The sequence below is a fragment of the Luteibacter sp. KNZ12-1A genome, assembly GCF_056755675.1.
Genome location: NZ_JBPGXU010000004.1, coordinates 1 through 107,408 on the forward strand (window position 1 = coordinate 1; position 107,408 = coordinate 107,408).

Sequence of the window (107,408 nt, forward strand, 5' to 3'; positions counted from 1 at the left end):
GGGTGCGGGGATCAAGCCGATGGCTTGATCCAGCCACGCGTTGCGCGTACTACGAATCGAATTTTGCGATAATCCAGCATTCGACACCCCACGGAACACAGACAATGCTGGATCCCGCACTCCTGCGCGGCCGCCTCGCCGAGACGGCGGAGCGCCTCCGCGCCGCCCGGACCTTCGACCTCGACGTGAGCACGATCGAGCGCCTGGAGTCCGAGCGCAAGGCGCTCTCCACGGAGACCCAGGAGCTGCAGAACCTGCGTAACACCCGTTCCAAGGCCATCGGCCAGGCCAAGGCGAAGGGCGAGGACGTGGCCCCGCTGATGGCCGAGGTCGCCGGCATCGGCGACAAGCTCAAGGCCAACGAACACGCCCTGGCCGAAGTGCAGGCCAAGCTCGCCGACATCGCCCTCGGCATTCCGAACCTGCCCGACGAGTCCGTACCTTTCGGCAAGGACGAGAACGACAACCTGGAACTGCTCCGCTGGGGCCACCCGCGTCCGTTCGACTTCCCGGTGAAGGACCACGTTGACCTCGGCGCCCGTCACGGCTGGCTCGACGCCGAAGCCGGCTCGAAGCTCTCCGGTGCGCGCTTCACCGTGCTGCGCGGACAACTCGCGCACCTGCATCGCGCGCTCGCGCAGTTCATGCTCGACCTGCATACGACGAAGCATGGCTACCTCGAACACAACGTGCCGCTGATCGTGAACGCGGACGCGATGGAAGGCACCAGCCAGCTGCCCAAGTTCGAGGAAGACCTGTTCGGCACCCAGGTGGGCGACACCAAGCGCTACCTGATTCCCACCGCCGAAGTGGCCCTGACCAACCTAGTGCGCGAAAGCATCGTCGAAGCCGACGAGCTGCCCCTGCGCATGACGGCCCACTCGATGTGCTTCCGCGCCGAGGCCGGCAGCTACGGCCGCGACACGCGTGGCATGATCCGCCAGCACCAGTTCGAGAAGGTGGAAATGGTGCAGATCGCCACGGCCGAGACCAGCTTCGCGCAGTTGGAAGAGATGGTCGGCCATGCCGAGGCCGTGCTCCAGGCGCTGAAGCTGCCGTACCGCAAGGTGCAGCTGTGCACAGGCGACATGGGTTTCGCCGCCGCCAAGACCTACGACCTTGAAGTGTGGCTGCCCAGCCAGAACACCTACCGCGAAATCAGCAGCTGCTCCAATTGCACCGACTTCCAGGCCCGGCGCATGCAGGCCCGTTGGCGCAACCCGGCGACGGGCAAGCCGGAGCTGGTGCACACGCTCAATGGCTCCGGCCTGGCGGTTGGTCGTACACTTGTCGCGGTCATGGAGAATTTCCAGCAGCCGGACGGGTCGATCGAGGTGCCCGAGGTGCTGCGGCCGTATATGGCGGGATTGGAAGTGATCGCCTGATAAAAGTTTATGGAGAGATGGCCGAGTGGTTTAAGGCAGCAGTCTTGAAAACTGCCGTAGGTGTAAGCCTACCGTGGGTTCGAATCCCACTCTCTCCGCCAAATTACTCCGTCTCCGCCAGTGATGGCGGCGAAACCCCGCAGGATCTCGATTCTGCGGGGTTTTTGTTTGGCGGCGACTATCAAAGCAACTATCAAAACGGTCGTTGCTTCAACAGTCGATTCCGATCCCGAAATCCGGTCAACCTCTACTTGTGTCCGGGGAACTGGGTAACTGTCAGCCTCGGACCGGTTTCTGCCTCGCTTCACCATACACACGCCACGCCATGCGCTCGCACCTGCCTCGATGCACTCGATTTCCTTGATGGAGACCATTGCGTCTCGAATGCCTCGAGATCTTCTGCTCGAAATCCTGTGGTTTTGATAATCACGAGGCGGGCGGGCAAGATTCCTTCATTAGGGCGTTGGTACAAGGCTGACATCGTACCGGCTCTCGATGCTCTCGAAACCCTGTTTGACCATCGCGCGGATACCCGAAGTATCTAGTTATTTGCGGAATTGAGCGATGCAAGGCACTCGTCTCGACGCGATCGAAGCGCAGGATCATCGACGCGGCTCACGGCCGATCGGGCCAGAGCGACCCACTGCGCGGCAGCGGCCGATAGCGGCTCAATATCCCGATCTACGCAGTACCATGCCGTCCCCGGCAGGTCCGGATGATTACCGACAAGCCTTAGGACGCCCGCTGGATTCGGCAGCAGTGCGTGGCTGATCGCGGAATCTATCGATTCCGCGCGCCCGGCATCGGTAACTGGGCGAAGTGCTGCCACGGCTTCTAGCCAGTCGGCTTTCCCGGATGCAGCCTGATCGAAAGCGACTGACCATTCGATTTCGGACATCGACTGTGCAACGCGCGAGGCGCCCTCGCGGCGCACCGCGTCGATAAGCCCCTGACCTGACCGTTCAACGCACTGCGATGGGGTGGTGCATCGGGTGAATTGTGCGCAAAGCCTTGCCGAGATGTCGGACAGACGCCCCGCTTGAGCTGAAACTTCGAGATCGCCAGCGTTCGCGCAGGCGGCTCCTGCCGACACACCAGCGCAGTGTTGTGCTTCTGCGGCATCCATCGCTGCCTGCGTTGGCTTGTCCAGCGTCATCTTGTATGCATCCAGGGCATCGCGAAGATCAGCTGGTGACAAACGTTCTAAATGCGATGCCGGGCATTGCCGCGACAGTTCCGAGTTGGGCATGGTGCGCCTAGCCTCGGCGAAGGCGAGCGAGGAATGCAGTAGGAGTAGTGCGACCCAGAAACTCGTTGTGAGACGAAACATCATCGTATGCCTCCCCGCAGCAAGGGGCCGGAAATGGACCGACACCGGTCGATAAACGGAGGTTCGGGCGCGAGCAAGGCATTAAAGGGCAAAAGTAGTGAAAATTCTCGTCCGAAACGGGGCCGGCTCCGGGCAAATAGGTCCGTCGGTGCCATGGGAATCACGTCCTGACGCCTGACGATGTTTGTAGTATTGCCGGCGGTGTGGATTAGCGCCCTCGGCGGGGTAGGCGTTCTTTCGAGCTTCCTCCACAGTCGCAAAAGTCCAGTTATCCTCGGTGTCCAAATCGCCTCGATTGGCGCCCCAAATGGGCACCGCAATTATCAGGAACAGCAGTGCGAACCAGAATACAGCGTAAAAGAGAATGGCGGTGCTGAAAGACAGCGTCAGGTCCGACCAGCTTCAGTAGCCTGCAGGCGCCTTGCCAGGCGGGCCAGACTGGCACGCACAACAAGACGGTGAAAGGGTTCGATGACCGCAAGATAGGTGCGGCCCAGTTTCCCATGACAGTGCACCACCGTGGTCGCATACAGATGCTGGCCGTTCGGCGTCTGCTGGCGCAAAAGTGAAAGGCGGAAATCCAGATGAATATCGTTTTCGCCCAGAATGATTTCGTCCTGATCCTCGCGTTGTATCGGAAAAAATTCAATCATGTGCGTTCGCGGTGCCGTCAGGCGCATCTGACTGGACGTTTTCACCCCGAACACGCCTATTACCGTGTCCCGAATGAGCATGAGGAGCCGAAACCATGCGGGTGGGGATCGAAACATGGTCGTGGCGAGAACACGCATGTCCGATGGTGTTCCGGAGGGGAGGTTGATGGCGTAACAATCGAGAAGGTCCGCATCCCTGAATTGTCCGACGATGCAACTGTTCGCGGGCGGTATCTCACGTCTGGCACGTCTGACTTGTGTCTTCATGTTGTTCCTGCGCGTTGTTCGCGGCCATAGTGGCGCGGCGAACAGTTCATGACCCGTTTGAATGCCGTGCTGAAGGATTTCTCGGACTCGTACCCAAGCGCGCGGCCGATTCTGGCAATCGAGTCGCGGGAACGCGTCAGCCTGTCTGCGGCGAGCCTCATTCGCCAGTGCGTCAGGTAGTCCATCGGCGACAACCCAACAAGCTCCTTGAACCTCAGCGCGAAGGTCGTGCGCGACATGGCGGCTTTGCTGGCGGGTGTTTGCAGATCCCATTTCGCGTCGGCGCCTCGTGCATGGCAGTGATCACCGCACGCATGCGCGCGTCCTCGGGGCTCTTTTTCGCGGCGCATCCAAACCGTGACCCGGCGCTCTACGGTGGAGCAGATGCTGTTGCGACCGGCGGAGAGCATATGTCCTACCTGTTGCTGCCACACATCGGACCAGGCCACTGAGGATTTTTCGCGAGGCAATCCCCAGAGCGACAGGGTCATTTACCACCACGGCGATGATCGACCTCGGTGAATGATTAGCAGGTCAGAAGAATTTACAACGTCTCGCAGTGCTTGAACAAATGGGTGGCCTGCGAAGCGAAAGGGTTGATTCAGATACACAGCGACAATTCACTTGCCGACGCTTCAAAGAGTCGCCGAACAGATGAATTACTGACGCTCACCCATAGCTTCACCTCTCAGTTCGTAAACCCATCAATTTTTTCGACGATTATCGTGGACGTTTGTCAAAAGTTTCTCTCGACTTTTTTATCGATTCCCAATTATCTCCAATCCACTCCACTAAATTGTGCAGAGGCTCCAACAAGCTTAGCCCGCGAGCGGTAAGCTCATACTCCACTCTCGGGGCACGAATCCGTCCCTCTCCAGGCCACGTAGCGTCGTGCTAAGCATTCGTTGAGATATGCCCGTGACGAGTTTCTGAAGCTCGGAAAATCGCGCTCGGTGTGTTGGGCGTCGTCCTAATAAGACGACCAGCATGATGCTCCACTTGTCACCAATCTTTGCCATGAATTCCCGAACGACCTTGGCTTCGTCGCTATCACACAGTAGTGCAATCGGCTCTCGTCGGGCGTTCTTCAGCGGTTTTTTCATAGTTACTTCTACCTCACTTCCTAAGGTGATTGTGCGTTCTTCCTTACTACCACATATTCGTTCATCATGTAGCTTACCCAAAGTAACTATAGCCCTGCGCCTATGTTTTTGGCGATTGAGCCCGGCGGTGCCTCTGGGCCACCTAATTTCTATCAAGCACCAATTTTCAGAAGAGGGAATTAGTCATGCGGGTATTTTTGACTGGGGCTACCGGCCTTGTAGGATCAGCCATCATTCCTCAGCTTCTTGAGCATGGACACAGTGTGATCGGGCTAGCTCGATCGGAAGCGGGAGAAAAGCTTCTGCGCTCCGCTGGTGCAGAAGTGCATCTAGGTCGCCTTGAAGACTTGAATGCTATTTATGCCGGTGCGGCAATGGCGGATGCAGTAATTCATTGTGCGTTTGAGCATGATTTTTCTAAGTTTAAAGAAAATGCAGAACTTGATAAGCGTGTCATTGAGACATTTGGTGATGCGCTGAAAGGCACGAATCGCCCGCTCCTGGTGAGTACGGGCATGCCTTTAGAGTCACCTATTCGGCCGATAACCGAATCTGTTAGTTTGCCGGCCGTATCTCCAACACCACGCGTATCTGAACAGACAGCGACAGCTTTACAAGCGCGAGGTGTTCACGTGAACGTCATACGTCTTCCACAGGTGCATAGCGTCGCGAAGCAAGGCCTTGTAACCTCTTTGATAGGTATTGCGCGTGAGAAGGGTATTTCTGCTTATGTCGATGATGGGCTGAATCGCTGGTCTGCTTGCTATGTCGAGGATGCAGCGCGTGTCTACGCGCTCGCTTTGGATAAACATCAAGCCGGAGCCACATATCACGCAGTAGGCGAAGAGGGCATTTCGCTGAAGGCTATAGCAAAAGCTATCGGTGATGGCTTGAATATACCCTTGTTGTCGATTTCCTCAGAAGACGCCGATGCGCACTTTGGCTTTTTCGGGAAACTTGTTCGGCGCGACCTCTCAGCATCAAGCGCTATCACGCAGGAATTGCTCGGATGGAAGCCTGCTGGGCCGGGTCTTATCGATGACATTAGAAAGCATTTAAAAAAGTAATCGTGATGAGTCGATGGAATGGAGCGAAGTAAATGGATCTTCGCCACTTACGTTGTTTCCTCGCGGTGGCCGAAGAACTCCATTTTGCGTGAGCTGCCGAGCGGCTTCACGTCGAACAATTGCCGTTGCCACGAGCGATCAAGGAACTCGAAGAAGACCTCGGCGCCCAGCTTTTCGTACCACGGCGCCCAATCCGCCCGTGATCGCGACCGTCTCCGCCAGCAGGTATTGGAAGATCACGGTTGGAACCTCCATCAGATCCGGAGCACTGACTGGTTTCAGCGCTCCAGGGAACAACTCGACCTTGTCCGCAGGCAGATTGATGCGGGGCGCGTCGCTTTCGACGAGCGCGTGGCTGAGGAGAAACCCTGTCCCGGGAGCAGGCGGAAGCGAGCGCCGCTAACGAGCGCGAGGATCGGGCCGAGGACGGTGACTTTGCCTTCGACCCATATGTCGAGGCGACGCCACAACGACCGGCGCACCGCGCGGAGGACATCCACGAGACACCCACAGGTATCCTCTCGTCGACGAAGAAGGACTCTTGAAAATCAGCCAGTGATTGGTCCTCGGCGGCGTCCGTCGCAGGGAGGGACTCGGATTGACTCGCAAGGCGCCGGTATTTCATTCACACGACCAGCAGGGAGAGAGGGGCGGCGCCCTTAGCTTGAGGCGGAGCGCCGTGCCCTTGCCAAAGCTTTTCCCAAATAAAGGCGGTTGGTGCGACAAACGTCGAACCCCGTGATCGTCAACGGCGCCATCCCGCGGTAAGTCACCGATAGGTCCTGCTTGCACGCATCCGCGCTGTCGAACCGGACTGCGATCTCGCTGCCTTTTCCGCCGATCAAGGGGCCGCCAAGATCGAGAGCATGCCAATGGTGTGTGCCTTCCGGAGTGGTCTCGATGGAGGTAACCGTCCGGTCCGAGTCATTGATGAAAGTGACGAAGTGTGGCGCTGCCTGTACCGACGCGGCAAGCGCCACGCCCAAGAACAGGAAAGCCGGTTGCCTCCATGAGTGCGCGAAGTGGCGTGTGCGGTAGTGCTTGTCCATTGATCATCTCCCTATGTGGCGTCACGCTTTGGCGTGACGATGTCGTCCGACCAGCGAGCCCGGTTGAACAGGCAGCCGTCGGCGGCAGACCTGCAAGCTATAAGTCGTGGGTGGCGTTTTTGAGGCGGCAAACTGACGTCGTGGCGAAGCTGCATGTCAGCCGTCGTGCACTCATTGGGGTGCAATAACAAGTTCTTGCGATACGTGTATCCATGTCAGTCCGCAAGTTATTGCGAATGTTGTAAATTACCCCCAACATCTGTTGACTTGTCATCACACCGACGCATAGTCTTGCCTCGACCTGCGAAAGATTTGGACATCCAAATAGTTCGCGCGTTTAAGCGATATATCTAGTCCAACGCGATACGGACGCTTTTGCTCGGGGAGAGCAACAGCGCTGCATTGCCGGTATCGCGCGGGACGGAAAGGCGGGTGTAAGACCAACTTTTTTCATTTCGTATCACTTTTCCTTTGGGGGAGACCATGGAATTCTTCAGAAGCGAACGGCGCACGTTTGTGCGGCCGTCGGTGCTGGCTGTCGCGCTGGCACTCGGCATGGGTGCTACCTGCACGGTCTTCGCGCAGGCGACCAGTGGTTCCATCTTCGGCCAGGTGCCTGTCGCGGCGGGCGAATCCGTCACCGTGACGAGCGATAGCGGTTTCACGCGCGATGTGCCGGTCGATGCCGATGGCCGTTACCGTGTGGGCAACCTGCCGCTGGGCAATTACACCGTCAGCCTCAAGCGCGATGGTGCCGTTGTCGATTCGCGCAAGGACATCCAGATCAAGGTGGGTGGCAGCACGGACGTCTCGTTTGCGAGCGCCGCGACCGCGGCGAATGCGCAGTCGCTGGAGTCCGTTACCGTTTCCGCCAACTCCTTGCCTCCCATCGACACCTCGACGGTCGATTCACGCACCGTCGTGAACGCCCAGACCTTGGCTCGTCTGCCGTTGGGTCGTAACGCGGAAGCTATCGCGCTGCTCGCCCCGGGTGCCGTCGCCGGCCAGAGCACGCTCGGCAACGGCCGTTTCCGCACGGTGTCGTTCGGCGGCTCCGGTGCCTCCGAAAACGCGTACTACGTCAACGGTTACAACACGACCGACCCTTACAAGGCCCTCGGCGGCGTGGGCTTGCCGTATGGCGCGATCGACCAGCAGGAGGTCTACACGGGCGGCTATTCCGCCAAGTACGGCCGTTCCGACGGTGGCGTGATTTCGCAGGTCGGTAAGCGCGGTACCAACGAATGGCATTTTGGCGCCCAGATTCTTTGGGAACCCAAGTTCGCCGCCTCGAATCCGGGTAACGTGTACTACGGAAACCGTCAGCTGCCGGCCGGCTACGGCTACCAGGACACGAGCAAGGTAGGTACCCTCTACCGCAACGGCGAAGACAACACCAAGTGGACGCAAACCTATAGCGCCTATGTCGGTGGCCCGCTCATCAAGGACAAGCTGTTCTTCTTCGTCGCCGCCGAGGCCGAGAAATCGGAAGGCACCAGCACCTCGAATGCCGAGGCCAACCCGGTCGCGAACAACCACTACACGTACAACCTGCCGAAGATCTACGCCAAGATCGACTGGAACATCAACGACAGCAACATCCTGGAGTTGACCGGTATCCACTCGACCGACGAGCAGCGCGGCTATTACACCGGCTACGATTACGATACGCGTACAAAGTCTGGTCGTACTGGCGCGGATGCGGATACGTCGAAGATCACGTCGAAATACGCGATCGCCAAGTACACGTCCTACATCACCGATGACATCACGCTTTCGGCGACCTATGCCAAGGGCTGGACGGACGATTACCTGCACAACCCCACGCCGAACATCGACCAGCAGCCGTACATCTACAACCCGGCACTGCAGGACCCCGCGCTCAATGGCGGCAACCCGATCACGAACCTCAACTCCTCGCAGACCAGCCAGGACCCGAGCGCGGGTAGCCGTACCCACGGCCTCCGCCTCGACCTCGAATGGCAGTTGGGCGATCACCATCTCGCGGGTGGTATCGACAACATGCATTACAAGGGCATCGACGAGGGCACCTCGACGAGCGGACCGGGCTATTACTGGCGTTACTTCCACTCCGCCAATCCGGATGTTGCCATCAGCCCGGGGCAGGGAGTCGGTGCGCCGGGTGGCGAGGGTTATTACGTGCGTCGCGTCATCTTCTCGAGCGTGACGAACATGTCGCTCGACCAGCGCGCGCAGTACCTCGAGGATCGCTGGCAGGTCAACGACAAGCTGCTGTTGAGCATCGGCTTGCGTAACGACGGCTTCAAGAACTTCAACGACAACAACAAGCCCTACGTCAACAACCAGGCACAGTGGGCCCCGCGCCTGGGCGCGTCGTGGGACGTGTTCGGCGACTCGTCGCTGAAGATCTACGGCAACCTCGGCCGCTACTACCTCGCGCTGCCGAATAACGTCGCGGTGCGTGGCGCTTCGTCGTCGACCTATACGTATGAGTACTTCAACTACACCGGTATCGACCAGAATGGCCGTCCGACCGGTCTTACGCCGCTGGGCAACGGCATCGTGTCGCCGGACGGCGAGTTCGGTCAGCCGATCGACGCGCAGTCCGTCGCGGCACGCGATCTGAAGTCGCAGTACCAGGATGAAGCCATCCTGGGCTTCGACAAGACGCTCGGTTCCGATTGGGTGACCGGTGCCAAGGTCACGGTACGCAAGCTGCGTACCGCCATCGATGACGTCTGCGATACGGGCAAGATCGCCGACAAGATGACGCGCGAAGGGCTGGACCCGGATTCGGTGACCATTCCGGGCTGCGTCATCTTCAACCCGGGCGACACCAACACGTTCAGCCTGGCCAATGTCGACGGTTCCGGCCGCACCGAAGTGAAGATGAACCAGGAAGACTGGGGGTTCTCGCAGAAGGCCAAGCGTTCTTACTACGCGCTGGACCTCTACCTGGAGCATCCGTTCGACGGCAAGTGGCAGGGTCGCCTCGACTACACGTTCTCGCGTTCCTACGGCAACACGGAAGGCCAGACCAAGTCGGACATCGGCCAGACGGACATCTCCAAGACGCAGGACTGGGATTCCGCCGAGCTGATGCAGTACGCCAATGGCCTCCTGGCCAACGATCGTACGCACCAGATCAAGGCCTACGGTGCCTACCAGCTCACGGACGAATGGCTGGTCTCGGGTAACCTGCGTCTCGCCTCCGGCGCACCGAAGTCGTGCCTGGGCTTCCTGGACGGAGCGGCAGATCCTGATCCGATCGGTTACGGCTCGTCGTACCACAACTGCAACGGCCAGCCGTCGCATCCGGGTGACAAGCGCAATCCGTGGTACCGCCAGCTCGACCTCGCGGTGACCTACCGTCCGTCGTACTTCGAAGGCAAGCTCGCCTTCGGCCTGTCGGTCTTCAACGTCACCAACGAGCGCAAGCCGCTCATCAGCTACGCGACGTATGAAGCATCGCCGCAGACCGTGCTCAACAACTACGGTCTGGGCCAGTACTTCCAGAACCCGCGTTATGCCCGCCTGACGGCTACGTACGACTTCTAATCAACGCTTCGACCATAACTAGAAATGTCCCGTGAGGGCCATCGCGTGTTTCCCCAGTGCCGCCTGCCTACGCAGGCGGCCTTTTTCTTGGGCGCTATCTACTTGAGCAGCACGGGGCCTGCGCCGATCTTCACCCTGAGCAGTTCGTAGGGCTGCTTGCGCTCGTCCCTCCCTTCATGGAAACCCGCCTGCCGGTGCAGTTGGTTGGCGGTGAAGTACAGGTAGCCATCCGTGCCGACCGATAAGGTATCCGGCCACAGGATGCGTGGATCGGTCACGAGCGTTTCCCATTTGCCGGCGCTGTAGCGGCGGATGCTGTTGTGCTCGTAGTCACCACCATAGACGCGCCCCTTGTCGTCTTCGGCCAGGCCATCGGATGCGCCCTTCATGCCGAGGTCGAGTACGGCCTTTTCGATGTCCGCTTCGGATGCCTTCTCATCGCGCAGCAGCGCGGTGGGGACACTGAAAAGATGACGGCTCGATAACGCGCAGTAATACAGCGTCTTTCCATCGGCGGAGATGGCGATGCCATCGCTGGCCACGAGCCAGGGGCTTGGCGGCCCACCCGCGGGGCGGTTCATCAGGGGCTTGCCCTCGATAACGGGCACGAAACCCTTGTCGGGCATGCTGCTCGCGTGCCCACTCAGGCGGCGGATCGCATGGCCCGAATCGAGATCGACGACGATGATGCCACCCGGGCCCTTGACCGAGCTGTCGGTTATATAGGCGACACCCGCCTTGCCCACGCGCAGGTCGAAGCGGACATCGTTCACATAGGTGGTCGGAAGGACCACGCCGTCACCGAGCACGATGGTCTTGACGACCTTGTCGGTGGCGAGGTCCACCGCGACGAGCTTCGCACCACTGGCGATCGGCACGGCGAACTTCGGTGCGCCGGTATCGAGGATCCACAGGCGGTTGGCGGCATCGGCGACGACGCTCTGGACGCTGATGAGGGTGGACGCCGCGTGGGACGGATCGGCGTTATTGAACGCCTGCGACGGATAGGCGGTGACCTTGCCATCCTTGAGTTCCCCGACCGTGAAGGCCGGATTGTCGCCCCATTGGGGGTAGTTGACGAAGATGCGGCCATTCGGCGCGACCGTGACACCCGTCGGCATCGCGCCCTCGAACGTGGCCACGCGCTCGACGGCGGGCGATTGCGAAGGATCGGCCGCCGCCGAGAAGGAGGCGGCCATCAGTCCGGCGAGAAGAAGCTGTTTCATGGGAGTGACCTCGGACAGGGGATAAGACGCAGGTAAAGCTTGCGCGAGGCCTGTTCGAGGAAAAAGGCACCAGTTGGCACAACACTTTCAACGCTTTGGTGAAAGTGGCTCATGACCGAGACAGGCCTATTTGCCGCCGGTCACGTCGAGGAAGGTCCCGGTGATGAAAGAGGCCTCGTCGCCCGCCAGCCACAGGATCGCCCGGGCGACTTCCTCGGGCTGGCCGCCGCGGCCCATCGGGATCGAGTCCTTCACCCGGTCGACCCGCCCGGGTTCGCCGCCGCTGGCGTGCATTTCCGTATAGATATGTCCCGGACGAACACAGTTGACCCGGATGCCTTCCCGCGCGACTTCCTTGGCGAAGCCTGTGGTGAAGGTCTCCAGGGCGCCCTTGGAGGCGGCATAGTCGATGTACTCGTTCGGACTGCCGAGGCGTGCCGCCGCCGACGAGACGTTGACGATGGAGCCGCCGCGTCCACCATGGCGGTGTGACATGCGCCTGGACGCTTGCTGGGCGCAGAGGATCGGGCCGATGGCGTTGACGGCGAATACACGCTGCATCCGTTCGAAGCTGAGGTCTTCGAGGCGCGACTGCAGTTCCAAAACAGCCGCGTTGTTCACCAGCACGTCGATCCGGCCGAAGGCCTTGTCGACGGCGGCGAACAGCTGTTCCACCTGTGCCGGGTCCGCGCTATCCGCGCGTACGGCTAAGGCACGGCGTCCCATGGCTTCGATATCGGCCACCACGGCCTGCGCGGCCGATGCGTTGGACACGTAACTGATCGCCACGTCGTAGCCTCGCGTGGCTGCTAGTCGTGCGGTTGCCGCGCCGACGCCGCGGCTTCCGCCGGTGATGAGAATGACGGGTGATGGGTAACTCATGGGGAGGACCTTTTCAGACGAGGAAAAGCTCTCCTATGATGCCGCGCAAGCTGGGTCTGGCAACAGTGAAGATCGCAGAGCCACAATTTCCTGCGGCCCACACGACCACGGTTAGGAAGTCCGCTTCCCGTTCCTTTGACCCTGAACACCCCGGGTACTCCGCGTTTTATCGAGCAGGCGTCGTAGCAGCACACGCATCGACGCACGGTTCCCGTCGCACGGACGCGGCCCAGAACAACAACGCCAAAACGCTGACTCCCGCACCCAACGCACAAACACCATTCCAGCCATACCTCGCGTAAGCCATCGTCGTCGCCATCGCGCCCAAGCCGCTTCCCGCCGAATAAAACAGCATGTAAGCGCCGACGAGGCGGCTATGTGCATCCGGACGCGTGCGGAAGATGAGGCTCTGGTTGGTCACGTGGATGGCCTGGCCGCCCATGTCGAGCAGGATGATGCCGAGGGCGAGCCACCACATGGATGCGCCCATGTAGGCCAGGGGCAACCATGCGGCGGTCAGCAAGACAATTGCTACGACCGTGGTCCGCTCGCCGTGCCCCTGGTCGGCCCAGCGTCCGGCGCGTCCGGCCGCCAAGGCGCCGATCACGCCCACCAGGCCGAAGGCGCCGATAGCGGTATGGGAGAAGTGGTACGGCGCCGCGCTCAATGGCAGCACGAGGGCGCTCCAGAAGATGTTGAGGGCGGCGAACATCAGGAGGGCGATCACACCGCGAACGCGGAGCACCCGCTCGTCACGGATAAGCGTGGCCATGGATGCGACAAGACGTCCGTACGACAGGCGGTTCGCATGGACCGGAAGATCGGGCAGTGCCCGCCAGAGCATCGCCGCCAGTCCGATCATGAGGATGGCTGCGAAGGCGTAGACACTCCGCCAGCCTGCGATGTCACTGATACCGCCCGCTACCACGCGGGCCAGCAGCAGGCCGATGAAGACCCCGGTCTGCGTCGTGCCGACCACGCGTCCGCGTTCGCCGTCATCGGCGGCGTTTGCCGCATACGCGATCAAGCCCTGGGTCATCGCCGTGCCGAACAGCCCAGCACCGAGCATGCCGGCGAGAAGAATCGTGGTATTGCCGGCAAGCGCGATGGTCATCAGCGCGCCGATAAGCGCCATCGCCTGGACGAGCATGAGGCGTCGGCGGCGGACGATATCGCCTAGTGGCACGACGAGGAGCAGTGCCATGGCGCAGCCCACCTGCGTCGCCGTGACGACCCCGCCAACCACCGCCGGTGTGATCGCAAAGTCGGTGGCCACGGCATCGAGCAAGGGCTGCGCGTAGTAGACGTTGGCGACGCTCACCCCACTGGCGCAGGCGAGGAGGGCGAGAAGGGAGCGGGATAGACGTGGGGGTGGTTTCATGGAATCGCTCGATGGCAAGACGAATCCGTGAAGAGCCTAACCTCATAGGTTTCAAAATGCAACCAGATAGCGATCGCCAAAAGTGGCGACCAGGAAGCTACGACACTTCGCTAGTGCGAGCCTTCCGGTTCATCGTGCAGGGCGGCCGATGCCACTGCTTGATTTCGTCCACGCCGTTTTGCCTCGTATAACGCTTGGTCCGCCATGGTGACGGCGTTGTTCCAGCTGTCCCCACCATGAAAAAGATGATGGCCGATGCTGACGGTGCACCTCAACGCGTGCTCCGACCCCACGGTAATGGAGGACGCCTGCACCTCGGCGCGCAGTTCCTCGGCGAAGTTCCGCACCGCCTCCTCATCCGTGTCGACCATCAACACCATGAATTCCTCGCCGCCGACCCGGGCCAGTAGGTCGGGTGGGCAGGTAAGGCGATGAAGGAGCGTGGCGATCGCCTTGAGCGCCTCATCACCACCGGGATGTCCCCAGCGGTCGTTGATTCGCTTGAAATGATCGACATCGAGGATCAGCACCGCGAACCGTCGCGTCGGTTGTGACGTATCGGCGGCGACCCGCTCACCGAGCTCCCACATCACGCGCCGATTGGCTATGCCCGTGAGGGGATCTTCCTTGGCCAGTTGGACCAGTTCGGCGTCGAACTGCCGGCTGAGCATCCACAGGATGCACGGCGTGATCACCCATGTCAGCAGCAAACGGGATAGCAGGCCGAACGCCGAAGTCGGATCGTGGGACCCGCTCGTGAGCGGGTGTAATTCCCACCACGCTACCCGCATGAAAAGCGCAGCCGCCCACAGGAAATGAAAGGCCGCGGCGACTCGCGCGGCCAGTCTCTGCGCATCGTCGCGGCAGCGCCAGAAGGCGACGGCGGTTGCGATGGTCAACAAGCCCTTGAGGCTGCCTCCGGCGACCACCATCAGACGCAGGTCTTCGTCATGATTGAGGACGTAAAGCGCCTCCACCGCCCCGATGATCGCCGCAACGAACAGAACGCGCCCGGAGCGGAGCGGGTGCTCGAAGTAGACCAGGACCGCCACCAGGCCGAAGGCGGTGCCCAGGTCGATAAGCAGGTTGGCGAGCAATGCCAGGCCGAAGAAATCGATCCCGAACGCTGGGAGGACAAGGACGGAAAACCCCGTGGCGATCAGCGCATGACTGGCTGCCCATACGGCAAGCCCGCGAATAGGGCGCGTCTTGCGGAGGCTCAAGTGGAGGGTGGCGAAGATCGCAGAAGAAAGTGCCGCGAGTAACGCATTGACGATCAGCAAGGTGCCGGCATGCGTCAGTCTCGCAAGCGTTTCCACGATATCTACCACCACGGTGTCCGAGGTCCCCACGCCTCGTGGCGGAGTATATCCAATGCTTCGAACAAGCTCAGATATGCATACCCCCCGCCACTTCGATCCGCTGCGCATTCACCCATCCGAAGTCATCGGAGAGAAGCGACGCGATCACCGGGCCGACGTCTTCGGGGACGCCTACTCGCCCAAGCGCCGTGTGTTCGGCGACGGCCTTGTTGACCTGCGGATTGTCGCGGACGATGCCTCCGCTGAAGTCCGTGGCGATCGCGCCCGGTGCCACCACGTTGACGGCGATCCGGCGCGGACCCAGTTCCAGCGCCATGTAACGGCTCAACGCTTCGACGGCGGCCTTGATGGAACCGTATCCGATACGGTTGGGCATGGCGAAGCGGGCCAGTCCCGAAGAGATGTTCACGATACGGCCGCCATCGTTCATGAGTGGCAGCAGCTTCTGTACCAGGAACAGGACCCCCTTGAAGTGGACGTCGTAGAGCGCGTCCATTTCCGCCTCGGTGATCGTTTCCAGGCCAGCGCCTGACGACGTGCCGGCGTTGTTGACGAGGTAATCGAAACGCTCGGCGTCGAGACTCGCCAACGCTTCACGGACCTGTATCGCGAAGCGATCGAACGTTTCGCTCTTGCCCACGTCCAGCTGCAGGGCGATAGCCCGTACTCCCGCGTCCGCGGCAAGCGCGACCACGCTTTCGGCTTCTGCACGATTGGCGTTATAGGTGAACATCGAGCGGACCCCGCGCTTGGCGAGGGAGAGGACGGTCTGGCGACCGATGCCACGGCTGCCGCCGGTCACGATGGCGATCTTACTGTTTGACATGGCTGACTTCTCTTGAAGGGATGTGCGCGTCGGCACAGGGGCTGTTTGAGACATTCTGGTTCCGGGAGTCGCCGTACTGAATGCCGAAACCCTCCTGTTTCTTGCCTATTCCTGCCTTGAGGATTAGCCTTGCCGGGCATGCAGCACGGGGAGTAACCGGACATGCCAGACCCGTTGGTGGAAGCCCTACTGCGTTACACGGAAAGCCATCCCGGCGAGAGCCCGTTCATGACGGCGATCGAGGGTATGGCGATCATGCGGTCGGATCATCCGAAACCTCCTGCCCACATGCTTTCCCGGCCGGCCATGTGCATCGTGGCCCAGGGTGCCAAGTGGGGAATGTTCGGTGGCAACCGGCTCGAGTACCGGGCAGGGCAGGCGCTGGTCATCGGCGTGGAGACGCCGTCGATCGGCCGTGTCGTCGAAGCCAGTCCGGGCGAGCCCTGCCTCGTTCTCGCCTTCGAACTCGACCTCGCGATCGTGCGCAGCGTCGCGGAGGGGCTCGACGCGCCTCCCAGGGCAAGCGGCGAGCCCGGCCGTGGCGTCTTCGTCACGGACTTCCAGGGTCCGCTAGCCGATTGCGCATTGCGCCTGGTTCGTCTGCTCGATACGCCTCAGGCGATTCCGACGCTTTATCCCGTCATCATGCGCGAGATCGGTTATTGGCTGCTGACTGGCCCTCATGGTGGAGACGTTGCCCGGATGACGCTCGCGAACAGCCCGTCGCAGCGGGTGATAAACGCCATGCACACCTTGCGGACGCGCTTCACCGAGGCGATCCGGATCGAGGAACTGGCCGCGATCGCGCAGATGAGCCCCTCGGCGTTCCATCGCCAGTTCAAGGCGCTGACGTCGATGACGCCGCTCCAATACCAGAAGCAGCTCCGTCTGTTGGAGGCGCGTCGGTTGATGATCTCCAGCGCCGTCAACGTCGAGACGGCCTGCTTCCAGGTGGGCTACGAAAGCCCCTCGCAATTCAGCCGTGAATACGCGCGGATGTTCGGGATTCCGCCGAAGCGCGATGCGAAACAGATGCGGGTGGTGTTCCAACGGGATCGGGGATTTTCAGGTGCGGAATCGGTCCTCGGTTGACTCGATTTGGCCAGACCGGAAATTTGGGTAGACTCCACGAGCCGAACTGTAGCCGATCAGTGGAACCTCATGATGATGAAGACGCTCCGACTTCTGCCGCTCGTTTGCTTGCTCCTTGCCGGAAATGCGCAGGCTGATCTTCCAGCATCCGAGCCACAGAACGACACACAGGACGTGATCAATGGTGTCGCCATCGTGCCGGGGGTCGAGCGCCTTTCCTACGTATCGCCGAAGTATTACGGAATACGCCCAAGCTATTCGACATGCATCGCCAGCACGAAAGGCCGTGTCGTCGACCAGGGCGATTGTGCGGATGATGAGTTCAAGTTCCAGGACGAGCGCTTGAACAAGGCATACAAGGCTGTCATGGCGACGCTTTCCGCATCGGGCTCCAAGGAGACGGCCGCCGAGGCGCAAGCGGCCCAGCGGGCTTGGCTTGCGTATTTCGACAAGGATTGCGCAGTACGAGCCAGACGCTTTGGTTCCAGCGCGGCGCCTGCCACCGAGTCCATCTGCCGCATGGAAAGCACGGCCATCCGCGCCCAGCAACTCGAGGATTGGCAAGGCAGTCTCACTGCCCGGCATAAGGATTGACGCGTCACGTTATCAGGAGATCTCATGAGCGGCGAAAAATTCACCGGTGGCGACTCGCTTCAACCCGGAACGATGGAGTACTACACCCATCGGGCGATGATGCGTAACGAACTGTCCAACGGAGCAGGGGCGTATCAGGTGAGCAACGCGGAACTCGCCTCCAGCGGACCAAGCTTCGGTCCGTTTCAGTACGATGTCGGTGCCAATCCTCACGGGCGCGATCTTTTCGAATCCATCGCTGCAAGTGCGCGCGATGCCGATGGCAATCGCATTGTCGGTGACGAAGATCTCGCCGCCATAAAGGCGCATCTCTACAAGCCTTTCAATGAATTCACGGCCGAGGACCGCGCGGTCTACGCGCGAATGAAGCCCTTGATGAATCAGGCACTTTCGTCGTCGGAAGGCATGGCGGCCATCAATGCCGATTACCTGCCAAAGGTCCAGGCGAAAGTGGACGCGATGAACGAGGTCGTGAACGGTGTCGGCAACGATGCCAATCGAGCCTTCCTGCAAGGGAGCCCGCTCGCAAAGTTGATCGTGATCGATACGGCGAATCAGTACGGCAACGCCGTGAACGATGGCCTCAAGGAATTCATGGGCCATACCAAGGATGATCCCGCGATGGACATGCCGGGGCGTGGCGGGACGGCGACCATCAAGGTCGAGGGCGAGTTCGGTCTGGAAGAACTCATCCGCTACAAGCTGGATACGAAGTACGGTCAGACCGACGACGGTGCCAGGGATGTGCTGCGCCGGATATCGAACCTGGTCGATGCCGTCGGCGTCGATACCGTCAAGGCCAGCCTATCCGAAGAAGACCGTAAATTCCTGGAGACAGGGTTAAAGCAATACCTTGAAGATCACGGGCGGAAGTCGAGCATTCTGGACGATCCGGCTCTTGGCGCACTGGCGCAACTAGGTGGACGTTCCATCGAACATTCCGGTGGCGGCCAAAGTCACGGCCACAGTGGTTCGGTCCTCTCCGTGGGAAGCGAAGGGAAAGACGTCGAGAAGCTGCAGCGCAACTTGCAAGGGCTTGGCTATCTCGATGCTCAGGGAGAGGTGGCCGCCGGGACGTTCGACGCCACCACGAAAGTGGCCGTGGAGAACCTCCAGCGCGAGCGGGGGCTCGAATCGGTGGACGGGAAGGTCGGCCCGAAGACCCGCGAACAGATCAAGGAAGATGTCGAGGAAATACAGCGCGGCCTTCGAGCGCTCGACTATCGTGCCAATGGGCGCCCCTTGGCTGTGGATGGTGACTTCGGTCCAGCCACCAAGGCCGAGGTGGAAGCGTTCCAGGAACGCCATCAGTTGCCGGTTACCGGCGTGGTAGACAAGGCATTTCTGGAGATGCTTCGTTCCGAGGTCCAGGGGCAGTCGCAAGAGACGGTGAAGCCGTCCGGTGTTACACCATTGAATCAGCCGGGTCACAGGGACCACGGCATGTTCGAACAGGCCTTGGCCGGCGTGAAGCAGATAGATGCGGCGCACGGGCGGCCTTCGGATCACCGCAGCGAGAACCTGGCGGGTGCCCTCGTCGCCTCATCATTGACCGCGGGCATGAGCCGTATCGACAGCGTTTCGCTCAGCGACGACGCGCAACGCGCCTATGCGGTTCAGGGGAAGGCGAACGATCCCTTCAAGCTCTATGCCGAGGTCAACGTGACGCAGGCTGTCGCGACATCTATCGCCCAGAGCACCCAAACGATCGAGAACCTCCAGCCGCAGCGCCAAGCCCAGCAGGACGTCGCTCAGCAAAGCCAGGAGCGGCAGCAACAGCAAGTCCAGAGCCCTTCGATGTCCCCCTGATCGAGCGCCGACGGGGATAAATCCGATTCCGTATGCTCTGCCAAGAACATGCGGAATCGGCGCATACTCTCAGCACCATGCCCCAGGCCCGCCATCGTTCCCAACGATGCGCCGATGACGCATTCACCGGCGGCGGGCAGAACGTGATCCCTCCAAGCCCGTCATGCTCCGATCCTGGCGGAGACCCTCCGCCGGCAGGACGACGTCGCCGGTTCCGGCGCTAGCGGCTTGCCGGAACCGTCGACTACTCACCGCACCGGATTCCCCCTGGCTTCGGAGCGCACCCATGTCCATCAACGAAGAAAAACTCAATGCCTTCCTCGGCAAGGCGGTCGGCGACCTTGGCGCCGCGTTCAGCGCGGTGCTCGTCCTGCTTGGCGACGAACTGGGCCTGTACAAGGCACTCGCAAGCGAATCCCTGACTCCCGCCGAACTAGCCACGCGCACCGGCACCCACGAACGCTATGTGCGCGAATGGCTAGGCAACCAAGCGGCCGGCGGTTATGTCGATTACGACGCCACGGCGGGCAAGTACCGGCTCAACGAAGAACAGGCGGCTTGCCTGGCCGATCCTGCCGGCCCGGTCGATCTGTCCGGCGCCTATGAAATCGCCCTCGCGCTGTTCCACACTTACCCGCGCGTGCGCGACAACTTCCGCAGCGGTGCCGGCATGGAGTGGGGCGAACACCACCCGTGCCTGTTCCATGGCACCGAACGATTCTTCCGCGCCGGATACCATGCCCATTTGCTGGGCGCCTGGCTGCCGGCATTGGAGGGTGTCGTCGACAAGCTCGGGCGCGGTGGCAAGGTCGCCGACATCGGTTGCGGCCACGGCGCGAGCACGGTGCTGATGGCGAAAGCCTTCCCGGCATCGCACTTCGTGGGCTACGACTATCACGCACCGTCGATCGATGCCGCTCGCGAGCGCGCGAAGGAGGCCGGCGTGAGCAACGCATCGTTCGAGCAGGCGGATGCGTCGGGATACGAAGGACGCGACTTCGACCTCATCACCTTCTTCGATTGCCTGCACGACATGGCCGATCCCGACGGCGCCGCCCGGCACGCGAAGGATGCACTGAAAGACGATGGCACGTGCATGGTGGTGGAACCTTTCGCCGGCGACAGCACGGCGGACAACCTCAACCCCGTCGGCCGCGTGTACTACGCGGCATCGTCGATGATCTGCGTGCCGGTGTCGCTCGCCAGGCACGGGCCGGCGTTGGGTGCCCAGGCAGGCGAGGCGCGGCTGCGCAAGGTGATCGTCGACGCGGGCGGATTCCGTCGCTTCCGTCGTGCCGCCGAAACGCCGTTCAACATCGTGCTGGAAGCGCGTCCATGAGCGACCTGTACGCGATTTCGGCATGTATGGACGTCCGCGCCTGAAAATGCGAAAGCGACGCTAAAGTCCGTTTCCCCGTCGGCCGATAACGACCGAAGTCTCAACGGGCGGGGGAGTGCCGATGGCTCGCTATACGATCAAGGTCCGCATGGGATTGCGGCTTGGATTGGTACTGACGTTCCTGGTGATAACCGGCCTGGTCGGCCTCTACGGCGTCGACCGAGCCAACGCCAATACCGGCGAGATCTACCAACATGCCAGTGAATTGCTGGCCCGGTTGGAAGTGGAACACGGCGGTGCATCGTTCGTAACGGCAAGACATTCGCTCGACGCGATGGCCCAGGAGCGAGCCGCCGAAGGACGCGACATTCGCAACGCCGAGCTTGGCGCCGTACTGGCGGGCCTCCTGCTCTCGGTGATATTCGACGGTATCTTCGTTCGCTCGGTCACCGTACGCATACGGGACGCGCTGGCCCTTGCCCGCACGGTCGCCGACGGTGTCCTGGACAATCGCATTCCGGCCCTCTATTCCGATGAGATCGGTGAACTCCGCGCCGCCTTCCGCGACATGGACGAGCGCCTCGCTGGCGTGATCCGCAAGGTACGCGATGGTGCGGGTGCGGTGAACGTCGCCGCGGTGCAGATGGTGTCGGATAACGAGGTGCTGGCTCGCCAATTGATCGAGGACGCGGCCGGCTTGCGCGACACGGCCACGGGCATGGAGACGGTGGCCACCCTGGTGGTGCAGACCGCGGAGCACGCCCGTCATGCCGACCGGCTGGCCGCCGAGGCGCGCAAATGCGCGGAGGACGGCGGCGACGTCGTCGCGCAGATGCAGCAGGCGATGAGTGCGATCGGTGATTCGAGCGACCGCATCGCCGATATCGTGGGCCTCATCGATGCGATCGCTTTCCAGACCCGCCTGCTCGCCCTGAACGCCGCCGTGGAAGCCGCGCGTGCCGGCGAGCATGGGCGGGGTTTCGCGGTGGTCGCCGGCGAGGTACGCAACCTTGCCCAGCGCTGTACCGCGGCGGCGGGTGAAATCAAGCAGCTGATCACCGACAGCCGCGACAAGGTGAGCGACGGTGCCCAGCTGGCGAACAGTTCCGGCAACACGCTGGCGAGGATCGTGCACAGCGTGCGGGAACTCACCGATGTGGTCGGTCACATCGCTCGTGCCAGCGAACAGCAGTCCGACGGCGTGGGCAGGGCCAGTGTGTCGATCAACCAGATCGACCAGGCGATGCAGGCGCACGAATCGCTATTGCGGCAGGCCAGTTCCGCCAGCCGGCACATGCTCGAACAGGCCGACGGCCTGGCAGACAACGTCGCCTTCTTCACCTTCGCACGCACCTGACCGTCACATAGGATCTCCCATGGAACAGCACTACGACATGGTCATGGTGGCGTACTCGTTCGTGATCGCCACCCTCACCGGTTACTGCGGCATCGAAATGACGGCCCGCGTGCGCGCCGCCGCGGCGGAGGAAAAGACGCGCTGGATCGTCGCCGGAGCCTTCGCCTTCGGCACCGGTGTATGGGCGATGCATTTCATGGGCATGGCGGCGCTGACACTCGGCGTGCCAGTGACCTTCGACCTGCCGATCACCGTGGCCTCGTGGCTGGTGGCGGTGATCGTCAGCGCGATCGGTTTGTACGTGATCCGCGATGGGGTGCGCCTGGTGACCTGGTTGATCGCATCGGTGCTGATGGCCACCGGCGTTTGCCTGATGCACTACGGCGGCATGTACGCCATGCGCATGTTGCCGGGCATCGAATACCGGCCGTTACTGTTCTGGGCTTCCGCAGCGATCGCGCTGGGCGCCAGCGGCGCGGCCTTGCTGATCATGACCTGGTTGCGCACCAGCCGCCACTGGACCCACGTGGCCTTGCGCCTGGGTGCCGCGCTGGTCATGGCGGTGGCGGTGACCGGCATGCACTACACGGGCATGGCGGCGGCCATGTTCGCGCCGGGATCGTACTGCTCGCCAGGGAATCGGCTGAGCGACGCGTGGACGATTCTCGGACTGGTGATGGTGGCGACGGCCGTGGTCAGCCTGTCGCAGTGGTGGGCGTTGCTCAAGTAAAAATAGCGACCATTCTCCGATGGCGCCTACAGACAACATGGCGTTGTTTTGTTACGGTCGGCACGTTGTCTGCGCAGTCGATTTGCGTGCGTCGCAGACAACCATCGCTTCATGCGGTGAGAAGCGCGGGCCAGGAGTGCTGTAACACTCCCGACCCGCTGACCATGACCAACTATCGAGGAGTTGATCCGTGGCTACCCACGATCATACGGCACCCGCTCGCCCGCCGAATCCCCCCGGCGACATCCCCACCGGTTACCGGGCCCTCTGTCCACCGTGCAGGGACGGTTGAAGAACCGCGGTTTCAGCCCCTCATCTGAGATGTTTCTGGGCCTCACCTATCGGGCAAGCGCCTGTGTGGGCCACTGAAACAGGCTGACGCCGCATCCACTTCATCAATCAAGCCTCCCGGCGCCCGGTCTCGGGCAGCCGGTGAACCCGCGAGTCCGTTTGATCCGCGGCACGTTGCGCTGTGCGTGGCGTGCCGCACCTGGACAACGGTGAGCGATCACTTTCAAGGAATGCTCATGCCATTTAGCGGCACCACGCGCACGGAGGGTCGTGCGCGCCATTACATCGATCCCGAAGCCTCGGCGCACGACCTGTTGAACGACGCCACCGAATGGCTGCAGTACGCCCGTGGTCTTACCGGCCTGCTCGCGGACCTCGTGCATGAATCGGACACCGTCGACTGCGCGAAGTTGGCGCTCTCGCTTGAAGCGATCGGTACATTGACGCACATGGGTGTGCAGTGCACGGCACAGGCGCATGCACGGATGTGTTGGGAAAAGACGCGTGCCGTGGGTGAGTAGAGCCGTGCTATGGATGGGATCCCCACCGCAACAACATGATTTGCTACACGCAGGTGACTAGGATGTGCACCTAATAATGGGCGAGCGGAGTTGCGTTTGAAAAGGGAAAAGCGTGTTTATTGTGGTGAGATGGCCATCAACTGTTCGGCATGTATTGAGAAAAAATCATGCTCGCAACGAAAGGCTGGTGTGCGTAGGATTCTGGCGTCTTTCTATATCGTTCCGTTAGGTATCTTGTTGTGTTTTTCCGCTGTATCACGGACCAGGGGCGAGATTGCAGGAAGATTTGATGGTTCTTGGGCAGGAAGATCGTGTGCTCGGGGTGACACAGCTTGTGGATCATTCAACATTGTTCTGGTTCAGAGGGGGTGGACGATATGCGGAAGTCACGTCTCCGCTACATCAGATTTATCAAGGATCGACGAGGGTGAGCCCACATCCATTGTCGGTGTGGCGATCGGCGACATGGCGGTGGTGGTCATTACCAGCGGCCGCAATGCGGCGTCGTACATCGTCAGCATCAGGTTGTATCCAAATCGAGCGAATTGGACGGTAATCAGTCACCTGTTGGTACCTGCGACAGGTGACTCGGATCTTATCCCTTCGACTGCGATTTTCCGCAAAGTCGATTCGTTGGGGACAAAGGAACAGATGGACCCTGTTGGGGCGTTGCGCTCGTGCGTTGGACGCATGCGCGCGCCGTAAGCGAACAGAGTCGGGCATCGGGCAGGCGTGGCATTCCGATTGAAACGATCGAGTGAGAACTTTCCTCGCCCTTGTGTTTCGCCACCGAAAAGTGGCTAGACTGCGCACCTCAAAGTGGGCACGGAGAGCCTGGCGTGAATGGATCGACGAAGACCGTCCTTGCGGCGGCGATGTTCCTGGTGGCCTTCGGTGGCGGCCTGTACCTCTCGGGTCAACTGACCCTCATGCTGCTCGGCGTCGACATGCCGCTGACTTGGCGGATGTGGTGGGATTACCACGGCGCCTTGGTCTATCCGCAATACGCGCCGTATGCGTGGAAGATCAGGGCGGCGGGAGTGGCGGGGTTTGGGTTGCCGGCACTGGCGTGGGTCGGATGTCTCGTGCCATTGCTGCGTTCTTCACGTGCTCCGGCGCTGCACGGAGACGCTCGCTTCGCCACACGACACGACCTGGAGAAGCAGGGCCTGCTCAAGGACTCGCCCGACGGAATCGTGGTCGGGAAGTTCGGCAAGGAGCTGATCCGGCTCAGCGGCCAGCAGTTCGTGATCCTTGCGGCACCGACCCGATCGGGTAAGGGCGTGGGCGTGGTCATCCCCAATCTCCTCGAGTACCAGGGCTCCATCGTCGTTCTCGACATCAAGCAGGAAAACTTCGAGCTGACCAGCGGCTGGCGTAAGTCGCGAGGTCAGGAAATCTTCCTGTTCAATCCGTTCGCCGAAGACCGGCGGACGCACCGTTGGAACCCGCTGAGCTACGTGTCGCCCGACCCGGCGTTTCGTATCTCGGACATCCAATCGATCGCGGCCATGCTATATCCCGACGGGAGCGGCGATCAGCGGTTCTGGAGCAGCCAGGCGCGCAACGCCTTCATCGCCTTCACGCTCTACCTCTTCGAGACCTTCGACCAGGAGATGAGTCTCGATGTTCCTTCCGGCGTCAAGCCGTTCCCGACGCTGGGCGAGGTCTACCGGTTGTCGACCAGCGACGGCGGCAATCTGCGCGAATATCTGCAACGCCTGACGGCATGGCCGTACCTCAGCAAGGATGCGAAGGCCGCCTTCGCCAACTTGCTGTCGCAAGCTGACGATACCTTCGCCTCGATCATGGGCAGCTTCAAGGAACCGCTGAACGCCTGGATTAATCCAGTGCTGGACGCGGCCACGAGTTGCAACGATTTCCTGCTCACGGACGTGCGCAAGAAGAAGATGACCATCTACATCGGCATCCAGCCGAACAAGCTGGCCGAGAGCCGCCTGATCGTCAATCTGTTCTTCAGTCAGCTTATCAATGTCAACACGCGGGAAATGCCGCAGAACAACCCGAAACTCAAGCATCAGTGTCTCCTGCTGATGGACGAGTTCACCGCCATCGGCAAGGTCGACATCCTGGCGAGTTCGGTGTCGTACATGGCCGGGTACAACCTGCGTCTGTTGCCCATCATCCAGAGCATGGCGCAGCTGGACGCGACCTACGGCAAGGACGTTTCGCGCACGATCATCACCAATCACGCCTTGCAGATCATCTTCGCGCCGCGCGAGCAGCAGGATGCTAACGACTACTCGGACATGCTCGGCTATACGACGGTGTCCAAGGAGAGCGTGTCGAAGGGCAGGGGCGTGTCACGTAGCCGGTCCGATGAGCGACGGGCGTTGATGCTGCCGCAGGAGCTCAAAGCCATGGGAACCGATAAGGAGGTGATCCTTTACGAAGGGATCGCACATCCGGTTAAGTGCGAAAAGATCAGGTACTACGAGGACAAGCGATTTACGGCGCGGTTACTGCCACGGGTCGAAATACACGAACTCAACCTGAAGAGAGTCGCTCCAACGAAAAAGCGAACAGAAGTTGTGGCGACAACCAGCCGTAGGGCACGCGCTGCACTCAGCCAAATAGCGGCCGCAGCGTAAAAATCCCATGGAAATCTCCGAAGCGGATGATTGATCGATCTTAAGGATACAAAGCCATGAAGGTTCGATATTTGGTCATGGCCGCGATCTTCGCGGCGGAGATAACAATAGACACGTTGGCAATGCCGATGTCTTCACGTTACCTCACGATCAACGTCCAGGGTGGCATGTGCTCAGTGGGCTCCGTGGGTGATGAGGATGGTTTAAATAGACGTCCATACGTGGAATGGACTGGTGTGCGTGAGGGCGGCGTAAGGTGGTTCAAGAAGCTTAGTATTGCCGAAATATTCTACGAAGGACGTGCAACGCACTGCTTGCGTGAACGCGACTCGCTATTCGTCTTGCTTCAAATGGACACGCATTCCCAACGATCGATGTCCCAGGGGGTACTTCATCTAGTGAGGTTGAGGGTGATCGATGGCTCAATCGAATCCGATGAGCAAATTTTGGTTCCGGAGGCTTTAGGCGCGTACTCTGCATGGGTGGAAAAAGATGCATCGAACCTAAGAAAGCAGAGAGAAAGAATCGTGGTAGTCGGGAAATATAAGCGTCTCGGTGCAGATGAGGATGTTCCTTTTTCCGTATCGATACGAGGCCAGCTGCCGACCGGTGAGGCCAAGGTACACATGGAGCCACCCATCTGGCCAAAAAATGGAGTCGCCGAGCGCGAACTTGGCGATGGAAAGGAGAGTTGGCCCGAGAACATGTTCGTTGAGCATTCGGATGGGCGGTGGATTGTCTGGGTTCTCTTGTCGTCTGAAGGCGGTCGATCGAAAGCGATGGACTTCTTTTCTGGTGAGGTCCAAGACGTCAAGATCAATAAATCTGGTGGATACAATGACTCGTTCGTTGATTCCAGGGGAGCGACGCACGTGAGCAATGGTCTCTTGGACTTCCGTTGCAAGGAGATAGGTCCGGGGGGAGTCATTGGAAACGTGATATTCAATGAAAGTTCGCTGCGATTCAATCGAGAAATCGCGTACGCGCCCATATTGGAAGTCAGTCAAAGAATTTCTCCTGACGGGAAAACAATTATCTGGAGGAAGGTCCCTTTATTTGAGGACTCGCCTTCTGATAGCCCATACAGCGAATGGTCGTCCTTCATAAGCAGAGGTATGGACCTGCATGACGGCACGATGTTGGTTACCGGAGGTAGATATGTCTTCCGTGTTCGTGAAGATGATCTGACGCCGGTGGGACATGCACTCCACTTGCATGTTGTCAATGAGGCTGATGTCAAGCGAGTCATCGACAAGGCTGAGGCAGGTGATGTCGATGACGCGCATGGCTTCTTGACTGATGAGCTACACCTTAATTGAGCAACTTCATCTTCTGTAACGCAAGATGTTCAATACGTATTTAAGGAAGATTGATATGACGGAACAGAGAAGTCTTGGCGAGGGGCACTTGAAGGCCCTCGCCTATTTCGTGGTGGGTGTCGGATCGGAGGGAAATCTCGGAGGAAGGGACGTTTCCAATCGCTTGTCGTTCGCTGGAAAGTACCAGAGCGGGAAAATGTACCCTATAGAGAACAGCGGATTAACCATTGGTACGCTTCAGAAGGATCTCGGTCAGGATCATCGTGAAACGGCCAAAGCCATGGTAGTTGCGTATCAACGTTGGGTGGCGGACCAATCCGAAGGATCGCTTACTGATATTCAGCGACGAGAGATTGTCGACGATCTTTCGCGTAATGGAAGGACGATCAATGGCCAGGGGAATCGACCTGTCGATCCGCACATAAGGAGAAGTCTTGACACGTTCTTGAAGGCGGACGGCGGAAAGGAGTTCGTCCATCAAAGAGATATGGCTCAGGTCCACCGTATTCATGATTATGCTCTCTCGAAGCTCGTATTGACGAAGGCTTATAAGCAAGCGTCGTCCCACGAACGTATCGAAATGGCAACGATCATAGCTAAAGGATTCAATCAGAACGAGTCCATTACCGGCAAAGTGCTCTTTGACATGAAGGATCGTGATGAGTCCGTGGCGACAATCAAGTCACTTGATGATCTTAAATCACGTTCGGATAAAGCATTCACGGCATCCATGCGAGAGGGACGTGAGATTGCTCTCCGTGCTGCTGCGGTCTACACACGCCTGCAGGAGATCAGCCCAGATAACCCGCTTCACGCCGCATGGCAAGAAGTTCTGAAAGACCCTCTGGTCGAGCCCACAGCTATTCGTGACGACACGACACGCCCTGACCTCGCGGCGCAGTACACGACTATCAAGAACCTGTTCCTGGAACCCAGCAAGGCCACACATTTCATCGATGCGTTGGAGCAGGGTGGCGAACACAGCAAAGGATCGCCTACCGCCATAGGTCATCACCGTCCGGCCTCGGGGTTCTTCGCCTCTGGCCCCGACTTCGTACAGTGGAATGCGGATGGGCGGGCCGTAGCGTATATCGGTGGGAAATGGTCTGAGCTTTCCCGCGACGACATTAGCAGGACCGTGCATGACGACAGGTCCGTGGACCTTACCGTCCAACGGAATGGCAGCCCTGAGCCCCTGTTGCATGTAGGATCAACGGCTGTCGGCCGGACTCACGTGGGTGAGGGAAGAACGCTTCGGCAAGGCATGCACGGCGATGATGTGCGCGCCTTGCAAACAGACCTTGCCCGGTTGGGATTTACGGACGCCCGCGGACGTGCCGTGCACCCCGACGGCGACTTCGGCCCGACGACTCAAGCGGCGATTCAGGCATTCCAGCGCGATCATGAGTTGAGCGCTGACGGTATAGCAGGCACCGCCACACTTACCGCCGTGCGCCACGCAGTGGAGACCGAATTACGTTCGATCGGGCAACCGGACGCGCCTTACTTGCGAAACGAACAGCCTGACGATGCGATGGCGATCTATCAATCCTTGGCGCCCGAGCCCAAGTCAGCGACGCCACGTATGCCCACCATCGATCAAGCCGCGCCGGAGAAGCCCGCGGACGCCTTGCAGGCAGCGACCGTCGCGCACCCGAATGCCGAGCGCATCCGCGCCCTCCAGGAGAGCCTGAACACGTTGGGCGTGGCGGATATGAAGGGCGACCCGTTGGTGGTGCATGGGACATACGATGCACCCACTCAGACCGCGGTGGCGCGTTTCCAGGCGATGCATGACATGCCGGTCACTGGCCTACCGGACGAGACCACACTGAGAAACGTGCAGGCGCAGGCATTCGTTGCCGAGCTTCAACAGGTCGTGGCACCGTCGGTGTCGCGCGGCACCCCGGCATCGGGTGAAACACGGGAAGCTGAGCACGACGAACCTGAGAAGGGGCTTGAAGGCATATCCCGCAGCCAAGGCCACGGTCGCGTCGATCCACGACACCCCGACAGCCCGCATCACGAGCTATACAACGAACTGCAAAGGATTATCCCCGAGGCATCGGAGGATCGCTTGCTGCAGTTCACAGCCGCTTGCCATGAGAACCAGATCACCGCCGGTAATCTTTCCAGCGTTCATCTGAACGAGGAAACCTTGACGTTGACCATGCTTGGCAAAGGGGCTTTGACGAGCCCGGCCCAGGTGGACCTCGGTGCTCCGCCGCCGCAACCGGAGCAGGCGATCGAGAAGATCCAGCAGTTCGATCAGCAGCAATCACAGATGCTCCAGGCGTTCCAGGAGCAGAACATGCAGCTCAGCCAGGGGATGGGGATGTCGCGCTAAGCGACGCAGGAATTGCCGCAACGGCCAAACCCGTTGCGGCAACCACACATCAAGCCTTCTTGATGAAGGCGAGGATGTCCTTGTTCAGCTCGTCCGCATGGACGGTCAGCATGCCGTGCGGGTAACCCTTGTAGATCTTCAGCTCGCTGTTCTTGAGCAGCTTGGCGGACAGCACGCCGGCATCGGCGTAAGGGACGATCTGGTCATCGTCGCCGTGCAGGACGAGGGTCGGCACGTCAATCGCCTTGAGGTCTTCGGTGAAGTCGGTTTCCGAGAAGGCCTTGATGCAGTCGTAGTGAGCCTTGGCCCCGCCGATCATACCCTGGCGCCACCAGTTGTCGACCACGCCTTCGATCGTCTTCACGCCGGGGCGGTTGAAGCCGTAGAAGGGAATCGGCACTTCGCGGTAGAACTGCGCACGGTTGGCGGCCAGCTGCTGGCGCAGGCCGTCGAACACCGAAATGTCCAGGCCACCCGGGTTGGCCGGGGTCTTGACCATGATCGGCGGCACGGCGCTCACCAGCACGGCCTTGGCCACGCGGCCCTTGCCATGACGGGCGACATAGCGCGCCACTTCGCCACCGCCGGTGGAATGGCCGATGTGGATGGCATTCTTGAGGTCGAGGTGTTCGGTGAGGGCGGCGACGTCGGCGGCATACGTGTCCATCTCGTTGCCGGTGGCGGTCTGCGTCGAGCGACCATGGCCACGGCGGTCGTGCGCGATGACGCGGAACCCCTCGTTGAGGAAGAACAGCATCTGCGCGTCCCAGTCGTCCGAGCTCAGCGGCCAGCCATGATGGAACACGATCGGCTGGCCCTTGCCCCAATCCTTGTAATAGATCTGGGTGCCGTCTTTAGTGGTGATGAAAGACATCGAGCTTTCCTTCTTGCCAGTGGATGATGACGTGGGCGCGGCGACCGCGGGGGCCGAGGCGGTCATCGCGCCGGCGCCGACGAGGGTGCCCGCGGCGAGCGTGCCCGCGTTGAGGACAAAGTTGCGGCGCTTGGGATCGAGCGCTGATTGATTCGATTCGGTCACGGGTCTGTCTCCTGGGTGGCCCTCGGCCATTCTCAGGGGACCCGGCGGGGCACGATAGGACGGTCGTGCTTTTTTTAGCCGCGTCGTGCGGCGCGTTCGCGGTCGTTCGATTCCTCTACGGTGTAGCAGCTCTCCGGGACCGCCTCCAGGCGATCGCGCGGGATCGGGTCGCCGCTGCCGTCGGACAGGCCATAGGTGCCCTCGTCGATCTTCTCCAGCGCACGGTCGATCGCGACCAGCCGGGCTTCGTTGTGCGACAACACGGCTTCGTCGTTGGCCTGTTGCGCGAAACGGTCGCCATCGTCTCCTTCGTCCTGCGGCTCTCCGCCTGCCGCCGCCTGCCACCGCTGCTCGTCGTCACCGGCGGCATCGCCTACCTCGATCAGCTGCTGGCGAAGGTCGAGCAAGCGCTGCTTCTGGTTTGCGATGAAGGCGGCGTCCAGCGTGGGATGGGACATGGGTAGTACTCCGGAGTGGGGGCAGGTGGCGAGGCCAATACGGTGGTTTAGCATCCCGCCCCGCACACGGATTGTGAATTTGTATCCTGCCTGCCACTCAACTCGCGCAGCGGCCGTCCAACGGTGCGCTCAAGGCCTCGTCGATGGGGTTGCCCGCGACCCCGCTCCGCCGTTCTGACGGTGGAAACTCGATCCGCACGGGAATCGGCTTGCCACGGCCATCGCGGATGTTGCCCGGCCCTTCGTAGCGACGCAGGCGCCGGTCGGCTTCGCCATAGGTCACCAGGATGGAAGGGGCCACGAAGGCGTACCAGGCATCCAGCTTCAGGGTGAGCTGGCGGTCGCCGTCGCGTGGTTCGTCGGCGGAGATGTGGATCGGCATGAACCGGCCGCGCGAGGTGAGCAGGAAGGCCACCGTGGCGCCGCGTTGCACGACCGTGTCCCAATGGGTGCGCAGGAAGGTGTCGAAGCCGGCATCGATCACGGCGTCGCCCTTGTCCGGCAATGGCCGTTCCACCCGCTGGCCTCCGGGCCGGCGTACATAGGCCACGCGCGTGGCCCCTTCACGTGCCACGCCTTCCTCGTAGCCGGTGCGGGCATCCACGAAGGAATAGTCCGGCTGAGGGGAACCGCCCCGCATGTCGAGCTCCTTCCTGGCGAAGGCCTTGCCATCGAGGCATTCGAACAGGACCGTGTGGCGCGAGGTGTCCACCAGGTGCACCTCGCGATAGAGGGGCGTCGTGGCCCCGGCGCGGTAAGCCGTGCCGACGTAACGTTCCACCGCGGCGCCCGGCGGCGCCATCATGAGGCACGAAGCCAGGAAGATCGTCCGGCAGGTGGAGTCGTCCAGGGTCATAGGGCTGCCAGAAGGGATATGGCCCCGACTGTACGCGTATTGCCGTCAAGCCGATGAAAGCGTGACCACTGACACATACGCCCCGGCCCCCGATCCGGCTTAGGATGGCGTACGTCCTGAAGACAGGGGAATCGCATGAAGCTTGGGTCACTGGTCGCCGCCATGACGGTGCTCGCGGGTTTCGCCGCGCTGCCGGCTCACGCCGCCACCAAGGAAGAGGCCGCGGTCCTGGCGCCCGTCCAGGCCTTGTTCGATGGCATGGCGAAGTACGATAGCGCGGCCATGCTGGCCGCCGTGCAGCCGGAGGGCAGCGTGGCCTTGCTGCGCAAGGGCAAGGTCGTGCGCATGACCCTTGCCGATTTCGCCAACCACATCAAGCCGGGCAAGGATCGCATCGAGGAACGTATCTACGATCCGCTGGTGCGTATCGACGGTGACATCGCCATCGTCTGGGCACCCTACGATTTCCTCGTGAACGGGCAGGTCAAGCATTGCGGCACGGATGCGGTGAACCTGGTGCGCATGGATGGCCGCTGGCTGATTTCCGGCATCGCCGACAACAGCCGGGACGATTGCCCCGCGCGTTGAGGCGCGGGCGGGGCGGCTTACCGTCTTGCTTCGACAAGCTGTCCGGGGCTCACTCCAAGCACGCGGCGCATGCAACGCGCCATGTGGCTCGGATGGCTGAAGCCGGTTTCGATCGCCACCTGGGTGATGCTTCGTGTCCCGTCGAGCAAGCGGAGGCGCGCGTGTTCGACGCGGCGTTCCAGCACGAAACGATGTACCGGCATGCCTGCCGCTTCCTTGAACAGCGGCTTGAAGTGCGACACGCTGAATTCCGCCACGGCAGCCAGCTCGGCCAGGGTCAGGTCTTCGTCGAGGTGGGCATCGATGTACTCGATCACGTGTCGCAGGCGCCATGCGGGCAGGGCCCGGGCCTTGCGTCCCGCCGTCGGCCTCGGCCGGCTTTGCAACGCCAGCAGCCGCACCGCCAGGGCGGTGGCGAGGCTATCGGCGAACAGACGCCCGCCCGGATAGGCATCGTGATCTTCCGCCTGCATCATCCATCCGATGCGCTCGATCTGCGGGTCACGTATATGGATGGAAGGCGCGAGGCTGGCATCCGTGGAAACGACACCCATCGTTTCCGCCGTCTCTTTCAGTAGTTCCGGACTCAGGCGCAGCAGCAGGGACGTGGCCGGCCGGGTCAGCGTCCATCGCGTACTGAAGCGAGAAGGGACGACGCAGAACTGGCCATGGATGCGCGTACCCCGGCGTTCGCCGTGGGCGACGCGATACGACACGGGCACCGGATCACCCAGGTGCAGGCAGAGCACGTGACGGTCGTCCATGGGTGAATCGAAGCGACCCACGGGCACCGGTGAGGTGAGAACGTCGAGCAGGGGCAGCCGCGTGGCGCCGCCGGACAACAGCGGTGCGGGCGGGGCTGGATAGCAGGCGGGACGCTCGCTCATGGGCGGATCGTTCTACGCCCGGGGGCCGCTTGCAAGTGCCGGAATCATCCTCCCGTGTCCGCGACCATCCTTTCGTGCGCGCGATGCGCGGGACGCCATGGAAGCATGCGGCTATCCAACCAACGGGAGTGCGTGATGAGGCGTAGAGCGTTCTTGAAAGCGAGTGGCGTGGTGGTGGCAGCGGGCATGCTCGCCGGGCACATGACGCGCGTGGGCGCTGCAACAACCCACCTGGAGGGTGGACTATCGATGAGCGCCCGCGAGTTCGCAGCGGCACGCCGGTTCGCCGACGTGCCGCAAGGGAGGATCGCGTACGTGGAAAAGGGCAGGGGCAAGGCGGCGTTGTTCCTCCACGGTGCACCCCTCAATGGGTTCCAGTGGCGCGGTGCGATGGCTCGCCTGTCGCCGTATCGGCGTTGCATCGCGCCCGACTTCATGGGCCTGGGATATTCGGAGGTCGGCGAGCATCAATCGCTCGCGGCCGATGCCCAGGTCTCGATGCTGGCCGCGCTGCTCGATCGCCTGTCGGTTTCGGCGGTGGATATCGTGGCCAGCGATAGCGGCGTGGCTGTCGCGCAGTTGTTCCTGCTCCGCTATCCCGCCCGCGTGCACACGATGTTGCTGACCAACGGCGACGTGGAGCCGGACAGTCCGCCGGCCGGGGTCAAGCCCGTCATCGAGATGGCCCGTGCGGGGACACTCGCGGATGCGACGGCGAAATGGCTTATCGACCGCCAACTCGCACGCTCGACCTTCGGCGCGGCGGTCTATCACGATCCGGCCGGACTGGCCGACGACACCATCGATTATTACGTGGAGCCGCTGGTCGGTTCACCCTTGCGCAGGATGCAATACCACGCCTTCCACCTCGCCCTGGAGCCCAACCCGCTCGCCGGCATCGAGGCTCGCCTGAAGCAGAGCAAGGTTCCGGTTCGCATGGTCTGGGGTGCGAGCGACACGATATTTTCGCTGGCGGATGCCCGCTATCTCGATCGCACGTTCCAGGGATCGACCGGCATCCGTACCGTTCCGGAGGGGAAGCTGTTTTTTCCGGAAGAGTTTCCGGGCGTCATCGCCGAGGAGGCGCGGACGCTCTGGCGGGTATGACGGCGGACCGCATCACTCGCCAGCGTTGGTCACGTGGGTGTCGATCCACGCGCTGACGAAGGCATCGAGCGATGTCCTGGGCGGTGGGGTGAGGCCGGCGGTGCGCACGAATTCCATAGCGGCCTTGAGGAAGGCCTGCCGCGAACGCGCACTGGCCTGGCGCGCCGCCGCCTGCTTCTGCCGAAGCTGCACGATGTGCGCCGAAGGCTGTCCTGGCCGGGCGAACTTCTGGTATCGGCGCAACTCGTCGGCGGCCAGCGCCGTGTCGCGGGCCGCCTGCGCCTCGGCGGCACGCGCTTCGAGCAATCGGTCGAGCCATTGGCCGGCGTCGCTCTGGGGATCGGGTCGTGTCATCGGGCGCCGGCGGTTCCAGGAAGGTCCGCTAGCGTAGCCGCCACCCGCTGGGTACGCACCTAGGTCGGTTGCGTACCCAGCCGCAGGCCGTGCGACCGGCACACGTCCACGCCAGGGAAGACCTGGCTGTGTCCATCCCGGAAGGTCACGCGCACGTCGCGCAGGCAGTCGCCCGGCGGGAGCCGTACCGTGGCGGAGGTGAGGCCGCCGGGCAGGGCGGCACCGAGCTTGGCATCCTCGAATGCCTGGGAATTCACCGGCGCCGTGGCCAGTCCGGTCACGCTGTCGAAGGTGGCGTTGACCACGGTGAACAGGCTCACCTCGCGCTTCTCCACCGGCAGCCTCGTGAGGTCTCCGGCAAGGCTCGCGGTGGACGCGACAGTGGCAAGGGCGAGGACGGCGATGGCGGCGCGGATCGATGACATGGGACTCTCCTGAGTCGGTCGATGACGCCCCTATCTGGCCCTCGCGCGGGCCACCCGGACAACGCATCCGGGACGAATCGTAGGAGGGCCGTGGCGAATCGTAGGTGGCGAAAGGAATGCTTCTCCCTCGCCCGACGCTGTGCCTAAGATGCCCTCGTTCTTTCCTCGGATATCCTGTGATGAAGCTTCGCCTCGGCACGACCGACATCGGATGGAGGCGCTATATCGGCCTGTGGACGGTCGTGGTCGTCGTCTTCGCCGTGCAGCGTTATCAACACGACGCCCTGTCCGGACACACCTGGGATGCCATCGATTACCTGCGCTGGTCGATGATCCAGTGGTACACCTGGGCGGCCCTGGCGCCCTGGGTATTCCAGTTGGCGTCGAGATACCCCGTCATCGGTGTCGCCCGCCGGCGCGACCTCTTCCTTCCCATCGCGGCAAGCATTGGCGTCACGCTACTGTCGCTCTTCATCGGCGCCGTGATCTCCACGCCATTCGAACCCAGCTCCTTCGCGGAGCAGTTCCGGCAATTTCTCGGCCAGCACTTCGCCACCGGCTTGCTCACCTACTGGTCGTTGTTCGCCATCCAGCAGGCGTTGCAGTTCCGCGAGGAAAAGAATCGTCGCGAGATGGAAGCGAGCCGCATGGCCACCGAACTGGCCCAGTCGCGCTTGCAGTCGCTGAAGTCGCAGCTGCAACCACATTTCCTGTTCAACACCTTGCACGCGATCGCTACCCTGCTCAAGGAGGACACGTTGTCCGCGGAGGACATGCTGTTGCGCCTGAGCGATCTCCTGCGCGCTTTTCTCGAGGATTACGACGGCCAGGAAGTGAGCCTGCGACGCGAACTCGTGCTGCTGGACCTCTACCTCGGCATCCAGGCCATGCGCTTCAAGGATCGCCTGACCGTGCGGATCTACGTCGCGCCGGACACCCTGGACTGCGCGGTGCCGAGCCTGATCCTGCAACCCATCGTGGAGAACGCCATCCATCACGGGATCAGCGAGCGGGTAGGCACCGACATCATCGAGATCGAGAGCCGCCGCGAGGGCGATCGCCTCTGCATCGAGGTGCGCAACCGCAACAGCACCCTGGAGAACGGCGAAGGAGGCCGTGCGCGCAAGGGCCATGGAGTAGGGCTTTCGAACACGCAGTTGCGCCTGTACGAACTGTACGGCGATGCGGGGCAGGTACGTCTCGACATGCTCTGGCCCGAAGGCGTCGCCTGCCGTATCCATGTACCATTCCGGCGTATCGAAGACCTGGACGATTCGCCGGAGATCGACACGGTATGACCATCGCCGTCCTCGTCGTGGATGACGAGCCGATCGCACGGCGCGCCATCGTTCGCCTGCTGGCCGACGATCCACAGGTCCAGGTGGCGGGCGAGTACGGTGATGGGGTTTCGGCGGTGCAGGCGATCCGCGAACATTCGCCGGACGTGGTTTTCCTCGACATCCAGATGCCGGGCATGGACGGCATGGACGTGGTGGCCGCGATCGGCCCGGCGAGGATGCCGGCCACGGTGTTCGTCACCGCCTTCGAGAACTACGCGGTGCGCGCCTTCGAGGCCAACGCCGTGGATTACCTGGTCAAGCCCTTCAGCCGCGACCGCTTCGTGCAGACGCTGCAGCGGGTGAAGACGCGACTGGCCACGCCCGCTGCGGCCGGCACGGGAGCCGCGAGTGGCGAAGCCATCCAGCAGGTGCTGGAAGCGCTGCGCCGACGCGAGGGCTACCTCGACCGCATCCCCGTCCGCACGCGCGACCAGGTGACCTTCATCGATGTCGACGACATCGTCTGGATCAAGGCCAACGGCAACGCGGTCGAGATCCACCTGATGAACGGCGTGCACGAGATGCGCGAGACGATGGCGACCCTGGCCGAGCGGCTGGACCCGAAGCACTTCGCCCGGGTGCACCGCTCCGCCATCATCAACGTGCGGCGGGTACAGGCCATCCATCCCTGGTTCAACGGGCATCACGTGGTGACGATGGATACGGGCCAGAAGCTGCGCATGAGCCGGTATCAGCGTGAGGCCTTCCTGCGGCTGGTGTCGGCGCGCGGGGATATTCCGCTTCAAGATTGATCGACTTGCAGCCCGCATCCCGGACAGGGTGCAGGCTCTGTCGGTAGATCAGGGGGCCTTCACGGACGGCGCGTCCCAACCGCCGCCCAGTGCGCGGAACGATGAGATCGCGGCACGGGTGGCGGCCGCGTTCGCCCGAACGCGGGCGTCTCGTGTGGCAAGGAGGCGCGTATCGGCATCGAGCACCTCGATGATGCTCACCGCGCCACCTTCGAAGGCCTTTCGAGATGCCGTTTGTGCCTTTGTGAGCGCATCTTCGCCGCCGGCGAGGATCTGTGCCTGGGCTTCGCGCTTGACCAGTTCCGTCAGGCTGTCTTCGACTTCCTCGCTGGCGTGGAGGACCATGAGCCGGTAATTGGCGAGCGCTTCGGCATCGGCGCCCTTCGCCCGTTTGATATCCGCGTCGATATGGCCGAAATCGAACAATCGCCAGTGCAGGCCAAGCAGGGCCGACGCCTGGTTCGCGGGTCCCGTGAACTGGTGGCCCGCCGTGGTCGTTGCGGTGCCGGCTAGCGCCGAGAGCGAAAACGAGGGGTAGTACTCCGCGATTGCCACGCCAATGTTCGCATGGGTCGCGGCGAGTTGCCTTTCGGCGGCGATGATGTCCGGTCGACGGCGCAGCAACCCTGCCGGGCCATCCATGGTGTCGATGTGGGGAGGCGTGGGCACCGGGGCATTGGCAGGAAGCTCACGAAGTGCCGTGCCGGGTTCTTGCCCGAGCAAGACGTCGAGCGCGTTGCCCGTGGCTTCAAGGCTCGATTCGAGGTCGGGGACGGTCGCGCTCACTTGCGCGAGGACGCCTTCGGCCTGGCGTAGCTGGAGCTCGGGGGCGACACCCGCGTCGAACTGCATGCGTATGGTCGATGTCAGGCGCTCCTGCACCTTGACCTGGTCCCTGGCCACAGCGAGGCGGCCTTGAAGTTCGCGAACAGTGACATAGGTGCGCGCGACCTCGGCCTGGACGGCGAGACGGACGGCGATGCCCTCGGCTCTGGCCGCCTGGTAGCTGGCAAGGGCACTCTCGCGTTCGCGCCTGCGTCCTCCGAAGATGTCGATGTCCCAACCCACCGAGACGTCACCTTCGTAGAGGCTGCCATATCGGTCGAAGCCCGGAGTGCTGTTGAGCACACGCCCGAGTGGCGTCTCGAGAGACTGCTTCGCGCGGCCGCCGGAGGCATCGATGGCGCCACTTGGTGCGAGCGACGCGGTCGCACTCGTAACTCCCGCGCGGGCCTGGAGGATGCGGGCCTCGGCGCGGGCGAGATCGAGGTTGACCTGCATGGCACGTTCCACGAGTGCGGCAAGGGTAGGTTCGCCGAACGAGTTCCACCACCGTGTGGTATCGGCGGCCTGCCCGGTTCGGATGGAAGCTGCCGCTGCCGAATGAAATTCGGTCGTCGGGTCGATGGAGGGGGGCTTCCTGTAATCAGGGCCGACGGCACACGCTTGCAGGGCCGCCGCAAGGGACGCGGCAAGTGCAAGCCGGGGAAGGGATGGCATGAGTGAGCCCTGACGATTAAGTGTGACCATATTACGAAATGGTCACTCGTTGTCAAGGAGGCGGCCGGGGTTGTACTGTCACCACATGACCCGTACAGCGCCCACCCTCATTCCAGATTCACTCGCCTCGGTATCGGTGCGGGATCAGATCATCGAAGCCGCCGACGAGTATTTCAGCCGGTTCGGTTATGCCAAGACGACAGTGTCGGACCTGGCCAAGGCCATCGGTTTTTCGAAGGCATACATCTACAAATTCTTCGACTCGAAGCAAGCCATCGGTGAGGCGATTTGTGCTCGCTGCCTCACGGGGCAACTGTTGGCCGTCGAAGCAGCGGTCGAGGCGGCGGATGGCCCAAATGAGCGTCTCCGTGCCTTTTTTCGCGAAATTCTCAAACAGAGCCTCGAACAGTTTTTCAACGATCGGCAGCTTTACGACATCGTCTCCCACTCCTGCGCGGAACAATGGGGAAGCTCGCGGCATTACACCAAAATGCTCCTCACACGCCTGACCACGCTGGTCCAGGAGGGGCGGGACGCGGGTGCTTTCGAGAAGAAGACACCCATCGACGATGTCTGCTCCGGCATCTGGCTTGCCACGTCGCCGTTTACGAATCCCGTGATGCTCCAGCTCGATCTCGACGGGGCCCCTGCGGGTCTGGAGGTTGTCGTGGGATTGGTCCTCAGGAGCCTCGCTCCTTAATTTTGAAGTGACCAATTGACAAAACGGTCAATAGACACCAACACTGATGCTCCCTGTTTCTTTCGGAAGCCATCATGTTGCACGCCGCCTTTCGGCACCGGGTTCCTCTTGTCCTGACCCCCGTCGTCGCCGTTGTCCTGTCCGCCTGCTCTCAGAGTCAGGCGGATCCGAGGCTTGAAGCTCCTCTTGTGCGTTCGCAGACGGCGAGTGCCGCGCAGCTGGTGAGTCGCGCCTATACGGGTGTGGTCTCAGCCCGGGTACAGAGCAACCTTGGATTTCGCGTGCCCGGCAAGATTGTCGAGCGCCTGGTCGACACCGGGCAGGTGGTCCAAGCAGGCCAGCCCCTGATGCGCCTGGACAGGACCGATCTTGCGCTGGCCGACATGGCTGCGAGGCAGGCGGTCGAAGGCGCGCGCGCGCAAGCGCTGCAAACGGCGGCAGACGAGAAGCGCTTTCGGGGTCTTGTCAGTGCCGGCGCGGTGTCGGCCTCGGCTTATGACCAGGCGAAGGCGGCGTCAGAAGCGGCCGCTGCAAGGCTAAAGGAGGCAGAAGCCCAGGCGCGCGTGTCGAGCAATGAAGCCGGCTACTCGGTTCTCACGGCAGACGCCGACGGGACGGTGGTGGATACCCTGGCCGAACCCGGCCAGGTGGTGACGGCGGGACAGGTGGTGGTTCGTCTGGCCCATGCCGGTCCGCGGGAGGCGCTCGTCGACCTGCCCGAGACGGTGCGCCCGAAAATCGGTTCGACGGCGAGTGCGATGATCTTCGGCTCGACCGGGCAGGGTGGTCAGGCACGTCTGCGCCAACTTTCCGAGTCGGCCGATGCGGCTACTCGTACGTTCGAAGCACGTTTCGTGCTCGAGGGGGACGCCGCCAACGCGCCGCTTGGTGCCACGGTGGTGATTCGCCTCAATCAGTCGGGCGAGGGCACCATCGAAATTCCGCTCGCAGCTGTTTATGACGCCGGCAAGGGGCCGGGTGTTTGGATTATCGACGGCAAGAGCCACGCGGTCAGCTGGAAGCCTGTCCGTCTCTCGGGTGTGGGCGATGAGACCGCGTCGGTGGCATCGGGCCTCGCCCCCGGTGATCGTTTCGTCGCACTCGGTGCCCACCAACTCCACGAGGGCGAGCGGGTGCGCGTGCTCGACGTGTCCGGCGCGGATGCAACCAAGTCCGCGGTGACGCCGGGTGGCAAGGGCGGTGCGGATGTCGCGGGGGCCGCACGATGAGCGGGTTCAATCTCTCGGCGCTCGCGGTGCGCGAGCGTTCGGTGACCTTGTTTTTGATTGTCGCCATTTCCTTTGCCGGGCTGTTTGCGTTCCTGCACCTGGGCCGCGCCGAGGATCCGAGCTTTACCGTCAAGGTCCTCACGGTTGTTACCGCCTGGCCGGGCGCCACGGCCCGCGAGATGCAAGACCAGGTCGCGGAGCCACTGGAAAAACGCCTCCAGGAGCTTAAGTGGTACGACCGCAGCGAGACCTTCACCAGGCCAGGGCTCGCCTTCACCACGTTGACGCTGCGGGATGACACGCCGCCCGCCGACGTGCCCGAGGAGTTTTACCAGGCGAGAAAGAAGCTCGGTGACGAGGCGGCAAAACTGCCCCCGGGCGTTATCGGCCCCTTGGTCAACGACGAATACGCCGATGTGACTTTCGCGCTCTATGCATTGAAGGCAAAAGGTGAACCACACCGCGCGCTGGTCCGTGAGGCCGAGACGCTCCGCCAGAGGCTCTTGCACGTGGCCGGCGTGAAGAAGGTCAACATCATCGGCGAACGGCCCGAACGCATCTACGTCGAGTTCTCGCACGAGCGCCTGGCTACTCTCGGTATCGCCCCGTCCGCCGTGTTCTCCGCGCTCAACGCCCAGAACCTGTTGACCCCTGCCGGTTCGATCGACACGGCGGGCCCCCAGGTTGTCGTTCGCCTCGATGGCGCGTTCGATTCGCTTGACCGTATCGCGCAGACGCCCGTGGTGAGCAATGGGCGCGCGCTTCGTTTGTCGGACATTGCGACCGTCCGGCGCGGTTACGAAGACCCCGCCACCTTCCTCATCCGCAACCAGGGCGAACCGGCGATCGTCCTTGGCGTGGTGATGAAAGATCGTTACAACGGCCTGGAACTCGGCAAGGCACTCGAGCACGAGGCGGCCGACATCGCCCGCGAATTGCCGGTTGGGCTGTCATTTACGAAAATCACCGACCAGGCGGTCAACATCGCCGAAGCGTACGACGAGTTCATGCTCAAGTTCTTCGTCGCACTCGCCGTGGTCATCGCCGTCAGCCTCGTGAGTCTCGGCTTTCGTGTCGGCATCGTGGTCGCCGCTGCCGTTCCCCTGACTCTTGCGGGCGTCTTCGTCATCATGCTCGCGACCGGGCGTGACTTCGATCGAATCACCCTCGGTGCGCTCATCCTGTCGCTTGGTCTTCTGGTCGACGACGCGATCATCATCATCGAGACCATCGTGGTGAAGATGGAAGAAGGGCGTGACCGGGTGACGGCGGCAACCTATGCCTGGGGGCACACCGCGGCGCCGATGCTCGCGGGTACGCTGGTGACGGCCATCGGGCTCATGCCGGTGGGTTTTGCAAAGTCGAGCGCCGGTGAATACGCCGGCAACATTTTCTGGGTGGTGATGTTCTCGCTGCTCACTTCCTGGCTCGTCGCCGTGGTGTTCACGCCCTATCTCGGCGTCAAGCTGCTGCCGGACATCAAGCCGGTGCACGGTGGGCATGCGGCTATTTATGGCACGCCGAGGTACAGGAAGCTTCGAGGCCTCATCGCATGGGCGGTCCGTGGCAAATGGTTTATCGCAGGCTCGACGGTGGGATTGTTCATCGTTGCCGTCTTCGGCATGGGCTTTGTCAAGAACCAGTTCTTCCCGGCATCCGACCGTCCCGAAGTGCTCATCGAAATCCAGTTGCCCGAAGGAAGCTCGATCAACGCGACGACGAAGGCGGTGACCGAGGTCGAGGCCTGGCTTCGCAAGCAGCCCGAAGCCAAGATCGTCACCAGCTACATCGGGCAGGGCGCGCCACGCTTTTACCTTGCCATCGCACCCGAGCTTCCGGACCCGTCGTTCGCCAAGATCGTTGTGCTGACGGACAACGAACAAACCCGTGACGTTCTCAAACGGCGGGTGTGGGAGGCTGCGCAGAATGGGCTCGCATCCGAAGCGCGTGTCCGTGCAACCCAGATCGTCTTCGGCCCGTATTCGCCGTTCCCGGTCGCTTTCCGTGTTTCCGGCCCGGACGAGGAAAAAGTGCGCAGCATTGCTGCCGACGTGAAAAACGTCATGCTCAAGAACCCGGCGATGCGCACGGTAAACACCGACTGGGGTGAGCGTGTGCCGACGGTCCATTTCGTGCTCGACCAGGACCGTCTCAATGCCCTCGGGTTGACGTCGCAGGATGCCGCGAGCCAGCTGCAATTTTTCCTTACCGGTGCGACGGTCACGCGGGTACGCGAAGACATCCGCTCGGTCGACGTCGTGGCCCGGAGCTCAGGCGACGAGCGTCTCGATCCGGCGCTGCTTCAGGGATTCAGCCTCGTGTCGTCTTCGGGCAAGCGTATTCCGCTCGACCAGATCGGTCACAGCGAGGTGCGAATGGAAGATCCCATTCTTCGCAGGCGCGACCGCATGACGACGATCACCGTGCGTGGCGATATCGGCGAGGAGTTCCAGCCGCCGGATGTGTCGATGCAGCTGATCAGGGATCTGAAGCCGATGGTCGACACGTTGCCGGCCGGTTACCACATCGATACGGCTGCGGCGCTCGAGGAAGCCGGCAAGGCGAACAAGGCACTGGTAGCCGTGTTCCCGCTGATGCTCTTGCTGATGATGGTGGTCATCGTCTTCGAGGTGCGGTCCATCTCGGGCATGTTGATGATTCTGGCGACGGCTCCGCTGGCCCTGGTCGGCGTGGTGCCCACGCTCATCTTTTTTCACCAGCCGTTCGGCTTCAACGCCATCCTCGGGCTTATCGGCCTGGCGGGCATCATCATGCGTAACACACTCATCCTCATCGGGCAGATTCATACCAATCAACGCCAGGGCCTCGATCCCTACCACGCCGTGGTCGAAGCGACCGTACAACGCGCCCGTCCTGTCATCCTGACGGCGCTTGCGGCCGTGCTCGCCTTCATCCCGCTGACGTTCTCCGTCTTCTGGGGCTCGCTGGCGTTCACGCTGATTGGCGGGACCATCGGTGGAACGGTGCTGACCCTGTTGTTCCTCCCGGCGCTTTATGCGATCTGGTTTCGCATCCGGCCCGACCCGGACATCGACCCGACGGCCGTGCCGGCGATCGACCACGCGCCGACCGAAACGGTGTGAATGTGCAAGACCCGGTTCCCGACGAGCCGGGTCTATGTATGGCTGGGCGCGGCAAATCGTTGGGCACGAAAAAGGCACGGCCCTCGCGGGTCGTGCCTTTTTTCCTTGGACGGGGACGTCAGGCGGAGGCGTGGATCACGGCTGGCAGCTGGTCGACCCGCTCTTTCCATTCGAGGAGCGCCGTCAGCGCCGGGGGGACCGGAATGTTGGCGTAGTAGGCAAATAGCAGCCCGCCGAGGACGGTGGCGTCGGCCATCGAAAAGAAATCTCCGGCGACGTATGCCTTCTTTTGCAGGACACTATCGAAGTAGTGCATGCCCGCCAGCGCCTTTTCGCGGTGCATCTCACCCCAGTAGGTGCGACCTTCCCATTCGGGGTGCTTATACGGCTGCAAGGCTTCGCCCAGGCCGGGGGTCGCGTGGTGGAAGTAGATACCGATGGCGTCGATGAGTTCGGACTCGGCTCGCTTTTGCATCATGTGGACCACCGCCTTTTCGAGCGCGGTTTTTCCGGTCAGGATCGGGTTGCCGTCGAGGTTGTCTAGGTACTCGGTGATGGCCGTGCATTCGGAAATGTATGTGCCGTCATCAAGCTCGAGAACCGGCACGGTGCCGGTCGGATTGATGGCCAGGAACGGAGGCCGCTTGTGCTCCGCGCCGGGGAGGTCCACCGGGATGAAGTCGACCTTGTCGAGGAGACCCTTGGCTGCCAGGGCGACGCGGACGCGCAGGGGATTGGGAAAGCCGGGGATGTCATGGATCTTCATGGATTCACCTATCTATGGATAGATAGATGGTGCGACTTGCAATTCGGACTGTCAACCCCTATCAATCGATAGGTAAACAAGCTGGAGAGTCCCATCATGAACGCCGACACTCGCCAATCCATCCTCGCCGTCGCCCGCGGGATGGTGCAGGCCAATGGGTATGCCGCCCTGAGCTTTCGGGACATAGCGACGGCCGTCGGCATCAAGAGCGCGAGCGTCCATTACCACTTCCCGACGAAGGGCGCTCTCGGGGCTGAACTGGCGCGCCAGTACACGGCGGAGATGAGTGCGTACCTTGGTTCCCTCATCGATGAGGGAGTGGATTCGTCCACCTTCATGCGGCGCTACACGGATGTCTTTCGGGGCGCGCTGGCCAACGGGAACCGCATGTGCATGTGCGGCGTCATGGCCGCCGAACGTGGCGAGCTGCCGCCCGAAGTTCAGGAGGAAGTGGTCCGGTTTTCCGAGGCCAACATCGAATGGCTGACCAAGGCGCTTCAAGCAACAAAAGATCCCGCCGAGAAGAACGCAGGGGCGCGGGCACTCGCCATCTACGCGGCGGTCGAGGGTGCGCAGCTGGTCTCACGCGGATTCGACGATATTGCCCTTTACGACCGTGCGATCGAGGCCTACCAGAGGGCAGGCCTCATCCCGTAACGCGCTCAGGCCGTCGGTCCGAACAGCACCGACGCCTTTCCGGTGGTTCGCCCTCCCGAGTGGAGGGCTGATAGGGCTCGGTCGATGTCACCGACCGTTCCCCGCACCCTGGCTCCTGCATGCGGGCGGACTTTCCCTTGCTCATACCAGCGAACGGCGTGACGTAGTCCATCGGTCAGGTGCTCGCGGACGGCTGCAGAGGCGAATGCCTTGTCGGTGAAGTAGCGAAGGACATTGGCATTGATGTGCGAGGCACCCTTGCTCGCGAGGATGTCACCCACCGGGCTCTGTGTTTCCGCGACCCTTGTCGTCTTGCCTGGGCCGACGCCGAGAACGATCCATTTCCCGCCGGGTCGCACGGCGCGGGCACTCTGGACGAAGCTCGTTTCGCTGTAGGTTGAATCGAAGACCACATCGACACCCTGGCCACCGGTGAGGTCGAGAACACGAGCGGTCAGGTGGTCTTCGCGGTAATCGAGGACTTCCGATGCGCCGCCGGCCCGCGCGAGGGCGGTCGATTCTTCGCGGCCCGTACTCGTGATGACGACGCCTGCGCCCAGGGCGCTGGCGGCAATCTGTATGGCGAGGTGTCCAACACCACCGCCGCCACCTGGGATGAAGACGGTGTCATCCGGTTGCACGTGGCCGTGCAACCCTTCCCAGGCAGCTAGAAAAGCGACAGGGAGCATGCCCGCGTCTTCGATGCTCATCGCGTCCGGTATCTTGACCACGAGCCAGGTCCGGGCAAGTGCATAACCGACGGATCGGTCTGCCCAGCATCCTTCACGGGTCGGATCGAGCATGGCCATGACCCTGTCGCCGACGGAAAATTCCGCGACGCCCGGACCAGCGGCGACCACCACGCCTGCCGCATCGAATCCGAGCGGGGAGGGGACGACACGATTGAGGAAATTGATGTCAGCCAGCTTTCGTTCGAGGGGGTTGAGCGAGCTCGCATGTACCTCGATAAGCACCTCATCGACTCCGGGCGTGGGAACAGGGGTTTCGATGCGTTCAAGCGGGATGCCGACGGCGGTGGTGATACTGCCGACACCGGGAAATGACGTGGGGAGGAGCACGGGCGCATTCCTGTCGCGGATGTTTAAATTACGATCATACGCTTAATATTCGATCTTTCGATAGCGGTTTCTCTTGACATATGTGTATATGCACACAATCATATGGCCATGAAGAATCCTACCGGCCCCGATCTTTGCCACTGCCTCGCCGCTCGACGCCTCGCGCGCCATACATCACGTCTGTACGACCGGCATTTGGGCAAGGTGGGACTTTCCATTTCCCAGTTTTCGATCATCGCGCTCGTCGAACGCACACCCGGGATTTCCATCATGGAGCTGGCCGACGAGATGGTCATGGAGCGGACGACGACCGTCAGGGGTATCAAGCCGCTGCTCGATGGTGGCTATGTTCAGGCGGTCTCCATCGAAGGCAAGCGGGGCATCCACTACTCGCTGACCTCATCGGGCAAAAGGCTTCATGCCGAAGCGAAAGTGGCCTGGAAGAATGCCCAGGACGAGTTCGAGCGTGTGTCGGGCAAGAGGCGTGCCACCGGTGTTCGCAACGACATGTTGGATCTAGCCGGCATTCGCTGAGTTTCTTTGAACTAAATATGTGTAATTACACAAGTCATGAAGATGAAACCATTTCCGAGAATCGCCCCGCAGGGCCCGGTTGCCGAAGCGGATCGCGCCAGTGCGGTTGATTTCGTCAACCGCGTCAACTGGTGGTTCGAAACCTGGGACGTCGAGTCGATGATCGACGCGTTCACCCCCGACGCGGTTGCCTTCCATTTCCATGGAACCATCCGCAACCACGCAGGCATCCGCCACTTCTTCGAACACGATTACCCGTACCTCATTGCCGGCGTTGCGCGTGTCGCAGGCAACCATATCGTCGACAACGATGGGGACGGGGTCGTTGTCCGGTACCAGAACCTGCTGGTCCGTTACGTGGAACCGGAAGACGCACGCGCACTTGGCGCCGGCCAGATGGTGGAACGACAGAACGGCCTTCCCGGCATCTGGCTCTATTCACCCATGATGGACCGCCTTCGCCGTACTGCGGACGGCTGGAAGATCCACGAACGCTACATTGGTGGCACCACGACGAACGCGCTGCTTAGCCCTGCCGACCAAAGTGCGGTCGCGGCGGCCCCGTTCCTGCCTGAACTTCGTTGAGTTTGTAGTTGCAAGGTTGAGCAAGGGCGCGCAATCCATAGTTTGTTCCTATGGTTAGCTTCGGAAATATGTATTTCCCATGTAGCAGTGGCGCGCCTATCGTCCATCACGGCCGCTGTTCGCGCGGCTTCCCCTCAATGTACCAAGGTCCCATTCATGAGCAAGCTGACCACCGCGTTTGGCGCGCCCGTCGCCGACGACGACAACACCATGACCGCCGGCCCCCGCGGTCCGGCCCTTCTGCAAGACGTCTGGTTTCTCGAAAAACTCGCCCACTTCGATCGCGAAGTGATCCCGGAGCGGCGTATGCACGCCAAGGGCGCGGGTGCTTTCGGCACCTTCACCGTCACCCATGACATCACGAAGTACACGCGGGCGCGGATTTTCTCGGAAGTGGGCAAGAAGACCGAGATGATGGCCCGCTTTTCGACCGTGGCCGGTGAGCGTGGTGCGGCGGATGCCGAACGCGACATCCGCGGTTTCGCACTGAAATTTTACACCGAGGAAGGAAACTGGGACCTGGTGGGCAACAACACGCCGGTGTTTTTCATCAGGGATCCGCTGAAGTTCCCTGACCTGAACCACGCCGTCAAGCGCGATCCGCGAACGGGCATGCGCAGTGCGGAGAACAACTGGGATTACTGGACGCTTCTTCCTGAAGCATTGCATCAGGTGACCATCGTCATGAGCGACCGGGGCGTTCCGAAGTCGTTTCGCCATATGCACGGCTTCGGCTCCCACACCTACAGCTTCATCAACGCGAGCAACGAACGGTTCTGGGTAAAGTTCACGTTCAAGACCCAGCAGGGCATAGAGAACCTCACGGATGACGAGGCGGGTCAGGTCGTGGGGAAGGATCGAGAGAGCAACCAGCGCGACTTGTTCGAAGCCGTCGAGCGCGGGGACTTTCCAAGATGGACGCTCTACGTCCAGATCATGCCGGAGGCGGAAGCAGCCGGCACTCCTTACAACCCGTTCGACCTGACCAAGGTCTGGCCACATGGCGACTATCCACTTCTTGAAGTGGGCTATTTCGAGCTCAACCGGAATCCGGAGAATTACTTCCAGGACATCGAGCAGGCAGCGTTCGCGCCGGCCGTGATTGTCCCGGGCATCGGCTTTTCCCCGGACAAGATGCTGCAGGGGCGCCTGTTTTCGTACGGTGATACTCAGCGATATCGCCTTGGGGTGAACTACGGGCAGATTCCGGTCAATGCGCCAAAGTGCCCGGTCCATAGCTACCATCGGGACGGCGCCATGCGCCTGGACGGCAATGGTGGGAGGTCGGCGCATTACTCTCCCAACAGCAAGGGAACGTTACAGGCGCAGCCGGACTTCTCCGAGCCGCCGCTTGACCTTGGCGATGCGGTGGCCAAACGGTGGAATCACCGCGAGGACACCGATTACTTCAGCCAGCCGCGAAAGCTCTTTGAATTATTCTCGCCTGAAGAGAGGCGACGCCTGTTCGACAACACGGCGCGAGCCATAAAGGGCGCGTCACAGCCGGTAGTCCAGCGCCACATCGACAACTGCACCATGTGCCACCCTGCCTATGGAGCGGGTGTCGCCGAAGCCATCGCCCGTCTGGGCTGATGAACCGGAAATCGTGACCCGGGTGGGGCTGGGCGATCACCCCAGCCCCACGCGCCGCGTGAACACGTTCGGATGGCCGCTCAGCCATAGCGCGATGTCCTGCAACACGTGCTGCGAGGGAAACACGCGGCCATAGCAGGTCAGGCCGATCGCCAGGGCGCCGCCGCCGAGCAGGGCGAGGCGCCACGGATCGGCGGACCTGGCGGGGGTGCCGCGAAACGTCAGTCCGCGCAGGAACCAGGTGACCACGGCGGTGCCGAGGATCGCGCCCAACCAGACTTCCGACGGGCTGTGCACTTTCAACACCAGGCGCGAGACAGCGACGGCCGCGCCCATGCATGCACCGAGCGCGATCATGGACAGGCGCTGTCGCCGTGTGCCGCCCAGGGAAAGGACGCCCGCGAGGCTGGGCCATACCAGGATGGCGAGTGCCGTGTGTCCGCTGAAGCCGGTGTAGTTCAGTCCGGGAGGCCCGATGCCCCAGGCCATGAAAAGCAGCTTGGAAAGCATCACGCCACCTCCGCATACCGCCGCGGCGATCACCCAGCGGCGTGCGTCGCGCCATCCTGGCGTGGGCAGCAGCAGGCAGATCGCGATCCATGCGATCAACGGCAGCAGCAATGCGCTGTCGCCGAAGCTGGTGATGGCGGTCCATATCGTCATGCGTCGCGTTCGATCCGTTTCATGTGCAGCGTATCCATCGTCTATGATGGCGTCTATGTTCCAGCGAATACTCATTGCCTGCGTGGGCAACATCTGCCGCAGTCCCACGGCGGAATACCTCTTGCGCCACCGCCTGGGCGAAGGCCGCGACGTGCAGATCGGCAGCGCCGGCCTCAGCGCCATGACGGGCTATCCCATGGACGAGACCGCGCTTCAATTGTTGCGGGAGCACGGCATCGACGGAGAGCCGCACCGGGCCCGCCAGTTGGATACGGCGCTCCTGCGCCAGGCCGACCTGATCCTCGCGATGGAGAAAAGCCATGTCGCCGCCATCGGCCGGATGGCGCCGGAGGTCAGCGGCAAGGTGTTCCTGCTGGACCGCTGGGTGGAGGGCAGGGACGTTCCCGACCCGTACCGCCAGCAGCGTCCCGCCTATGAACATGTCTACGGCCTGATCGACCGTGGCGTGGACAGTTGGTTGCGTTACCTCTAGTTACTCGCTGATCTTGCCAAGGTTCTTGTCGAACAGGTCGCTGTCGAGGTCGTTGGTCAGCGTATATAGCGTGTAACGCTTGTTCAGGCGCGCGCCACCGTCACGGATCAGCGGTTGCCAGAGCAGGGTGGCGCGGCTGCGCGACGAGTGTGGCAGCAGCATGTCGAACGGGATCGACACGTAGATGCCCTTGTCGAAGCTGCCTTCGCCATAGCCGGCACTGCCCGACTTGTTGGTGATCGTGGCGTAGGCGCCCATGCGCGCGCCGTTGGCGAACTCGCGCGACACGTCGATGGTGGTGCCCCAATCGCCGGCGAGATAGCGGCCCACGCTTACCGCCAGGGTCACGTTATGGAAGCCGGTATCCAGGTAACCGGTCGCCTGTCCGGTGATGATGTGGTACCGCCTGAACGAGAAGTCCTGGTCGAAGCCGCGCTGCTTCACCCAGTTCACGTCCGCGCCCACCGCCCAGCGTTCGCCGAAGGGACGGTACAGCACTTCGCCGCCGGCGCCGCCGTACATGCTCTCCAGCATGCCGGCGTAGGCCATGCCGTAGAGGTCCTGGCCCAGGCGATGCGTGCCGGTGAGCTGGAAGTTCGGCACGGTGAGATCGGAGCTGGTGAGGTACTGGCGAAGGTTCGTGCGCACGCGTGGGAGGTTGCTGGGCGCGTCGTACTTGAACTTGTCGTAGTTGTCGAAGAGATTGAGCGAGACGACACCGTCGAGCCAGAGGTTGCGGGTGAAATTGAACGTGCCCGAAGCCGCACCGTAAACCTGGTAGAGGACGAAGGCGTCCGGGCCGCCGAGGTTCTGCTGGTAGCCGAGCGAGAAGCCGCCGCTGAAGCGTTTCAGCGGCGCGCGATAGAGCACTTCTTCCTCGCGCGCCGTCACCGGGTCTTGCTCGATGCTACGGCGGAACGTGGGAAGGTCGATGCGATGGTCGAGCAGTTCGAGGAAACGCGGCCGGTGCACGCTGGTTTCCACGGTCTTCAGGCCGTTGCGTTCGCTGGCCACGGTGAGCCAGTCGATGCTGCGATCCACGCGGTTGTCGATGATGCGCGTGGCGCGGCCGACACCCTCGGCGCTGTAGAAGAACCGATCCTGTTGGCCGTGGATCACCAGTTCCGAACCACGGCGGCCGATGCTGCTGACGTTGATGCCGGCATTGTCGCGCAAGGCGGTGGCCACCTCCGGCCAGTCGACCTGTTCCGGCGCCGTACGCGTCGCTGGATGGGTGGGGGTGTCGGGGGAGACCGGATTGGCCGAGGCCGGGCTGGCTGGCGGCGTTTCGACCGGCGTGGACTCGAAGGCGACTGGCTCCGGCTTGGGATCGTACGTCTTCGGCGGATCGACGTGGGTGGCGAGATTGCTATGCAGGTTGATCGCCGCGGTCGCCACCTCGCCGCGCTCGTATCCCAGCGTCAGGTCGACATTGCGATTCAGGCGGAACACGGCGCCCAGGTTGACCGGCCAGCGTTGCGGTTGATTGTTGTTCTGCGGTTGGTGCTTGTAGTCATTGCCATCGAGTTCCGCCTTCAAGAGCAGCCATTGCCAGGGCGAGCGGTACTCGATGCCGCCGAAGAAGCCCGGACGTCCACGGAAGAACTTGTTGGTGCTGAACTTGCCTGTGCCGGTGCCGCTGGTGGGCCGCGTTTCGAACCGGTCGCTGATGAAATTCAGCGGATTGGCGATGTCGCCGCGTGCCCCCATGTAGCCCCAGGCCAGGCCGAGGCTGAAATCGAATGGCCCGGCGCGCTTGCTGGTCACCACGTATTCGCTGGAGAACAGGCCCGTGCCACCGATGTCGCGCGCGCCCACCGCCACCGCGGGCAGCCATCGGCTTTCCTCCCAGATCCTTACCTTCGCGTCGATCGACTTGTCCTTGTATGTCTGGCTTCCACTGAGCGAACGCGGTCCGTACAGCCGGTTGCTGACATTGGTGTAACGGAAGGAAGCCTCCAGCCACGGCAGCGGCTGCATCGACACGTTGTAGTTGGTATACGGCGTGGTCCGGCTCAGGACGAAGCTGAATTCGCCTTCGCGCGCCATGCGCGCGGTCGGCGTCTGCAGCAGGCCGACGCCACCGAAGTCGCTCTGCGTATAAACCTCTTGCGCATGCAGGGCGGTGACTCCTCCTGCCCACAGGACGAAGCCGGCACGGCAGCAACCGTGCAATGCCGTTCGCGGCACGGCGAGCCGTGGCAGGCGTGGCGCGCGCATTACCGCGAACCCTCGTCACTCAGGAGCTGGGTCGCGATGAAATCGGCGACATCGCGGTTGAAGGTCTCGTCGGCCGCACCGGCGATCGCATGCCGGTCGAACGGCACGTAGATCCATGCGCCCGGCGCGAGCGGTCGCGGAATGTCGCGGTTCCACAAGGCGATGTTCTGGGCGAAGACCGCGCCATCGGGTTGCACGACGTAGATCAGGTCGGGGTCCGCGGCGGCGGAGGCAGGGCAGCCGGCAAGGTAACGCCGCGCATCCTGCAACGGGACGTGCGGCAGCCGGCATGGCTTGTCCACCGCGCCGACCACGCGGATGTCCACGGGGCGCCGCGGATAGAACAGGGTATCGCCCTCGTGCACCGGCCAGTCCCCGGCGGGCGTCACCCCGAGCCGGGCGGGGTCCAGCGTCACGCCGGTGCGGCGACCGGTGATCGGTAGCGCGGAGATCCAGGCCTGGAACGCCGCCGCCGCTTCGGCCAGGGGCACGTCCTCTCTGCCAAGGGCTTGCCGGCGGATGGCGCCGAGTTCGTAATCGACCCCGGCGCGAAGGCGCAACTGGTCGCGCCGCAACGCGGGCTGGAGCCACGCCGCGCCGAGGATATACGCCTCCGGATCGACCTTGGCCGCCACGGCCACGGCGGAAAGGCGTGCGTCGGAAGGATAGGCGGCCGAACCGGGCTGGCCTACCGCGCCCTGGGCGATGACCTGGATCGTCGCCGCCTGCGCCATCAGCGGAAGCACATGGGCGCACAGCAGCAAGCCAACCATGCGGGCGGCGCGATTCACGACGCATCCTCCCGGTAGGGCCGCAACTGGATCAGCTCGAGCGGAACGCCAGGAGCGATGTACTGCCTGCTTTTCCAGATGAAGCCGTCGGAGGGGTCCACCCAGTACCGGTTGGTCATGTGCGCGCCGTGGCCGGGCACGCTGAGTTGTTCATCGATGCGGCGCAAATGACGGACGGTGCCGAGGATCTCCACGTCCTCCAGCGCCTTCGGTTCGAGATGGGCCTGCACGACCACGCCGTATCGATAACCTGGCGACCAGTCCATGCGCCGCGTGTAGTCGAGCGGCCCGTTCAACCGTTGCAGCCCTGTCGCGAAGGGATTGCCGGAAGGGAAGGCCGAATCGTCGAGGTCCTGCGGCAGGCCGACGGTCTTCACCACCACCCCGTCGCGGGTGAACACGATGTCGTTGCCGGTGCCGTACCAGCCCAGTTGCCCGTTGCCGGTGCTGGCGAGGACGAGGATGGCCTCGCCCTCCGGCCCATTCACCTGGAGCTGGAAGTACGGCGTGGCGGCGACCGATGCCGCCGTCGGCTCGACCTTTTCGCCTCGCAACGCGAGGCGAACCGCCTCCAGGCTGCCCCGCGATACGGACGAACAGCCACCTGCAACCGCCAGCACCAGAGCCAGTCCGCCGAGGGAAAGGTATCGCAGCGCGAACACCGTGCCCTTCAGCGCTGCAGCGAACGGCCGCGGCCGATGCCGTAATAGGCGATGCCGGCGTCCTCGACCACGCGCGGATCATAAAGATTGCGGCCGTCGAAGATCGCCGGGGCTTTCAGCGCGGCCTTGATGCGTGCGAAGTCCGGGCTGCGGAAGGCTTTCCATTCCGTGACCAGGGCGAGCACATCGGCGCCTTGCAGGGTGTCGTACGCGTTGTCGCAAAGGACGAGGTCGTCGCGTTCGCCGTAGATACGCGTCGTTTCCGCGCGTGCCTCCGGATCGTAGGCGCGCACCTTGGCGCCGGCTTCCCACAACGCTTCCATCAGGCGGCGGCTCGGTGCCTCGCGCATGTCGTCGGTGTTGGGCTTGAAGGCCAGGCCCCACAGCGCGACTGTCTTGCCCGCCACGTCGCCATCGAAATGTTTCTGTATCTGCGCGAACAGGCGGGTCTTCTGTTGGGCATTGACCGCCTCGACCATGCCGAGCAGGCGCGCGTCGTAACCGTGGCCACGTGCGATACGTTCCAGTGCCTGCACGTCCTTCGGGAAACAGGAGCCGCCGTAGCCGGCGCCCGGGTAGATGAAGTGGTAACCGATGCGTGGGTCGGCACCGATACCCTGGCGGACCAGTTCGACATCGGCGCCGACGCGCTCGGCGATGTTGGCGATCTCGTTCATGAAGCTGATCTTGGTCGCCAGCATCGCGTTCGCGGCGTACTTGGTCAGTTCGGCCGACCGTTCGTCCATCACCACCATGCGATCGTGATTGCGGTTGAAGGGTGCGTACAACTTGCGCAGGCGAGCCACGGCGCGCTCGCTGGACGAGCCGACGACGATGCGGTCGGGCCGCAGGCAGTCCTCCACCGCGTCGCCTTCCTTCAGGAATTCGGGATTGGAGACCACGTCGAAATCGACCGCCGCACCGCGTTCACCCAACACGTCATCGATCGCCTTGCGCACACGGTCGGCCGTGCCGACCGGTACCGTGGACTTGTTGACGACCACCGCATAGCGGTCGAGGTGCTCGCCGATGGTGCGCGCCACGCTCAGCACGTATTTCATGTCGGCGCTGCCGTCCTCGTCCGGCGGCGTGCCCACCGCGATGAAGATGAGTTCGCCGTGTGCGATCGCCGGTGCGGGATCGGTGGTGAAATCCAGCTGGCCCGACGCATAGTTGCGTTTGACGATCGGTTCCAGGCCCGGTTCGAAGATGGGGATAACGCCGTTGCGAAGCCCATCGACCTTGGCCTGGTCGACATCGACGCAAACCACATGGTTGCCCATTTCCGCGAGGCAGGCGCCCGTGACCAGCCCAACATAACCGGTGCCGAAAATAGTGACCTTCATTTGTATCGCCTGTTTAGCAAGAAAATGTGGAGCCAGCCGCCTCTGTCAAAGCTGGCGATCGCGATCCAGGTTGTACTGGGCGTTGGCCGCGTTGCTGATCAGGCCGGACAGTGGAAGCAGCTGACTGATGAAACGGTTCCAGCGGGTGATCCCGGCGGGCCCGACGAAGACGACGTCGCCTGGCTTGACCGAGAACTTCGACGCCACCGCGAAGGCGGACGGCGAGGTGTTGTCGAGCTGGTAGATGGTCGCGGGCGCCTTTTCCATGTCCTCGACACCGCGGATCACATAGACGGCCTTGCCCTTGGCGCTGGTCTGGTTGAGGCCGCCCGCGCGACCCAGGGCCTGGGTGAGGCTGAGGTCGCTGGTCTTGAACGAGATGGCCTGTGGACGCAGCACCTCGCCGATCACGTACGCCTCGTGGCGGTCGTTGTAGGGCAGGTAGATGCTGTCGCCACCCTTCAGGTAGATGTCCTGCGGACCCTGCTGCGCATGCGACAGCGCGTCGAGGTCGAGGTGGTATTCGCGGTTGTCGCGGCGTAGCACGACATCGGAGAGGTCGGCCAGCTGCGCGTTGACGCCAGCGGCGCCTACCGCTTGCGCGAGCGTCAGCGGCGTCACCGTGATGTCCTGGGGGTCGGTCTTCACGAAGGCTCCGCCGAGCGTGACCTTCTGGCTCGCGTAGCTGACGATGCTGATGTCGACCTGTGGTTTCTCCACATACTTGGTCAGGCGATCGGTGATCGCCATGCGGAGTTCTTCCACGGTCAGGCCCGAGGCGTGGAGCAGGCCGACATACGGGTAGAACAGCGTCCCGTCGGGGCGCACCAGGCGGCCGTTCGCGGCCGTCTGCTGTTGCGAGCCCGCGGGCGACGTCAGCTCCGGGTGCTCCCATACGGTGATGTAGAGCGAATCTCCGGGGCCGATGCGATAGGAATCGGGCCGATAGGATGTCAGGGCGGGATCGATACCGGGCGTGACCGTGCTGGCACGGTCCATGGCGATCAGCTTGGGCGTGATGGGTACCAGCTGGTAGCGGCTGCCTGTCGCGCTTTCCTTGTCATTCAACTCCCCGGTTTTCATGTGCTGGCCGGGTGCGAGGATGCATGCGTGCAGTAACAGACAGCACCCGGCCAGACCGAGAGTCGGCAGGAACTTCATCGTTTACGGGATCCTTCAATCGAGGCGCCGCATGGCGAGACGCCGTCGACGTACTTAAACCGATCCATTATTAACGGTACTGGAACGTGATTGGACATTTAGACGTCCAGACTGTCGTTCAGGAAGATCAATGCGTTCCTCCTGTTCCGCCGGTGCCACCGGTTCCGCCCGTGCCGCCGGTACCTCCCGTGCCACCCGTGCCGTCGTTGCCGGTGCCGTTGGTGTCGTTCGCCGTGGCACCTGCCGCGGCTGCGACAGCGGCCGCGCCAGGGCCGACACGCACGGGCGTGAGGGCGCCCTTAGAGGCCTGACGTGCCTGGTTCGGTGTCGCTACACGCGGGTTTTGCGGGCTGTTTTGCGCGTTGTTCGACGGATTGGCTTCATTGGCCTGTCGCTGGCTCTGCGCCCATAGCGGTGCCGCGATGGCAAGAATGGTGCATGCAAAAAGTAAGCGTCTCACTGGCGTGTTCTCCGTGCGAGGGGAAGTGTGCGTACCACGTGCATGTACGCGTTCATGAACACATTCATGAATGAGCGCGAGTGCGCGCAGTACGCATTGCATTCACTGCCATCCCTCGTCGATGGTCAAGGCAATCAGCTGAACAGCTGTTTCCGGCAACTGTTTTTGTGACACGCCCCGCAGAATCGACGCTGTCGGATTGCCCGCATTTTCGTCGCGATGCAGCATGCATCATCGCAACAAGCAAGTTCGAACACTTTCAGGCCGGACCCGGCGTTCAACGGGGTTCGGTCGAAAACGTGTTGGGCCATCCGGATTCCTAGGAACAGGACATGGCGGCCCTACAGGGGGCACGTACCTGGGCACGCCGGCATGGCCGGTCGTTGTCGCGTCGGCAGAGGGTACATGTCATGCAACTGACAAAATTCAATGCGTTACTGGATCTTGAGCTTCGTGCCGCCGATCCCCTTTGCGTGATCGGTGCGGCCTATCTGGCCTACTTCGTCCGTTTCGATACGTTAAGCATGAGCAGCGTATATGCTGTCGCGCTGATTATTCTGCTGCTCATGACGCTGGCGGCCTCGATCGTCTTCAAGGTCTACGAGCAGCCTCTCGGCGAGCGCCCCGTAAGCCAATTCTTGTGCATAGCAGCATCGTGGACCAGCGCGTTCGCGGGCATGATCGCGCTCGGTTATCTGCTCAAGGTCGGCGAGCTTTACTCGCGTGGATGGGTATCGCTGACGTTCGTGCTGGGCCTAGTATTGATGGCATCGGTACGACTCGTCGCGGTGCTTTCGTTGCGTTACCTGCGCCATCGCGGCATCGGCATGAAGCGCTGCCTGCTCATCGGCGCCACCGAGGCGGGCATCCACATGGTTCGCCAGGTCGAGGACAACCTCGGCCTCGGCATGAAGATCACCGCATACGTCAAGACCAGCCACGACCACGGCGTTCCGCCTGGCGTGCCGTTGGCCGGTTCGCTCCTGCATCTCGACGAGATCCTCGATCGTGGTGAGTGGGACCAAGTGCTTGTCGCCTTGCCCGTGAGTGCGAACCGCGCGATCAGCTACGTGCTCGATCGCATGGACGAGCGCGTGCTGACGGTGAAGTTCGTCCCGGACTTGCTGGGCAGGCAGTTGATCAATCACCGCATGGAAGACTGCGCGGGCGTGCCCTTGGTCACGCTTCGCGAGAGCCCCTTGCATGGGCATGCGTGGATCCTGAAGGCGATCGAGGATCGCATCATCGCCGGCGCCATCCTGCTGATGATCAGCCCGCTGATGTTGTTCCTCGCGATCGGCGTGAAGCTGTCCAGCCCCGGTCCGGTGCTCTACCGGCAGGTCCGCGTCGGCCTGGACGGCAAGGAATTCGAGATGCTGAAGTTCCGTTCCATGCCCGTGGACATGGAGAAGAACAAGAGCGTCCAGTGGGGCAATGCGCAGAGCAAGACGACCACGCGCTTCGGCCGCTTCATCCGGCAAACCAGCCTCGACGAGCTGCCCCAGTTCATCAACGTGCTCCGCGGCGACATGTCCATCGTGGGCCCACGCCCCGAACGACCCATGTTCGTCGAGAAATTCAAGGGCGAGATCGCCGGCTACATGCACAAGCACCTGGTCAAGGCCGGCATCACGGGATGGGCGCAGATCAACGGGTGGCGCGGCGATACCGACCTGGTGAAGCGCATCGAGTACGACCTCTACTACATCAACCACTGGTCGCTGGCGTTCGATCTTCGCATCATCTTCCTGACCATCTTCAAGGGCTTCATCCATAGCGAGGCGGGCGCATCGGTGCCGCTTCCGGCCGGTCCCTCGATGCCCGCGGCCACGGCCAATACGGCCAGTGAAGAAGCGGGCTAGGGACGCAGGCCGATCGCCTTCCCCCATCATTCAATCGCGAACTGAGGCAATCTTTGAAGTTTCTGATCTGTGGCGGCGCGGGATACGTGGGTTCGCACATGGTGCGATACCTGGTCGCGAACGGGCACGAGGTGGTCGTCTATGACGACCTTTCGACGGGCCACCGTGAAGCGGTGGATGCCGACGTGCCGTTCGTCCATGGCGATATCGGCGACGCGGTGACCCTGTGGCGTTTGTTCGCCACGCACACGTTCGACGCGGTGATCCATTTCTGCGCCCGGTCCCTGGTCGGCGAGTCGGTCATCGATCCTTACCAGTACTACCGGAACAACGTGGGCAACACCCTGGTGCTCCTGGCCGCCATGCGCGAAGCCGGTATCCAGCGCCTGGTCTTTTCCTCGACGGCGGCGGTGTTCGGGCATCCCAGGAGCGACACCATCGACGAGTCGCATCCCACCGATCCCATCAACCCGTACGGCCAGAGCAAGCTGATGATCGAGCGCGTGCTGGGCGACGCGGCCCGCGCATACGGCCTGCGTTCGGTGGCGCTGCGTTACTTCAACGCAGCCGGTGCCGACCCGTCGGCTTCCATCGGAGAGGCGCACCATCCCGAGACCCACCTCATTCCCAACGTGTTGAAGGCCGTGCTCGGCCAGAGCGCCGCCCTGAAGGTATTCGGCGATGATTACGACACGCGTGACGGCACCTGCGTGCGCGACTACGTCCACGTGAACGATCTCGCCTCGGCCCATTTGCTGGCCGTGCAGTTCCTCGAGGAGAACGAGGGCGCGTTCACGTTCAACCTCGGCAACGGCGAAGGCTTCAGCGTACGTGAGGTGATCGCCGCCGCCGAACGCGTCACGGGAAGGCCGGTGCCGCACGCGTTCGCTCCTCGCCGTCCCGGTGACCCCGCGACGCTGGTCGCATCCAGCCTGCAAGCCCGGCAGCGCCTTGGCTGGCAACCACGGATCACGGCGCTGGACGATATCCTTGCCAGCGCGTGGCAGTGGCACCTCCAGCCGCGCTTCTGATCGTGCAGGCCCAACCGAAAGTTCAGCTCGACTTCATCGATGCGCTGCGCGGCCTGGCGATCATCGGCGTGCTGCTCAGCCATGCGCAGCGCAATGTGGAAATCTACCAGGCGATGGGCCACCAGGCGCTGATGTCGCCGTGGCTGAGCCGTTATGCGGCACAGGGTGCACGCGGCGTGCAACTGTTCTTCGTGGTCAGCGCGCTGACCCTGTTCCTCTCGGCAGGCAAGCGCAGCCGGGAGGAGACGCCCTGGCTGAACTTCTACGTGCGAAGGGTGTTCCGTATCGCGCCGATGTTCTATCTCGCGTTCGGCGTGTATTGCCTGGTCCCCGTGTTGCTGAAAGGGCAGGCGCTGCCACCCCTGGGCACGGTGCTAGGCACGCTGAGCTTCACCAACGGATGGAGCCCGGCCTGGTTGCTGGGCGCCAACGACGTGGTCCCCGGCGGCTGGTCGATCGGCGTCGAGATGTCGTTCTACATCGTCTTTCCGCTGGTGTTCCTGGCCTTGCGCAGCTTCCCGCGCGCCCTGGCCGCGCTGGCGGTATGCTTGCTGCTCGCGGTACTCACGTGGCCCTGGCTGCTGAACCACCCGCCGATCGACGACGCGGAGCTGTGGCAGCGCTTCGCGTTCGTGTGGTTGCCCAACCAACTGCCGGTCTTCCTTTTCGGCATCTGCGCCTATTTCGTGATGTTCGGCCACGCAGGGAAGTTGTCGACGTTCTTCCGCGAGGGCGACCGGCGGCACAACGCATGCTGGTTCATGCTTTCCCTGGCCGTCCTGGCGCTGGTCCCCCAATGGTCGGACGATCCGCGGGCGGTGTTCCTGTACGCGGCGGCGTTCGCGCTGCTGGCCCTGTGTCTGTTTCGGCAGCCCTACCGTTGGCTGGTGAATCGTCCGCTGCAGCACATCGGCAAGATCAGCTTCAGCGGTTACCTGACGCACTTCTTCATGCTGCAGGTGGCGCGCAAGGCGCTGGCGGCGGTGCACGCAGGCGACCGCCTGAGCCCCGATCTCTACTTCCTGGCCACGGCCGTGCTCGCGTTGGCGGGTACGGTTCTGGTGTCGAGCGTGACCTATCGCTTCGTGGAAGTACCGGGCCAGGCACTGGGCAAGCGTGTCATCGAGATGCTGGCGGCGCGCCGTGCGCGTGACGCCCGCTCGGCGGAAGGCGCCGCGGGCTGATTCGACCGCTCAACCGGCCGATCGGCCGATCGAGTCGAGTCGGCTCAGGCCAGCCGCGCGATGAGATCCAGCGCGTTGGGTACGGGCTTGCCGTTGGCGAAGCATTCCTTGACCAGTGCGTTGACCTGGGCGAGCGACGGGCGGTGTGTCCTGAAGCGGTCCAGCATGGCGTCGTCGGCCTTGGCGAAGGACGTGCCGCCGCCTTTGCCGGCGTAGAAGTGGTTCTCGCCGAGCTTCGTCTGCGTCGCCAGTTGCATCTCCACGCCGGGGGTACGTGGCGCCACGACGATGTTGTCGTGGATGGCCGTGCTGTTCGGGACACCTTTCCAGCTGGTCGCCTTGAACACGGTGACCTCGGCGTCGGCGATGGGCTTCTGCGGAATGATGATGATGTTGTTGTAGATCTGGCTGCCATCCACCGGGCCCGAGATGCGCAGGGAAGCACTGCCGGTCTTGCGCAGGGCGTCGTTGATGCTCACGTTGAAGCGCACGATCGTTCCGGTATTGCCGATCTTGTCGCCGTCACGGCCGTCGTTGCAGACCAGGGCCATGCCGCCGGCGTTGTCGTGGCTGTAGTTGTACTGGATCACCGTATTGCGGCAGCGGAAATCGGCGTCGTAACCCTGGCCGTCGGCATAGGCCTTGTGGTCGCTGACCTCGTTGTACTGGATCAGGGTGTTGTCGCAGTCGAACGGCCAGATGCCGGCGGCCGCCTCGCCGCGGGGCAACTCGCCGCAGCGGCTCACGGTGTTGCGTTCCACCAGGGCGCCGTCGCAGCCCTTGACCAGGATGCAATCGCCAGGCACTTCGCTGATGCGATTCCCACGCACGATCACCCCCGTGGCCAGGCCGCCTGTGCGGTTGCCGGCGGCGAGGAAGAGGATGCCGTCGCGCTGGCTGCGCTCGATCGTGTTGTCGACGATCTTGAGGTCCTGGTATCGCGTGGGGCGGCCCGTGCCCTTCGCCTCGACCAGGATGGCGCTGCCACCGCCTTGCTGCTTGAGTGGCGATCCGTTGACGTCGTGGATGTGCAGGCCTTGCAGCACGATGCCATGGGCGATGCCGAAGTCCTGGTGGAACAGGTGCACGCCGGTGCGGCGGGCACCCGGCTGCGGGCCCTGGTTGGAGATGGCCAGGTTGCGCAAGGTCCAGTACTCGACGTTCTGCAGGCGCACGGTGGAGGGCGCGCGGCCGTCCGCATGCAGATGAGGCGGCGCGCCCTCGCCGTAACCGTCGACGACGATGGGCGCTCCGTCGCGGCCCGAGCCTTTCGGCTGGAAGACACCGGGATAGTCTCCACCACGCTTGAACAGGATCTTGTCGCCGGGGCCGAAACTGGCCTGGTTGAGCCTGTCCAGGCTCCGCCAGGCCTGGGCGGGACTGGCGCCGTCGTGCCGGTCGTTTCCCGCCGTGCCGTCGACGTAGTAGCTCTTGCCGCCGGCGCTGGTTGCGCCAAGGACGTCGCCCAGCGGCAGGGTGGCGAGGGCGGCCCCCGCCCACAGCGACCGGCAAAGAAAAGTTCGACGATGCATGCGGTACCTCCGGCGTCAGCGACGCTCGCTCAATGAATAGCGGTAGACGCCACCATGCTTCCTGAGCATGTAGGCGAAACCGGCGAGGTGCTTGATGGTGAGCTTCGAGAATTTGCGCGTGCGCCGCTTGTAGTCGTGCACGATGGAGATCTTCCGGCTGTAGTAGTTGCGCAGACCCATCTTGCGCGTGCGCACGCAGAACTCCGCGTCTTCCGGTCCGAAGAAGATCCGGTCGTCGTAACCCATCAGGAGTGCCGCGACGTCCTTGGTGAAGGTCTGGTTGGCACCCAGCACGTAGTCGACCTCGAGAGGGTCGTTGCTATCGTCGAAGCGCGTATCGAGCATCAGGTGCCGCTCCAGTTCACGCTTGACGAAGCCGAGCTGGCGGCTGATGGGGATGCGCGCGGCGATCGGCTGGTAGAAACGCGGGAACCGCCGGGTCGAATCCTGGCGGGTACGGTCGACGTTGAGCAGCTGGAAGCCGACCACGCCGGCGTCGGGATGCGCCTGGAAGAACGCATCGACGATGGCGCCCGGGTCTTCCGTCAGGAAAATGGTGTCGTTGTCCAGGGTCATGCAGTACTTGCCGCGTGCCAGGAACAGCCCGCGATTGCGCGCCGGTCCCACGCCGAAGTTGCGATCCAGCGGGAAGTAGCGGATCCGCGGCAGGGTGGCGACGAACTCGGCGCTGCCATCGCGAGAGCCATTGTCGACGACGATCACCTCGTCGCGTTCGAAGTCCACCTTGTCCATCAGCGAGAGCAGGCAGCGTTCGAGGTTCTCCCGTTCGTTCCAGGTGATGATGATGATCGACAATCTCACGTCGTCGGCGCTCATGACGATGCTCCAGCGGGGGGCGTGGTGGGGGAAGAACGATCGGTGCTGCCGCGCAGCGAGGAAGGGGTGATGACTTCGTTGGCTCTCACCACGAAGTTGTCCGGAATCACCACGGGGCCGAAAATGCACGCGCCCGTGCCGATGATGACGTTGTCGCCGATGATCGGCGTGCCGTCGCCCGGCCAGCGGTTGCCGATGCACACGCGGGCGTACATCGTGCAGTTGGCGCCTATCGTGGTCTTGCCGTTCACGATGATGCCGAAGGCGTGGTAGATCACCAGGCCCGGGCCGATCGTGGCGGTGGTCGGCAGGTAGCACTTGAAGACGAACTCGGCGACCTTCTCCAGCACGCGCAACGGGGTGTGCAGGGGCGTACCCCGGGCCGTGGCGATCAGGCGGTAGCAGAGGATCACCCAGAAGGACTGGTCGAGCATCCACCACAGCATGCCCCGGTAGCCGGGCAGGGAACGGAGGCGGCGGACGTCGGCGCGGAAATCGTTAAGCATGGGTCGGGTCCGGATGGGGCGGCGGCAGCGGGGATGCCTTCCGGGCGGCGGCGTCGATGCGTGCCTGGGCGCGCCGGGCGTCGGTGCGCGCATAGAACATGCCGACGAAGAACCAGAAATAGGCCTCGTACCCGCTGAATTCGATGAAGGCCAGCATCAGGTAACAGAGCAGGAAGGCCTTGATGTTGCGTTGCTGTCCTTCGGTCGGTCGCAACAGGATGTGCAGCACCAGCGCCAGGAACAGCAACAGCGACTGCACGCCACCTTCGAGCAGGAATTGCAGGTAGATGTTATGGACGTTGTTCTCGACGAAGGTCAGGCCGGATATCTGCTCCATCAACGGCACGCCGTTGCCCACGCCATAGCCCAGCAGGTTCTGCTCCAGCGCGGCGGCGGCACTGTTCCAGAGCGCGAGACGGCCCACGTTCTTGTGTTCGAGTTGCGTCTCGGCCTGGAGGTTGAAGCGATCCAGCACGGGGATGTCGATGACCGACGACAGCACCAGGCCGCCGATCAGCACCATCATGGCGATGCCGAGGAAGGTGTACAGGTAGTAGTGACGGGTCTTGCGCGTGCGATAGGCGGCGATGCCGATGGATACCGCGGCACCGAGCAGGCCGGCGCGGGAAAGCATCATCCCGCTGGTGAGCAGGGCGATCCCCGCGGCGATCGGGTATACGCGGGTTCCGAGCAGGAGGATCGAGAGCAGGGCCAGCAGGCTGGCCTCGATGTTGCGCCCGCCCGTGGACATGTAGAGGATGCCCGAGGCTCCTTCGCTGCGGGCGTACACGGCGCCCAGTTGTCCTGCGTAGACGGCGTCGCGCAGGATGATGAAGACGATGCAGCAGCCGAGTATCCACACGAAGATCTTGCGCAGTTCCACGTCCTGCAATTTGCGGCCGAACACCACGCCCAGGAAATACGCCGCCGCCACGAACACGATCAGCGTGGAGCGCATGCCTCCGCCGTACGACGCCGCCGCGGCCAGGGACGTGCCCATCATCGTCGCGATGAAGGCCGTCGCCGGGTTCAGCTTGAGGTAGCGCACGGCCGGCAGGTAGAGCAGCGGCATCAACAGCAGCAGCACATGGTAGACATTGACGTGCGACTTGCTGCTCGTGCTGTGCGTCAAGGGCACTTGCACGAAGATCATGGCCATCAACGTGACCGCCGCGGCGCGGGTGCGGTTGATCAGCATGGGTGGACCTGGACGGTGGGGAACGGGGTCATGCGAGTCAGCCGATAGCCACGCCGAAGAACTTGTGCAGGAGTACCTTCAGGGTCGACTTGTATCCTCCCAGGGAAATATTGCGGGCGATCTCGACCAGGGATGGCCGCTGCCGGTTCATCACGTACTGGATATTGCGGTGGTTGCGCTGCTGGTCGGCGTTCATCAGCCGCGCGTGCTTGGCGATGAAGCGCTCGCTGCCCTCGGCGCGCCGGCTGGAATTACGGATACGTGCACGTGATCGGTCGTCGTCGACGAAGGAAAGCAGCTGCCGTGTGCACACGGCCGTGCCATAGCGGTCGGCGAGGCGGATCCACATGTCGTAGTCCTGCCACGAGGGCATCGACTCGTCGAAGCCACCCAGCTCGCGCATGCGCGACAGTTCGGTGAGCACCTGGTTGCCGGCGAGGTTCGCGTACAGGAGCTCCGGCAGCGTGAGTTTGTCCACCCTGGCCAGTTCCGCCTCGCTGAAACGGCGCTCGCGCAAGCGCTCGATCTGCGCCGGGGCCTGGAAATACTTGAAGCGGCTGCACGCGAACGACGGCGAATGGCGGCGATAAAGGTCCACCAGGCACGCGATGCGCTGCGGATGGAACAGGTCGTCGTCGTCCAGGCCGGTGACATAGGTGCCGATGGCTTGCTCGATGCAGCGATTGCGCGCACGGCATGCGCCCTGCGGCGTCTCGTTGCGCAGGTAGGTGAACTTGCCGGGGTAGCGGCGCGCGTAATCGGCCACCACCTCGGCGGTGTCGTCGGTGGAGGCTTCGTCGCAGATGAGGACCTCGATCTCCGGGTAAGTCTGGGCCAGTACGGAGTCGATCGCCCGGCGCAGCAGCGCCGAGCGATTGCGGGTAGGGATGTACACGCTCACCAGGGGTGTCATGTCGGCCTCGTTCCTTGGATGCGATGGGTCTGTGGATGCCGGTTCAGGAGCGTGTGCCGGGCTCGCCAGACCACCCAGAGCAGTGGCGGCGTCACCAGGGCCAGGCGTACCGCGCTGGCCTTCCAGTCGTCGCCCTGGTAGATGAAGACGGCCAACATCAGGAAGGCGTAGGGCACGAAGGTCTCCATCGTCCATGACTGGAAGAACTCACGCGCGGTGAGGCTGATGATCTTCGAGGAGAAGAAGTAGTACGACAGCACCGTGGCCAGCAGCTGGCTGATCGCCAGCGCCACCGCCATGACCTCGAGCGAACGCGACATCGCGCCGAGCACGCTTACCAGCAAGGTGATGCCACCGATCTTCAGGTTCCAGGCGAACTCGATATCCGAACGGCCCAGGCTCTGGCTGAGGGCTCCGATGAGCGAGCCGAGCGGGCGTAGCATGCCGAACAGCAGCATCAATGGAATGAGTTCGGCGACGCCGGTGTAGCGATGCCCGTAGAGGATCGTCACCGCGGGTGGCGCGAAGACCGCCAGCATGATGAATACGCCGCTGCTGAATACGGATACCCCGCGCAATCCCACCAGGTAAGCGTGGCGCAATGCCAGCGGATCGTCCTGGCGCGTCGCCAGCCGGGGCAGGGCGAGCCGTTGGACCACGGGCATGATCAGCTTGGTCGGTTGCAGCACCAGTTCCTTGGCGAGCGAATACACGCCGAGCGAGGCGAGGCCGAGAAACTTGCCGAGGATGATCTGGTCGGCCTGGCTGCGCAGCTGGTTGATGACCTGGGAGCCGAGCTGGAACGCGCCATAGCGCAGGGCCTGGCGGATGATCCCACGGTCGTAACCCCGGCCGGGATGCCAGTCGCGATCGGCCACGGCCAGGAAGCACGCCAGTCGTACCAGGCTGTTCACGATCATCGCGTACACGGCCGCCTCGATCGACGCGCCGAACTGGAGCACCAGCAGCAACAGGGTGCTCAGGCCGGACAGGCGCCCGATCACCTCGATCCGCGCCAGCCGGGGCAACTGGAAGGTCTTGATGAGGCTTGCCTGGTACTGCGCGGCCAATCCGAGCAGCACGAAATTGATCGTGGACAGCCGCAAGAGGTGACCCAGCACGTCCGAGCCATAGAAATAGGCCACGGCGAAGGAGATGCCGAACAGCACCACGGCGGACATGACGCCGAGCCCCGCGCTGATCATGTACAGCGACGTGCGCTCGTGGCGGGTGATGCTCTGCCGATGGATGAGGTAGCTGCTGAGCCCCATGTCCTGCAGCAAGGTGGCGATCGCGTTGACGACGTTGACGATCGCCAGCGCGCCCAGCAGGTGCGCGTCGACGTGATGGGCCAGCACCGCGATCTGCAGCAGCTGGCTCGCCGCGCTGACCACGGTCGAAGCGACGGTCCACAAGGCATCGCGTCTGGCGGAGGGCATCGGCACGTGCTCCTAGGCCAACTGGGCGGCGAGCTGGTCGTGCAACCGGCTCTGGTTGAAACGCGATTCCACGGTGGCGCGCGCGGTCGCCGCGATCGCCGGCAAGTCGTATTCGCCCCGCTGGATACGGGCGAGCTTGTCGGCCAGGGCGTCCACGTCGCGCTCGGGCACCAGCCAGCCCGACTGGCCGTCCTCGATCAATTCGGGAATGCCGCTGTGCACGGTGGACAGGCAGGGCACGCCACTGGCCATGGCCTCCATCAACGACACCGGAATGCCTTCCTGGTCGCCGTCCGCGGCGGTGACACTGGGCAGGGCGAATACGTCCGCCCGACGCAGCGCGGCCTGTACGTAGGCCTTGTCGCGACGGCCTCGAATGAAGATGCGCCGCTCGAGGCCGTGCCGCGCCACGAAGCGCTCCAGTTCCTGTTGCAGCGGGCCGTCGCCGACGACTTCCAGCTCGACCGGGACATCGCGCTTCGCGAGCCTTGCCACGGCTTCGCAGAGGTACGTCACGCCTTTCTTTTCCACCAGGCGTGCGACGCTGAGCACGCGCAACGGCCGTGACGGTGAAGGCGCGCTATCGGTGCGAGGCTGGAAACGGAAGCTGTCGAGGTCGACCCCCATGCGATGTACCTGGATCTTCTCCGGCGCGCAGCCCAGCGCTTCGAGCTTGCGTTGCCAGCGCGTGCTGATCGGCAGCATCCGCTCGCCGCTGGCGAACAGGCGCCGGTAGTCGTCGGCATGACGCGCGAGCACGCTGTGTCGTGACAGGTCATAGCCGTGGAACACCGTGTAGATCGGACCCTCGATCAGGCCCAGCGCGCGCAGGTTCGTCGCGAGCACGCCGGTGGGGCCGAAATGCGCGATGATCGCTCCCGCCTTGAGCGGCTCGCGCAGCCGCCGCACCGCGCCCGCAAGGACCAGCGACTTCGCCGCGTGGCCGTACAGGCGTACCGACAAGGCCCGGCGCACCCGTGCGCTCGGCAAGCCCGGAACCACGTGGCGAAGGCGCTGCAGCAGGATTTGCCAGCCGCTCGACGCGCTGGCGGAATGGTCGAAGATGAAGGTGGCGCGTTCCATCAATCCGCGTGTCGCCACGATGTCGCCGGGCGCCGGCGCGGGGCCGCGGCTGATGGCGAGGATGCGCACGTCGAAGCCGCGGTCGAGCAGGCCCACGATCTGGTCGATCACGAAGGTTTCCGAATACTTGGGAAACTCGGGAAGGACGAACAGGATCGTCATGGTCAGGGCCCTATCGCGAGCGTGGAGAGCAGCGACTCCCGCGCGAACGCCTTCTCGCGAGCCACGGCGGCGGCCACCCTGGGGCGCAGGGTCTCGTCGCCGAGCAGTTCCAGCACCTTGGCGCGCAGGCTGCCGTCGAGCAGGGACGGCACGGGCATCGCCAGGTCGTCCACGCCGAGGCGCTTCATGATGCCTTCGGACTTGTGCTCGTAGTTGAGCGCGACGGAAGGCGTGCCGAAGTTCATCGAGATGATCGCGCTGTGCAGGCGCGTGCCGATCGTCAGGACGCATGCGCCCAGCCTCTCGCCGAGTTCCACGTCGTTGAGTTCGTTCATCTCGACGTGGCAGGCCTCGGGGTGGCGCAGGCGCGCCCGCACCTTGAGCGCGATCATGCGGTCGTCCTTGGGATAGCCGTCGATCGCCGTGCAAGTGGAAAACGCGGCGATGCGATAACCCGCCTCGATCACCGCGTCGAGCAGTTCCGCGAAGGCGGTCTCGTACTGGGCCTGGGTCACGCCGAGCCGCTTGTCGAACGGCGCCAGTTCGCGGAAGGTGACGGCGACGGTAGGACGCGCGGTATCGACCGCCACCGGCTCGCCCGGGTGCACCAGCCACGCCGTGTCAGAGGCCCAGCGCACCTTGTCCTGGGGGATGTCGCTGTCCTGCATGTGCCGCGCGCTGACTTCCTCGCGCAAGGCCAGCGCATCCACCCGTGTCATCACGTCTTGCGAGACCTTGCGGAAGAACGCGTGCTGGAAGGGCCCGACGCTGTGCCCGATCAGGTAGGTGGGCCGTCCGGCGAGCAGGGCGCAGCTGACCTGGTCGTATTGGGTTGCGCCGTAGAGATCGACGAAGAACGAGCCGCCCACCTGGATCACCAGGTCGTACGCCTTCAGCGATTCGATGTACTCGCGGTGGCGCCGGGGAAGCGGCAGCCAGCGCGCCCACCAGCGGCGGTTGAGGTGTCCATGCAGCAGGCGTGGCACCAGCCTCCGCAGCAGCAGCGAACGGAGGGCGCCGAAACGCCGCTTGCCCGCTTCCTGGTAGTAGCTGTTCAACGTGTCGGTCAGCAGCGGCCGGCCGAGCAGGTACGCCGAGCTCACCGGAAAGCGGCTGGTGATGTCGATCCGGCTTTCCGGCAGCACGTCCTCCAGGCACTCCAGCAGGCCGCGCAGGATCGCGCAATCGCCACGATTGCCGCAGGTGTGGTTTCCGACGATCAGGATGCGCGCCATAGTCCTTGATTCATGCAGTGTCCCCTTGCTCATGGGACGGTTCAGGCCGGATCGGCCTTGTACTTGTAGTAGGCGTAGGTGGAGTAACCGGCGGCCCGGTGTTCCACGGCATTGAAGATCGCGCCCTTCAGGGAGACACCGTTCTGTTCGAAACGCTGCTTCGCCAAGGCCAGTTCACGCGCCTTGTTGAGCCCGAAGCGGGCGACCATCAGGCTCGTGCCGGCGTGGTGGCCGATCACGGCCGCGTCGGTGACCGCCAGGATCGGCGGCGTATCGATGATGATCAGGTCGTAGGCGGGTACCACCTCGGCGATGAACTGGGTGAAGTTCTCGTGCATCAGCAGTTCCGACGGATTGGGCGGCACGCGCCCGCGGCTGATGAAATCGATGTTGGCCAGCGGCCCCTTCCTCTTCACCGCGGCGACTTCCGCGCCGCCGACCAGGATGTCCGACAGGCCCTGTCCGGTTTCCATGCCGAGAAGGTGGTGCAAGGTGCCTCGGCGCATGTCGCCGTCGACCAGAAGGACGCGCTGTCCCGCCTGGGCGATCACCGCCGCCAGGTTCGCCGAGACGAAGGTCTTGCCAGCGAAGGGACTGGAGCCGGTGATCATCAGGATGTTGTTTTTCGCCTCCAGCCGCGCGAAATGCAGGCTGGTGCGCAGGCTGCGGATCGCCTCGACCGCGAGGTCGGCGGGATCGCTGATCGCCAGCAAGGGGCCACGGCCGCCGTGGCCGTGATGACCGTGGTGCGTCCGGGTCGAACGCGCGGTCTGGCCCTCGCTGAGCGGAACCGAGGCGTATACCGGAAGGCCGAGATCCTCGATGACCGCTGGATCCTCGATACCGCGGTTGAGTATCTGCCGGAGGAAGACGAAGGCGAGGGCGAGGAAACCACCCAGGAACGTCACGATGACGACGACCAGGGTCTTGCGTGGCTGCACCGGCTGGGTCTTGTCCACCGCCGAGGTATCCACGATGCGCACGTTGCCGACGGTGCCGGCGCGCGCGATGTCGAGTTGCTGCGCCTGGTTGAGCAGGCTGGTGTAGGTATTGCTGCTGACCTGCACGTCGCGATTGAGCTTGAGCAACTGCTGCTGCGTGTCGGGCAGGTCGCCGACCTGCTTCTGCATCTGTTCCTTCTGCGCCTGGAGCTGGCCCATCTGTTGCTGCAAGGCCTTGTACGCCGGATGGTCGTGGGTGAAACGGCGGTCGATGTCGGCTTCCTGCAGGTGCAGCTGCTGGATGTTGTTCTCCACCGCGACGATCTGGTCGAGCAGGCCCTTGGTCTGCATGCTGAGGTCGACGGAGTGCGACTGGGTCTGGAAGGCGTTCATCGCCGCCTGTGCCCGGTCGAGTTCCTGGCGCACCTTGGGCAACTGGTCCCTGACGAATTGCAGCTGGCTCGCGGCCTCGGCGGAATTGCGCTCCACGTTCTGGCGAACATAGGCGGTGGTGATGTGGTCGAGCACCTTCTGCGCGAGATCGGGATCGGCGTTGTTGTAGGTCAGGCCGATGATCCCGGAGTCCGTGCCTTGTTCCAACGCCACGACATCCGTCTGCAAGCGGCCGATGGTGGTCAGGGTCGGCTGCGTGACCACGTCGAAACGCGTCCCGGGATTGGCCGTGAGCCGCCTGATCTGCATCGTGATGCCGTTGGCGCGGACCAGCTGGCCGACGACGCCTTCGAGAAGGCGCTTGCCATCGTCGTTGTAGAGACCGAAGCGGTGGTCGTCACCGGCACGCAGTTCGAGTTTCTGGCCGACCATGTTGTCAGGCAGGTCGAGCTTGAAGATGTCCACCACCTCGCCACCCCAGCCATAGCGGCTGAGGCCGAAGCGCACCGGGCCGAGCTGGCCTGGCTTGTAGCCTCGCGACAGGTAGTCGCCCAGCACGGGCATGCGCTGGGGTTGTGTCTGGATATCCAGGCGCAGGTCGTTCACCGCCTGGCCGATGACCAGGCGCGAGGTGATCAAGGCGATCTCGGTGGTGGCCTGCGATGCAGTGGTGCCCAGCGATTGGGTGAGATCGCTGAGGCCGGGAAGGCTGGGCGTCTTCTGCTCGACCTGCACGATCGCCGTGGCCTGGTAGATAGGCGTGGCGAGCAGCGAGTAGAGGACTCCCGCCACGAAAAACGTCCCGGTGATGGCGACGATCAACCATTTGTGATCAAGCAACGTGCCGAGCAACGCATTGAGATCGATGGTGTCGTCGTCGTGGGCTTGATCAATCTTCGTCGTCATGCGGCAGCGTTTTTCCTGAAAATGAATGGACGGCTAAACGTTTATAACGCACCTAGTATGAATGGGCCGAAACGCATGCCGAAGCCACTTTTGCCTTGTTTTCCGGTGTTTCGCGCAGCCGAAACCGTGCGTCTTTCGAGCACGCAAGCGCATCGCGCATCACGTGGATGCGCCACTCGGGTCATGAGGCGAGCGTCTATTCGATGGCGGGCGATGACGATGCCGCGCCGACGCCACTCGTGCCTCTGCACGATGTCCTTCGCCGGCACCGATTCCGCCCGCGCCCACTCGGGGACGGAGATCGATGGAAGGTTTGAGCATAGACGCGGCGGCCGGTGCCTCAAAGTGAAAGGCGCCAGTTTTGCGACCTGCGTCAAGTAACCGACGCGTGTATGGCGCTAAAGGGGCAGAAACGTAAGTTAATCGTTATGTGCATGGGTTGGTTCGTGCACGAATGCCTAATGAATGGTTCATCTTTCAGTTATGTTTTGCTGCGTCGCACGATCTCACCGTGGTAGGAATCGTGATGCCCGCGTCCCTCGGGTGAGCCAGGCGACGCCTCCAAGCCATGTCACAAAATCGCCATGAATCAGCGGATTCCCGATGATCGCTGCCTGGCGACACATGGCGGGAACCGGCCAGCGGCCGCGGTCGCGGGTCATGCCCATCGTGCGCCGCAACACCCGGCGACCTGGCGCCCGGCGGGCTATCATGGGCACCTCCTCGCGCACGGGTACCCACCATGTCGATCCAAGCCACCGCTGCCTCGCGCACGCATAGCCACGCGTTCGACGAAGGCAACCCGATGGCCGAGCGGAACACCCGGCGCGCCGTGCTGCTCACGGCCGTGATGATGGTGGTCGAGATCGCCGGTGGCTGGTACTACAACTCCATGGCCTTGCTGGCCGACGGGTGGCACATGAGTTCACACGCGCTGGCCCTGGGCCTGTCCGCGTTCGCCTATGTATGTGCGAGGCGTTATGCGCACGATCGCCGTTTTGCCTTCGGTACGTGGAAGATCGAGGTCCTGGGAGGCTATTCCAGCGCGATCCTGTTGCTGGGCGTGGCAGGGCTGATGGCCTTCCAGTCGGCCGAGCGCCTGTTCACGCCGCTGCCGATCCACTACGAGCAAGCCATCGCGATCGCCGTCGTCGGCCTTCTGGTGAACCTGGTCTGCGCCTGGCTGCTGCGCGACGACCATCACCACCACCATGACCACGATCATCATCATCACGGTCACGCGCATGACGCGCATGCCCATCACGACCTGAACCTGCGTTCGGCGTACATGCACGTGTTGGCGGACGCGGCCACGTCCGTCCTCGCCATCGTCGCCCTGATCGCCGGCATGATCTGGGGCGCGCGCTGGATGGACCCCGTGATGGGCCTGCTGGGCGCGGTTCTGGTCACCGTGTGGGCGTGGGGTCTCCTGCGCGATAGCGGCCGGGTCCTGCTGGACGCGGAGATGGATGCGCCGGTCGTCGATGAAATCCGCGAGGTAATCGCGGAGGATCGGCACGAGGCCGTCATCGACGATATCCATGTATGGCGTGTCGGCAAGGGCAAGTTCGCCGTGGTTCTCGAGATCACCACGACCGCCGATGTCGATGGTGACTATTACCGGCGCGCGTTGGCCATCCACGACGAACTGGTCCACGTGACCGTGGAGGTGCACCGCGTTGGACCCGGCTCCAGAGTTGAGGGCGTCGCCTCGGGGGCATAAGCTGTCGGCATGAATGCCTTCTTCCATCGCTATCGCCGCCGGCGCGCCCTCTGGGTGTTCGCCTGGCTGGCCTGGGCGATGGTGAGCGTCGCGCCAGCCTGGTCGACCGACGCGCATGCCGTTCCGGGACCGGGTGTGCATCGTACGCATGTTCACCATGTGTCGGCGCGAATGGCATCGGCGGACGAGGGTGGCTGCAACGACCACGATGGCAACTGCTGTCACCGCCCCGGCCAGGCCTGCCATTGCACGCCGGCCTGCACCAGCGTCGTCCTTCCGGCCAGCGCGCTCGCGCTCGGCGATACGCCGCCGACGGCCGGCACGATTTTCCCTGCCGGCGTTCGCGCCGCGCCCCAGGCCGGGTACGGGCCACCGCTGCGTCCACCCGCCGCCTGATCCTCCGCTGACGCTTTCTCCCGCGTCGGGCAGCCCGTCATCCCCTTGCGATGCCGAGAGCGTCGACCGTGCCACGTGGCCGCCGGCCGCGCACCCTGTTCGTGGAGTTCTTGCTATGAATCCCCCCGGTTCTTCCGGACCTGTCCACGCCTCGCGACGACGTTTCGTTGCCGGCCTCGCCGTCGGTGGCGTCGCCGCCGGCATGGGCTTGTTGCGTCCATCGCCGGTCTGGGCCTTGACCAACCCCGGTCATCCGACGGTGCTGAGCGGCACCGATTTTTCCCTCGACATTGCCGAGGCTCCGGTGAATATCACCGGTGCGCCGCGCACGGCCGTCACCGTGAACGGCGGCATTCCGGGTCCGATCCTTCGCTGGAAGGAAGGCACCACGGTGACGTTGCGCGTGGCCAATCGGCTACGCACGCCCACCTCGATCCATTGGCACGGCATCGTGCTGCCGTTCGACCAGGACGGGGTGCCGGGCATCAGCTTCGATGGCATCGGCCCTGGCGAGACCTTCGTCTACCGGTTCGACGTGCGCCAGGCCGGTACCTACTGGTATCACTCGCACAGCCGCTTCCAGGAGCAGACGGGCTTGTACGGTCCGCTGGTGATCGAGCCGGCAGGGCCGGACCGTTACCGCAGCGACCGGGACTACGTGGTCATGCTCAGCGACTGGACCGACATGGATCCGGAACGGATCTTCCTGCGCCTGAAGCAGCAGAGTGACTATTTCAACTATGCGCAGCCCACGGCATCGCGGTTCTTCCGCGACGTGCGCGAGAAGGGACTGGGGCAGGCGCTGGAGATGCGCAAGATGTGGAACACCATGCGCATGAACCCTTCCGACCTGAGCGATGTGTCGGGCGCGGCGTATACCTATCTCATGAATGGCATGACGGCGGCGGGCAACTGGACCGGCCAGTTCAAGCCAGGCGAAAAGATCCGCCTGCGTTTCATCAACGGCTCGTCGTCGACGATCTTCGACGTGCGCATTCCGGGCTTGAAGATGACGGTGATCTCGGCCGACGGCCAGGACGTGTTACCCGTGCCGATCGACGAGTTCCGCATTTCCACCGCGGAGACGTACGACGTGTTGGTGGAACCCGAGGAAGACATCGCGTACACGATCTTCGCCCAGTCGATCGACCGCAACGGTTACACGCGGGGCACGCTTTCGCCGCGGCCGGAGCTGGAGGCGGCGGTACCGCCGGTCGACCCGCGCCAGTGGCTGGGCATGGGTGACATGATGGGTGCCATGGGTGCGATGGGTGGCACCGCGAAACCGATGAAAGGCATGGACCATGCCGGCATGTCGGGCATGAACCATGGCTCCATGGCTGGGATGGATCACGACGCGATGGCCGGCATGGACCACGCCACCATGGAAGGCATGGATCACATGAAGGAGAACGCGCCGAAAGTACGCCATGCGCGCACGGAGTACGGCCCGGGCGTAGACATGCACGTGGACATGCCACGCACCAACCTCGACGATCCGGGCATCGGCTTGCGCGATAACAGCCGCCGCGTGCTCACCTACGCGGACCTGCACACGATCGGCGACAATCCCGATCCTCGCGAGCCCGGCCGGGAAATCGAGCTGCACCTCACCGGCAACATGGAACGTTTCATGTGGTCGTTCGATGGCGTGAAATTCTCGGACGCCGCGCCTGTGCACTTGAACAAAGGCGAGCGCGTGCGGATCGTCCTGGTCAACGACACCATGATGAACCACCCGATCCACCTGCATGGCATGTTCAGCGACCTGGAAAGCCCCGAAGGCGAATTCCAGGTGCGCAAGCACACGATCAACGTGCAGCCCGCGCAACGGATCACGTATGCCGTGACCGCGGACAATCCCGGACGCTGGGCATACCACTGCCATCTGCTCTACCACATGGAGGCGGGCATGTTCCGCGAGGTGGTGGTGTCATGAGGGCCCATGCGATGTTGTTCGCCGCGCTCGGCCTCGCCATGTCCACGGCCGCGATGGCGCAGGAGATGAAGATGGGACCGATGCAAGGCGGCGATGCGCCCGCCGATGCGCGCAGTCCCGACTATTCCGATGGCGTCGGCCACGGGTCGATGAAGGGCATGGACATGAACGACAACGGCCCCTACCGCATGATCCTGATCGACCAGCTCGAGGCGTTTCATGGAAGGGATGCCAGTGGACAGTCGTGGGAGGCGCAAGGCTGGTACGGCAATGACGACGACAAGCTGTGGTTCCGCACGGAAGGCGACCGCAGCGGCGGCAAACTGGAAGAAGCGGATGTCGAGGCGCTCTGGAACCATGCGATAGCACCGTACTGGAGCACCCAACTCGGCGGCCGCCAGGATGTCGGCCCGGGACCGAACCGCACCTGGGCGGCGTTCGGCGTGCAAGGCCTGGCACCGTACTGGTTCGAAGTGGAAGCGACCGCGTATGCGAGCGCCCACGGGCGCACCGCAGCGCGCGTGCGCACCGAATACGATCTCTTCCTGACCCAGCGGCTCATCCTGCAGCCGGAACTGGAACTCAATGCCTATGGCAAGGACGACCCACTGGCCCGCGTCGGCAGGGGCGTCTCCGATGCCTCGTTCAGCCTGCGCCTGCGTTACGAGTTCCGTCGTGAATTCGCGCCCTATATCGGCGTCCGTTTCGTCGATCGCTTCGGTCGCACCGCCGACTATGTTCGCGCGGATCGTCAACCCGTCTTCGACCGCCAGGTCGTCGCCGGCCTCCGGCTATGGTTCTAGGACATCCTCGTGAAGCCAATCACTCTCGTTCTTTCCACCGTGCTGGGCGTGGCGGTCGTGGCCGCCTGCGGTGCCGGAGCCTTCATCTACTCGGGTGCCTATGACATAGGTGCCGACGCACCGCATTCCCGGCCGGTCTACGCGGCACTGGAGACCTTGCGACAGCGTTCGATCCAGGCGCGGGCCTCGGATATCACGGTACCCGACTTGTCCGATCCGCAGTTGATCCTCAAGGGGGCCGGACAGTACGCGGCCATGTGCACCGCATGCCACCTGACACCAGGCCAGGAGGATTCCGAAATCCGCCCGGGGCTCTATCCGCGACCACCGAACCTGACGCGGGCCAGGATCGATCCGGCGCAGGCCTTCTGGACGATCAAGCACGGTATCAAGATGAGTGCGATGCCCGCGTGGGGCGGCAGCCACGACGACATGACCCTATGGAGCATGGTCGCTTTCCTGCGGAAACTGCCCGGCCTGTCGCCGGAGGCATACAAGGCCATGGTGGCCGCGGCGCCGCCCGACGACGATATGGACATGGATCACCCCAAATAACGTATTCCGACAAGCCAGGGCGCCCCGAAAAGCGGTTGGATGGGGAGCGTCCATCCGGGGCGCCCTGACGGGAGAATGGACATGGGTCATCGTAACCGTGTGCGCCTCGCGCGCTGCGCCGTGTTGGGAACGTCGTTCGCCGTGCTTTCGATATCTGCCTGGGCAGCGGACGGGGTCAGCCCGGTCATCAAGATCAACGAGGCGGCGGCGACGGCCCCGATCGAAACGGTGTCCCTGCGCGACGGCGTCAGCGTGCTTCTGGGCTCGGGGGGAAACATCGGCGTCGTCACGGGACGCGACGGCAAGTTCATGATCGACGCAGGCATCGCTGTTTCCCGGCCGCGTGTCGAGGCGGCGCTGAATGCGTTGGGGCCGCAACCGGTCCGCTACCTGGTGAACACGCATTACCACTGGGATCACACGGACGGGAATACATGGATCGCGGGCAAGGGCGTTCAAGTGGCCGCGACCTCGGGAACCATCAAGCGGGTGTCCCAGAGCACGCGCGTGGACGATTGGAACTTCACCTTCAAGCCGCTGCCGACATCCGCCGTGCCGGGCACGGTGGTCGAGACGAGCAAGCACTGGACCGTCGATGGCCAGACCATCACCGCGATCAAGGTCGTCCCCTCGCATACCGACACCGACCTTTATGTGACGATCCAGCCCGCCGACATCGTCTTTCTCGGCGACCTTTTCTGGAACGGTGTCTATCCTTTCATCGACAACGAAAATGGCGGGGGCATCGACGGCATGGTGCGCGTCCTCGACCGCATCCTCCCCACGATAAGCGACAAGGCCGTCGTCGTGCCGGGGCATGGCCCCGTCGGCAACAAGGCCGATGTGAAGGACTTCCGTGACATGCTCGCGGGCATTCGCGATAACGTGGCGGCACTGAAAAAGCAGGGGAAGTCACGGGACGAAGTCATCGCGGCCAAGCCGACGACGGCCTGGGATGCGAAGTACGGGCACTTCGTCATCGATCCCGACTTCTTCGCCCGTATCGCTTATGACGGGATGCGCTGATCCGTCACAGATCCAGTTCGAGGTCCGTCAACGGCGTGGCGCAACAAATCAGCACCGCGCCGTCGGCGGGAGGCTGGAGGGGGTCCGGGGAGTAGCGTGTACGCCCGCCGATCAGGCCGCTTTCGCAGCTGTGGCAGACACCGGAACGGCACGACCAGCGCACGGGCACGTCGCTTGCCTCGGCGAGCTCCAGCAAACTCTGGAAGCGGTCGTCCCAGCGCACCGAAAGGCCACTGCGTACGAACGTTACCGATGGGCCGGTGCCGGCCTGGCCGGCCGGTGGGTGTGGCGGAACGACGACCGTGTTCACGACGCCGGGAGCCATCGATTCGTTCGACCCGAAGAATTCGGAGCGTATCGAATCGGCCGGATAGCCCAACGCGCGCAGGCCTTCACGCGCTTCCTGCATGAAGGAGGGCGGACCGCAAAGCAGGAAGCGGGCATCGGCTGGAATGCCGAGTGATGCGAGGTCCGCGGCACGCAGGCGGCCGGTCACGTCGAAGTCCGTGCCAAGGCGATCCCCTGGGCGTGGATGACTGAAGGCGACCAGCGAGGTCACGCCGTCGAGTCGACCGAGCAACTCACGTGCTTCCTGCGCGAACAGGTGTTCGCTGCCATCGCGCGTTCCGTATATCCAATAGGTTTTGCGCGGGCAGCGGCCGCGCTGGGCGACGATGTCGTGGAGCATCGCGAGCAACGGTGTCACGCCGATGCCGACACCCCACAAGACCAGCGGGCGTTCGTCGTCGGGCAGGACGAACGTGCCGCGTGGCGCGCTGATCGAAACGATGGAGCCGGCTTCGACGTGGTCGTGCAGGTACGCGCTGCCCATGCCCTCCGCACGCTTCACGCTGATGCGGTAGCTGCCCGGATGCGAGGCGTCGGAGATGGAGTAGCTGCGGAGCAGGGCCGCGCCATCGTCGTGACGGTCGATCTTCAGCACGAGGAACTGTCCGGCACGCGGGGCGGGCAGGGGAGCGCCGTCCATCGGACCGAACACGAACGATCGCACGTGGGGACTTTCCTCGTGCACGGACAGGACGCGCACGTCGCGGAACCCCACCCAGGCCGGCGGTGCTTCGGGCACGTTGGCCAGCCCCGCGTTTCCATTGCGCTCGGGTCCGGCCTTCAACAAGGCTTCGAAGGAACCGCGCCAGCCTTCGCTCAGGCCTCGCAAGCCCGCCGCATGGCGCAGTTTTTCCTCGGGGCGTTCCGGCAGGTAGAGCAGGGCGTCGACCTCGGCCACGCTCATGCCGTCGCCACGCGTTTCCAGGACGATGGTGTCGCCCTCGTTTACCACGCCCTCCTCGATCACCCTGCAATAGAATCCGGGCCGCCGATGCGCCACGAGCAATGACGGCATGCGCGGTTCGGAGAGACGGATTCCCACGCGGTAACAGGTGACCCTGGGTTGGGTCACCTCGAAAAGTGCGCCGCCGATCCGGTATCGATCGCCTATCCAGACTTCATCATCGGCAAGGCCGTCGACGGTGAGGTTCTCGCCGAACTGGCCATGGCCGCTCAGCGTGCGTCCGAGGACCGTCTCCCAGTATCGGTACGATTGCACCTGGTAGACCATGACCGCGCGGTGTTCGCCACCATGGCCCGCGAGGTCTCCCTGGCCATCGCCGTCCAGGTTCAGGCGTCGCGCCATCACCGGGCCCTTGACCGGTTGCTTGAAGACAGCCGTTCGCACGGTTCGCCCTTGCCACTCGATGTCCTGTGGCAGCCCCACGTTGACGGATACCAGCACGGGCATGGCTCATCTCCTGGATGCGCGCGGTCCTCGAAGCATAGTCCTGTTCGACGCCGATCAGCCGCGGTAGCGCAGCGCATCCACGAGCAGCGTGAGCGCGGGCGATCCCTGGCGCCGGTTCGGGTAATAGAGGTGATAACCCGGAAAGGCGTCGCACCAGCTTTCCAGCACGCGAATGAGCCGGCCCTCGCGGATGTCGTCCAGAACGACATCTTCCGGTAGCCATGCGAGCCCCATTCCGGCAAGCGCGGCTCGCCGGATCTGGTTCATGGTGTTGAGGACGATCTGGCCCTCCACGCGCACTTTCACCTCGCGCCCGTTCTTCTCGAACTCCCATGGGTAGAGCCCGCCGTACGTGGGCAGCCGCAGGTTGATGCAGTTGTGTCCCGTGAGGTCCTGGGGCGTCTTGGGGCGCTTGCGGTTCGCGAAATAGGACGGCGTGCCGACCACGGCCATGCGCATCTCCGGGCCGATCCGCACGGCGATCATGTCCTTGGCCAGGTGTTCGCCCAGGCGGATGCCGATGTCGTAACGCTCCGCCACGATATCCACCAGGCCGTAGTCGACGGTGATCTCGACGTTGATGTCCGGGTACTTCGGCAGGAAGGTTTCCAGCACCGGCCAGATGATGGTGTCGGCGGCATGTTCCGCCGTGGTGATGCGGATGGTCCCCGCCGGCCGTTCACGCAGTTCGCCCAACGCCTCGATCTCCGCTTCGATTTCCTCGAAACGGGGGCCCACCGTATTGATGAGTCGCTCGCCGGCTTCGGTGGGCGAGACGCTGCGCGTGGTCCGCGTGAGCAGGCGAACGCCGAGGCGCGCCTCGAGTGCGCGCATGGTGTGGCTGAGCGCCGATTGCGAAGTGCCCAGCTTCGCCGCGGCCCGCGTGAAACTCTTTTCCCGGGCCACCGCGAGGAAGGCCATCATGTCGTAGATGTCTTTGCGCATAAGTCATGAACGCCCCGCATGAGTCCCTGTCGATCGTACCAGCGGGGCGCCCGCCTCAGCGGCCGATGGTGGCCATGAGATGGGGTGGATAGCGCTCGCCCTGGATGGCGATGGCCGTGGCCGCGTTTTCGATCCGCTCCAGGTCGGCGGAAGTGAGTTCGAGGTCCGCCGCCGCCAGGTTCTCCTCCAGGCGATGCAACTTGGTGGTACCGGGAATGGGGACGATCCACGGCTTCTTCGCCAGCAGCCAGGCAAGGGCGATCTGTGCAGGCGTGGCGTTCCTGTCGTTGGCCAGCGCCTTGAGCAGGTCCACCAGGGCCTCGTTGGCGGCCATCGCTTCCGGGGAGAACCGGGGGAGGTTCTTGCGGAAGTCGTCGTCGCCGAACCTCGTGTCCTTGCTCATGGCGCCGGTGAGGAATCCCCTGCCCAGCGGGCTGTATGCCACCAGCCCGATGCCGAGTTCCTCGCAGGCATCGAGGATGCCATTCGTCTCCAGGCTACGGGTCCACAGCGAATACTCATTCTGCACGGCCGCCACCGCCTGCACGGCATGTGCCCGGCGGACAGTCTGCGCGCCCGCTTCGGACAGGCCGAAATGGCGGACCTTTCCTTCCTGGATGAGATCCTTCACGGCACCCGCGACGTCCTCGATGGGGACGTTCGGGTCGACGCGGTGCTGGTAGAGCAGGTCGATCGTTTCGATGCCCAGGCGCTTGAGCGAGGCCTCGGCGACCTCGCGAATGTGTCCGGGCCGGCTGTCCAGCCCGATCGGCTTGCGGCTCTCGCGATCGATGGCGAAGCCGAACTTCGTGGCGATCACCACCCGGTCGCGTACCGGTGCGAGCGCCTTGCCCACGATCTCCTCGTTCGTGAAGGGACCGTACACTTCGGCCGTGTCGAAGAAGGTGACGCCGCGATCGACGGCATCGCGGACCAGCCGGATCGATTCCTCGTCGCCGAGGGCGTGGCCGTAGCTGGAGTTGAGGCCCATGCAGCCGAAGCCGATGGCCGATACGTCGAGACCGCTTTTACCGAGGCTGCGCTTTTTCATCGAGGGGTCCTGCGGGGGCTGAGTCGATCATGCTACGGCCTCGCCGTCGTCCGATGAACCCCAATAAAGTGCTTGCACTTATCCTTTCCATTCATGAATGGGCTTGCTTGCCCGGCCCGTTGTCCATGTCATATGTTCATGCCTTCCGGAACCAGCGGGCGCGCATGCCGATCTTCGAGATGATTCTTGGGTTGCTTCTCGGCGCGTCGCTCCTGTCGATGCTCGCGGACCGGATCAACGTGCCTTATCCGACCCTGCTTGCCGTGGGTGGAGCATTGGTCGCCTTCTTGCCGGGGATGCCGCGCCTGGATCTCCCGCCCGAACTGATCCTCGCGCTCTTCGTCGCCCCCGTGTTGCTCGATGCGGCCCACGACGCGTCGCTGCGCGACCTGCGCGAGAACTGGGCGTCGATCCTCTCGTTGGTGATGGTCGCGGTCGGCTTGACGACCCTTGCCGTCGCCTTCGCGGCACGCTTCTTCATTCCCGAGATGCCCTGGGCCGCCGCGATCGCGCTGGGCGCGCTGTTGGCGCCTCCCGACGCGGTGGCGGCGCTGGCCGTGCTGCGCCAGGTGGAACCGCCCCACCGCATCCGCAACATCCTCGAAGGCGAGAGCCTGCTCAACGACGCGTCGTCGCTGCTGATCTACAAGCTTGCGGTGGGTGCCGTGGCGGCGGGTGGTTTCAGCGTGGGGAAGGCGATTCCCGCCTTCGGCCTGGTCGTGGTCGGTAGCGTCGTCGCCGGATGGGTGCTGGCGAAACTGACGGGCGTCCTCACCGTCCGGATGACGGATGCTCCCGCCTCGATCATCGTGCAGTTCGTCACGACCTTCGGTGTATGGCTGCTTGCCGAACACCTTGGCCTGTCCGGCGTGGTGACGATCGTCGTGTTCGCCATCACGGCCGCGCGCCGCTCCACGGAAGCCATGCCTCCCTCCATTCGCATCCCGTCGTTCGCCACATGGGAGTCGATCACCTTCGTGCTCAACGTGATGGCCTTCACGCTGATCGGACTTCATGTGTTGCCGATCATCGAGGGACTCCGCGGTCATGACCAGCAGGGCCAGTTCGTCGCCGCGCTCGCGATCCTGGCGGTGGTCGTGGTCGTGCGCCTGGCATGGGTATTGCTCTACGGATTCGCGCGACGGCAGACCCAACGTGCGGGCCAGGGTGACGATCCCGTCGAAAGCCGTGCGCAGACGTTCAAGAGCGGCCTCATGGTGGGTTGGTCGGGGATGCGCGGCATCGTTACCCTGGCCGCGGCGCTGGCGATTCCCAAGGACTTTCCACAGCGCGATTTCATCCTGTTGACTGCGTTCACCGTGGTGCTGGGAACGCTCCTGGTGCAGGGCCTGACCTTACGGCCGTTGCTCCTGCTGTTGCGCTTGCCCAAGGATGGCAAGGTGGCTCGCGAGATCGCCCTCGCACGCGTCGCGACACTCAAGGCGGCCATCGCGTATCTCGACAACGATCCCAGCGATGCCGCGCGGCGGCTGGGCCACGAATACCGGGCGGCGCTGGAAGCGGTGGAGAAGGGCAAGGATCCGCGCCACTCCCGGGAGAATGTCCTGCGCCAGGAACTGATGCCATGTACGAGGAAAGCACTCGATGAACTGCGCGACGGCGGACGCATCGGCGACGAGGCTTATCGTGCCGTCGAACAGGAACTCGACTGGTTGGAACTGAGTTCGCGTCCGGTCTAGCCGCCGGGTACACTTCGTGTATTCGTCTCTCCGGACTCCCCCTCCATGGCTTCCCGTTTCTTCAAGGCGGCGCTCGTCCTTGGCCTTTTGTCGGCCATCGGGCCGTTCGCCATCGATATGTACCTTCCGGCGCTACCGTCGATCGGCAAGAGCCTGAATGCCGACATCGGCACCGTGCAACTCAGCCTGATGGTCTTCTTCATGTCCATGGGCGTGGGCCAACTCGTCTACGGACCGCTGTCCGACATGTTCGGCCGCAAGCGGCCGATCTACGTCGGCCTGTCCATCTTCGCGCTCGGCAGCATCGGCTGCGCGCTCGCACCGGATATCCATACGCTGATCGTGTGCCGCTTCATCCAGGGCCTCGGCGCCTGCGCCGGCATGGTGATCCCGCGGGCCATCGTGCGCGACATGCATACCGGCAACGACGCCGCGCGGCTGATGTCGCTGCTGATGCTCATCTTCAGCGTCTCGCCGATCCTGGCGCCGCTGACCGGCAGCCTGGTGATCGAACTGGCCAGCTGGCGTGGCGTGTTCTGGGTCGTCACCGGCGCGGCCGTGCTCGGCCTGATCATGGTCGCCACGGTGCTCAAGGAGACGCGGCCGGCCCACCTGCGCCTGGAAAGCACGGTCGGTTCCGCATTGAGGGGATACGCCACGCTGTTGCGTGATCGCCATTTCCTCGGCGTCGTCCTCATCGGTTCGTTCGGCGTGTCGAGTTTCTTCGCGTATCTCGCCAACTCGTCCTTCGTGTTGATCAACCACTACGGCCTGACCCCGACCCAGTACAGCCTGGCGTTCTCCGTGAACGCCGTATCGTTCATCGGTGCCTCGCAGTTCACGGGCCGCCTGGGCAGTCGCTACGGGCTGAAGCGGGTGGTGAAGACCGCCGTGGTCGGTTACGCCGCGACGATGGTCCTGCTGGCCGCGATCACCGCGGCAGGGGTGGACAACCTTGCCGTGCTAATGACGATGCTGGTCGTCGGCTATGGCTTCCTCGGCCTGGTCATTCCCAGCTCGGCGGTCATCGCACTGGAAGAACATGGCGCCATCGCCGGTACCGCATCGGCGTTGATGGGCACCTTGCAGTTCGGCACGGGCTCATTGGTGATCGCCCTGCTGGGACGCTTCATCGACGGCACGGCACTGCCGATGGTCGTCGGCATCGCCGCCTGCGCGGTGATCTCGTTCACGTTCGCGCAGGTGACGCTGCGACACAGGGTGGCCGCGCCGGCGGCATGTCCGGCGGAATGACAATGGTGGATATCCCATCGGACAAGCCGTCGATCAACAAGGCTCGGAATAACGCGTCAGTGGATGCGCTTTATCTCGAACTGGAGGCCACCATGCCCATAGTGGCAAGGTCTGCCGGCGAAGACACCGTGACGTGGACCGTCGAGCTGACTGACGGGGTCATCGACATCGAGTATGGAAGCGCCAAGTATCCGGATGCTGCGTTGGCTCACGAGCTTTTACACGCCCGGGTGCAACTGGACGGGTATCGTAGATACCTGACCAACATAGCCCCTCCCCCAAGAAACATCATCGTGAGGGAAATACTCATCGCGCTGGACAATGAACTCCAACACCACCGCATGTTTCCGCGCTTCCTGGAGATGGGGTTCAGAGCCAACCAGTTCTATAACGACGGTGACAAGCACACCTTTGCAAAGACCAAGCGGCAGCTGGAAAAGACGGATCGCAAGGGGCCCATTGAACTGTTCCTGCTGCCGTTCCTATCCATCCTGTCGCCGGGCGGCGCTATGAGCGACCAGGAGCGAAACCAGCTGAGGAATCGCTGCGAAAACAGGTGCTCCAAGGCGATCTGGAAGAGGCTGGGAGAGATCGAAGGCATTCTTCATGCCTGGAGAGAAAACGACAGCCACGATGCCGGACGAACCATCGTCGATATCTTCGGTGTCCTCGGGACATACGATGGCGAGGTCTGGATCGGCACGGATGAGGATTTTCCCGGCTCGGGCCAGTTCGTCGGTGATCCCTTCACGGTGGAAACGGCACTGGCCTGGCACCAACCGACGGTTTAGGTTCCCCTGCGGCGAACCGTTTTCCATGGAATGCCTTCCCATCGGCCAGGAGTCGCGTTCAAGGCGCCTTGGCTGATCGTGCCTTGGTCGCACGCCCCATGGCCGGAGCGCAGTCGCCGCCGCTGCCCGCACAGCAGTTCTGGGTCAGGTAATCGACCAGTTCGTCGATCGCGGATATCACCGGCGCGTAGTAGATGAAACGGCCGCTCTGGCGACTCGTGACGAGGCCCGCGTGCAGCAGTTCCTTCAGATGAAACGACAACGTCGCATTGGGCAGGCCCAGGCGCTCACCGATCGCGCCCACCGGCAGGCCTTCCGGACCTTGCTCCACGAGCAAGCGGAAAATCGCCAGTCGAGACTCCTGGGCGAGGGCGGAAAGCACCTTGATGGTGTCGGCGGTTTTCATGGTGGGCGAGTGTAACAAAGGGGTTCCTGGCGTCACGTCACGGACAGCCGCAAGGCGACGACGTCGGCGAAGCGCGAGGGCCATGCGGGTCTTTACTTGGTTTCTATATTTCTAGAATGATAGAATCATTATCGTCGCGCAACCCGTGGAGCTGCCGTGCACCCTGTCGATCTTCCCCACCTGACCGGCGACCTGCCGCACCCCGAATGGGAACGACTGACCGTCGATGGCGATAGCGGTCATCCGCCGCGGATATTGCTTCTCTATGGTTCGTTGCGGCCGCAGTCCTTCAGCCGCAAGCTCGCGCTCGAAGCCGAGCGCATCCTTCGCCACCTCGGCGCCGAGACCCGCGTCTTCGATCCCGCGGAACTTCCCATCCTCGACAGCGTGCCGGCCACGCATCCGAAAGTGCAGGAGTTGAGGGCCTTGTCGCTGTGGTCGGAAGGGCAGGTATGGGTCAGTCCCGAACGGCACGGCACGATGACCGGCGTCTTCAAGAACCAGATCGACTGGCTGCCGCTGGAAGACGGCAGCGTGCGTCCTACGCAGGGCCGTACCCTGGCGGTCATGCAGGTCTGCGGAGGATCGCAGTCGTTCAACGTGGTCAACGCGCTGCGCGTGCTTGGCCGCTGGATGCGGATGGTCACCATCCCGAACCAGTCCTCGGTCGCCAAGGCCTGGAGCGAATTCGACGATGCGGGAAGGATGAAACCGTCACCGTTCTACGACCGCGTGGTCGACGTGATGGAGGAGCTGATGAAATTCACCCTCCTGGTCCGTGGCCGTAGCGAGTATCTTGTCGACCGTTACAGCGAGCGCAAGGGCGCCGCCGCGGCAGCGCAAGCCATCGTGTCCAGGATCTGATCATGCACGCCACCATCTATCACAATCCCGCCTGTGGCACGTCGCGCAACACGCTGGCGATCTTGCGCCATGCCGGCATCGAACCGACCGTCATCGAGTACCTGAAGCATCCGCCGGACAAGGCCACGCTGTTGCGCCTGTTCGCCGATGCCGGGCTCACGGCGCGACAGGCGGCAAGGCAGAAGGGCACCCCATTCGAGGAGCTCGGCCTGGGCGATCCCGCCGTGGGCGACGAGGCCATCGTCGACGCCATGCTCGTCCACCCGATCCTGATTAACCGGCCCTTCGTGGTGACGGAGCGCGGCACGCGCTTGTGCCGCCCGTCGGAGGTGGTGCTGGAGATCATTCCGCCGCTGGCGACGCCGTTCACGAAGGAGGATGGCGAGGTTATCGGCGTGTAGCTGCACATGCTGGCGTCGGCGCGGCGAAGTCTTACCGGATGAGACCGGCGTAAGGCCTGATGGGCTTGCTCAGCTGGTTACATGTGAAGCAGACCGGCGGAGCGCGTCCAGCACCTTGTCGAGGTCGCAATGCGAGGGAGAAGCGCGACACGCGAACGGAACGAGGGATCGCTGCGCTGGCGGCTTGTCCTTCGTCAGTGGCGTCAGGTAGCGCAACTGGTCCGGCGTCTGTGCCTGGTACACCACACGGACGGTGCGATGCCCATCGCCACGCGAACGCCACACCGTGATGCCTAGCGCGCCGCCCACCGGCGGATCGTCCTTTCCATAGCCAGGCATCTCGAAATGCATGCCCAGCACGCTTGCCAGTGCGACGATGTTGTTGTCGCTACCGACGAACACGTTCAAGCGTGGCGCGTGCGGGTCGTCGAGGATGGCGAGGATGCGGCCAGCCAGGACGGCCGCGACACGATCGGCCACGTACGAGGGCCGGGCATGCACATCGAACAGCAGCGAGTGTAACTGCGACAGGAAGCGAAAGGTCGCCGCGTCGACGCGCCCCCAGCCGACCTCGGCCATCGATTTCCCTTCGAGGTAAGCCATGATGATGGCTTCCGACGTACCGGAGGTGTCGGCGATGGGGCCACCCAGTGCGATGCCCTTGCCATCCGAGCCCAACGCGAGCGTGCCGCGCCATGTCGCTGGAACGCAGGCGGGTTGCGAGTCGCCGGGGACGCAACCCATGACACGACCGAAGGCCGACATCGCATCACGATGCCGGGCGGTGAGCGCATCGGGCCCTTGCGTCTCACGCTGTATCGCGGCAAGGGCCGCTTGGCCGTCCCAATCGACCGCGTTCGCGGCCACGGGATTGAACACCGGGTCGGCGGCACCTTCAGGCAGGTGCCCGACGGTCAGGCCGCAGCCCGGCGCGAACGCGTCCGCGAGTGCCTGGGCGCTGGCGATGGTGCGCTGGTCGGTATTGGCCCAGATGCCGACGCCGCGGCCCGCGGGACAACCCTGGGGCGGAAACAGGCCGGCGCCGGACAACCACTGGCGGTCGAATCGCCCCATGACCATCACGCCCTCCCGGCCATGCGGCGTGAGGATCGAAGGCTGCACGGGCCACGCAGGCCATGCCCGGCCGTGCACCTCGTCGACCTGGATCTCGCCGGGGAGTGGCGAACGGACGCCATGCCGGTAGACCAGGATGACCCGCTCCAGTTGCAGGTCGTCGGCGGCGGAAGCCGGCATCGACATGGCAACGAACGCCATGACCGCCACGAGATGGCGAAGTCCACGGAGAACCATCAGAACGTATAGCTCAGGTTGACCATGTACACGCGACCCGTCTCGACATACGCCCCATCGGCACCCGGATCGTACGCCAGATAGCGCTTGGACTTGCCCGAGGTCTCGTGGAACGTGGCGTGATCGAGCAGGTTCTTCACCGCGATGCCGACGCCGATGCCATGGGGCAGGTCGTAGGTGGCCGAGAAGTCGAGCGTCTTCATCGGTTGCAGGTAGTAATCCAGGCCGTTGCCATTCAAGCCGATCAGCTGCAGGCCCGTGTAGTTGTAGATCAGGTCGGCATGCACCCGGCCGTCGTGGTAGAACAGGTCGGCGTTATACATGCGCTCCGGCGCGCGGGGTAACCAGGTGCTGCCCGGATGATCCTCGCGCCCGCTATGCGCGGAACTGTGCTGGACGGTCAAGTTACCGGCGACACCGAGATGGCTCCAGATGCCGGGCAGGGTGACGAATTGCTTGCGCAGCGCCATTTCCAGGCCATAGATCTTCGCGTCGCCACCGTTCTCCGGCATGCTCACGGGTACGCCTCCCGTCACCACCGTGCCGGTCGGCACGTTGCCGCCCAGCGTGCTGTCGTTGCCGGTGGACGATTGCGAGGTATAGATGAAATCGCTCAGCCGCTTGTAGTACGCCGAGGCCGTGAGCAAGCCGCCGCTCCTGTCGTAGAACTCGGCGGACAGGTCCAGGTTGTCGGCCGTGGTGGGGCGCAGGTCCGGATTGGGCTTGGAAATTCCGACCACCTGCCCACTGATGTCGTCGATGGAGTAGGTCGTCTGGCCCGAAATGAGCCCGAACGCCGGACGGCTGAAGCTCCGCCGTAGCGAGGCACGATAGACGGTCAACTCATCGGGCCGGTAGTTGAGGTTGATCCCGGGCAGGAGCTCCCCATAGCGCCTTCCCTGACCGACGAACGCCCCCGTCGCGTCGTCGCCGTTGGAACGCCACGCCGTCGACGAGTAATCGGTCAGTTCGTAACGGACACCCGGCGTCACGGTGAGGTCTTGCACCCGGAACGTCGCCATCAGGTAACCGGCGAAGATGTTTTCGCGACTGGACGTGGTGTTGGCGTTGTAATCGTTAGCCGTGTAATTGCCGGCGCCATTCGGATCGTCCAGGTACTTGTACGGCACGGCCTGGTCGAGCACCCATTGCCGGTCGATCAGCTTGAAGGGGCCTGCATAACGCCCACCGAAAGGGCGGGTGACGAGATGGCCGGGCAAGTCGGCGAGTGAGGGGCCGCCAGGTGCGGACGACGGATAATTCGGGCCGCCAAAGAACGGTCCTCCATAAACGAAGTTGTTGTCGTCATGGGTGAACGGGTGGTCGTAGGCGTTTCGCTTGGAGGTATCCGCGGCTAGGCCGAACTTCAGGTTCTCGATCGCCTCGTCGGGGAACGCATACGTGCCATCGACGTGGACATTGATGCGCGTGTCCTTGCTGCCGGCATCGCCGCCCTGGGTTTTCCAGAAGCTGTCCGTCGCCAGGTTGTAGACATAGTTGCGTAGCGCGGCGGGTGTTCCGGCGAGGCTGGGAAACGTGGGGTTGCCCAGGTCGAACTGAAACTGACCGGGGCTTTGCGCGCCGTAGAGGCTCGCCTCCACGTGGTCCGGGACATTGCGAAAACCGACACCATACGACGTACCGTAATCCAGCGTGAGCGCATCCACGGCGCTGCTACCGCCCAGCTGGAGGGTCGCGGTTTTTTCCTTGATGTCGCGCGTATTGAAGTATCCACCGCGCAGTACCTGTGTCGTTCCCTGGTTGCGTGCCGACATCTGGTTCTGCTCACCCTGCACGTCGTAGGCGCCATAGAGCGCGCGTGCGAAGAGCGAGGTGGTTTCGCCGTTCCAGTCGAGCGAGACGTTGCCACCGTATCGCTTGATGCGATTGGTGTACACGCTGTACTTGTACTGCGAACTCTGCAACGGTCCGGCCTGCGACAGGTCGGTCGCCTTGGCCTGCCTCGGGTCGATCGGCGTGTACTGTGAATTGGGTGCCACCGCTTCGGCCGCGTTGTCGTACTTGCCATAATAGCCGGCGGCATAGATGCCGAATTGCTTCGACGCGCCGAACCGGTGCGCGACTTCCTGCTGGAACACGCCGCCCTTGTCGGGAAGACCGCGATGCTCGGCCAGGTCGTTCATCCTGCCCTGGACGGTCGATTTGGCGTAGGTGTCGCCGGCGAAGTCGAAAGCCGTGGGCGTGCGCATGTCGATCGCGCCGCCGATGGAATCTCCCGGCATGTCCGGCGTGGGCGTCTTCGACACCTTGACCGATTGGATTCCGAACGGGGCGAGCATGTTGAGGGAGATGGCGCGCGTCGAGGAATCGGTTTCGGGCAAGGCGAAGCCGTTGAGGGTGTATGCGTTGTAGCTCGAGTCCAGGCCACGAATGGTGACGTACTCGCTTTCGCCCGTGGCGGCCTGGCCAAGGTGCATGTCGCTGTATGCGGAGAGACCGGGCAAATGCGCCAGTACGTCGGCGATATTCGCCGTGGGTACGGCATCGATCTCCTGCTTGCTCATGACCGTGGTCACCCCGGCGGACAGCCGTTGTTCGTCCACGGTGCCGGCCGCGGGCACCTGGGCATCGACGTTCATGCCGCTCAGCGCCGTGACTTTCTTGTCGGTCGCCGCCTCGATGTCGTTCGCGTGCGCCGCCGTCGTATGGCAGAGCGCCAGGGCGATGGAAAGTGAGAGCAGGGCGTGCGGGAAAGGCTTGCGCATGGGAACCTTGGGGGAGTGCAAGAGGGAGGCGGGCCATCGCGGTGGCCCGGTCGCGGGTCAGGGCGTCAGGTCTGCCCGGGTACAGGTGTCGCGGGGGCGCTGTGGGTTGCAGCGAGCGGTCGTGCCACCGGGAAAAGCGACGACATAGCCGTTGGAAGCGGGTTCGTGCGCGGGAAAGTCGGTGCTGAGCAGCTGCGCGCCACTGGCGAACATCGCGTCCCGGCGTTGCACGTCGTTTTGCAAGGCTTCCTTCAGGTTGGCATCGGTACGTGTGCGGACGAGATAGCCTTCGCGCACGCGCCGGGCGATTTCGTCCGGCGGACCATCGTTGAATTCGAGGAACGCGGCGTCGTCCTCGCCGGGCGTGGCATGGGTGAACATCACGCGGCCACGCAAGGACGGATGGCCGGCCAGGTAAGCCTTGCTGACCGAATGCTGGTCGAGCAGGAAGATGAATCGACCCCGTGCCGAGTCCAGCGAAGGCCACCCGCCGTGGCGCACGGCATCGTTGAGGGACGCGTGATTGCCGCGGACATCGTCTGGGGCGATGTACGCCGAACGAGGGAAGACGTTCCGGATCTCCGCATCCAACCGGTCCATGGCGTCGGTATCGAACGGCTCCGGCACCACGGTGGGAAAAGACAGGTGAAGCGGCGTCTCCTCCGTTTCGAGCAGGACGAATATCGGAAGGTGCCGCGGATGCGCACGGGACCATGCGAGCAGTTCACGAAGGCAGGCTTGCAGCGGCTGGCACGTGCTGCGCTGGTCGAGGTCCTGGATGTGCATGACCTTGAACCCCGGCGCGGCCATCACGGTGGGATCGGCGAAAGGGGCGTCCGCCACGAGGCCAGCCGCGACGACCTGCGCTACCACCGCCGGCTTCGCATAACGGCCGCCGTGCGCATCTCCGTATACGTCCAGTTCGAACTGCCGTACGCCGTCGTCGAGTTGCCGGCTCAGCGCTGGATGGGAGTAGGCCAGGATGGCGTAGGTCGCCGGATCGACGCGACGCCAGACCTCCGCCTCGCCCGTGGCGAGGCCGGCGTGGTAGCTGTTGTGGCTGCCGATGTACTGGACATCGTTGATGCGTGTCACCGACGCCGCGAAGGACACGCAGGGCATGAGTGCAGCGGCAAGGCATGCCATTCTCAAGACGGTGCTCCCCATCGATTCAATCGATCTAAACCATGGATTGCACGTTATCGGCGTAGTCTTACCGTTCGATGAATCGGCCGAGACACTATGACCGCCAGGTCCATCCGCCCCCGGTGACCGGGAGCGGATGGATCGCCCGGCTATTCGGCGATGTTCGCCTTGACGTGGTAAACGCGGCCGCCCCATCCATCATGGGGGAACGAGTCCGATACCCGGAGGTATACGGGCTTGGAGCCATCGGCTGCCGTGGCCAGGTACGGTGTCAGGTCGATGCTGCGATCGGCCTTGTTCGATCCGTCGGTGATCGGGCGGTCTTCTTGCAACACCGTCGTCCAGTGTTCGTTGTCGCTGCTGACCTGCACCAGGAACTCGGCGTCGATGGTGAGGATCACCTGGGCCGAGGTGGTGTCGGCGGGGAAGGGGAAGCGATAGGTGAAGTGTGCATTCCCGTCGGCGAAGCGGTTCTGCACGCCATTGCTTTGCGAGCCATCGGCGTCGAACAACCACGGGTTTTCGTCGACCGTCCCCGTGTCGAAGTCGATGGCGTGAGCGATCAGCACGTCGGCCTGGGTGCTGAAACGCAGGCCGGCCGCCATGACGTTGGCGGTAATCCTGTGATGACCATCGGGTGTCGAGCCCGGTACCGTGATCCGCAGCGCGCGGCTGGCTTCGACCGGGATCGCGTTGCCGTGCGGCTGCAGTCGCACGAGGGTGCCCGATGGTGAAGCGCTCCATCCGGCAGGCGTATCCACGGAGACAAGGGTCGTGAGCGGGAAGAATCCGGTGGCCGACACGCCGAGATCGATGGGCAACGTGGTGGTACCCGAGGCGGCCGGCATGACGACCGGCTGCGCCGGTGAAAGGGTCGCCGCCAGCGATGCCGAGGGCGTCGGAATCGGTATGACCCCGATCAAGGCGCTTAGCGCACTGGCCTGGGTGCGCCAATCGAATACGTTTGGATGGTCGTCGCTGGTGATGCCGGACCAACGGGTGCCGAAGCGATCGGCGGCATCGCGGTCGTTGCTCCAGATGCCCTCGGCTTGCTGGTCGGCGAACGCCGCGTAACGGGCATCGCGGGTGGTGTCGACGAGGTCGGTCCAGTAGCGCATGAAGATGCCCTTGAACTGCTTGCCGTTGTCGTCGCAGGTCTGGTCGGCGGCGTCGCAGCGTTCCGTCAGGATGCCATCGGTAACCAGTGCATTCGGACCGATGGCGGCGTCCGCCAGGCGACGAACTGTCGTCAGGATCCGCGGGTCCCTCGTGGCCCGCCACAGCTCCAGCCCCGCGCCGATCGCCAGGCCCTGGTTGTAGCTCCACACGGTCTGGCCGTTGTTGGTGCAGGCGTTGGTGAGGCCGTCGTTGACCAGGCCGTCGGCGTTGACCATGCCGCTGCCCTGGAACCACGTCCAGGCGGTACGCGACCGTGCCAGCCACGCCGTGTCGCCGGGGATGCGGTTGTGCAGTTCGGCGGTGAGACGGATCCACAAGCCATTGGTGACGGCGTTCTTATAGGTGCGCTCACCATCCCACCAGACGCCGCCGCCACACGTGCTCGTGTCCCAATAGCCTTCGACGTAGTGGGCGATGGTGACCGCCATGTCCAGGTACTTCGGGTCGCCGGTAAGGTCGTAGGCCTGCAGCCAGGTCAGGCCCCACCACTCGGAGTCGTCGATGGCGCGGCTGGTGAAGTTGCCCAGCAAGGGGTCACCCGACAATACGCCGGCCGGGAACACGCCTTTGTCTTTCTCGAAGGTGTTGTCCAACTGCCCGATATAGCGACGGTCGCCCGTGCGCTGCATGTAGTCGCCGATGGTCTGCAAGGCCACCGCCGAGTTCCACCAGCTGGCCGGGAACCATGCCTTTCCCTGGTCGTACGAGCCCATCAGCACGTCCGCGGCCACCCGCGCCCGCGCTACCGCCGTGGAACCGTCGGCCCGCGCATTCGCGGGTGCCGCCGTCTCGGCCGCGGAGGTAGAAGCGGCCATGGCCGTAAAGGCGGCTGTGGCCAGCAAGGTCCGAATGTGTATGCGTACGAAGTCGATCACCGATCTCATGGTCAGAAGCGCTCCTCGTGGTTACCCCTGACCGGAGTGTTGCAGAGCCGTCCCTTCGAAATTGATAACCAGGTCAAGCGAAATGCGTCATGACCAGGCGCGACGACAGGAGATCGTAACGAACCTGGAGACAGGTGCCGGAAGGCCATGCCGGTGCGAGCGTGGTCCTGATCATGAGCCGGACGGTACGCGCGGCGGTGTCGACGTACTGGACGATGGCGGTGTCGAAGTCGAAGAAGGTCCCGACGCGCGGGAACAGCGCCTTGTAGAGGGATTCCTTTGCCGAGAAGGCGATCGTCAGGCCGAGCAGGGGATCGTCGGCGAACAAGGTGTCGAGCACGGCCTGCTCGTTCGCATCGACGACCGGGCCTCGCAATGCGGCCGCGGCATCGGCGTTGACGACGTGTTCGATGTCCAGTCCGATGCCGGGTACCGCTCCGGAGGGTGCGACCACGGCACCCGCGATACCGGCGGTGTGCGAGATGCTGCCGATGACCGCGGTCGGCCACAGCGGTTCGCGCTGGTCGCCTATCCCGATGGGTGCGTCGCCTTCGATACCCATGGTTCGCAAGGCGAGCCTGGCGGCCAGCCGTCCATGGAAGAAGTCGGCTTGCCGTTTAAGGACACTGCGTGCGACGGAGTCGGGCACGGCGATGCCCTGCTCGGCGAAAAGGCCCGGGTGGAAGGTTGCCGCATCGAAGCGCAGCAGGACGCCGTGACCCAGGCCGCCCGAAGGCAGGGGCAGGGTGAAGTGCTCGCCGGAGCACGCGGTGGCGTGGGCGATGGAGGAGGAAAGCGCGGGGTCGAGGGGCGTCAGCGGCAGCATGGCGTTCCTGTGTTCCGGGACATTAGCACGAGGATCTCATCAAGGCATGTCTGCGGCATGTGTCCGGAAGGGGCTCAGGTCACATGCCCGTAACCTCCGGTGTGCCAAACATCCATGTTTGGAGAAATACCCGCCATGCGCGCATTGAATCACCCGTACGCGCCCCAGGATGCCACCCAGGTGGACGTGTCCTTTCCCGGGGACATCCGTTTCTGGACACGAAACCTGGGGGTTTCCGAAGATCGTTTGCGCGCGGCGGTCATGCAGGTCGGCATCCTGTCGAGCGACGTGCGTGCCGAACTCCGGCGAAAACGCCTGGCCAACGAGACACTTAAGACCCTGCGGGTATTCGTCTTCTACCCGTCGATCAATCATCGCGACTGGTGGGTCCTGTTGCCTGGGGCGGTTCAGCAGACGTTTGCGTCGGAGGGGGCGGCGGTGCAATTCGCGCTCGAACGAGCACGGGATCTCCGCGGATCCGGCCGCGCCGTCGAAGTTCTCCAGGAAAAGATCACGGGAACCTGGATGCGGGTCGTCGGTTGAAGCGATGCACTGGTTCGCACAACCGGGGGCTTCAATGCGACGACACGTACGTTGATGGCACCCGTGCCGCCGGCATCGCGAAGCTCCGCTTCATCCGCTCCACTTCCTCGACGGGCGGCCTTCCGAACAGCCGCTTGAACTCGCGGCTGAACTGCGAGGCGCTTTCATAGCCCACGGCGGTGGCCGCCGCGGCCGCCGTGGCGTGCTCGCGAAGCATCAACAGGCGTGCCTGGTGCAAACGCGTGGACTGCACGTAGCGCATGGGCGATGTGCCGGTCATGGCGCGGAAGTGCGCGTGGAACGTGGGTGCGCTCATCGCCGCTTCGCTGGCGAGGTCATCGACGGCGAGCGCCTCGGCATAGCGGCGGTGAATGGTGCGGATGGCGCGGGCCACCATGCCGAACTTGCCCTGCTGGGCGAGCGCGGCACGTAGCGATCCGCCTTGCGCACCGGAGAGGATGCGGTAGTAGATCTCGCGCAGGAGCGCCGATCCGAGCACGGCGTCGTCGGGGGGATGCGCCAACGCTTCGAGAAGGCGCAGGACGGACACCGCGAGGGACTCTTCCATGGGCGAGGAATACAGGCCCTTCGGCGCGGCCGACGATGCACCATGCCATTCGTCGAGCCGCATGCAGACCTCGGCGGCCATGGCGTGGTCCAGGCGGAAGTAGATCGCGAGCAATGGTTCGTCGGCCGAGGCATCCGTCTCCATCGTGAAGGGCACGGGCACCGATACGACGAGATAGTGCTGGTCGTCGTAGACGAAAACCTCGTCTCCCAGGAAACCGCGCTTGCGTCCCTGCACGACGACCACGATGCCCGGTTCGTAGAGCACGGGGGTACGGCTCAATGGCCGGTCGGAACGCAGGAGGCGCACGTCGGGCAGCGTGGTCAGCGTGTAGCCCTCGTCCGGAGCCAGGTCGCGGAGCAGGGCGATCATGCGGTGGCGTAGCGGCGTATCCATGCCTTCACTCTCCGGCTTGGCGGGCCTCGCCGCAAGTGTTGCTCATAGGATCAGGCAATGACCCCATACGCCATGACATGGGAGACAGCGCATCGGATGCCTACCATGGGTCCGGTTCCTGACCTGGAGATCATCATGACAAGCAAGACCTTCTTCATCACCGGCGTCAGCAGCGGCTTCGGCCTGGCCCTTGCCCGCGAAGCGCTGGCCGCCGGCCATGCGGTGATCGGTACCGTTCGCAACGAGGACGCGCGCCGCGCCTTCGAAGCCCAGGACGATGGCCGTGCCCATGCCGTCCTCCTGGACGTGACCGATATCGATGCGATACCCGGCGTCGTGGCCGACGCGGAAGCGCGCTTCGGCCCGGTCGGTGTACTCGTGAACAATGCGGGCTACGGTCATGAAGGCATCTTCGAGGAATCGCCACTCCCCGAGATGCGCCGCCAGTTCGAGGTGAACGTATTCGGTGCCGTAGCGGTCACCCACGCTTTCGTACCGCGTTTCCGCGAGCGCTGCGGGGGACACATCGTCAACATCACCTCCATGGGCGGTTTCATCACCATGCCGGGCATCGCGTACTACTGCGGAAGCAAGTTCGCCCTCGAAGGGATAAGCGAAGTGCTGGGCAAGGAACTGCGTCCCTTCGGCGTGCATGTGACCGCGGTGGCGCCGGGCAGCTTCAGGACGGACTGGGCCGGTCGCTCCATGCAACGTTCGCCGCGCCGCATTCCGGACTACGACGCGCTGTTCGATCCGATCCGCCAGGCCCGCCAGGAAAAGAGCGGCCGGCAACTCGGCGACCCCGCCAAGGCGGCAAAGGCCATCCTGGCATTGACCCGCCTGCCAGAGCCTCCCGCGCACCTCTTGCTCGGCAGCGATGCGCTGTCCCTCGTACGCGAAAAACTGGCCGCCATGACAGCGGACATCGATCGGTGGGAGAGCCTGACGCGGTCGACGGACGGGTGACCTAGAAGCCGGAAAATCCGGTTTTCGCGCAAGAACTTACGAGATTTACGTAACTCGCATGTAACCGTTGTGTAAACGTTTACTCGATGCTAGAAGTTGGGACGTCGGCCCCTCCCGGGCCGGGCGTTCCCATCCACTCGCATTCCCGGTCCATGGGAGGTTCCCGTGTGCCTGGCCGTGCCGCATCTCGAGTCTTTCTCATGTCGACACTGCATTCTTCCCGGCGTCTTCCTCTTCGTGCGCTGTGCGTAGCCCTGGCGGTAGCGTGTGCCCCGGCGGCTTTCGCACAATCGACCACCGGCAGCCTGTTCGGCGAGGTGCCGGTGGCCACCGGAACGACGGTCCGGGTGGAGAACCAGAGTGGCGTCAGCCGCGACCTTCCCGTGGATGCCAGCGGCCACTATCGGTCGCCCGCGCTACCCATCGGTGATTACACGGTGACGTTGTTGCAGAATGGCTCGGTGGTCGAGACGCGGCGGAACGTCGCCGTTCGCGTCGGCAACGCGAGCGAGGTCTCGTTTTCCACCGCCACGCCGCAGGCCACGAAGCTGGATGGCGTCCAGGTGTCGGCCAACACCACGCCCCCGATCGACGTGGCCAGTATCGATTCACGCACGGTGATCGATGCGCAGCAGTTGGCCAAGTTGCCGCTGGGCCGCACCGCCGAGCAGATCGCCCAGCTCGCTCCCGGCGTGGTGCCGAACAACGGCGGCTTCACCAGCGACACCGGCAAGTCGCTGGTGAGTTTCGGTGGCTCGTCCGCGAACGCCAACGCCTATTACATCAACGGCTTCAACACGACCGATCCCTTGCAGGCATTGGGCGGCATCACGTTGCCGTACGGCGCGATCGACCAGGAAGAGGTCTACACCGGTGGATACAGTGCACAGTACGGCCGCTCCGACGGCGGCGTGATCAACGCGGTGGGCAAGCGCGGCACCAATACCTGGCACTACGGCGTGCAGTTCCTGTGGGAGCCGCAGTTCGCCCGTGCCAAGGGTGCCAACGACTACTACGCCAGCGGCGTGCCGCAGTCCGCCAAGGCCGGCAACCTGTATGCCTACAACCGCGGCAATCGCGACACGGGAAGCACGGCATCGGTGTATGCGGGCGGCCCGCTGATCAAGGACAAGCTGTACGTCTTCGTCGCGGCGGAGGTCGAGCGTCACGATACGCAGACGATCGCCAACGAAGAGGCCAGCAACTCGTTCGAGAAATCGCGCAGCACCATGCCGCGCTGGTATACCAAGCTCGACTGGAACATCACCGACAGCAATATCCTCGAGCTCACCGGCGCCTCCGACAAGACCGAGACCAACGGCACGTACTACGACTACGACTATGTCGCGAAGCAGCGTGGCGGCTTCGTCAACGACGCCGACCGGCAGAAGAACGGCGGCGACCTGTGGAGCGGCAAGTTCACCAGCTACATCACCGACGCGCTGACGCTCACCGCCGAGTACGGCAAGATGCATACGCGGTCCTACCAGGCGCCGGCGAATTACGACGGCAGCCTTACGTACATCGACGGTGACGTGAACCAGAACCCCGCGCTGAACGGTGGCGTGCCCATCGGCAACGCGCAGACCACCGACGGCCTGAGCGACCCCAACCGAGGCAACTTCACCACCAACACACGGCTGGATCTCGCCTACGCCATCGGTTCGCACACGATCAGCGTGGGCATCGACAACCTGACGGCCAAGGCCTCCGACCAGGGCAGCGAGTCCTCGGGACCGGGTTATACGTGGTCGTATAGCCAGTCGTTGCCGGACGTGCCCATCAATTCCGACCTCGGCGTGGGTGCCACGGGCGACTTTCCGAATGGCGCGGAAGGCTATTTCGTCCAGAAGAACACCTATAGCCAGATCGCCACCGTCCGTTCGACGCAGCGTGCGCAATACATCGAAGACAAGTGGCAGGTGAACGATCGCCTGCTGTTGCAGCTGGGCCTGCGCAACGACCAGTTCACCAACTACGACTCGGCCAGCCAGGCCTATATCACGCAGACCAAGCCGCAATGGGCGCCTCGCCTGGGCTTCAGCTGGGATGTGCTCGGCGACGCCAGCTTCAAGGTCTATGGCAACGCCGGCCGTTATTACCTCGGCCTGCCGCTGAATCCGGCGCTCAACTCGGCCGCGGCGACGACCAACACCGTCCAGTACTACACGTACAGCGGCATCGCCAGCGACGGCACGCCCACCGGGCTGACCGCGATGTCCGGTCCCGTGTCGGGCCTGAACCTCTACGGCCAGCAGCCCGACCCGAAGATGACCACGGCCAAGGGGCTCACGGCCGAGAAGCAGGACGAGTACATCCTCGGCTTCACGAAAACGGCGGGTCCGTCGTGGGTCTATGGCGCGAAGCTGATGTACCGCAGCCTGCGCAATGCCATCGACGATTACTGCGACCGCGACGCGGTGCTGGCCAAGGCCGCTTCGCTCGGCTACGACGCCTCCACCAGCAACAGCTGCTTCCTGATCAATCCCGGCCGCGCCAACACCTTCACGCTGGTGGACGCGAGCGGGAACTACGTGGAAGTACCGATGAGCAATGCGGATCTCGGCTTCCCGAAGCTCAAGCGACAGTACTACAGCCTGGAAACGCTGCTAGAGCATCCGTTCGACGGTCGCTGGTACGCCAAGTTCGACTATGTGTTCTCGCGCAGCTACGGCAATACCGAGGGTCAGCTGCGTTCGGATGTGAGCCAGGCGAACGCATCCACCAGCTACGATTGGGACGGCGCGTCGATCATGCAGTTCGCCAACGGGCCGCAGAACAACGATCACACGCACCAGATCAAGCTCTACGGTTATTACCAGATCGATCCGGAGTGGCTGGTGTCGGCGAACCTGGCGATCATCTCCGGCAGCCCGAAGCATTGCCTGGGCTTCTACGGTGCCGAGGGGACCGATCCGCTGTCGTACGGAAGCCTCTACCACTTCTGCAACGGCGAGCCGTCGGCACCGGGCAAGCAGGGCAGGCTACCGTGGACGCGGCAACTGGACATCGGCGCGACGTACAGTCCGGCCTTCGCCGATCACAAGCTCAGCTTCAGCGCGAACATCTTCAACCTGACCAACGAGCAGCGCCCCTTGCAGCTTTCGCCGTACAGCGAGCTCAGCCCGCAGTTGATCAATCCGCTGTATCGCACGGTGACGATCCGCCAGCAGCCGCGTTATGCGCGGTTGTCGGTCAGTTACGACTTCTGACCAGCGATCAGGCCTGCACGGTTTGCGACGGCGTCCGCAGATTCGACGTCATGTGTCTTCGCGGAAGGTTCCTGGCACGAACCTGTCATATTCCGCCGCGACACTCGTCCGCCCAGGGGCAACGCAATAGTGGAGGGCGGGGAATGCAAGGCATGTCCCCGCTTCCGCGCAAAGGGCAAACATGACGTCTCAGGATCGGCGGCACTTCCTCAAGCTTTCACTTGGCGCGGCCGGCGCCGCTTTCACCGCGGGGGTGCTACCGCCGTCGATCGCGAAGGCGCTGGCGATACCGGCATCGCGGCGCACGGGTACGCTCGCCGATGTCGAGCACGTGGTGATCCTCATGCAGGAAAACCGCTCGTTCGACCATTATTTCGGTTCGCTTCGCGGTGTGCGCGGCTTCGGTGACCCGCGGCCCTTCATGCTGGCGAGCGGGAGGTCGGTCTGGCAGCAGCCTTATGCGGCGTCGACCGATGACTATCTGCTGCCGTTCCGTCCCGTCGCTGAGGATCTCGGCCTGCAGTTTCTCGAAGACCTGCCGCACGGCTGGAACGACACGCACGCCGCAGCCAATGGCGGGCGCTACGACGGCTGGGTGCAGGCCAAGGGCACGACCACGATGGCGTACCTGACGCGGGAAGACATTCCGTTCCACTATGCGCTGGCCGACGCGTTCACCATCTGCGATGCGTATCACTGCAGCATGTTGTCTTCCACGGACCCGAACCGCTACTACATGTGGAGCGGTTACGTGGGCAATGACGGCAAGGGCGACGGCCCGGTGCTGGACAATGCGGAAAAGGGTTACGACTGGACCACCTATCCCGAGCGCCTGGAGCAGGCGGGCGTGTCCTGGAAGATCTACCAGGACATTGGCACGGGCCTGGATGCCGCAGGCGGTTGGGGGTGGACGTCGAACCCGTATATCGGTAACTACGGCGACAATTCGTTGCTGTACTTCGACAAGTACCGTAACGCCCAGCCGGGCGATGCGCTGTACGAGAAGGCGCGTACCGGTACCGAGATCGCCAAGGGCCAGTCGCCGTTCGCCATCCTGCGAGAAGACGTACTCGCGGACCGCCTGCCGCAAGTCTCGTGGATCGCGGCACCGGAGGCGTATACCGAGCATCCGAGCTGGCCCGCCAACTATGGCGCCTGGTATCTCGACGGCGTGCTCGACGCGTTGACCGCGAATCCCGAGGTCTGGAGCAAGACCGCGCTTTTCATCACCTACGACGAGAACGACGGCTTCTTCGACCACGTGGTGCCGCCCTATGTGCCGGCCTCGCGAGAGCAGGGATTGTCGACCGTGACCACGGAGGGCGAGCTTTATCCCGGCGGTAACGGGTTCGTCGCCGGCGTGTATGGGCTAGGTGTTCGCGTGCCGATGCTGGTGGTTTCGCCCTGGAGCAAGGGCGGGTGGGTCTGCTCGGAAACCTACGACCACACCTCGATCATCCGCTTCCTGGAGCAACGTTTCGGCGTGCACGAGCCGAACATCTCCGCGTGGCGCCGTGCGGTATGCGGCGATCTCACTCGCGCCTTCGACTTCTCGCGGCACGATGCCGACGCACCGCGCCTGCCCGGCACGAACGGTTACGAGCCGGACCAGAAAGCTCATCAGGAGCTGCGTCCGACGCCGCCGTCCGACCAGCGCATGCCGCGACAGGAACCGGGACAGCGACCCGCCCGTGCCTTGCCATACGCGTTGGACGTGCAGGGGAGGGTGGACGTCGCCGCAGGGCGCTACCGGCTGGAGTTCATCAACCAGGGAAGGAGCGGTGCCTTCTTCCATGTGTTCTCCCCGGCAAGGACCGATGGTCCGTGGGCGTACACGGTGGAGGCCGGCAAGTCGCTCGCCGACAGTTGGACCAGCCTGTACAGCGGCAATGCCTATGACCTCTCCGTCACGGGTCCGAATGGATTCCTCCGCCAGTTCGCGGGCAGCCAGCCCGCGGCGGGCGATCGTGGCCGTCATGCCCAGCCCGAAGTGCGTCTGGCGACAGGTGGACTCGACGGGCTTCTGCGCCTGGTCATCACCAATGAAGGCAACGCCACATGCGTCGTGACGGTCACGCCCAGCGACGACTACACCCATCAGCCGCCGCGTCGCCACCTCCTGCTACCCGGCGGCCGTGTCGAGAGCCTCTGGGAGATCGTATCGAGCGACCATTGGTTCGACTTCAGCGTGACCAGCGACCACGACCCGCGATTCCTGCGGCGTCTGGCGGGACATAGGGAAACGGGGCGGGCGTCGCGGACGGATCCGGCGCTGGGTTCGGTGGCGAACGCGTCGACGACGGGATCGGACACGGTGCTACAGCCGTAACGCCCCTGGGGATCAAGGCGTTGATGAGAAAAATTGATAAGCCCTAGAAGGATTCACGGGCTAATCATCGAAGTGGCGTCAAGTCAGAATGGCGCCACCATGCATTCCTCTTCGATTACCGCATCTTCCCCGTTCGAGACGGACAGCCGTCCCGCTCATTGGAGCGGCGTGTTCGCCATGACGCTGTGCGTGTTCGCGCTGATCGCCTCGGAATTCATGCCGGTCAGCCTGTTGACGCCCATGGCGACGGATCTTCGGGTCAGCGAGGGACTGACCGGCTACGGGATCGCCATCTCCGGCGCATTCGCGGTACTGACGAGCCTGTCGATTTCCCGGCTTGCCGGCGCCATGAACCGCAAGAGCCTGCTGCTGGCACTGACCACGTTGATGGCCGTGTCCGGGGCGGTGGTCGCGCTCGCACCGAACTACCCGGTTTACATGTTCGGACGCGCCCTGATCGGCGTGGTGATCGGCGGCTTCTGGTCGATGTCGGCAGCCACGGCGATGCGCCTGGTGCCGGCCGAACATGTGCCGCGGGCCCTGGCCATCTTCAATGGCGGCAACGCGTTGGCGACGGTCGTCGCGGCGCCGCTGGGCAGTTACCTTGGCGCGGTGATCGGATGGCGGGGCGCGTTCCTTTGCCTGCTGCCGGTGGCCGCGATCGCGCTGGGCTGGCAGTGGATTAGCCTGCCCAGCATGTCCGCCGAACGCGTCGCACCCCACGTCAACGTGTTCGCCTTGTTCAAGCGCCGCGCGGTCGCGCTCGGCATGGCGGCCTGCGGCGTGTTCTTCATGGGCCAGTTCGCCTTGTTCACCTACGTGCGCCCGTTCCTGGAGACGGTCGCGCACGTCGATGCTCCGGCGCTGGCCTTGGTCCTGCTGGGAATAGGCGTGGCAGGCTTCGTCGGCACGGTGCTCATCGGTGCCTTCCTCAAGCGTGGGCTTTATCGCAGCCTGACCGCCATTCCCGTATTCATGGCGGTCATCGCACTCGCCCTGGTCTTCTTCGGTGCGAGATTGTGGCCGGTGGCTGCGCTGCTAGCCCTGTGGGGACTGTTCGCCACCGCGGCACCCGTCGGATGGTGGAGCTGGCTCGCGCAGACCTTCGCCGACGACGACGCGGAAGCAGGCGGTGGCTTGATGGTTGCCGTCGTCCAGTGTTCCATCGCGTCGGGGTCCACGATGGGTGGCCTGCTGTTCGACAGCCACGGCTACCGGAGTACCTTCATGGCCAGCGCCGCCGTGCTGCTGATGGCTGCGCTAATGGCTCACCTGACCGCAAGACGGCGTAGCTGCCACTAAATCGTTCCGCACCTCGGACGGTAGTCCGCACCCAGGATTAACTGTCCACGCCTTCGATCATGAAAATCCGATAGTCGGCGCCCTTGAAGCGGTGCTCGCGTGCTTCGCGATAGGCCGGGCTGTTGTACCAGGCCAGCGCATCCGCCTTCGACGGAAAGCTGAGAATGACCGCGCCTTCCACCTGGCTGCCTTCCAGTGTCTCGATGTCGCCGTAAAAGGCGAGGCGTGTTATCGGATGTCCTTGGCCTGCCGGACCGGCTTTCTCGCCATAGATCTTCAGTTCCGCCGGATCGGTCGTTCGCTCGCGGGTAAACACGACGTAGGTCGTCATGGGTTCGATTCCTGTACGTATGGGTCGAGATCGGGCCGCTCCCATGAGCGGCCCGTGATGGATTACCAGGGAAGCGTCTTGCCAAGATAGGTGAAGCTTCCTGTCGGGCCATCGGCACCGATCAGTGCCATGCCGACGCTGCTCTTCGCACCCGTCGGCACGTCGATTTCGCCCTGGCCGCCGTTCATGTCCGTCTGCACGTAGCCCGGATGGACGGCGTTGACCTTGATCGGCGTGTCGCGCAGTTCGTAGGCGAGATGGACGGTCCACGAGTTGAGTGCGCTCTTGGACGCGTCATACGCGGGGACCTTGAAGTTGTAGATCGGCGAGGTCGGATCGACGTGCAGCGTCAGCGAGCCCAGCTGGCTCGACACATTGACGATGCGAGCCGCGGGCGCCGCCTTGAGTAGCGGGAGAAACGCCTTGGTCACTTCGACGACCGCGAAGAGGTTGGTATCGAACGTCTCACGCCATGCATCCAGGGTCTGTTCGGACGGCGCCTTGCCGAAGTCATCGACGACGATGCCGGCGTTGTTGACCAGGATGTCGAGCTTGCCGAACCGCGCCTTCACCTCGGCAACGGCCTTCTGGATGGTATCGGCGTTGGTGACGTCCAGCACGATCGGCTCGACCGGCAGGCCTTCGGCCTTGAGCTTGTCCGCGGCGGCCTGGGCGCGTGCCGGGTCGCGGCCGGCGAGCAGGGTGGTGACGCCGGCTTCGGCGAGCTGGCGGACGGTTTCCTGGCCGATGCCGCGGGTGGCGCCGGTGACGAGGGCAACTTTCTGCGTGGCGTTCATTTCATATCCTTGACGGGCGGGTTAGCGATAGCGCTGGGATCGACATGTGGATGGCATGGCGAATTTAAAGCCCCGTCGGTTCAGATATTCAATCCGGGGTAGCCGCCACTGGGGTGGGCTAGAGTGGGGCGATAGGAGGTCCGGCAAGACAGCAAGATCGGTCGAGCACGACCCGGACCTCTGCGGGAAACTGTTCCCCGGCACGCAGGAACGAGTGATGACGACGACGCTGGAAAACTACCATCTCAGGATGCAACGGGTGCTGGATTACATCGACGGACATCTGGACGACGATCTGGACCTCGACACGCTGAGCGGCGTGGCCGCTTTCTCGAAGTTTCATTTCCACCGGCAATTCAAAGCCAGTTTCGGGCTCCCGGTGCATCGTTACGTGCAGCTTGCCCGGATGCGGCGTGCCTCGTTCCAGCTTGCTCATTCGGGCGCCCAGAGCGTCACGGATATCGCCATCGAAGCCGGATACGACGCACCGGACGCCTTCGCCCGCGCCTTTCGACAGCGGCTCGGGCAATCGCCTTCGTCATTCCGGAAAACCCCTGATTGGGCCCCGTGGCTTACCACCTTCGGTCCTCTCGACCACGCAAGGAACACACTCATGAAAATAACGTATGAACCCGGCGATGTAACGACTGTCTCTTATACACATCT

Annotated in this window: 94 protein-coding genes, 1 tRNA gene and 2 pseudogenes; 48 read left to right on the forward strand and 49 right to left on the reverse strand. The window is 63.3% G+C overall.

The features are described 5' to 3' along the window. The first annotated feature begins 104 nt into the window (after positions 1 to 104). Together serS and ACR9ZJ_RS01715 are read left to right on the forward strand one after the other, a co-directional pair. Entirely contained in the window at positions 105 to 1,385 is a 1,281-nt protein-coding gene (gene serS, locus ACR9ZJ_RS01710; protein ID WP_481280524.1) for a serine--tRNA ligase, read from the forward strand. A gap of 11 nt (positions 1,386 to 1,396) precedes the next feature. Beyond that, a tRNA-Ser gene (locus ACR9ZJ_RS01715) sits at positions 1,397 to 1,486 on the forward strand. Between the two features lie 440 nt (positions 1,487 to 1,926). Here ACR9ZJ_RS01715 and ACR9ZJ_RS01720 read toward each other — a convergent pair. From ACR9ZJ_RS01720 to ACR9ZJ_RS01735, 4 genes are all read right to left on the reverse strand, one after another. Continuing rightward, positions 1,927 to 2,718, reverse strand: coding sequence for a hypothetical protein (locus ACR9ZJ_RS01720; protein ID WP_481286665.1), 792 nt, complete (start codon positions 2,716 to 2,718; stop codon positions 1,927 to 1,929). Positions 2,719 to 3,101: 383 nt separating this feature from the next. After that, on the reverse strand, positions 3,102 to 3,635 hold the full coding sequence (locus ACR9ZJ_RS01725) for a DUF2867 domain-containing protein (protein ID WP_481286666.1): 534 nt from the start codon (positions 3,633 to 3,635) through the stop codon (positions 3,102 to 3,104). After that, entirely contained in the window at positions 3,632 to 4,126 is a 495-nt protein-coding gene (locus ACR9ZJ_RS01730) for a helix-turn-helix transcriptional regulator (RefSeq protein WP_481286667.1), read from the reverse strand. Before ACR9ZJ_RS01730 ends, ACR9ZJ_RS01725 begins: the two co-directional genes overlap by 4 nt. Before the next feature lie 327 nt (positions 4,127 to 4,453). Beyond that, positions 4,454 to 4,738, reverse strand: coding sequence for a winged helix-turn-helix transcriptional regulator (locus ACR9ZJ_RS01735; RefSeq protein ID WP_481286668.1), 285 nt, complete (start codon positions 4,736 to 4,738; stop codon positions 4,454 to 4,456). Between the two features lie 185 nt (positions 4,739 to 4,923). On the opposite strand from ACR9ZJ_RS01735, the gene ACR9ZJ_RS01740 reads away from it, so the two are divergent. The 3 genes and pseudogenes from ACR9ZJ_RS01740 (at position 4,924) to ACR9ZJ_RS01750 (ending at position 6,468) form a co-directional block, all read left to right on the forward strand. Further along, positions 4,924 to 5,805: an SDR family oxidoreductase gene (locus ACR9ZJ_RS01740; RefSeq protein WP_481286669.1), complete on the forward strand. Its 882-nt coding sequence runs from the start codon at positions 4,924 to 4,926 to the stop codon at positions 5,803 to 5,805. Positions 5,806 to 5,837: 32 nt separating this feature from the next. After that, positions 5,838 to 6,008, forward strand: a pseudogene (locus tag ACR9ZJ_RS01745) (LysR family transcriptional regulator). A 25-nt stretch (positions 6,009 to 6,033) separates the two neighbouring features. Then, positions 6,034 to 6,468 (forward strand): hypothetical protein, encoded by a 435-nt coding sequence (locus tag ACR9ZJ_RS01750; protein WP_481286670.1) that lies wholly within the window; start codon positions 6,034 to 6,036, stop codon positions 6,466 to 6,468. On the opposite strand, the gene ACR9ZJ_RS01755 is transcribed toward ACR9ZJ_RS01750, so the two are convergent. Then, positions 6,465 to 6,854, reverse strand: a complete 390-nt coding sequence (locus ACR9ZJ_RS01755; protein ID WP_481286671.1) for a hypothetical protein — start codon at positions 6,852 to 6,854, stop codon at positions 6,465 to 6,467. The genes ACR9ZJ_RS01750 and ACR9ZJ_RS01755 overlap by 4 nt on opposite strands. Positions 6,855 to 7,337: 483 nt before the next feature. Here ACR9ZJ_RS01755 and ACR9ZJ_RS01760 point away from each other — a divergent pair, with 483 nt between their 5' ends. Beyond that, positions 7,338 to 10,394 carry a TonB-dependent receptor gene (locus tag ACR9ZJ_RS01760; RefSeq protein WP_481286672.1) on the forward strand — a complete coding sequence of 1,019 codons (3,057 nt, stop codon included), beginning with the start codon at positions 7,338 to 7,340 and terminating at the stop codon, positions 10,392 to 10,394. 98 nt (positions 10,395 to 10,492) lie between these two features. Here the strand turns inward: ACR9ZJ_RS01760 and ACR9ZJ_RS01765 are convergent, their stop codons facing one another. The 5 genes from ACR9ZJ_RS01765 to ACR9ZJ_RS01785 all read right to left on the reverse strand — a co-directional run bounded on the left by ACR9ZJ_RS01765 (position 10,493) and on the right by ACR9ZJ_RS01785 (position 16,031). After that, the gene (locus ACR9ZJ_RS01765) at positions 10,493 to 11,620 is read right to left on the reverse strand and encodes an L-dopachrome tautomerase-related protein (protein WP_481286673.1); all 1,128 of its coding nucleotides are present in this window, start codon (positions 11,618 to 11,620) and stop codon (positions 10,493 to 10,495) included. 126 nt (positions 11,621 to 11,746) lie between these two features. Further along, positions 11,747 to 12,502, reverse strand: coding sequence for an SDR family oxidoreductase (locus ACR9ZJ_RS01770; protein WP_481286674.1), 756 nt, complete (start codon positions 12,500 to 12,502; stop codon positions 11,747 to 11,749). Between the two features lie 166 nt (positions 12,503 to 12,668). Then, the gene (locus tag ACR9ZJ_RS01775) at positions 12,669 to 13,883 is read right to left on the reverse strand and encodes an MFS transporter (RefSeq protein WP_481286675.1); all 1,215 of its coding nucleotides are present in this window, start codon (positions 13,881 to 13,883) and stop codon (positions 12,669 to 12,671) included. A gap of 110 nt (positions 13,884 to 13,993) precedes the next feature. Further along, complete coding sequence (locus ACR9ZJ_RS01780) at positions 13,994 to 15,214, reverse strand: GGDEF domain-containing protein (RefSeq protein ID WP_481286676.1); 1,221 nt, start codon at positions 15,212 to 15,214, stop codon at positions 13,994 to 13,996. A gap of 58 nt (positions 15,215 to 15,272) precedes the next feature. Next, positions 15,273 to 16,031, reverse strand: coding sequence for an SDR family NAD(P)-dependent oxidoreductase (locus ACR9ZJ_RS01785; RefSeq protein WP_481286677.1), 759 nt, complete (start codon positions 16,029 to 16,031; stop codon positions 15,273 to 15,275). A gap of 162 nt (positions 16,032 to 16,193) precedes the next feature. Between ACR9ZJ_RS01785 and ACR9ZJ_RS01790 the strand changes: the two genes are divergently transcribed. The 7 genes from ACR9ZJ_RS01790 (at position 16,194) to ACR9ZJ_RS01820 (ending at position 23,764) form a co-directional block, all read left to right on the forward strand. Further along, complete coding sequence (locus tag ACR9ZJ_RS01790) at positions 16,194 to 17,123, forward strand: AraC family transcriptional regulator (protein WP_481286678.1); 930 nt, start codon at positions 16,194 to 16,196, stop codon at positions 17,121 to 17,123. Between the two features lie 69 nt (positions 17,124 to 17,192). Then, positions 17,193 to 17,717 (forward strand): lysozyme inhibitor LprI family protein, encoded by a 525-nt coding sequence (locus tag ACR9ZJ_RS01795; protein WP_481286679.1) that lies wholly within the window; start codon positions 17,193 to 17,195, stop codon positions 17,715 to 17,717. 24 nt (positions 17,718 to 17,741) lie between these two features. Further along, positions 17,742 to 19,526, forward strand: a complete 1,785-nt coding sequence (locus ACR9ZJ_RS01800) for a peptidoglycan-binding protein (protein ID WP_481286680.1) — start codon at positions 17,742 to 17,744, stop codon at positions 19,524 to 19,526. 286 nt (positions 19,527 to 19,812) lie between these two features. Further along, complete coding sequence (locus tag ACR9ZJ_RS01805; protein ID WP_481286681.1) at positions 19,813 to 20,865, forward strand: class I SAM-dependent methyltransferase; 1,053 nt, start codon at positions 19,813 to 19,815, stop codon at positions 20,863 to 20,865. A 121-nt stretch (positions 20,866 to 20,986) separates the two neighbouring features. Further along, a complete protein-coding gene (locus ACR9ZJ_RS01810; protein WP_481286682.1) occupies positions 20,987 to 22,222 on the forward strand; it encodes a methyl-accepting chemotaxis protein in 1,236 nt (411 codons plus the stop codon). Between the two features lie 19 nt (positions 22,223 to 22,241). Then, positions 22,242 to 22,952, forward strand: a complete 711-nt coding sequence (locus ACR9ZJ_RS01815; protein WP_481286683.1) for an MHYT domain-containing protein — start codon at positions 22,242 to 22,244, stop codon at positions 22,950 to 22,952. 527 nt (positions 22,953 to 23,479) lie between these two features. After that, positions 23,480 to 23,764, forward strand: coding sequence for a hypothetical protein (locus ACR9ZJ_RS01820; protein ID WP_481280508.1), 285 nt, complete (start codon positions 23,480 to 23,482; stop codon positions 23,762 to 23,764). Between the two features lie 386 nt (positions 23,765 to 24,150). Here the strand turns inward: ACR9ZJ_RS01820 and ACR9ZJ_RS01825 are convergent, their stop codons facing one another. After that, positions 24,151 to 24,285 (reverse strand): hypothetical protein, encoded by a 135-nt coding sequence (locus tag ACR9ZJ_RS01825; RefSeq protein WP_481286684.1) that lies wholly within the window; start codon positions 24,283 to 24,285, stop codon positions 24,151 to 24,153. 318 nt (positions 24,286 to 24,603) lie between these two features. On the opposite strand from ACR9ZJ_RS01825, the pseudogene ACR9ZJ_RS01830 reads away from it, so the two are divergent. The 3 genes and pseudogenes from ACR9ZJ_RS01830 to ACR9ZJ_RS01840 form a co-directional block, all read left to right on the forward strand. Beyond that, positions 24,604 to 26,283: pseudogene (locus ACR9ZJ_RS01830) on the forward strand (type IV secretory system conjugative DNA transfer family protein); the annotation flags it as partial. Positions 26,284 to 26,432: 149 nt separating this feature from the next. Then, the gene (locus ACR9ZJ_RS01835; RefSeq protein ID WP_481286685.1) at positions 26,433 to 27,695 is read left to right on the forward strand and encodes a hypothetical protein; all 1,263 of its coding nucleotides are present in this window, start codon (positions 26,433 to 26,435) and stop codon (positions 27,693 to 27,695) included. A gap of 55 nt (positions 27,696 to 27,750) precedes the next feature. Further along, entirely contained in the window at positions 27,751 to 30,042 is a 2,292-nt protein-coding gene (locus tag ACR9ZJ_RS01840; RefSeq protein WP_481286686.1) for a peptidoglycan-binding domain-containing protein, read from the forward strand. A 49-nt stretch (positions 30,043 to 30,091) separates the two neighbouring features. Here ACR9ZJ_RS01840 and ACR9ZJ_RS01845 read toward each other — a convergent pair whose 3' ends face one another. From ACR9ZJ_RS01845 to ACR9ZJ_RS01855, 3 genes are all read right to left on the reverse strand, one after another. Next, complete coding sequence (locus ACR9ZJ_RS01845; RefSeq protein WP_481286744.1) at positions 30,092 to 30,916, reverse strand: alpha/beta fold hydrolase; 825 nt, start codon at positions 30,914 to 30,916, stop codon at positions 30,092 to 30,094. 239 nt (positions 30,917 to 31,155) lie between these two features. Next, positions 31,156 to 31,539 (reverse strand): TraR/DksA family transcriptional regulator, encoded by a 384-nt coding sequence (locus ACR9ZJ_RS01850; protein ID WP_481286687.1) that lies wholly within the window; start codon positions 31,537 to 31,539, stop codon positions 31,156 to 31,158. A gap of 97 nt (positions 31,540 to 31,636) precedes the next feature. Then, on the reverse strand, positions 31,637 to 32,395 hold the full coding sequence (locus ACR9ZJ_RS01855) for a hypothetical protein (RefSeq protein WP_481286688.1): 759 nt from the start codon (positions 32,393 to 32,395) through the stop codon (positions 31,637 to 31,639). Positions 32,396 to 32,530: 135 nt separating this feature from the next. Here ACR9ZJ_RS01855 and ACR9ZJ_RS01860 point away from each other — a divergent pair, with 135 nt between their 5' ends. Beyond that, entirely contained in the window at positions 32,531 to 32,983 is a 453-nt protein-coding gene (locus ACR9ZJ_RS01860) for a nuclear transport factor 2 family protein (RefSeq protein WP_481280502.1), read from the forward strand. Between the two features lie 17 nt (positions 32,984 to 33,000). Here ACR9ZJ_RS01860 and ACR9ZJ_RS01865 read toward each other — a convergent pair whose 3' ends face one another. After that, positions 33,001 to 33,870: a helix-turn-helix domain-containing protein gene (locus ACR9ZJ_RS01865; protein ID WP_481286689.1), complete on the reverse strand. Its 870-nt coding sequence runs from the start codon at positions 33,868 to 33,870 to the stop codon at positions 33,001 to 33,003. 135 nt (positions 33,871 to 34,005) lie between these two features. On the opposite strand from ACR9ZJ_RS01865, the gene ACR9ZJ_RS01870 reads away from it, so the two are divergent. Beyond that, complete coding sequence (locus ACR9ZJ_RS01870) at positions 34,006 to 34,977, forward strand: alpha/beta fold hydrolase (RefSeq protein ID WP_481286690.1); 972 nt, start codon at positions 34,006 to 34,008, stop codon at positions 34,975 to 34,977. A gap of 12 nt (positions 34,978 to 34,989) precedes the next feature. Here the strand turns inward: ACR9ZJ_RS01870 and ACR9ZJ_RS01875 are convergent, their stop codons facing one another. Together ACR9ZJ_RS01875 and ACR9ZJ_RS01880 are read right to left on the reverse strand one after the other, a co-directional pair. Next, on the reverse strand, positions 34,990 to 35,331 hold the full coding sequence (locus ACR9ZJ_RS01875) for a hypothetical protein (protein ID WP_481286691.1): 342 nt from the start codon (positions 35,329 to 35,331) through the stop codon (positions 34,990 to 34,992). A gap of 59 nt (positions 35,332 to 35,390) precedes the next feature. Next, complete coding sequence (locus ACR9ZJ_RS01880) at positions 35,391 to 35,756, reverse strand: hypothetical protein (RefSeq protein WP_481286692.1); 366 nt, start codon at positions 35,754 to 35,756, stop codon at positions 35,391 to 35,393. A gap of 179 nt (positions 35,757 to 35,935) precedes the next feature. On the opposite strand from ACR9ZJ_RS01880, the gene ACR9ZJ_RS01885 reads away from it, so the two are divergent. Both ACR9ZJ_RS01885 and ACR9ZJ_RS01890 read left to right on the forward strand, forming a co-directional pair. After that, on the forward strand, positions 35,936 to 37,054 hold the full coding sequence (locus ACR9ZJ_RS01885; protein ID WP_481286693.1) for a sensor histidine kinase: 1,119 nt from the start codon (positions 35,936 to 35,938) through the stop codon (positions 37,052 to 37,054). Further along, on the forward strand, positions 37,051 to 37,848 hold the full coding sequence (locus tag ACR9ZJ_RS01890) for a LytR/AlgR family response regulator transcription factor (protein ID WP_481286694.1): 798 nt from the start codon (positions 37,051 to 37,053) through the stop codon (positions 37,846 to 37,848). The genes ACR9ZJ_RS01885 and ACR9ZJ_RS01890 overlap by 4 nt, the downstream gene beginning before the upstream one ends. 48 nt (positions 37,849 to 37,896) lie before the next feature. On the opposite strand, the gene ACR9ZJ_RS01895 is transcribed toward ACR9ZJ_RS01890, so the two are convergent. Further along, positions 37,897 to 39,378, reverse strand: a complete 1,482-nt coding sequence (locus tag ACR9ZJ_RS01895) for an efflux transporter outer membrane subunit (protein ID WP_481286695.1) — start codon at positions 39,376 to 39,378, stop codon at positions 37,897 to 37,899. Between the two features lie 55 nt (positions 39,379 to 39,433). Here ACR9ZJ_RS01895 and ACR9ZJ_RS01900 point away from each other — a divergent pair, with 55 nt between their 5' ends. The 3 genes from ACR9ZJ_RS01900 to ACR9ZJ_RS01910 all read left to right on the forward strand — a co-directional run bounded on the left by ACR9ZJ_RS01900 (position 39,434) and on the right by ACR9ZJ_RS01910 (position 44,381). Next, on the forward strand, positions 39,434 to 40,048 hold the full coding sequence (locus ACR9ZJ_RS01900; protein ID WP_481286696.1) for a TetR/AcrR family transcriptional regulator: 615 nt from the start codon (positions 39,434 to 39,436) through the stop codon (positions 40,046 to 40,048). Between the two features lie 74 nt (positions 40,049 to 40,122). Beyond that, complete coding sequence (locus ACR9ZJ_RS01905; RefSeq protein ID WP_481286697.1) at positions 40,123 to 41,277, forward strand: efflux RND transporter periplasmic adaptor subunit; 1,155 nt, start codon at positions 40,123 to 40,125, stop codon at positions 41,275 to 41,277. Next, positions 41,274 to 44,381: an efflux RND transporter permease subunit gene (locus tag ACR9ZJ_RS01910; RefSeq protein WP_481286698.1), complete on the forward strand. Its 3,108-nt coding sequence runs from the start codon at positions 41,274 to 41,276 to the stop codon at positions 44,379 to 44,381. The genes ACR9ZJ_RS01905 and ACR9ZJ_RS01910 overlap by 4 nt, the downstream gene beginning before the upstream one ends. A 118-nt stretch (positions 44,382 to 44,499) precedes the next feature. Here ACR9ZJ_RS01910 and ACR9ZJ_RS01915 read toward each other — a convergent pair whose 3' ends face one another. Then, positions 44,500 to 45,147 (reverse strand): glutathione S-transferase, encoded by a 648-nt coding sequence (locus tag ACR9ZJ_RS01915; protein WP_481286699.1) that lies wholly within the window; start codon positions 45,145 to 45,147, stop codon positions 44,500 to 44,502. A gap of 96 nt (positions 45,148 to 45,243) precedes the next feature. Between ACR9ZJ_RS01915 and ACR9ZJ_RS01920 the strand changes: the two genes are divergently transcribed. After that, a complete protein-coding gene (locus tag ACR9ZJ_RS01920; RefSeq protein WP_481286700.1) occupies positions 45,244 to 45,804 on the forward strand; it encodes a TetR/AcrR family transcriptional regulator in 561 nt (186 codons plus the stop codon). A gap of 5 nt (positions 45,805 to 45,809) precedes the next feature. Here ACR9ZJ_RS01920 and ACR9ZJ_RS01925 read toward each other — a convergent pair whose 3' ends face one another. Further along, on the reverse strand, positions 45,810 to 46,883 hold the full coding sequence (locus ACR9ZJ_RS01925; RefSeq protein ID WP_481286701.1) for a quinone oxidoreductase family protein: 1,074 nt from the start codon (positions 46,881 to 46,883) through the stop codon (positions 45,810 to 45,812). A 108-nt stretch (positions 46,884 to 46,991) separates the two neighbouring features. On the opposite strand from ACR9ZJ_RS01925, the gene ACR9ZJ_RS01930 reads away from it, so the two are divergent. The 3 genes from ACR9ZJ_RS01930 to ACR9ZJ_RS01940 all read left to right on the forward strand — a co-directional run bounded on the left by ACR9ZJ_RS01930 (position 46,992) and on the right by ACR9ZJ_RS01940 (position 49,595). Further along, entirely contained in the window at positions 46,992 to 47,417 is a 426-nt protein-coding gene (locus tag ACR9ZJ_RS01930) for a MarR family winged helix-turn-helix transcriptional regulator (RefSeq protein ID WP_481286702.1), read from the forward strand. A gap of 36 nt (positions 47,418 to 47,453) precedes the next feature. After that, on the forward strand, positions 47,454 to 48,002 hold the full coding sequence (locus ACR9ZJ_RS01935; RefSeq protein ID WP_481286703.1) for a nuclear transport factor 2 family protein: 549 nt from the start codon (positions 47,454 to 47,456) through the stop codon (positions 48,000 to 48,002). A 156-nt stretch (positions 48,003 to 48,158) separates the two neighbouring features. Beyond that, complete coding sequence (locus ACR9ZJ_RS01940; protein ID WP_481286704.1) at positions 48,159 to 49,595, forward strand: catalase; 1,437 nt, start codon at positions 48,159 to 48,161, stop codon at positions 49,593 to 49,595. A 36-nt stretch (positions 49,596 to 49,631) separates the two neighbouring features. Here the strand turns inward: ACR9ZJ_RS01940 and ACR9ZJ_RS01945 are convergent, their stop codons facing one another. Continuing rightward, positions 49,632 to 50,258, reverse strand: a complete 627-nt coding sequence (locus ACR9ZJ_RS01945) for a phosphatase PAP2 family protein (RefSeq protein WP_481286705.1) — start codon at positions 50,256 to 50,258, stop codon at positions 49,632 to 49,634. A 55-nt stretch (positions 50,259 to 50,313) separates the two neighbouring features. Between ACR9ZJ_RS01945 and ACR9ZJ_RS01950 the strand changes: the two genes are divergently transcribed. Next, positions 50,314 to 50,751, forward strand: coding sequence for a low molecular weight protein-tyrosine-phosphatase (locus ACR9ZJ_RS01950; RefSeq protein ID WP_481280491.1), 438 nt, complete (start codon positions 50,314 to 50,316; stop codon positions 50,749 to 50,751). Here the strand turns inward: ACR9ZJ_RS01950 and ACR9ZJ_RS01955 are convergent, their stop codons facing one another. The 7 genes from ACR9ZJ_RS01955 to ACR9ZJ_RS01985 all read right to left on the reverse strand — a co-directional run bounded on the left by ACR9ZJ_RS01955 (position 50,752) and on the right by ACR9ZJ_RS01985 (position 57,619). Further along, on the reverse strand, positions 50,752 to 52,971 hold the full coding sequence (locus tag ACR9ZJ_RS01955) for a YjbH domain-containing protein (RefSeq protein WP_481286706.1): 2,220 nt from the start codon (positions 52,969 to 52,971) through the stop codon (positions 50,752 to 50,754). Next, positions 52,971 to 53,762, reverse strand: coding sequence for a capsule biosynthesis GfcC family protein (locus ACR9ZJ_RS01960; RefSeq protein WP_481286707.1), 792 nt, complete (start codon positions 53,760 to 53,762; stop codon positions 52,971 to 52,973). Before ACR9ZJ_RS01960 ends, ACR9ZJ_RS01955 begins: the two co-directional genes overlap by 1 nt. Further along, positions 53,759 to 54,424, reverse strand: coding sequence for a YjbF family lipoprotein (locus ACR9ZJ_RS01965; RefSeq protein WP_481280488.1), 666 nt, complete (start codon positions 54,422 to 54,424; stop codon positions 53,759 to 53,761). Before ACR9ZJ_RS01965 ends, ACR9ZJ_RS01960 begins: the two co-directional genes overlap by 4 nt. An 8-nt stretch (positions 54,425 to 54,432) precedes the next feature. After that, positions 54,433 to 55,770: a UDP-glucose dehydrogenase family protein gene (locus tag ACR9ZJ_RS01970; protein ID WP_481286708.1), complete on the reverse strand. Its 1,338-nt coding sequence runs from the start codon at positions 55,768 to 55,770 to the stop codon at positions 54,433 to 54,435. A 45-nt stretch (positions 55,771 to 55,815) separates the two neighbouring features. Beyond that, positions 55,816 to 56,931: a polysaccharide biosynthesis/export family protein gene (locus ACR9ZJ_RS01975; RefSeq protein ID WP_481280486.1), complete on the reverse strand. Its 1,116-nt coding sequence runs from the start codon at positions 56,929 to 56,931 to the stop codon at positions 55,816 to 55,818. A gap of 127 nt (positions 56,932 to 57,058) precedes the next feature. Then, positions 57,059 to 57,391 (reverse strand): hypothetical protein, encoded by a 333-nt coding sequence (locus ACR9ZJ_RS01980; RefSeq protein WP_481286709.1) that lies wholly within the window; start codon positions 57,389 to 57,391, stop codon positions 57,059 to 57,061. Positions 57,392 to 57,493: 102 nt separating this feature from the next. Beyond that, positions 57,494 to 57,619, reverse strand: coding sequence for a hypothetical protein (locus ACR9ZJ_RS01985; protein WP_481286710.1), 126 nt, complete (start codon positions 57,617 to 57,619; stop codon positions 57,494 to 57,496). A gap of 182 nt (positions 57,620 to 57,801) precedes the next feature. On the opposite strand from ACR9ZJ_RS01985, the gene ACR9ZJ_RS01990 reads away from it, so the two are divergent. The 3 genes from ACR9ZJ_RS01990 to ACR9ZJ_RS02000 are packed head-to-tail and all read left to right on the forward strand — an operon-like array spanning position 57,802 to position 61,468. Further along, the gene (locus ACR9ZJ_RS01990) at positions 57,802 to 59,253 is read left to right on the forward strand and encodes an undecaprenyl-phosphate glucose phosphotransferase (RefSeq protein ID WP_481280483.1); all 1,452 of its coding nucleotides are present in this window, start codon (positions 57,802 to 57,804) and stop codon (positions 59,251 to 59,253) included. 53 nt (positions 59,254 to 59,306) lie between these two features. Further along, positions 59,307 to 60,284, forward strand: a complete 978-nt coding sequence (galE, locus tag ACR9ZJ_RS01995; protein WP_481280482.1) for a UDP-glucose 4-epimerase GalE — start codon at positions 59,307 to 59,309, stop codon at positions 60,282 to 60,284. Next, positions 60,260 to 61,468 carry an acyltransferase family protein gene (locus ACR9ZJ_RS02000; protein ID WP_481286711.1) on the forward strand — a complete coding sequence of 403 codons (1,209 nt, stop codon included), beginning with the start codon at positions 60,260 to 60,262 and terminating at the stop codon, positions 61,466 to 61,468. The genes galE and ACR9ZJ_RS02000 overlap by 25 nt, the downstream gene beginning before the upstream one ends. A gap of 44 nt (positions 61,469 to 61,512) precedes the next feature. On the opposite strand, the gene ACR9ZJ_RS02005 is transcribed toward ACR9ZJ_RS02000, so the two are convergent. The 9 genes from ACR9ZJ_RS02005 to ACR9ZJ_RS02045 are packed head-to-tail and all read right to left on the reverse strand — an operon-like array spanning position 61,513 to position 72,613. Further along, positions 61,513 to 63,000 (reverse strand): right-handed parallel beta-helix repeat-containing protein, encoded by a 1,488-nt coding sequence (locus ACR9ZJ_RS02005; RefSeq protein ID WP_481286712.1) that lies wholly within the window; start codon positions 62,998 to 63,000, stop codon positions 61,513 to 61,515. Between the two features lie 15 nt (positions 63,001 to 63,015). After that, complete coding sequence (locus ACR9ZJ_RS02010; protein WP_481286713.1) at positions 63,016 to 63,837, reverse strand: glycosyltransferase; 822 nt, start codon at positions 63,835 to 63,837, stop codon at positions 63,016 to 63,018. Continuing rightward, a complete protein-coding gene (locus tag ACR9ZJ_RS02015; protein WP_481286714.1) occupies positions 63,834 to 64,343 on the reverse strand; it encodes a serine O-acetyltransferase in 510 nt (169 codons plus the stop codon). The genes ACR9ZJ_RS02010 and ACR9ZJ_RS02015 overlap by 4 nt, the downstream gene beginning before the upstream one ends. Beyond that, entirely contained in the window at positions 64,336 to 65,541 is a 1,206-nt protein-coding gene (locus ACR9ZJ_RS02020) for an O-antigen ligase family protein (RefSeq protein ID WP_481280477.1), read from the reverse strand. Before ACR9ZJ_RS02020 ends, ACR9ZJ_RS02015 begins: the two co-directional genes overlap by 8 nt. 37 nt (positions 65,542 to 65,578) lie before the next feature. Beyond that, on the reverse strand, positions 65,579 to 66,454 hold the full coding sequence (locus ACR9ZJ_RS02025) for a glycosyltransferase family 2 protein (protein WP_481286715.1): 876 nt from the start codon (positions 66,452 to 66,454) through the stop codon (positions 65,579 to 65,581). After that, positions 66,451 to 67,893: a lipopolysaccharide biosynthesis protein gene (locus tag ACR9ZJ_RS02030; protein ID WP_481286716.1), complete on the reverse strand. Its 1,443-nt coding sequence runs from the start codon at positions 67,891 to 67,893 to the stop codon at positions 66,451 to 66,453. The genes ACR9ZJ_RS02025 and ACR9ZJ_RS02030 overlap by 4 nt, the downstream gene beginning before the upstream one ends. Before the next feature lie 12 nt (positions 67,894 to 67,905). Further along, positions 67,906 to 69,138: a glycosyltransferase gene (locus ACR9ZJ_RS02035; protein WP_481286717.1), complete on the reverse strand. Its 1,233-nt coding sequence runs from the start codon at positions 69,136 to 69,138 to the stop codon at positions 67,906 to 67,908. A 2-nt stretch (positions 69,139 to 69,140) separates the two neighbouring features. Beyond that, positions 69,141 to 70,373, reverse strand: a complete 1,233-nt coding sequence (gene wcaK, locus ACR9ZJ_RS02040) for a colanic acid biosynthesis pyruvyl transferase WcaK (RefSeq protein ID WP_481280473.1) — start codon at positions 70,371 to 70,373, stop codon at positions 69,141 to 69,143. A gap of 41 nt (positions 70,374 to 70,414) precedes the next feature. Further along, the gene (locus tag ACR9ZJ_RS02045; protein ID WP_481280472.1) at positions 70,415 to 72,613 is read right to left on the reverse strand and encodes a polysaccharide biosynthesis tyrosine autokinase; all 2,199 of its coding nucleotides are present in this window, start codon (positions 72,611 to 72,613) and stop codon (positions 70,415 to 70,417) included. A gap of 742 nt (positions 72,614 to 73,355) precedes the next feature. On the opposite strand from ACR9ZJ_RS02045, the gene dmeF reads away from it, so the two are divergent. The 6 genes from dmeF to ACR9ZJ_RS02075 all read left to right on the forward strand — a co-directional run bounded on the left by dmeF (position 73,356) and on the right by ACR9ZJ_RS02075 (position 79,055). Beyond that, positions 73,356 to 74,336 carry a CDF family Co(II)/Ni(II) efflux transporter DmeF gene (gene dmeF, locus ACR9ZJ_RS02050; RefSeq protein ID WP_481286718.1) on the forward strand — a complete coding sequence of 327 codons (981 nt, stop codon included), beginning with the start codon at positions 73,356 to 73,358 and terminating at the stop codon, positions 74,334 to 74,336. 9 nt (positions 74,337 to 74,345) lie between these two features. Then, on the forward strand, positions 74,346 to 74,732 hold the full coding sequence (locus tag ACR9ZJ_RS02055; RefSeq protein WP_481286719.1) for a hypothetical protein: 387 nt from the start codon (positions 74,346 to 74,348) through the stop codon (positions 74,730 to 74,732). A gap of 115 nt (positions 74,733 to 74,847) precedes the next feature. Next, positions 74,848 to 76,671, forward strand: coding sequence for a copper resistance system multicopper oxidase (locus ACR9ZJ_RS02060; RefSeq protein WP_481286720.1), 1,824 nt, complete (start codon positions 74,848 to 74,850; stop codon positions 76,669 to 76,671). Beyond that, positions 76,668 to 77,474, forward strand: a complete 807-nt coding sequence (locus ACR9ZJ_RS02065; RefSeq protein WP_481286721.1) for a copper resistance protein B — start codon at positions 76,668 to 76,670, stop codon at positions 77,472 to 77,474. The genes ACR9ZJ_RS02060 and ACR9ZJ_RS02065 overlap by 4 nt, the downstream gene beginning before the upstream one ends. Before the next feature lie 9 nt (positions 77,475 to 77,483). Then, the gene (locus ACR9ZJ_RS02070) at positions 77,484 to 78,029 is read left to right on the forward strand and encodes a c-type cytochrome (protein ID WP_481286722.1); all 546 of its coding nucleotides are present in this window, start codon (positions 77,484 to 77,486) and stop codon (positions 78,027 to 78,029) included. 81 nt (positions 78,030 to 78,110) lie between these two features. Continuing rightward, entirely contained in the window at positions 78,111 to 79,055 is a 945-nt protein-coding gene (locus tag ACR9ZJ_RS02075) for an MBL fold metallo-hydrolase (RefSeq protein ID WP_481286723.1), read from the forward strand. 4 nt (positions 79,056 to 79,059) lie between these two features. On the opposite strand, the gene ACR9ZJ_RS02080 is transcribed toward ACR9ZJ_RS02075, so the two are convergent. The 3 genes from ACR9ZJ_RS02080 to ACR9ZJ_RS02090 are packed head-to-tail and all read right to left on the reverse strand — an operon-like array spanning position 79,060 to position 82,810. Next, entirely contained in the window at positions 79,060 to 80,814 is a 1,755-nt protein-coding gene (locus ACR9ZJ_RS02080; protein ID WP_481286724.1) for an MOSC domain-containing protein, read from the reverse strand. Between the two features lie 54 nt (positions 80,815 to 80,868). Beyond that, positions 80,869 to 81,759: a LysR family transcriptional regulator gene (locus ACR9ZJ_RS02085; protein WP_481286725.1), complete on the reverse strand. Its 891-nt coding sequence runs from the start codon at positions 81,757 to 81,759 to the stop codon at positions 80,869 to 80,871. A gap of 55 nt (positions 81,760 to 81,814) precedes the next feature. Further along, on the reverse strand, positions 81,815 to 82,810 hold the full coding sequence (locus tag ACR9ZJ_RS02090) for an aldo/keto reductase (protein ID WP_481286726.1): 996 nt from the start codon (positions 82,808 to 82,810) through the stop codon (positions 81,815 to 81,817). 125 nt (positions 82,811 to 82,935) lie between these two features. Between ACR9ZJ_RS02090 and ACR9ZJ_RS02095 the strand changes: the two genes are divergently transcribed. From ACR9ZJ_RS02095 to ACR9ZJ_RS02105, 3 genes are read left to right on the forward strand one after another with little or no spacing between them, the layout of a single operon-like run. Next, a complete protein-coding gene (locus ACR9ZJ_RS02095) occupies positions 82,936 to 84,510 on the forward strand; it encodes a cation:proton antiporter (RefSeq protein ID WP_481286727.1) in 1,575 nt (524 codons plus the stop codon). A 45-nt stretch (positions 84,511 to 84,555) separates the two neighbouring features. Continuing rightward, positions 84,556 to 85,764, forward strand: coding sequence for a multidrug effflux MFS transporter (locus tag ACR9ZJ_RS02100; protein WP_481286728.1), 1,209 nt, complete (start codon positions 84,556 to 84,558; stop codon positions 85,762 to 85,764). Positions 85,765 to 85,766: 2 nt separating this feature from the next. Further along, a complete protein-coding gene (locus ACR9ZJ_RS02105; protein ID WP_481286729.1) occupies positions 85,767 to 86,555 on the forward strand; it encodes a hypothetical protein in 789 nt (262 codons plus the stop codon). A gap of 58 nt (positions 86,556 to 86,613) precedes the next feature. Here the strand turns inward: ACR9ZJ_RS02105 and ACR9ZJ_RS02110 are convergent, their stop codons facing one another. Next, entirely contained in the window at positions 86,614 to 86,961 is a 348-nt protein-coding gene (locus tag ACR9ZJ_RS02110) for an ArsR/SmtB family transcription factor (RefSeq protein WP_481286730.1), read from the reverse strand. A 180-nt stretch (positions 86,962 to 87,141) separates the two neighbouring features. Between ACR9ZJ_RS02110 and arsH the strand changes: the two genes are divergently transcribed. Then, positions 87,142 to 87,825 carry an arsenical resistance protein ArsH gene (arsH, locus tag ACR9ZJ_RS02115; RefSeq protein WP_481282699.1) on the forward strand — a complete coding sequence of 228 codons (684 nt, stop codon included), beginning with the start codon at positions 87,142 to 87,144 and terminating at the stop codon, positions 87,823 to 87,825. 2 nt (positions 87,826 to 87,827) lie between these two features. Beyond that, on the forward strand, positions 87,828 to 88,226 hold the full coding sequence (arsC, locus tag ACR9ZJ_RS02120; protein WP_481286731.1) for an arsenate reductase (glutaredoxin): 399 nt from the start codon (positions 87,828 to 87,830) through the stop codon (positions 88,224 to 88,226). A gap of 69 nt (positions 88,227 to 88,295) precedes the next feature. Here arsC and ACR9ZJ_RS02125 read toward each other — a convergent pair whose 3' ends face one another. The 5 genes from ACR9ZJ_RS02125 to ACR9ZJ_RS02145 form a co-directional block, all read right to left on the reverse strand. Further along, complete coding sequence (locus ACR9ZJ_RS02125) at positions 88,296 to 89,501, reverse strand: histidine-type phosphatase (RefSeq protein ID WP_481286732.1); 1,206 nt, start codon at positions 89,499 to 89,501, stop codon at positions 88,296 to 88,298. A gap of 35 nt (positions 89,502 to 89,536) precedes the next feature. Continuing rightward, entirely contained in the window at positions 89,537 to 92,263 is a 2,727-nt protein-coding gene (locus ACR9ZJ_RS02130; RefSeq protein ID WP_481286733.1) for a TonB-dependent receptor, read from the reverse strand. A gap of 57 nt (positions 92,264 to 92,320) precedes the next feature. Further along, positions 92,321 to 93,430 (reverse strand): phosphatidylinositol-specific phospholipase C1-like protein, encoded by a 1,110-nt coding sequence (locus tag ACR9ZJ_RS02135; protein ID WP_481286734.1) that lies wholly within the window; start codon positions 93,428 to 93,430, stop codon positions 92,321 to 92,323. A 128-nt stretch (positions 93,431 to 93,558) separates the two neighbouring features. Further along, complete coding sequence (locus ACR9ZJ_RS02140; protein ID WP_481286735.1) at positions 93,559 to 95,472, reverse strand: glycoside hydrolase family 76 protein; 1,914 nt, start codon at positions 95,470 to 95,472, stop codon at positions 93,559 to 93,561. 73 nt (positions 95,473 to 95,545) lie between these two features. Continuing rightward, complete coding sequence (locus ACR9ZJ_RS02145; protein WP_481286736.1) at positions 95,546 to 96,298, reverse strand: 4'-phosphopantetheinyl transferase family protein; 753 nt, start codon at positions 96,296 to 96,298, stop codon at positions 95,546 to 95,548. Positions 96,299 to 96,433: 135 nt separating this feature from the next. On the opposite strand from ACR9ZJ_RS02145, the gene ACR9ZJ_RS02150 reads away from it, so the two are divergent. Further along, positions 96,434 to 96,841: a DUF3606 domain-containing protein gene (locus tag ACR9ZJ_RS02150; RefSeq protein ID WP_481280442.1), complete on the forward strand. Its 408-nt coding sequence runs from the start codon at positions 96,434 to 96,436 to the stop codon at positions 96,839 to 96,841. A gap of 31 nt (positions 96,842 to 96,872) precedes the next feature. Here ACR9ZJ_RS02150 and ACR9ZJ_RS02155 read toward each other — a convergent pair whose 3' ends face one another. Next, positions 96,873 to 97,805, reverse strand: coding sequence for an AraC family transcriptional regulator (locus ACR9ZJ_RS02155; RefSeq protein WP_481286737.1), 933 nt, complete (start codon positions 97,803 to 97,805; stop codon positions 96,873 to 96,875). 135 nt (positions 97,806 to 97,940) lie between these two features. On the opposite strand from ACR9ZJ_RS02155, the gene ACR9ZJ_RS02160 reads away from it, so the two are divergent. The 4 genes from ACR9ZJ_RS02160 to ACR9ZJ_RS02175 all read left to right on the forward strand — a co-directional run bounded on the left by ACR9ZJ_RS02160 (position 97,941) and on the right by ACR9ZJ_RS02175 (position 105,614). Further along, complete coding sequence (locus tag ACR9ZJ_RS02160; protein ID WP_481286738.1) at positions 97,941 to 98,771, forward strand: oxidoreductase; 831 nt, start codon at positions 97,941 to 97,943, stop codon at positions 98,769 to 98,771. 200 nt (positions 98,772 to 98,971) lie between these two features. After that, entirely contained in the window at positions 98,972 to 101,983 is a 3,012-nt protein-coding gene (locus ACR9ZJ_RS02165; RefSeq protein ID WP_481286739.1) for a TonB-dependent receptor, read from the forward strand. 181 nt (positions 101,984 to 102,164) lie between these two features. Beyond that, entirely contained in the window at positions 102,165 to 104,312 is a 2,148-nt protein-coding gene (locus ACR9ZJ_RS02170; RefSeq protein WP_481286740.1) for a phosphocholine-specific phospholipase C, read from the forward strand. Between the two features lie 99 nt (positions 104,313 to 104,411). After that, the gene (locus ACR9ZJ_RS02175; RefSeq protein ID WP_481286741.1) at positions 104,412 to 105,614 is read left to right on the forward strand and encodes an MFS transporter; all 1,203 of its coding nucleotides are present in this window, start codon (positions 104,412 to 104,414) and stop codon (positions 105,612 to 105,614) included. 37 nt (positions 105,615 to 105,651) lie between these two features. On the opposite strand, the gene ACR9ZJ_RS02180 is transcribed toward ACR9ZJ_RS02175, so the two are convergent. Together ACR9ZJ_RS02180 and ACR9ZJ_RS02185 are read right to left on the reverse strand one after the other, a co-directional pair. Continuing rightward, the gene (locus tag ACR9ZJ_RS02180) at positions 105,652 to 105,945 is read right to left on the reverse strand and encodes a DUF1330 domain-containing protein (RefSeq protein ID WP_481280436.1); all 294 of its coding nucleotides are present in this window, start codon (positions 105,943 to 105,945) and stop codon (positions 105,652 to 105,654) included. A gap of 62 nt (positions 105,946 to 106,007) precedes the next feature. Next, positions 106,008 to 106,742 carry an SDR family oxidoreductase gene (locus tag ACR9ZJ_RS02185; protein ID WP_481286742.1) on the reverse strand — a complete coding sequence of 245 codons (735 nt, stop codon included), beginning with the start codon at positions 106,740 to 106,742 and terminating at the stop codon, positions 106,008 to 106,010. A gap of 217 nt (positions 106,743 to 106,959) precedes the next feature. Here ACR9ZJ_RS02185 and ACR9ZJ_RS02190 point away from each other — a divergent pair. Further along, on the forward strand, positions 106,960 to 107,408 hold a 449-nt coding region (locus ACR9ZJ_RS02190), incomplete at its 3' end, for a helix-turn-helix transcriptional regulator (protein ID WP_481286743.1).

Bases quoted from the DNA above. Each gene is read 5' to 3' on its own strand.
- ACR9ZJ_RS01820 (WP_481280508.1), top strand. From the start codon at position 23,480: ATGCCATTTAGCGGCACCACGCGCACGGAGGGTCGTGCGCGCCATTAC.
- ACR9ZJ_RS01915 (WP_481286699.1), bottom strand. From the start codon at position 45,147: ATGAAGATCCATGACATCCCCGGCTTTCCCAATCCCCTGCGCGTCCGC.
- ACR9ZJ_RS02150 (WP_481280442.1), top strand. From the start codon at position 96,434: ATGCGCGCATTGAATCACCCGTACGCGCCCCAGGATGCCACCCAGGTG.
- ACR9ZJ_RS01955 (WP_481286706.1), bottom strand. From the start codon at position 52,971: ATGCGCGCGCCACGCCTGCCACGGCTCGCCGTGCCGCGAACGGCATTG.
- ACR9ZJ_RS01735 (WP_481286668.1), bottom strand. From the start codon at position 4,738: ATGAAAAAACCGCTGAAGAACGCCCGACGAGAGCCGATTGCACTACTG.
- ACR9ZJ_RS01930 (WP_481286702.1), top strand. From the start codon at position 46,992: ATGAAGAATCCTACCGGCCCCGATCTTTGCCACTGCCTCGCCGCTCGA.
- ACR9ZJ_RS02110 (WP_481286730.1), bottom strand. From the start codon at position 86,961: ATGAAAACCGCCGACACCATCAAGGTGCTTTCCGCCCTCGCCCAGGAG.
- ACR9ZJ_RS01800 (WP_481286680.1), top strand. From the start codon at position 17,742: ATGAGCGGCGAAAAATTCACCGGTGGCGACTCGCTTCAACCCGGAACG.
- ACR9ZJ_RS02160 (WP_481286738.1), top strand. From the start codon at position 97,941: ATGACAAGCAAGACCTTCTTCATCACCGGCGTCAGCAGCGGCTTCGGC.
- ACR9ZJ_RS01895 (WP_481286695.1), bottom strand. From the start codon at position 39,378: ATGGTCACACTTAATCGTCAGGGCTCACTCATGCCATCCCTTCCCCGG.
- ACR9ZJ_RS01755 (WP_481286671.1), bottom strand. From the start codon at position 6,854: ATGGACAAGCACTACCGCACACGCCACTTCGCGCACTCATGGAGGCAA.
- ACR9ZJ_RS02005 (WP_481286712.1), bottom strand. From the start codon at position 63,000: ATGCATCGTCGAACTTTTCTTTGCCGGTCGCTGTGGGCGGGGGCCGCC.
- ACR9ZJ_RS01920 (WP_481286700.1), top strand. From the start codon at position 45,244: ATGAACGCCGACACTCGCCAATCCATCCTCGCCGTCGCCCGCGGGATG.
- wcaK (WP_481280473.1), bottom strand. From the start codon at position 70,373: ATGGCGCGCATCCTGATCGTCGGAAACCACACCTGCGGCAATCGTGGC.
- ACR9ZJ_RS01905 (WP_481286697.1), top strand. From the start codon at position 40,123: ATGTTGCACGCCGCCTTTCGGCACCGGGTTCCTCTTGTCCTGACCCCC.
- ACR9ZJ_RS01890 (WP_481286694.1), top strand. From the start codon at position 37,051: ATGACCATCGCCGTCCTCGTCGTGGATGACGAGCCGATCGCACGGCGC.
- ACR9ZJ_RS02170 (WP_481286740.1), top strand. From the start codon at position 102,165: ATGACGTCTCAGGATCGGCGGCACTTCCTCAAGCTTTCACTTGGCGCG.
- ACR9ZJ_RS01725 (WP_481286666.1), bottom strand. From the start codon at position 3,635: ATGAAGACACAAGTCAGACGTGCCAGACGTGAGATACCGCCCGCGAAC.
- ACR9ZJ_RS02010 (WP_481286713.1), bottom strand. From the start codon at position 63,837: ATGAGCGCCGACGACGTGAGATTGTCGATCATCATCATCACCTGGAAC.
- ACR9ZJ_RS01775 (WP_481286675.1), bottom strand. From the start codon at position 13,883: ATGAAACCACCCCCACGTCTATCCCGCTCCCTTCTCGCCCTCCTCGCC.
- ACR9ZJ_RS01885 (WP_481286693.1), top strand. From the start codon at position 35,936: ATGAAGCTTCGCCTCGGCACGACCGACATCGGATGGAGGCGCTATATC.
- serS (WP_481280524.1), top strand. From the start codon at position 105: ATGCTGGATCCCGCACTCCTGCGCGGCCGCCTCGCCGAGACGGCGGAG.
- ACR9ZJ_RS02095 (WP_481286727.1), top strand. From the start codon at position 82,936: ATGTCATATGTTCATGCCTTCCGGAACCAGCGGGCGCGCATGCCGATC.
- ACR9ZJ_RS01860 (WP_481280502.1), top strand. From the start codon at position 32,531: ATGAAGCTTGGGTCACTGGTCGCCGCCATGACGGTGCTCGCGGGTTTC.
- ACR9ZJ_RS01990 (WP_481280483.1), top strand. From the start codon at position 57,802: ATGCAACTGACAAAATTCAATGCGTTACTGGATCTTGAGCTTCGTGCC.
- ACR9ZJ_RS01815 (WP_481286683.1), top strand. From the start codon at position 22,242: ATGGAACAGCACTACGACATGGTCATGGTGGCGTACTCGTTCGTGATC.
- ACR9ZJ_RS01970 (WP_481286708.1), bottom strand. From the start codon at position 55,770: ATGAAGGTCACTATTTTCGGCACCGGTTATGTTGGGCTGGTCACGGGC.
- ACR9ZJ_RS02025 (WP_481286715.1), bottom strand. From the start codon at position 66,454: ATGACACCCCTGGTGAGCGTGTACATCCCTACCCGCAATCGCTCGGCG.
- ACR9ZJ_RS01940 (WP_481286704.1), top strand. From the start codon at position 48,159: ATGAGCAAGCTGACCACCGCGTTTGGCGCGCCCGTCGCCGACGACGAC.
- ACR9ZJ_RS01945 (WP_481286705.1), bottom strand. From the start codon at position 50,258: ATGACGATATGGACCGCCATCACCAGCTTCGGCGACAGCGCATTGCTG.
- ACR9ZJ_RS01790 (WP_481286678.1), top strand. From the start codon at position 16,194: ATGCCAGACCCGTTGGTGGAAGCCCTACTGCGTTACACGGAAAGCCAT.
- ACR9ZJ_RS02035 (WP_481286717.1), bottom strand. From the start codon at position 69,138: ATGACGATCCTGTTCGTCCTTCCCGAGTTTCCCAAGTATTCGGAAACC.
- ACR9ZJ_RS02145 (WP_481286736.1), bottom strand. From the start codon at position 96,298: ATGCTGCCGCTGACGCCCCTCGACCCCGCGCTTTCCTCCTCCATCGCC.
- ACR9ZJ_RS02060 (WP_481286720.1), top strand. From the start codon at position 74,848: ATGAATCCCCCCGGTTCTTCCGGACCTGTCCACGCCTCGCGACGACGT.
- dmeF (WP_481286718.1), top strand. From the start codon at position 73,356: ATGTCGATCCAAGCCACCGCTGCCTCGCGCACGCATAGCCACGCGTTC.
- ACR9ZJ_RS02180 (WP_481280436.1), bottom strand. From the start codon at position 105,945: ATGACGACCTACGTCGTGTTTACCCGCGAGCGAACGACCGATCCGGCG.
- ACR9ZJ_RS01900 (WP_481286696.1), top strand. From the start codon at position 39,434: ATGACCCGTACAGCGCCCACCCTCATTCCAGATTCACTCGCCTCGGTA.
- ACR9ZJ_RS01975 (WP_481280486.1), bottom strand. From the start codon at position 56,931: ATGAAGTTCCTGCCGACTCTCGGTCTGGCCGGGTGCTGTCTGTTACTG.
- ACR9ZJ_RS01880 (WP_481286692.1), bottom strand. From the start codon at position 35,756: ATGTCATCGATCCGCGCCGCCATCGCCGTCCTCGCCCTTGCCACTGTC.
- ACR9ZJ_RS01950 (WP_481280491.1), top strand. From the start codon at position 50,314: ATGTTCCAGCGAATACTCATTGCCTGCGTGGGCAACATCTGCCGCAGT.
- ACR9ZJ_RS01825 (WP_481286684.1), bottom strand. From the start codon at position 24,285: ATGCTGACGATGTACGACGCCGCATTGCGGCCGCTGGTAATGACCACC.
- ACR9ZJ_RS02055 (WP_481286719.1), top strand. From the start codon at position 74,346: ATGAATGCCTTCTTCCATCGCTATCGCCGCCGGCGCGCCCTCTGGGTG.
- ACR9ZJ_RS01805 (WP_481286681.1), top strand. From the start codon at position 19,813: ATGTCCATCAACGAAGAAAAACTCAATGCCTTCCTCGGCAAGGCGGTC.
- ACR9ZJ_RS02075 (WP_481286723.1), top strand. From the start codon at position 78,111: ATGGGTCATCGTAACCGTGTGCGCCTCGCGCGCTGCGCCGTGTTGGGA.
- ACR9ZJ_RS02085 (WP_481286725.1), bottom strand. From the start codon at position 81,759: ATGCGCAAAGACATCTACGACATGATGGCCTTCCTCGCGGTGGCCCGG.
- ACR9ZJ_RS01865 (WP_481286689.1), bottom strand. From the start codon at position 33,870: ATGAGCGAGCGTCCCGCCTGCTATCCAGCCCCGCCCGCACCGCTGTTG.
- ACR9ZJ_RS01875 (WP_481286691.1), bottom strand. From the start codon at position 35,331: ATGACACGACCCGATCCCCAGAGCGACGCCGGCCAATGGCTCGACCGA.
- ACR9ZJ_RS02100 (WP_481286728.1), top strand. From the start codon at position 84,556: ATGGCTTCCCGTTTCTTCAAGGCGGCGCTCGTCCTTGGCCTTTTGTCG.
- ACR9ZJ_RS01720 (WP_481286665.1), bottom strand. From the start codon at position 2,718: ATGATGTTTCGTCTCACAACGAGTTTCTGGGTCGCACTACTCCTACTG.
- ACR9ZJ_RS01765 (WP_481286673.1), bottom strand. From the start codon at position 11,620: ATGAAACAGCTTCTTCTCGCCGGACTGATGGCCGCCTCCTTCTCGGCG.
- ACR9ZJ_RS01730 (WP_481286667.1), bottom strand. From the start codon at position 4,126: ATGACCCTGTCGCTCTGGGGATTGCCTCGCGAAAAATCCTCAGTGGCC.
- ACR9ZJ_RS02130 (WP_481286733.1), bottom strand. From the start codon at position 92,263: ATGCGCAAGCCTTTCCCGCACGCCCTGCTCTCACTTTCCATCGCCCTG.
- ACR9ZJ_RS02125 (WP_481286732.1), bottom strand. From the start codon at position 89,501: ATGGCGTTCGTTGCCATGTCGATGCCGGCTTCCGCCGCCGACGACCTG.
- ACR9ZJ_RS01870 (WP_481286690.1), top strand. From the start codon at position 34,006: ATGAGGCGTAGAGCGTTCTTGAAAGCGAGTGGCGTGGTGGTGGCAGCG.
- ACR9ZJ_RS01740 (WP_481286669.1), top strand. From the start codon at position 4,924: ATGCGGGTATTTTTGACTGGGGCTACCGGCCTTGTAGGATCAGCCATC.
- ACR9ZJ_RS01985 (WP_481286710.1), bottom strand. From the start codon at position 57,619: ATGCTGCATCGCGACGAAAATGCGGGCAATCCGACAGCGTCGATTCTG.
- ACR9ZJ_RS01845 (WP_481286744.1), bottom strand. From the start codon at position 30,916: ATGTCTTTCATCACCACTAAAGACGGCACCCAGATCTATTACAAGGAT.
- ACR9ZJ_RS01770 (WP_481286674.1), bottom strand. From the start codon at position 12,502: ATGAGTTACCCATCACCCGTCATTCTCATCACCGGCGGAAGCCGCGGC.
- ACR9ZJ_RS01835 (WP_481286685.1), top strand. From the start codon at position 26,433: ATGAAGGTTCGATATTTGGTCATGGCCGCGATCTTCGCGGCGGAGATA.
- ACR9ZJ_RS02105 (WP_481286729.1), top strand. From the start codon at position 85,767: ATGGTGGATATCCCATCGGACAAGCCGTCGATCAACAAGGCTCGGAAT.
- ACR9ZJ_RS01910 (WP_481286698.1), top strand. From the start codon at position 41,274: ATGAGCGGGTTCAATCTCTCGGCGCTCGCGGTGCGCGAGCGTTCGGTG.
- ACR9ZJ_RS02165 (WP_481286739.1), top strand. From the start codon at position 98,972: ATGTCGACACTGCATTCTTCCCGGCGTCTTCCTCTTCGTGCGCTGTGC.
- ACR9ZJ_RS02080 (WP_481286724.1), bottom strand. From the start codon at position 80,814: ATGCCCGTGCTGGTATCCGTCAACGTGGGGCTGCCACAGGACATCGAG.
- ACR9ZJ_RS02175 (WP_481286741.1), top strand. From the start codon at position 104,412: ATGCATTCCTCTTCGATTACCGCATCTTCCCCGTTCGAGACGGACAGC.
- ACR9ZJ_RS01785 (WP_481286677.1), bottom strand. From the start codon at position 16,031: ATGTCAAACAGTAAGATCGCCATCGTGACCGGCGGCAGCCGTGGCATC.
- ACR9ZJ_RS02140 (WP_481286735.1), bottom strand. From the start codon at position 95,472: ATGAGATCGGTGATCGACTTCGTACGCATACACATTCGGACCTTGCTG.
- ACR9ZJ_RS01850 (WP_481286687.1), bottom strand. From the start codon at position 31,539: ATGTCCCATCCCACGCTGGACGCCGCCTTCATCGCAAACCAGAAGCAG.
- arsC (WP_481286731.1), top strand. From the start codon at position 87,828: ATGCACGCCACCATCTATCACAATCCCGCCTGTGGCACGTCGCGCAAC.
- ACR9ZJ_RS02015 (WP_481286714.1), bottom strand. From the start codon at position 64,343: ATGCTTAACGATTTCCGCGCCGACGTCCGCCGCCTCCGTTCCCTGCCC.
- ACR9ZJ_RS01760 (WP_481286672.1), top strand. From the start codon at position 7,338: ATGGAATTCTTCAGAAGCGAACGGCGCACGTTTGTGCGGCCGTCGGTG.
- ACR9ZJ_RS01795 (WP_481286679.1), top strand. From the start codon at position 17,193: ATGATGATGAAGACGCTCCGACTTCTGCCGCTCGTTTGCTTGCTCCTT.
- ACR9ZJ_RS02135 (WP_481286734.1), bottom strand. From the start codon at position 93,430: ATGGGGAGCACCGTCTTGAGAATGGCATGCCTTGCCGCTGCACTCATG.
- ACR9ZJ_RS01810 (WP_481286682.1), top strand. From the start codon at position 20,987: ATGGCTCGCTATACGATCAAGGTCCGCATGGGATTGCGGCTTGGATTG.
- ACR9ZJ_RS02065 (WP_481286721.1), top strand. From the start codon at position 76,668: ATGAGGGCCCATGCGATGTTGTTCGCCGCGCTCGGCCTCGCCATGTCC.
- ACR9ZJ_RS02030 (WP_481286716.1), bottom strand. From the start codon at position 67,893: ATGCCCTCCGCCAGACGCGATGCCTTGTGGACCGTCGCTTCGACCGTG.
- ACR9ZJ_RS02185 (WP_481286742.1), bottom strand. From the start codon at position 106,742: ATGAACGCCACGCAGAAAGTTGCCCTCGTCACCGGCGCCACCCGCGGC.
- ACR9ZJ_RS01840 (WP_481286686.1), top strand. From the start codon at position 27,751: ATGACGGAACAGAGAAGTCTTGGCGAGGGGCACTTGAAGGCCCTCGCC.
- ACR9ZJ_RS02045 (WP_481280472.1), bottom strand. From the start codon at position 72,613: ATGACGACGAAGATTGATCAAGCCCACGACGACGACACCATCGATCTC.
- ACR9ZJ_RS01935 (WP_481286703.1), top strand. From the start codon at position 47,454: ATGAAGATGAAACCATTTCCGAGAATCGCCCCGCAGGGCCCGGTTGCC.
- ACR9ZJ_RS02020 (WP_481280477.1), bottom strand. From the start codon at position 65,541: ATGCTGATCAACCGCACCCGCGCCGCGGCGGTCACGTTGATGGCCATG.
- ACR9ZJ_RS02090 (WP_481286726.1), bottom strand. From the start codon at position 82,810: ATGAAAAAGCGCAGCCTCGGTAAAAGCGGTCTCGACGTATCGGCCATC.
- ACR9ZJ_RS02155 (WP_481286737.1), bottom strand. From the start codon at position 97,805: ATGGATACGCCGCTACGCCACCGCATGATCGCCCTGCTCCGCGACCTG.
- ACR9ZJ_RS01855 (WP_481286688.1), bottom strand. From the start codon at position 32,395: ATGACCCTGGACGACTCCACCTGCCGGACGATCTTCCTGGCTTCGTGC.